Annotated in this window: 88 protein-coding genes, 5 pseudogenes and 1 riboswitch (2 of these 94 running past the window's edge); of the genes and pseudogenes, 37 read left to right on the top strand and 56 right to left on the bottom strand. The window is 72.2% G+C overall.

Annotated elements, in window-relative coordinates:
* Positions 1-978 carry the 3' portion of an apolipoprotein N-acyltransferase gene (lnt, locus tag HCC61_RS12525; RefSeq protein WP_169135465.1) on the top strand. Its footprint begins 729 nt before the window's first position, so 978 of the gene's 1707 nt are visible here — the last part of the coding sequence; its start codon lies off the left edge, out of view; the stop codon is at positions 976-978.
* A gap of 60 nt (positions 979-1038) precedes the next feature.
* Here lnt and HCC61_RS12530 read toward each other — a convergent pair whose 3' ends face one another.
* Positions 1039-2340: an FAD-dependent oxidoreductase gene (locus tag HCC61_RS12530; RefSeq protein ID WP_169135466.1), complete on the bottom strand. Its 1302-nt coding sequence runs from the start codon at positions 2338-2340 to the stop codon at positions 1039-1041.
* Between the two features lie 135 nt (positions 2341-2475).
* On the opposite strand from HCC61_RS12530, the gene HCC61_RS12535 reads away from it, so the two are divergent.
* Positions 2476-3123, top strand: coding sequence for a TetR/AcrR family transcriptional regulator (locus tag HCC61_RS12535; RefSeq protein WP_169135467.1), 648 nt, complete (start codon positions 2476-2478; stop codon positions 3121-3123).
* Positions 3124-3195: 72 nt separating this feature from the next.
* On the opposite strand, the gene HCC61_RS12540 is transcribed toward HCC61_RS12535, so the two are convergent.
* The 7 genes from HCC61_RS12540 to HCC61_RS12570 form a co-directional block, all read right to left on the bottom strand.
* Complete coding sequence (locus HCC61_RS12540) at positions 3196-3633, bottom strand: hypothetical protein (protein WP_169135688.1); 438 nt, start codon at positions 3631-3633, stop codon at positions 3196-3198.
* Positions 3634-3753: 120 nt separating this feature from the next.
* Positions 3754-4440, bottom strand: a complete 687-nt coding sequence (locus tag HCC61_RS12545; RefSeq protein WP_169135689.1) for a uracil-DNA glycosylase — start codon at positions 4438-4440, stop codon at positions 3754-3756.
* A 136-nt stretch (positions 4441-4576) separates the two neighbouring features.
* Positions 4577-6169, bottom strand: a complete 1593-nt coding sequence (locus tag HCC61_RS12550) for an ABC transporter substrate-binding protein (RefSeq protein WP_169135468.1) — start codon at positions 6167-6169, stop codon at positions 4577-4579.
* 322 nt (positions 6170-6491) lie between these two features.
* Positions 6492-7280, bottom strand: coding sequence for an SDR family oxidoreductase (locus tag HCC61_RS12555; protein ID WP_169135469.1), 789 nt, complete (start codon positions 7278-7280; stop codon positions 6492-6494).
* Between the two features lie 17 nt (positions 7281-7297).
* Positions 7298-8059, bottom strand: coding sequence for a 3-oxoacyl-ACP reductase FabG (gene fabG / locus HCC61_RS12560; protein WP_169135470.1), 762 nt, complete (start codon positions 8057-8059; stop codon positions 7298-7300).
* Positions 8060-8256: 197 nt separating this feature from the next.
* Positions 8257-8625: a DUF3037 domain-containing protein gene (locus HCC61_RS12565; protein WP_169135690.1), complete on the bottom strand. Its 369-nt coding sequence runs from the start codon at positions 8623-8625 to the stop codon at positions 8257-8259.
* A 101-nt stretch (positions 8626-8726) separates the two neighbouring features.
* Positions 8727-9569, bottom strand: a complete 843-nt coding sequence (locus HCC61_RS12570; RefSeq protein ID WP_169135471.1) for a HipA family kinase — start codon at positions 9567-9569, stop codon at positions 8727-8729.
* 207 nt (positions 9570-9776) lie between these two features.
* Between HCC61_RS12570 and HCC61_RS12575 the strand changes: the two genes are divergently transcribed.
* Positions 9777-10226 (top strand): Rieske (2Fe-2S) protein, encoded by a 450-nt coding sequence (locus tag HCC61_RS12575; RefSeq protein ID WP_169135472.1) that lies wholly within the window; start codon positions 9777-9779, stop codon positions 10224-10226.
* A gap of 234 nt (positions 10227-10460) precedes the next feature.
* Here the strand turns inward: HCC61_RS12575 and HCC61_RS12580 are convergent, their stop codons facing one another.
* Complete coding sequence (locus tag HCC61_RS12580; protein WP_169135473.1) at positions 10461-11792, bottom strand: aminotransferase class I/II-fold pyridoxal phosphate-dependent enzyme; 1332 nt, start codon at positions 11790-11792, stop codon at positions 10461-10463.
* A gap of 73 nt (positions 11793-11865) precedes the next feature.
* On the opposite strand from HCC61_RS12580, the gene HCC61_RS12585 reads away from it, so the two are divergent.
* Positions 11866-12564: a pyridoxamine 5'-phosphate oxidase family protein gene (locus HCC61_RS12585; protein WP_206322395.1), complete on the top strand. Its 699-nt coding sequence runs from the start codon at positions 11866-11868 to the stop codon at positions 12562-12564.
* A 113-nt stretch (positions 12565-12677) separates the two neighbouring features.
* On the opposite strand, the gene HCC61_RS12590 is transcribed toward HCC61_RS12585, so the two are convergent.
* Positions 12678-13787, bottom strand: a complete 1110-nt coding sequence (locus HCC61_RS12590; RefSeq protein WP_169135474.1) for an EamA family transporter — start codon at positions 13785-13787, stop codon at positions 12678-12680.
* A 55-nt stretch (positions 13788-13842) separates the two neighbouring features.
* Positions 13843-14400, bottom strand: coding sequence for a Clp protease N-terminal domain-containing protein (locus HCC61_RS12595; RefSeq protein ID WP_346777157.1), 558 nt, complete (start codon positions 14398-14400; stop codon positions 13843-13845).
* A gap of 212 nt (positions 14401-14612) precedes the next feature.
* Between HCC61_RS12595 and HCC61_RS12600 the strand changes: the two genes are divergently transcribed.
* Positions 14613-15278 (top strand): DUF4232 domain-containing protein, encoded by a 666-nt coding sequence (locus HCC61_RS12600; RefSeq protein ID WP_169135475.1) that lies wholly within the window; start codon positions 14613-14615, stop codon positions 15276-15278.
* Positions 15279-15492: 214 nt separating this feature from the next.
* Here HCC61_RS12600 and HCC61_RS12605 read toward each other — a convergent pair whose 3' ends face one another.
* The gene (locus HCC61_RS12605) at positions 15493-16146 is read right to left on the bottom strand and encodes a PadR family transcriptional regulator (protein ID WP_169135476.1); all 654 of its coding nucleotides are present in this window, start codon (positions 16144-16146) and stop codon (positions 15493-15495) included.
* 178 nt (positions 16147-16324) lie between these two features.
* Here HCC61_RS12605 and HCC61_RS12610 point away from each other — a divergent pair, with 178 nt between their 5' ends.
* Positions 16325-17179, top strand: coding sequence for a PhzF family phenazine biosynthesis protein (locus HCC61_RS12610; RefSeq protein ID WP_169135477.1), 855 nt, complete (start codon positions 16325-16327; stop codon positions 17177-17179).
* Positions 17180-17297: 118 nt separating this feature from the next.
* Here HCC61_RS12610 and HCC61_RS12615 read toward each other — a convergent pair whose 3' ends face one another.
* Together HCC61_RS12615 and HCC61_RS12620 are read right to left on the bottom strand one after the other, a co-directional pair.
* Complete coding sequence (locus HCC61_RS12615) at positions 17298-18104, bottom strand: CPBP family intramembrane glutamic endopeptidase (RefSeq protein ID WP_346777158.1); 807 nt, start codon at positions 18102-18104, stop codon at positions 17298-17300.
* A 153-nt stretch (positions 18105-18257) separates the two neighbouring features.
* A complete protein-coding gene (locus HCC61_RS12620) occupies positions 18258-19754 on the bottom strand; it encodes a glutamate--cysteine ligase (RefSeq protein WP_169135479.1) in 1497 nt (498 codons plus the stop codon).
* A gap of 499 nt (positions 19755-20253) precedes the next feature.
* Between HCC61_RS12620 and HCC61_RS12625 the strand changes: the two genes are divergently transcribed.
* Together HCC61_RS12625 and HCC61_RS12630 are read left to right on the top strand one after the other, a co-directional pair.
* The gene (locus HCC61_RS12625; RefSeq protein ID WP_169135480.1) at positions 20254-20877 is read left to right on the top strand and encodes a hypothetical protein; all 624 of its coding nucleotides are present in this window, start codon (positions 20254-20256) and stop codon (positions 20875-20877) included.
* Positions 20878-21160: 283 nt separating this feature from the next.
* The gene (locus HCC61_RS12630; RefSeq protein ID WP_169135481.1) at positions 21161-21367 is read left to right on the top strand and encodes a DUF5999 family protein; all 207 of its coding nucleotides are present in this window, start codon (positions 21161-21163) and stop codon (positions 21365-21367) included.
* A gap of 96 nt (positions 21368-21463) precedes the next feature.
* Here the strand turns inward: HCC61_RS12630 and gcvP are convergent, their stop codons facing one another.
* Positions 21464-24352 carry an aminomethyl-transferring glycine dehydrogenase gene (gcvP, locus tag HCC61_RS12635; RefSeq protein ID WP_169135482.1) on the bottom strand — a complete coding sequence of 963 codons (2889 nt, stop codon included), beginning with the start codon at positions 24350-24352 and terminating at the stop codon, positions 21464-21466.
* A 187-nt stretch (positions 24353-24539) separates the two neighbouring features.
* Positions 24540-24635: riboswitch (glycine riboswitch) on the bottom strand.
* 256 nt (positions 24636-24891) lie between these two features.
* On the opposite strand from gcvP, the gene HCC61_RS30190 reads away from it, so the two are divergent.
* Complete coding sequence (locus tag HCC61_RS30190; protein WP_346777159.1) at positions 24892-25320, top strand: PRC-barrel domain-containing protein; 429 nt, start codon at positions 24892-24894, stop codon at positions 25318-25320.
* A 56-nt stretch (positions 25321-25376) separates the two neighbouring features.
* Here the strand turns inward: HCC61_RS30190 and HCC61_RS12645 are convergent.
* The 10 genes and pseudogenes from HCC61_RS12645 to HCC61_RS12690 all read right to left on the bottom strand — a co-directional run.
* A pseudogene (locus HCC61_RS12645) lies at positions 25377-26774 on the bottom strand (DNA polymerase IV); the annotation flags it as partial.
* A gap of 33 nt (positions 26775-26807) precedes the next feature.
* Positions 26808-27377, bottom strand: coding sequence for a MerR family transcriptional regulator (locus HCC61_RS12650; protein WP_169135693.1), 570 nt, complete (start codon positions 27375-27377; stop codon positions 26808-26810).
* Between the two features lie 241 nt (positions 27378-27618).
* On the bottom strand, positions 27619-28092 hold the full coding sequence (locus HCC61_RS12655) for a bifunctional nuclease family protein (RefSeq protein WP_028437364.1): 474 nt from the start codon (positions 28090-28092) through the stop codon (positions 27619-27621).
* 67 nt (positions 28093-28159) lie between these two features.
* On the bottom strand, positions 28160-28936 hold the full coding sequence (locus HCC61_RS12660) for a MerR family transcriptional regulator (RefSeq protein ID WP_169135484.1): 777 nt from the start codon (positions 28934-28936) through the stop codon (positions 28160-28162).
* Between the two features lie 16 nt (positions 28937-28952).
* Positions 28953-29474 carry an FHA domain-containing protein gene (locus HCC61_RS31490; protein WP_346777160.1) on the bottom strand — a complete coding sequence of 174 codons (522 nt, stop codon included), beginning with the start codon at positions 29472-29474 and terminating at the stop codon, positions 28953-28955.
* A 437-nt stretch (positions 29475-29911) separates the two neighbouring features.
* Complete coding sequence (locus tag HCC61_RS12670; protein WP_169135694.1) at positions 29912-30613, bottom strand: DUF881 domain-containing protein; 702 nt, start codon at positions 30611-30613, stop codon at positions 29912-29914.
* 403 nt (positions 30614-31016) lie between these two features.
* Positions 31017-31349 carry a small basic family protein gene (locus tag HCC61_RS12675; RefSeq protein WP_070017514.1) on the bottom strand — a complete coding sequence of 111 codons (333 nt, stop codon included), beginning with the start codon at positions 31347-31349 and terminating at the stop codon, positions 31017-31019.
* Positions 31349-32245: a DUF881 domain-containing protein gene (locus HCC61_RS12680; protein WP_206322397.1), complete on the bottom strand. Its 897-nt coding sequence runs from the start codon at positions 32243-32245 to the stop codon at positions 31349-31351. The genes HCC61_RS12675 and HCC61_RS12680 overlap by 1 nt, the downstream gene beginning before the upstream one ends.
* Before the next feature lie 59 nt (positions 32246-32304).
* Complete coding sequence (locus HCC61_RS12685) at positions 32305-34800, bottom strand: mannose-1-phosphate guanyltransferase (RefSeq protein WP_169135487.1); 2496 nt, start codon at positions 34798-34800, stop codon at positions 32305-32307.
* 105 nt (positions 34801-34905) lie between these two features.
* Positions 34906-35514: a CDP-alcohol phosphatidyltransferase family protein gene (locus HCC61_RS12690; protein WP_169135488.1), complete on the bottom strand. Its 609-nt coding sequence runs from the start codon at positions 35512-35514 to the stop codon at positions 34906-34908.
* Positions 35515-36250: 736 nt separating this feature from the next.
* Between HCC61_RS12690 and HCC61_RS12695 the strand changes: the two genes are divergently transcribed.
* Positions 36251-36700, top strand: coding sequence for a PTS glucose transporter subunit IIA (locus HCC61_RS12695; RefSeq protein ID WP_169135489.1), 450 nt, complete (start codon positions 36251-36253; stop codon positions 36698-36700).
* Between the two features lie 87 nt (positions 36701-36787).
* On the top strand, positions 36788-38458 hold the full coding sequence (ptsP, locus tag HCC61_RS12700) for a phosphoenolpyruvate--protein phosphotransferase (protein WP_169135490.1): 1671 nt from the start codon (positions 36788-36790) through the stop codon (positions 38456-38458).
* A 171-nt stretch (positions 38459-38629) separates the two neighbouring features.
* Here the strand turns inward: ptsP and HCC61_RS12705 are convergent, their stop codons facing one another.
* Together HCC61_RS12705 and HCC61_RS12710 are read right to left on the bottom strand one after the other, a co-directional pair.
* Positions 38630-39616, bottom strand: coding sequence for a hypothetical protein (locus tag HCC61_RS12705; RefSeq protein WP_169135491.1), 987 nt, complete (start codon positions 39614-39616; stop codon positions 38630-38632).
* Positions 39617-39699: 83 nt separating this feature from the next.
* Positions 39700-41787, bottom strand: a complete 2088-nt coding sequence (locus tag HCC61_RS12710) for an acetoacetate--CoA ligase (protein WP_169135492.1) — start codon at positions 41785-41787, stop codon at positions 39700-39702.
* Between the two features lie 488 nt (positions 41788-42275).
* Between HCC61_RS12710 and HCC61_RS12720 the strand changes: the two genes are divergently transcribed.
* A complete protein-coding gene (locus HCC61_RS12720; protein ID WP_346777161.1) occupies positions 42276-44621 on the top strand; it encodes a TIM-barrel domain-containing protein in 2346 nt (781 codons plus the stop codon).
* A gap of 13 nt (positions 44622-44634) precedes the next feature.
* Positions 44635-45486 (top strand): M15 family metallopeptidase, encoded by an 852-nt coding sequence (locus tag HCC61_RS12725; RefSeq protein ID WP_169135493.1) that lies wholly within the window; start codon positions 44635-44637, stop codon positions 45484-45486.
* A 140-nt stretch (positions 45487-45626) separates the two neighbouring features.
* On the opposite strand, the gene HCC61_RS12730 is transcribed toward HCC61_RS12725, so the two are convergent.
* Positions 45627-47087 carry an aldehyde dehydrogenase family protein gene (locus HCC61_RS12730; protein WP_169135494.1) on the bottom strand — a complete coding sequence of 487 codons (1461 nt, stop codon included), beginning with the start codon at positions 47085-47087 and terminating at the stop codon, positions 45627-45629.
* 526 nt (positions 47088-47613) lie between these two features.
* Here HCC61_RS12730 and HCC61_RS12735 point away from each other — a divergent pair.
* Entirely contained in the window at positions 47614-47964 is a 351-nt protein-coding gene (locus HCC61_RS12735) for a hypothetical protein (RefSeq protein ID WP_169135495.1), read from the top strand.
* A gap of 67 nt (positions 47965-48031) precedes the next feature.
* Positions 48032-49540, top strand: a complete 1509-nt coding sequence (gene glpK, locus HCC61_RS12740; protein WP_169135496.1) for a glycerol kinase GlpK — start codon at positions 48032-48034, stop codon at positions 49538-49540.
* A gap of 212 nt (positions 49541-49752) precedes the next feature.
* On the opposite strand, the gene HCC61_RS12745 is transcribed toward glpK, so the two are convergent.
* Genes HCC61_RS12745 through HCC61_RS12760 form a run of 4 tightly spaced genes read right to left on the bottom strand, consistent with a single transcriptional unit; the run spans position 49753 to position 54158 of the window.
* Positions 49753-50382: an ATP/GTP-binding protein gene (locus HCC61_RS12745; protein ID WP_169135497.1), complete on the bottom strand. Its 630-nt coding sequence runs from the start codon at positions 50380-50382 to the stop codon at positions 49753-49755.
* Positions 50363-50839 (bottom strand): DUF742 domain-containing protein, encoded by a 477-nt coding sequence (locus HCC61_RS12750; RefSeq protein WP_169135498.1) that lies wholly within the window; start codon positions 50837-50839, stop codon positions 50363-50365. Before HCC61_RS12750 ends, HCC61_RS12745 begins: the two co-directional genes overlap by 20 nt.
* A gap of 41 nt (positions 50840-50880) precedes the next feature.
* Entirely contained in the window at positions 50881-51327 is a 447-nt protein-coding gene (locus tag HCC61_RS12755) for a roadblock/LC7 domain-containing protein (RefSeq protein WP_169135499.1), read from the bottom strand.
* On the bottom strand, positions 51324-54158 hold the full coding sequence (locus HCC61_RS12760; RefSeq protein WP_169135500.1) for a nitrate- and nitrite sensing domain-containing protein: 2835 nt from the start codon (positions 54156-54158) through the stop codon (positions 51324-51326). Before HCC61_RS12760 ends, HCC61_RS12755 begins: the two co-directional genes overlap by 4 nt.
* Positions 54159-54403: 245 nt before the next feature.
* Here HCC61_RS12760 and HCC61_RS12765 point away from each other — a divergent pair.
* A pseudogene (locus tag HCC61_RS12765) lies at positions 54404-54652 on the top strand (hypothetical protein); the annotation flags it as partial.
* Between the two features lie 169 nt (positions 54653-54821).
* Here the strand turns inward: HCC61_RS12765 and HCC61_RS12770 are convergent.
* The 4 genes from HCC61_RS12770 to HCC61_RS12785 all read right to left on the bottom strand — a co-directional run bounded on the left by HCC61_RS12770 (position 54822) and on the right by HCC61_RS12785 (position 64292).
* Positions 54822-59711: a hypothetical protein gene (locus tag HCC61_RS12770; RefSeq protein ID WP_169135502.1), complete on the bottom strand. Its 4890-nt coding sequence runs from the start codon at positions 59709-59711 to the stop codon at positions 54822-54824.
* Between the two features lie 112 nt (positions 59712-59823).
* A complete protein-coding gene (locus HCC61_RS12775) occupies positions 59824-60768 on the bottom strand; it encodes a hypothetical protein (RefSeq protein WP_169135503.1) in 945 nt (314 codons plus the stop codon).
* Between the two features lie 234 nt (positions 60769-61002).
* Positions 61003-62547 (bottom strand): hypothetical protein, encoded by a 1545-nt coding sequence (locus HCC61_RS12780; protein ID WP_169135504.1) that lies wholly within the window; start codon positions 62545-62547, stop codon positions 61003-61005.
* Positions 62548-62834: 287 nt separating this feature from the next.
* On the bottom strand, positions 62835-64292 hold the full coding sequence (locus HCC61_RS12785) for a HEAT repeat domain-containing protein (RefSeq protein WP_169135505.1): 1458 nt from the start codon (positions 64290-64292) through the stop codon (positions 62835-62837).
* Positions 64293-64721: 429 nt separating this feature from the next.
* Here HCC61_RS12785 and HCC61_RS30675 point away from each other — a divergent pair, with 429 nt between their 5' ends.
* Complete coding sequence (locus HCC61_RS30675) at positions 64722-66440, top strand: SpoIIE family protein phosphatase (RefSeq protein ID WP_169135506.1); 1719 nt, start codon at positions 64722-64724, stop codon at positions 66438-66440.
* A gap of 341 nt (positions 66441-66781) precedes the next feature.
* A complete protein-coding gene (locus HCC61_RS12795) occupies positions 66782-69013 on the top strand; it encodes a glycoside hydrolase family 15 protein (RefSeq protein WP_206322399.1) in 2232 nt (743 codons plus the stop codon).
* A gap of 211 nt (positions 69014-69224) precedes the next feature.
* Here HCC61_RS12795 and HCC61_RS12800 read toward each other — a convergent pair whose 3' ends face one another.
* Positions 69225-70766, bottom strand: coding sequence for a hypothetical protein (locus HCC61_RS12800; protein WP_169135507.1), 1542 nt, complete (start codon positions 70764-70766; stop codon positions 69225-69227).
* A gap of 244 nt (positions 70767-71010) precedes the next feature.
* Between HCC61_RS12800 and HCC61_RS12805 the strand changes: the two genes are divergently transcribed.
* On the top strand, positions 71011-72195 hold the full coding sequence (locus HCC61_RS12805) for an aminoglycoside phosphotransferase family protein (RefSeq protein ID WP_169135508.1): 1185 nt from the start codon (positions 71011-71013) through the stop codon (positions 72193-72195).
* Positions 72196-72635: 440 nt separating this feature from the next.
* On the top strand, positions 72636-74642 hold the full coding sequence (locus HCC61_RS12810; RefSeq protein WP_240968959.1) for an N-acetylmuramoyl-L-alanine amidase: 2007 nt from the start codon (positions 72636-72638) through the stop codon (positions 74640-74642).
* A 153-nt stretch (positions 74643-74795) separates the two neighbouring features.
* Here HCC61_RS12810 and HCC61_RS12815 read toward each other — a convergent pair whose 3' ends face one another.
* The 7 genes from HCC61_RS12815 to HCC61_RS12845 form a co-directional block, all read right to left on the bottom strand.
* Positions 74796-75293: a hypothetical protein gene (locus tag HCC61_RS12815; RefSeq protein WP_169135510.1), complete on the bottom strand. Its 498-nt coding sequence runs from the start codon at positions 75291-75293 to the stop codon at positions 74796-74798.
* Between the two features lie 144 nt (positions 75294-75437).
* A complete protein-coding gene (locus HCC61_RS12820; RefSeq protein WP_346777162.1) occupies positions 75438-75668 on the bottom strand; it encodes a DUF397 domain-containing protein in 231 nt (76 codons plus the stop codon).
* Between the two features lie 122 nt (positions 75669-75790).
* Entirely contained in the window at positions 75791-76306 is a 516-nt protein-coding gene (locus tag HCC61_RS12825; RefSeq protein WP_169135511.1) for a VOC family protein, read from the bottom strand.
* A 104-nt stretch (positions 76307-76410) separates the two neighbouring features.
* Positions 76411-77130: an alpha/beta hydrolase gene (locus tag HCC61_RS12830; protein ID WP_169135512.1), complete on the bottom strand. Its 720-nt coding sequence runs from the start codon at positions 77128-77130 to the stop codon at positions 76411-76413.
* A gap of 10 nt (positions 77131-77140) precedes the next feature.
* A complete protein-coding gene (locus HCC61_RS12835) occupies positions 77141-78583 on the bottom strand; it encodes an amino acid permease (protein WP_169135513.1) in 1443 nt (480 codons plus the stop codon).
* A gap of 164 nt (positions 78584-78747) precedes the next feature.
* The gene (locus HCC61_RS12840) at positions 78748-80526 is read right to left on the bottom strand and encodes an NAD(P)/FAD-dependent oxidoreductase (protein ID WP_169135514.1); all 1779 of its coding nucleotides are present in this window, start codon (positions 80524-80526) and stop codon (positions 78748-78750) included.
* Between the two features lie 37 nt (positions 80527-80563).
* A complete protein-coding gene (locus tag HCC61_RS12845) occupies positions 80564-81328 on the bottom strand; it encodes an MgtC/SapB family protein (protein WP_169135515.1) in 765 nt (254 codons plus the stop codon).
* Positions 81329-81890: 562 nt separating this feature from the next.
* Here HCC61_RS12845 and HCC61_RS12850 point away from each other — a divergent pair.
* From HCC61_RS12850 to HCC61_RS12875, 6 genes are all read left to right on the top strand, one after another.
* A complete protein-coding gene (locus HCC61_RS12850) occupies positions 81891-82847 on the top strand; it encodes a hypothetical protein (protein ID WP_206322400.1) in 957 nt (318 codons plus the stop codon).
* Positions 82848-83136: 289 nt separating this feature from the next.
* Entirely contained in the window at positions 83137-84588 is a 1452-nt protein-coding gene (locus HCC61_RS12855; protein WP_169135699.1) for an amino acid permease, read from the top strand.
* Between the two features lie 68 nt (positions 84589-84656).
* Positions 84657-85583, top strand: a complete 927-nt coding sequence (locus HCC61_RS12860; RefSeq protein ID WP_169135516.1) for a GNAT family N-acetyltransferase — start codon at positions 84657-84659, stop codon at positions 85581-85583.
* Positions 85584-85685: 102 nt separating this feature from the next.
* Entirely contained in the window at positions 85686-86678 is a 993-nt protein-coding gene (gene dhaK, locus HCC61_RS12865) for a dihydroxyacetone kinase subunit DhaK (protein ID WP_169135517.1), read from the top strand.
* A 79-nt stretch (positions 86679-86757) separates the two neighbouring features.
* Positions 86758-87390, top strand: a complete 633-nt coding sequence (gene dhaL, locus HCC61_RS12870; RefSeq protein ID WP_206322401.1) for a dihydroxyacetone kinase subunit DhaL — start codon at positions 86758-86760, stop codon at positions 87388-87390.
* Positions 87383-87817, top strand: a complete 435-nt coding sequence (locus HCC61_RS12875) for a PTS fructose transporter subunit IIA (protein WP_169135518.1) — start codon at positions 87383-87385, stop codon at positions 87815-87817. Before dhaL ends, HCC61_RS12875 begins: the two co-directional genes overlap by 8 nt.
* Before the next feature lie 156 nt (positions 87818-87973).
* Here HCC61_RS12875 and HCC61_RS12880 read toward each other — a convergent pair.
* The 4 genes and pseudogenes from HCC61_RS12880 to HCC61_RS12895 form a co-directional block, all read right to left on the bottom strand.
* Positions 87974-88501 (bottom strand): annotated as a pseudogene (locus HCC61_RS12880) (DUF309 domain-containing protein); the annotation flags it as partial.
* A gap of 292 nt (positions 88502-88793) precedes the next feature.
* Complete coding sequence (locus tag HCC61_RS12885) at positions 88794-90032, bottom strand: FAD-dependent oxidoreductase (protein ID WP_169135519.1); 1239 nt, start codon at positions 90030-90032, stop codon at positions 88794-88796.
* Positions 90033-90087: 55 nt separating this feature from the next.
* On the bottom strand, positions 90088-91236 hold the full coding sequence (gene tal, locus HCC61_RS12890; protein WP_169135520.1) for a transaldolase: 1149 nt from the start codon (positions 91234-91236) through the stop codon (positions 90088-90090).
* A 132-nt stretch (positions 91237-91368) separates the two neighbouring features.
* Entirely contained in the window at positions 91369-91851 is a 483-nt protein-coding gene (locus HCC61_RS12895) for an NUDIX domain-containing protein (protein ID WP_169135521.1), read from the bottom strand.
* Between the two features lie 190 nt (positions 91852-92041).
* Between HCC61_RS12895 and HCC61_RS12900 the strand changes: the two genes are divergently transcribed.
* Positions 92042-93148, top strand: a complete 1107-nt coding sequence (locus HCC61_RS12900; RefSeq protein WP_169135522.1) for an O-antigen ligase family protein — start codon at positions 92042-92044, stop codon at positions 93146-93148.
* 62 nt (positions 93149-93210) lie between these two features.
* Here HCC61_RS12900 and HCC61_RS12905 read toward each other — a convergent pair whose 3' ends face one another.
* A complete protein-coding gene (locus tag HCC61_RS12905; RefSeq protein WP_169135523.1) occupies positions 93211-94020 on the bottom strand; it encodes an aspartate/glutamate racemase family protein in 810 nt (269 codons plus the stop codon).
* A 130-nt stretch (positions 94021-94150) separates the two neighbouring features.
* Between HCC61_RS12905 and HCC61_RS12910 the strand changes: the two genes are divergently transcribed.
* From HCC61_RS12910 to HCC61_RS30680, 4 genes and pseudogenes are all read left to right on the top strand, one after another.
* A complete protein-coding gene (locus HCC61_RS12910; RefSeq protein WP_169135524.1) occupies positions 94151-95284 on the top strand; it encodes a glycosyltransferase in 1134 nt (377 codons plus the stop codon).
* 52 nt (positions 95285-95336) lie between these two features.
* A complete protein-coding gene (locus tag HCC61_RS12915; protein ID WP_169135525.1) occupies positions 95337-95474 on the top strand; it encodes a hypothetical protein in 138 nt (45 codons plus the stop codon).
* 581 nt (positions 95475-96055) lie between these two features.
* Complete coding sequence (locus HCC61_RS12920; protein ID WP_169135526.1) at positions 96056-96580, top strand: DUF6643 family protein; 525 nt, start codon at positions 96056-96058, stop codon at positions 96578-96580.
* 424 nt (positions 96581-97004) lie between these two features.
* Positions 97005-97151 (top strand): annotated as a pseudogene (locus tag HCC61_RS30680) (MOSC domain-containing protein); the annotation flags it as partial.
* A gap of 78 nt (positions 97152-97229) precedes the next feature.
* On the opposite strand, the gene HCC61_RS12930 reads toward HCC61_RS30680, so the two are convergent.
* From HCC61_RS12930 to HCC61_RS12940, 3 genes are all read right to left on the bottom strand, one after another.
* Positions 97230-97679: a DUF779 domain-containing protein gene (locus tag HCC61_RS12930; RefSeq protein ID WP_169135527.1), complete on the bottom strand. Its 450-nt coding sequence runs from the start codon at positions 97677-97679 to the stop codon at positions 97230-97232.
* Positions 97679-99202, bottom strand: a complete 1524-nt coding sequence (locus HCC61_RS12935; protein ID WP_169135528.1) for an aldehyde dehydrogenase family protein — start codon at positions 99200-99202, stop codon at positions 97679-97681. Before HCC61_RS12935 ends, HCC61_RS12930 begins: the two co-directional genes overlap by 1 nt.
* A gap of 240 nt (positions 99203-99442) precedes the next feature.
* A complete protein-coding gene (locus tag HCC61_RS12940) occupies positions 99443-100729 on the bottom strand; it encodes a transcriptional regulator (RefSeq protein ID WP_346777163.1) in 1287 nt (428 codons plus the stop codon).
* 235 nt (positions 100730-100964) lie between these two features.
* On the opposite strand from HCC61_RS12940, the gene HCC61_RS12945 reads away from it, so the two are divergent.
* From HCC61_RS12945 to HCC61_RS12955, 3 genes are all read left to right on the top strand, one after another.
* Positions 100965-103394, top strand: coding sequence for a phosphoketolase family protein (locus HCC61_RS12945; protein ID WP_169135529.1), 2430 nt, complete (start codon positions 100965-100967; stop codon positions 103392-103394).
* A gap of 246 nt (positions 103395-103640) precedes the next feature.
* Entirely contained in the window at positions 103641-104243 is a 603-nt protein-coding gene (locus HCC61_RS12950) for a hypothetical protein (protein ID WP_169135530.1), read from the top strand.
* A 184-nt stretch (positions 104244-104427) separates the two neighbouring features.
* The gene (locus HCC61_RS12955) at positions 104428-106920 is read left to right on the top strand and encodes a right-handed parallel beta-helix repeat-containing protein (RefSeq protein ID WP_169135531.1); all 2493 of its coding nucleotides are present in this window, start codon (positions 104428-104430) and stop codon (positions 106918-106920) included.
* On the opposite strand, the gene HCC61_RS12960 is transcribed toward HCC61_RS12955, so the two are convergent.
* On the bottom strand, positions 106912-109455 hold the full coding sequence (locus HCC61_RS12960; protein ID WP_346777177.1) for a hypothetical protein: 2544 nt from the start codon (positions 109453-109455) through the stop codon (positions 106912-106914). The two genes, HCC61_RS12955 and HCC61_RS12960, sit on opposite strands and share 9 nt — an antisense overlap.
* Before the next feature lie 316 nt (positions 109456-109771).
* Here HCC61_RS12960 and HCC61_RS12965 point away from each other — a divergent pair, with 316 nt between their 5' ends.
* On the top strand, positions 109772-110623 hold the full coding sequence (locus HCC61_RS12965) for a DeoR/GlpR family DNA-binding transcription regulator (protein WP_169135704.1): 852 nt from the start codon (positions 109772-109774) through the stop codon (positions 110621-110623).
* A 109-nt stretch (positions 110624-110732) separates the two neighbouring features.
* Here the strand turns inward: HCC61_RS12965 and HCC61_RS12970 are convergent, their stop codons facing one another.
* From HCC61_RS12970 to HCC61_RS12975, 3 genes and pseudogenes are all read right to left on the bottom strand, one after another.
* Complete coding sequence (locus HCC61_RS12970) at positions 110733-111707, bottom strand: XRE family transcriptional regulator (protein WP_346777180.1); 975 nt, start codon at positions 111705-111707, stop codon at positions 110733-110735.
* A gap of 87 nt (positions 111708-111794) precedes the next feature.
* A pseudogene (locus HCC61_RS31495) lies at positions 111795-112004 on the bottom strand (helix-turn-helix transcriptional regulator); the annotation flags it as partial.
* Positions 112005-112991: 987 nt separating this feature from the next.
* Positions 112992-114074 carry a PLP-dependent cysteine synthase family protein gene (locus HCC61_RS12975; protein ID WP_346777178.1) on the bottom strand — a complete coding sequence of 361 codons (1083 nt, stop codon included), beginning with the start codon at positions 114072-114074 and terminating at the stop codon, positions 112992-112994.
* A 303-nt stretch (positions 114075-114377) separates the two neighbouring features.
* Between HCC61_RS12975 and HCC61_RS12980 the strand changes: the two genes are divergently transcribed.
* Together HCC61_RS12980 and HCC61_RS12985 are read left to right on the top strand one after the other, a co-directional pair.
* Positions 114378-114689: a hypothetical protein gene (locus HCC61_RS12980; RefSeq protein WP_169135533.1), complete on the top strand. Its 312-nt coding sequence runs from the start codon at positions 114378-114380 to the stop codon at positions 114687-114689.
* 149 nt (positions 114690-114838) lie between these two features.
* Positions 114839-115343, top strand: partial view of an ATP-binding protein gene (locus HCC61_RS12985; RefSeq protein ID WP_169135534.1) — the 5' portion only. 116 nt of this gene lie beyond the right edge of the window; the window shows 505 of its 621 coding nt (coding positions 1-505); it begins with the start codon at positions 114839-114841; its stop codon lies beyond the right edge, outside the window.

Genomic DNA, 115343 nt, shown 5'->3' on the forward strand with positions numbered 1-115343 from the left:
GCGGTCGCGGCGCTCGCCGCCTGCGGCGGTGCGTTGGCCGCCGCGTGGGCATGGGCGCCCGTGCCCCACGAGGACGGCGAGACGCGAGTCGCCGTGGTCCAGCCGGGCGTGGTCGTGGGCCAGCGTGCGCGGCTGGAGCGCAGCGAGGAACTCACCCGCGAGCTGAAGGGCCGTGACACGGACCTCGTGGTGTGGGGCGAGAGCAGCGTCAGCTTCGACCTCGGTGCCCATCCCCGGCTGCGCGCTCAACTCGCGGCCCTCTCCTCGGAGGTGGGCTCGCCGATCCTCGTCAACGTCGACGCCCGGCGCTCCGACCGCCCCGGCATCTACAAGAGTTCGATACTGATCGGTCCCGGCGGCCCGGCCGGCAAGCGCTACGACAAGACCCGCCTCGTGCCCTTCGGCGAGTACATCCCCGCCCGCTCGCTGCTGGGCTGGGCCACATCGGTGGGTCGTGCGGCAGGAGAGGACCGGCTGCGCGGCGACGGCCCGGTGATGATGAAGGCCGCCGGCGAGAAGTTCGGGCCGCTGGTGTGCTTCGAGAGCGCCTTCCCGGACATGAGCCGCCAACTCGCCCTGGACGGCGCCCGGTTGATCGTCACCCAGTCCTCCACCTCGACGTTCCAGCACAGTTGGGCGCCCGAGCAGCACGCCTCGCTTGCCGCGCTCCGCGCTGCCGAGACGGGGCGGCCGATGGTGCACGCCACCCTCACCGGGGTCAGCGCCGTCTACGGACCACGGGGGGAGCCCGCGGGCCCCTGGATCGGCACGTCCCGCAGCACCACCCGGGTCTACGACGTGCCGCTGGCCACCGGCAGCACGCTCTATCTCCGTACCGGCGACTGGATCGTGCACGCGTCAGTCGCGGCGCTCGTCGTCTGGGGCGCGGCCGTCGCGGTGCGCGCGCTGGGCCGCCGCAGGCGGGAGCGGGCGGACGGGCGGGGGCGTTCCGGTTCGGTGCCCTCCGGGCGCGGCTGACGAAGCGTCGCCCGTACGCTCCACGGACCGGCCTGCGATCGCGGCCCGGGCACGACACCTTCAGCCGGAGCCCGGCCCGCCTTCCGCTCCGGTTCCGTCCGTCCGGGCTCCTTCCGTTCCGTCTCCGTCCGTCCCGGTCCCGGCGCTGCGCGCCGCGACGCTCCCGTCGTGACCCGGCGGGCTCCAGTCGGCGATCCCGTCCAGGGCGCGCAGCGCGAGGTGCGGCGCCAGCCGGTTCATCGCGGCCATGGCGGCATCGCGCAGAGCGCAGACGGGCGCGGAGGTGAGGGTGACGAGGCGTCCGACGCGCACGGCCCGCCGTACCACCTCGCTCGTACGCGGCAGCCGGTCACGGGTGTAGGCGGCCAGCGCCTCCGGGACATCCGCCCCCGGCGCGGCGTGGTGTGCGAGCACGATCGCGTCCTCCACGGCCTGGTTGCCGCCCTGTCCGAGGGTGGGCGGCATGGCGTGCGCGGCGTCGCCGAGCACGGCCACGCGCCCGCGGTGGAGAGCGGGAAGCGGCACGGCCGCCTCGAAGACGTCGTTGCGCAGCACGTCGTCCGGGCCGGCGGCGTCGAGGATCGCGGGCACCGGATCGTGCCAGGCACCGAACCGGCGCCGCAGTTCGGCGTGTTCGTCGTCGGGCGCCCGCTCCCCCTCCGGCGCGGCCGCGGCGGCGTAGGCGTAGACCCGTCCGTCGTGCAGCGGCTGCGTGCCCCACAGGACGCCGCGGCCCCATGTCTCGTGCGGTGCGTAGGCGACATCGGGCGCGGGAACGACGAGCCGCCACGCGGTGAACCCCGCGTACCGCGGAGCAGGGGCTCCCGGGAAGAGCGCCGAACGGGCCGCGGAGTGGACGCCGTCGGCCGCGACCACCAGCTCCGCTTCGTGCTCCAGCTCGCCGTGGCGTACGACAGCCGGACGGTCCGCTCCGCCCGGATCCGCGATCGCGGCGTCCGCGCCGGTGACCAACGCGCCCTCCGGCAGCCGGGATCGGAGCATCGAGACCAGTGTCGCCCGGTGCAGCAGTACGAACGGGCCACCGAAGCGTGCCGCGGCGGCGTCCTGGCTGGTACGGCACAGCCACCGCCCCGACGGGGTGCGCAGCCCGCCCTCCGCTTGCCATGCGCGCATCGATCTCACCGTGTCGCCGAGGCCGATGACGTCCAGCGCACGCAGCGAGTTGGGGGTCAGGCCGAGGCCCGCACCGACCGCCTCGATCGCGGGGGCCCGCTCGAGAACGGTGACCTGCCAGCCTTCGCGGTGCAGTGCGACCGCGGCGGTGAGACCACCGATGCCGCCGCCGATGACGAGGGCGCGCGGGCCGTCACCGTCGCCGGGGCGGGAGCCGGATCCGGGCATGGTGTGCTCTCCTTCGGTCTCCTTGGCCGCGGGGCGGACCGGCAGTCAGATGCACCGGCACCGCTCACTACATCCGTAGTCTACTACGCACGTAGTACGAGGGCCCCGGCGCGGGCCCGTCGTACATTTGCTGCCATGAACGCGGCCGCCCCCTCTTCCCCCTCCTCGCCACGAACTCCCCGGACTTCCCGGACTCCCCGCTCCGAGGTCGTCGCCGACGCCGCCATCGGTCTGCTCGTCCGCGGCGGCCTCCGAGCGCTGACGCACCGGGCGGTCGACGAGGCGGCCGGACTCCCGCAGGGCTCCACCTCGAACCACGCCCGCACCCGTGCGGCGCTGATCGAAACAGCAGTGCGGCGCCTGGCCGTACGGGAGTCGCAGGTGATCTCCCTGGAGGAGATGCCGGACGGAGAGGACACGGAGGCGCTGGCGGACGGTCTGGCCCTGGCGCTGCACCGCTATCTCACCCGCGACCCGTCGCTGCTCATCGCCCGCTACGAGCTGGCGCTGGAGATCACGCGCCGCCCGGAACTGCGTGAGACGTACGTGCGGACCGGGACCGCCGCCTTCCGTGAGCCGCTGGTCGCGATGCTCGGACGCGCCGGATCGGCGGATCCGGAACGGCACACCCTGTCACTGGTGGCCTGGTGCGACGGCATGCTCTTCTCGTGCACGGCGGGCTCGTACGTCAACGAGGTGCCCACCCGCAATCAACTGCGGACGTCGCTGCGGGAGTTGCTGCACGGCATGCTGGACGACTCGGCAAAGCACACGAAGCGCTGACGGCGAGCGAAGCGCACCGCCCGCCCGGCCCCCGCACACCCGACCCCGTACCCGCCGGGGCGGACGGGCGGATCACACACGGCCCAGCCGGCTCTCCAGCCGGCCCACGGCCGCCCTGATCCCCGCCCCGTACTCGTCGTCCGCGAGCGCGCCCAACGCGCCCCGCGCGCGCCGCAGTTCACGGCGGGCCGCGCCGCTGTCCCCCAGCTTCGCGTGGTCCGCGGCGAGGTTGAGGTACAGCGACGGATACAGGGAGCGCACCGCCGGCGAATGCTCTCCCCACTCCACCTCCTCCTCGGTGAGCGCGTCGGCCGCGGCGAGCGCCCGGAGGTCCCATTCGAGCTCGGAGCCGGGGTCGTCCTGGGTGTCCGCCATGTAGTGCGCGATGGTGCAGCGGCGGAAGAGGTCGCCCTCACCGCTGGTCTCGGACCACAGCAGCGCCAGGCGGTTCCTGGCCTCTTCGCGGTCGCCCGCGCGGTGAAGCATGATCGCCTGGCCGATGCGGACCATGAACCCGTCCGGGGACGTCTCCTGCTGCTGCTCCGTCACGGGACTCCTCCTTCACCGGGCGCGCCGAGTGCTGCCGTCACCTGCAACGACGACGCTAGCGGGCGGCACTGACATTCGCGCTCAGGCGCGGGCTCCGGCGTCCGGGATGCGCCAGTCGACGGGCGCGTGTCCCGCGGCGGCGACCGCTTCGTCGATCCGGCTGAAGGGCCGGGAGCCGAAGAACTTCTTCGCGGAGAGCGGGGAGGGGTGTGCGCCCTGCACGACCGTGTGCCTCGCGGTGTCGATCAGCGGGAGCTTCTTCCTGGCGTGGTTCCCCCAGAGCACGAAGACCGCGGGAGCCTCCCTGGCCGCGACGGCCCGGATCACCGCGTCGGTGAAGGTCTCCCAGCCCTTGCCCTTGTGGGAGTTGGCCTCCCCCGCGCGTACGGTCAGCACCGCGTTGAGCAGGAGCACGCCCTGCTCGGCCCACGGCATCAGATACCCGGTGCCGGGGACGGGATGGCCCAGGTCGTCGCGCAGCTCCTTGTAGATGTTGCGCAGCGACGGCGGGGTGCGGACGCCGGGCCGCACGGAGAAGCACAGGCCGTGCCCCTGCCCCTCCCCGTGGTACGGGTCCTGGCCGAGGATCAGCACCTTCACCCGCTCGTAGGGAGTGGCGTGCAGGGCCGCGAAGACCTCCTCGCGCGGCGGGTAGACGGGACCGCGCTCCCGCTCCTGCTCGACGAACTCGGCGAGCTCCTTGAAGTAGGGCTTGCCGGTCTCCTCGCCGAGGGCCTGCTGCCAGGAGTCCGGCAGCGTGCCCAGCATGTCGTTCAACTCTCCTACCTCCGCGGCGCCTTCGTACGTCGTCATTGCCGTCACGAACGTACCGGCTGCCACTGACAGAGAGGGGGTCCCGCCGGCAGCGCCGACGGGACCCCCTCTCGAAGCCGGGCGGGCGGGTCTACCAGCTGGACTTCTTGTGCAGCTCCCACATCCGCGGAAGCGTCGACGGGTCGAGCACCCACTCGACGCCCGCGACGTCCTTGAGCGAGGCCACGTACACACGGCCCTGCCACAGCGGCAGCAGCCGCGCGTCCTTCGCGATGAGCTTCTGCGCGCGGGTGAAGGCGCGGCTGGCGGTGGCGCGGTTGCTCTCCTTGCGCGACTTCGGCAGCAGGTCCTCGGTGATCTCGGAGTTCTCGTACGGCGTGCCGAGGGCGTTGTTCTTGCCGACGAAGGGCGCGACGTAGTTGTCGGCGTCGGGGAAGTCGGGGAACCAACCGCGCCCGAAGACCGGGTACTTGCCCTTGCTGTAGCCCTCGACGAACTCGGACCAGGGACGGCCCTTGACGGTGACGTCGAAGAGGCCCGACTTGTTCAGCTGGCGCTTCAGCTCGGCGAAGGTCTCACCCGTCGTGGAGCCGTAGCGGTCCGTGGTGTACCACAGCTTCAGCGGGACCTTCTTGTTGATGCCCGCGTCGCGGAGGGTGCTCGCCGCCTTGTTGCGGTCGGGCTCGCCGTAGCGGTCGTAGTAGGCGCTGGTGTGGCCCGTGATACCGCCGGGGACCATGGAGTACAGCGGGTCGGTCGTGCGGTTGTAGACGTTGCGCACGAGCGCCTTGCGGTCGATCAGTTCGGCAATGGCCTTGCGCACGGCGGGATTTCCCGCCATGGGGTCCTTGGGGTTGAAGACGAGATAGCTGATCTCGGAGCCGAGAAGCTCGGTCAGCTCGACTTGCTGGTCGCCGTTCGCCTGTGCCTTCTGGAATCCGCTGACCTGATCGGGAGTCAGTCCGCGGTAGGCGACGTCGATCTTCTTGTCCTTGAGCGCCTTCACCATCTTCCCGGAGTCCTGGAAGTACTCGATGGTGACGACGTCGTTCTTGGGCTCCGCGGGACCGCGGTAGCCGTTGTACCGCGTCAGCTCCGCCTTCTTGCCCTTGGTGTACGACTTCAGCGAGTACGGTCCGGAACCCACGAGCTTGTCGCCCTTGCGCAGCTTCTTCGCCGGGTAGGTCTCCGGGTCGACGATCGCGGTGGCCGGGGTGGCGAGGATGAACGGGAAGGTGGCGTCGGACTTCTTCAGATGGAAGACGACCGTCCGCTTGTCCGGTGCCTCCACGCGGTCCAGGCTCCCCATCAGCCCGAGCGGGCCGGACTTGGCCTTGATCGTCATGACGCGGTCGATCGAGTGCTTGACGGCCTGGGAGTCGAGCGGGTTCCCGTTGGAGAACTTCAGCCCGTCCCGCAGCGTGCAGCGGTAGACGCGGCTCGCGGAGTCGGTGAAGCCGCAGCGCTTGGCCGCGTCGGGCTCCGGGGAGGAGCTGCTGCTCGGGAAGGACAGCAGCGTCTGGAAGACGTTCTTGTACAGCTCCCACGAACCGTCCCAGGCCGCCGCCGGGTCGAGGGTGCTGGGGGCGCTGGTCGTACCCGTGACGATCTCGCGGCGCTTTGCCTCGGCGTCGTCACCCGACATCGAACTGCACCCGGCGACCATGGACGTCGCTATGACGACGGTCGCTGCGATCCTCAGAGGTCCGTTCCGGTCGAACACCTGCGAGCTCCTCAGTCGGCGGGGCCACTACTGCCGATGCAGTTACGAAAGGGAAATGCCGTCGGCCGGTCAATGCGTTGCTTGCGCTTTCTTCACGCCGCCGTACGGAGTACGACGGCGCCCTACGCGGACCCGCTGGCCGAGAGGCGAGAGCGACCCTACCTCAGCACCGTCCCGTGGAACATGCAGAGGTCAACCATTCGTCAATTACCAACGAGACTCCTCACTTTCCGATGACAGCGGGTGCCGGTCCGACGACGGACCGGCACCCGAATTCGCGAGAAACGATCTGCTCGGCGATGTCCGCGGGGCGCGGAAATGCCTACTCGACTCCGGCGTTCAGCGCCAGCCCTCCGTCGACGACCAGAGTCTGACCCGTGATCCACGCCGAGTCGGGAGAAGTGAGGAAAGCGGCGGCACCGCCGATGTCCTCGGGCACACCGAGCCGGTGCATGGGATAGCGGGCGGACGCGTCCTCTTCCCGGCCCTCGTAGAGAGCGGCGGCGAACTTCGTCTTCACGACCGCCGGAGCCACCGCGTTGACCCGTACGCCCGGCGCGAACTCGTGCGCCAGCTGCTGTGTGAGATTGATCATGGCCGCCTTGCTCATGCCGTACGCGCCGATGAAGGGCGAGGCCGACATCCCGGCGATGGAGGCGATGTTGACGATCGTCCCGCCGTGGTCGCGCTGCCAGGCCGCCCAGGTCGACTGCGCGAAGCCCAGCGCGGAGACCACGTTGGTCTCGAACACCTTGCGGGCCACGCCCAGGTCGAGCTCGGCGATGGGGCCGAACACCGGGTTCGTACCTGCGTTGTTGACCAGGTGGTCGACCCTGCCGTAGGCCTCCATGACCTGCTCGACGGCCGTGCGCCGGTGCTCGTCGTCGTGCGCCTTGCCCGCGACGTACATCGCGCGCTGCGGTCCGAGCGCGGCGACGGCCTCCTTCAGGGCGTCCTCGTTGCGTCCCGTGACGCACACGCGGTGCCCGCGGGCGATCAGCGCCTCCGCGACCCCGTAGCCGATGCCGCGGCTGCCGCCGGTGACGATCGCGACCTCGCCGCTGTCCCGCACCTCGCCGCCGTCCTGCCGTACTGCCTCGTTCTGTGCCATCTTCCGCGACCCTCCGGTCAGTTGAGCGGGCCGCCGGCCACGTACAGGACCTGCCCGGAGACGAAGCCCGCCTGCTCGCCGCTGAAGAAGGCGATGGCGTTGGCGATGTCCTCGGGCCTGCCGACGCGCTGCACGGGGATCTGCGAGGCCGCGGCGGTCTGGAAGTCCTCGAAGCCCATGCCGACGCGCTCGGCGGTGGCGGCGGTCATGTCGGTGACGATGAAGCCGGGTGCGACGGCGTTGGCGGTGATGCCGAACTTGCCGAGCTCCTTGGCGAGGGTCTTGGTGAAGCCCTGCATTCCGGCCTTGGCCGCCGCGTAGTTGACCTGGCCGCGGTTGCCGAGGGCGGAGGACGAGGAGAGGTTCACGACGCGTCCGAACCCGGCGTCGACCATGTGCTTCTGACAGGCGCGGGACATCAGGAACGCACCGCGCAGGTGCACGTTCATGACCGTGTCCCAGTCGGCGTCGCTCATCTTGAACAGCAGGTTGTCCCGCAGCACGCCGGCGTTGTTCACGAGCACGGTGGGCGGCCCGAGTTCGTCGACGACGCGCGCCACGGCGGTCTCGACCTGCGCCGAGTCGGAGACGTCGCAGCCCACGGCGATCGCCTTGCCGCCCTCCGCTGTGATCTTCTCCACGGTCTCCTTGCAGGCCGACTCGTCGAGGTCGAGCACGGCTACGGCGCGGCCCTCGGCCGCGAGCCGTACCGCGGTGGCGGCGCCGATGCCCCGCGCCGCGCCGGTGACGATCGCGACGCGCTGGTCGGTGGTGGACATGCTGTATCTCCTCGCCCTGGATTCGTCGTGAGCCGCGTGGACGGCCGGTGTGCTGAGCAAGCGCTGCGGTGAGCACCGCCTCGGTGAGCTCTACTCGGTGAACTCCGCTTCGGTGAGCAACCGCTTAGTTTCTTGTGGCAGTCGTGACGCTATGAGCCGGGCCATCCGCTGTCAACGGGTGCCCGCGCACATGAGATTCACCGCACGAGCAGTTCGAGCAGCCGCTCGGCCTCCGCCTCCGGGTCACAGGTCAGGCCGGTGTGCACCGGTCCGGGCTGAACCACGGTGCTGCGGGGTGCGACCAGCCGCCGGAAGCGGCTGCCCGGCGGCTCGGCCGCCGCCTGGCCCGCGGCGACGCCTCCGGCGCAGACCGCCTCCGCGGCGTCCAGCGCTCCCCGCACACCGTCCAGATCGGCCCGCGGGTCGAGCGCGAGCAGCCGTGCCTCGTCCAGGTGCGTACGGGCCACGACGAACGACCGGGCGCGGCAGTAGACGACGACGCCCGCGTTCATCGTCTCGCCGCGTTCGACGCGCGGCACCACGCGCAGCAGCGCGTACTCGAACACCTCGCGCCCGGCGCGGGCGTCACCGCCGGGGCAGGGGCGGGGCTCCGCTTCGCCGCTCGCGCCTGCGCCGGTCCCGGCGTCCGGCGTGCCCGTGCCGCCGCTCACGGCCGCGCCGCCCGCTGGTCGCGCTGCCTGAGCGGCCGGCCGCCGGTGAGCCAGCCGGGCGCCCGTGAGGGGCCGTCCGCAGTCGGTGCGCCGAGGGTGATGCGCTCGTTCAGTGCGGGGACCCGCCCGGAGAGCGTCCGTACGTACGCGTCACGCACCTCGCCGGGACCGGCGAAGCCGGGCTCGTCCGTCAGCCACTCGTCGGGGATCTCGGCCGCGCACTCCGCGAGCAGGCCGTCCGTCACGAGCGGCCCCAACTCCGCCTGCGCCGCGGCCACATCAGGGCCGAAGGGCGCGAGCACGTGATCCGACGCGTCGTACGGTCTGCCCGAAGACGCCTGTGCGGAGGGCCAGTTGTGGTGCCAGATCATGCTCGCCCCGTGGTCGATGAGCCACATGTCACCGTGCCACACCAGCAGATTGGTGTTGCGCCAGGAACGGTCGACGTTGCCGACGAGCGCGTCGAACCACACCACCCGGCCCGCCTCGGCCGCGCTCACGCCGAACGTCTGCGGCTCCAGGCCCAGGGAGCCCGGCAGGAAGTCCATGCCGAGATTGAGTCCGCCGCTGCCCTTCAGCAGCGCCTGCACCTCCTCGTCCGGCTCGCTCAGCCCGATGACGGGATCGAGCTGGATGCGCACGAGCTCGGGGACGCGCAGACCGAGGCGCTGGGCGAGCCTGCCGGCGAGGACTTCGGCCACCAGCGTCTTGCGGCCCTGTCCGGCGCCGGTGAACTTCATGACGTAGGTGCCCAGGTCGTCCGCCTCGACGATCCCCGGCAGCGAACCGCCCTCCCTCAGCGGGGTGACGTAACGGGTGGCGGTGACTTCGCGGAGCATCCGCTCAGGCTAGCCGCCGGACGGGAACGCTCGGTGCTGCCGCTGCCCGGACGGTCGCACATCGTAAGCGACCCGGTCACAGCCGCGAGGCCGCTCCCGGCGCAATTGGTCTTTCTTGACAAAGCCCTTCGCGGCTGACGGGCTGCTGTGCAGGATTCGCAGGGCAGAGGCAACGCGTGCAGCCCCCGACAGAACAGGATCTTCCCCATGACAGCATCGACCACCCGTAGGTCCGTGCTCGCCGCCGCCGGCGCCGCCTCGGCCGCAGTGGCTCTCGCAGCGTGCGGCTCCGAGAGCGCAGACGGTTCCGGAGGCGACGAGAACGCCGGTGGCGACAGCGGCAGCGAAGGCGGTGGCGGCGCGAAGGGCGAGCTGGGCAAGGCCTCCGACATCCCCGAGGGCGGCGGCATGATCTTCAAGGAGCAGAAGGTCGTCGTGACACGGCCCAGCGGCTCCGAGTACAAGGCCTTCTCCGCGACCTGCACGCACAAGGGCTGCTCGGTCTCCGAGGTCAAGGGCGGCACCATCATCTGCCCTTGCCACGAGAGCAAGTTCGACATCACCGACGGCAGCGTCAAGGGCGGTCCCGCGACCAAGCCGCTCCCCCCGGCGAAGGTCTCCGTCAAGAACGGCACGATCCACCTCGCCGAGGGCTGAGACCGCGGCATATGAGGGCTGAGGCCGCGGGGTGCGGTGTACGGACGCGAGCATCACACCCCCGCGGCGCCCCGCCGGCTCCCAAGCCGCTCCCGCAGACCCGCCCCTGCCGCGGCGGCTCGGTTCACAACGCCCTCTCGTACGGCGCGTGTTGGAGCGCGCCAGTAGTCGCCCCCTGACGCAGCGCCGCCGGCCGTAGCGCCCATGCCGTGGCCCATGTCGTAGCCCCGCGCGTCAGTCGTAGCGCCGCCCCACGCCCGTACGCAGAGCCCCTGCGACCGCCGCGGCCAGTTCCCCGGCGGACTCCACCGTCAGCGGCGAGACGGTCAGCCGCACCCCGGGCGGCGACGCCAGCCGGAAGCGCGCTCCCGGAGCGACGGCCCAGCCCTTGTGCAGCAGGCGCGCGACGGCGCCGGTCTCGTCCGGCACGGGCACCCACACGTTCATCCCGCTGCGCCCGTGCGCCTCGACCCCTCGCGCGGCGAGCGCGTCGACGAGCGCGTCCCGGCGCCTTCCGTAGGAACGGGAGACCACGGCGACGTCGACGGCCTCCGACTCCCACAGATGCAGCACGGCGTCCTGGAGGAGACGGCTGACCCAGCCGGGGCCGAGAAGCTGGCGCCCGCGCAGCCGGTCCAGCGTGACCGCGTCCCCGGTGACGACGGCAAGCCGCAGATCCGGCCCGTACGCCTTGGCGGTGGAGCGGACCACGGCCCAGCGATCCGTATGACCCGCAAGGGTGTTGAGCGGCTCGTCGACGATGCCGTGCCCGTGGTCGTCCTCGATCAGCAGGGTGCCGGGATGCCCGGCGAGCACTTCTCGCAGCATGGCGGCGCGACCGGCGCTCACCGCCGCTCCGGTCGGGTTCTGCGCCCGCGCGGTGACGATCAGGGCCCGCGCGCCCTGGCGCAGCGCGCGCTCGGTCTCTCCGGGAAGGGGGCCCTCGTCGTCGACCGCCACGGGCACGGTCCGCAGCCCGAGCGCGGGAACCAGATCGAGCAGGCTCCCCCACCCCGGGTCCTCGACGGCGACGGCGTCGCCCGGGCGCAGATGCGCCGCGAGCACGCGCTCTATGGCGTCGAGCGCACCCGAGGTCACCGCCAACGGCCCGTCCGGCACGCCGTCTTCGTCCAGGCGGCGGCGCGCTTCGGCGGAGAGCCGTTCGCTGACGGCGGGGTCGCCGTAGAGCGTGGCGCGGCGGGCGGCGTTCTCCGCTGCGGACGCCAGCGCGGAGTGCAGCGGCGGCAGCAGTCCGGTGTCGGGGTTGCCGGTGGAGATGTCCACGCACCCCTCGGGCACCTCGGCACGGATCGCCTCGCGCGGCGTACTGGCCGGACGCTCCCGCACTCGGCTGCCCCGGCGGCCGGCCGTCTCGATGACACCGCGCTCGCGCAGGCTCCGGTAGGCGGCGGCGACGGTATTGGCGTTCACCGCCAGGTCTTGCGCCAACTCCCGCAGGGGCGGCAGCAGTTGACCCGGGCGCAGAGCGCCGTCGCGCACGCCGCTCTCGACGCTCGCTGCGATCTCAGCTGCGCGCCGCCCCTCGATCCGATATTCTCCTAGCACAAAACAGATTCTGCACTAGTACAAAATACCGCGCAAGCAGCGAGAAGCCCGCCCGAGCGCAAGGGAGAGTTCCTTGGCCCACACCGTGCCGTCCCCCGGCCCCTCCCCCGACACCTACGCGCGCACGGAGCGCAGCGTCCCGACCCGGCACCGCGAACGCGCCTCGTACGACCGCGAGTCGGTGCACTCGATCCTCGACGAGGACTACATCTGCCATCTCGGCTTCGTGCGCGACGGTGCGCCGGTCGTCCTGCCGACGCTGTACGCGCGGATCGGCGAGCGGCTGTATCTGCACGGGTCGACGGGCTCGCGCCCGCTGCGGCAGGCGGACGGCGAGGAGGGCCTGCCGGTCTGCCTCACGGTCACGCTGCTCGACGGGCTCGTCCTGGCCCGTTCCGCGTTCCACCACTCGCTGAACTACCGCTCCGTGATGGTGCACGGCACCGCGCACCGGCTGCCGGAGGGCCCCGAACTCACCGCCGCGCTGGACGTGTTGGTCGACAAGGTCGTGCCGGGCCGTGCGGCGGACTCCCGTCCGCCCGACGCCAGGGAGCTCGCGGCCACGGCGGTGCTCCGCCTCGACCTGGCCGAGGTGTCGGCGAAGGTGCGCCAGGGCGACCCGAGCGACGATCCGGAGGATCTCGCTCTGCCGCACTGGAGCGGTGTCGTGCCCGTCGCCCGGTCCTACGGCACGCCCGTGCCGAGCGCCGATCTCAAGCCGGGGACGCCGCTGCCCGGATATCTCGACGGGCGCTCGCAAGGGGGCAGTTGAGGCGGCGGGCCGCCGGCGGCCCCTGCTGAGCGGTGCCGCGTCGCGTCACGCCCGCATGGGCCCGTACGTGCCGGTTACGCGCCGGGCACGGCCCACGTCACGTACGGCCCACGTCACATACGGTCCTCGGCGGTGTCCGTAGGGAGGCCGCCGGCGACCTCCCCGCTCCCCCGGCCGCCGGCCGCGACCGGCTCGGCCTGCCCCTGCTTCGGCGCGGACCGCTGTGCGATGAACGCGCCGAGCAGCACGACCGCACCGCCCAAGAGCTGTACGGGGGCGAGGTGTTCGCCGAGGAGCACCCAGGCGAGCACCGTGGCGATGACGGCTTCGAGGCATGCGACCACACCGGCGACCTGCGGGGAGAGCCTGCGCACCGATACGACCCCGGTGAGATACGCGGCGACCGTCGCGACGAGCACGATCCACCCCAGCAGTACGGCCGCGGGCACGGACGTGCCGTCCATGGAGGCCGCACGGCCCAGCACGGACCACTTCATCTCCCAGGGCCTCGCGATCAGCGTGAGCACCGCGGCACCGGTCAGTAGCCCGTACGCGATCACGCCGAGCGGGTCGGAGGGACGGCGGCCGTCCGCACCGTCGCTGCCGTGGTCCGACAGCACGAAGTAGCCCACCTGGCAGCAGGCGGCACCGAGGGCGAGCAGCAGCCCCACGGCGTCGAGCGTCAGCCCGGCCCACACCCGCACCACGCACGCCAGTCCGCCGACGGCGAGCACCACTCCCACGCCCGCCGACCGGCTCACCGGACGCCGCTGTACGAACCGCACCCACCCGAGCACCAGCGCCGGCGCCAGATACTCGATGAGCAGCGCGACGCCGACCGGGATGCGGGAGAGCGCAGCGAAGTAGCACGCCTGCACACCGGCGACGGCCAGCAGCCCGAACCCCAGGAGCAGGCCCGGCCGTTCACGCACCAGCGCCCGGTGACGCCAGGCGAGCGGCAGCATGACGAGGGCCGCGCCGGCCACCCGCAGCCAGGTCACGTGCAGCGGTTCGAGACCGGCCTCGATGAGCGGTTTCGCGGCCGGGCCCGAACCGCCGAACGCGAAGGCGGAGACGAGCGCGAGCGTCAGCCCGAGACCGCGGCGACTACCGGGACCGTCACCGGGGCCGTTACCTCGGCCGTGAAGGGAACCGGGGCGGGGGCCCTGGCCGGGCCCGGCCGGCCCGCCTGCGGACGGGCCGAACTGCGAGGTGTCGTCCATGCGTTCATCATGGCAACGCCAGACAGGAGTGTCACCCCTGATACACCTGTCAGTCTCATGTCCGACGGCACGGATCCGGCGCCATGGCGGCGAGCCCGGCGGCGAGACCGGCGGCGAGACCCCGTACATCGACTCCGGCGGTACGCAGCACATCGGCCGCCCGGGAGTCCGCGTCCGAGGCGATGCCTGCGAACAGGTCGACACCCTCGGCCCGCACCGCGCCCCGCGCCGCGGCCCTCCCCAGCGCGACGTCCATCGCCGCCGCGGCGGCCGGCGACCAGCCGGGCAGGAGGACGGCACCCGCTCTCGCGGCGGTCCGGCGGCCGGTGCTCTCCACCGCTTCCTGCCAGCGCAGCCCGTAGCCGATGGAACGCTGCGCGAGGTAGCCGAGCAGCTTCGCCGTCTGCGGACCGCCACCGCCGAGGAACGCCCGTACCACCGGGTCCGATTCGAGGAGGCCGTGCAGGAGATGTGCGGTGTCCACCTGACGGTCGCCGCCCAGGGAGGCCCGCCGGCGCGCGGCTGCGACGACGGCGGCCAGCTGCTCGCTCAGCCGCTCCTCGATCAGCGCGCCGGGCGAACCGGCGGTCACTGGGGGCGTACTGGTGTCCACGGCACCACCGCATCACGCGCACATACCGGTACACATCCTCGCCGCGGGGCATATGCGAATACCCCGGGAGGTGTGAGCACGGCGGGCCGCCTCCTCCTTGAGGATGAGCCGCGACTCAGGGGCCGTCGAGTTGGGCATACAGGAACCGAATGCCCGGAACGTTGCGTCTTGTTCACCAACAGCCCCCCATACGGCAGCACTTGGAGATTCCCATGGGCGCACACCATGCACGCTCCGTTCTCGCCGCTCTCGCCCTCGGCGCCACCGTCACCGTCAGCGGATGCACCGCGGGCTCGGGCTCCTCCGCCAACTCGCCGGCGTCGGTACACGACGCGGGCTCCGGCACCCCGTCGTCACCGGGGTCGCAGGAGGCGGACCCCGGCGGCTCCCAGCCACCGCGCGCGCAGAGCGGTCAGGACGGCAGCGGCCGTCCCGGCGGATCCGGCAGCGGCGACGACCGCCCCCGGTGGTGCACGACGGACGCGCTGTCCGTCTCACTGAAACCGGGACAGCCGGCCGCCGGGAACCGCTACGCCGGTCTCGTCCTCACCAACTCCTCGTCGCACACGTGCCGTACGCAGGGTTGGCCCGGCCTCCAGCTGACCGGCGAGAACGGCGAGAAGATCCCCACGAAGGTCGTACGGGAGCACTCCACGCCCTCGCCCCAGCTGACACTCTCGCCGGGCGGGCAGGCTTCCGCGCGGCTGCACTGGACCGTCGTACCCGGCCAGGGCGACCCCGACGACGGCAGGTGCCCGGCCCCGGAGTCGGTGCGCGTGATCCCTCCGGACCAGCGCGCCTCGAAGTCGGCACCGTGGAACATGAACGAGGTGTGCGGCGCCGGGAAGCTGGACGTCCGGCCGCTGCTGCCCGGTTAGGACCCGACGGACCGAGCGCGCGCGAGCGCGACGACAGCAGAGCACGCGACCGGACGTCGGCCGGAGTCTGACGACGGTCGTCCGGTCGCACGAGGGCCGGCTCCCGGCCGGGCGCTTCACGCCCGGCGACGGCGAGCCGGCCCTCACGGCCCCACCCCGCCCGGACTCAGCCCTCTCGGGACCTAGTCCTCTCGGGACCCAGCCCTCTCGGGACTCAGTCCTCGTCGGCGAGGATCAGATAGAGCTTCTTACGGGCGTCGTTGACGACCCCGAGCGCCTTGTCGCGCTGCTCCTGTGTGCCGTTCGCCCACACCTGCTGGAAGGCGCTGACCAGACCGCCGCCGGCCTTGCGCACCTCACTGAGGGCCTCCCAGTCGATGCCGCGCCCGGCCTCCTCCCAAGGGGCCTCCGGACCGGCGTCCGCCTCCTCGCGGCCGGCGTCGGTGAGCGAGAAGAGGTTCTTGCCTCCCTCGCTGGCACTGCTGATCAGCCCCTCGTCCTCCAGCAGCTGGAGCGTCGGATAGACCGAGCCGGGGCTCGGCTTCCAGGCTCCGCCGCTGCGCTCCGCGATCTCCTGGATCATCTCGTAGCCGTGCATCGGGCGGTCCTTCAGCAGCGCCAGGATCGACGCACGCACATCGCCGCGCCGTGCCCTGCCACGCGGTCCACCGCGGCCGCCGCGCCCTCTGGGACCGAAGGGCGGCCCGTCCCCGAAGGGCGGTCCGAAGGGGCCGAAGGCCCTCCGCTCCGAGGGCCCGAATCCACCAGGGCCGAATCCGCCGGGACCGGGGCCACCCGGACCGGGACCGAAATGGCCGCGCCTGTGGCCGCGTCCGCGGCCGCCGAACTGCTGCTCTTCTTCACGCATGACGATATCCCTTCGATGATCTGTCTACGACAGACGTTGACTTGTCGTGATGGCTCAACGATATATCGGCGATGCTCGTATGGCAACACCCTTCCGCGATCGCTCGGTCACCCCCCGGTCCACCTGCGCCGCATTGGCCGTCGCCCGCGCCACCCGGTGTCCTTTAACGTCCCGGCCCATGAGGATCCGTACGGTCGATGCCTTCACCGCCCGCCCCTACCGCGGCAATCCGGCCGCCGTCGCGCTGCTGGACGGAGACGCCTTCCCGGCGGACGAACGCCTCCAGCGGATCGCCGGCGAGCTGAACCTCTCCGAGACCGCCTTCGCGCACCCGCTGCCCGGCGACGCGGAAGCGGACTGGGCGCTGCGCTGGTTCACGCCCGCCGCCGAGGTCGATCTGTGCGGTCACGCGACCCTCGCCACGGCTCACGTCCTGAACGAGGACGGCATCGGCGTCGGCACCGTCCGCTTCCGCACCCGCAGCGGTGTGCTCAGCGCCGCCGCACCCGGCGGCGCGATCACCCTGGACTTCCCGACGGCTCCGCTCACGCACCGCCCGGCGCCGCCGGGGCTCGCCGCGGCCCTCGGCACGGAGCCCGTCTCCGTGTACGACACGGGCCCGCTCGGAGACCTCCTCGTCGAGTTGACCGACGAGGAGACGCTGCGTGCCCTCGCCCCGGACAGCTCCGCCGTCCGCGGCCTGCCGCACCGCGGCGTCATCGTCACCGCGCTCGCCGGCCCGTCCCCGGACGGCGCCCGCGAAGACGGTGACGGCGAAACCGGCACGGGCCGCTACGACTACGTCTCCCGGATGTTCGCGCCGTCCGTCGGCATCCCGGAGGATCCGGTCACCGGCAGCGCGCACACGGCTCTCGCGCCGCTGTGGTCCGGCCGCCTCGGCCGTGACTCGCTGACGGGGCTCCAGTGCTCCGCGCGTACGGGCCTGGTACGTACGACGCTCCGCGGCGGGCGCACCGAACTGACCGGCGACGCGGTCACGGTGCTCGACGCGAAGCTGTGCGCCGGATGGTGAGGGCGACGCGTGACGGGGACGCGTGACGGGGGCGGGTGGCAGCAGCGGGTGGCAGCAGCGGGTGGCGGGGCGCCCGGCGGTCAGGTCGGGGCAGTGACCGCGGTGGCGTCCGCGGCCGTCAGGGCGTCGGCAGCCAGTCCACCTTGCCCGCGAGGAGCGCGTAGCCGGTGAAGGCGACGATGTCGATCAGCGCGTGCGCCACCACCAGCGGCCCCACGCGTCCCCAGCGCCGGTAGAGCAGTACGAAGACGAAGCCCATCGCCATGTTTCCCAGCAGCCCGCCGACGCCCTGGTAGAGGTGGTAAGAGCCGCGCAGCACCGCGCTCGCCGCGAGGGCCGGCCACGGAGACCAGTTCAACTGCCCCAGCCGGCGCAGCAGATAGCCGACGACGATCACCTCCTCCAGCACGGCGTTCTGCACCGCGGAGGCGACCAGCACCGGAATCCGCCACCACACGTGCGGCAGCGATTCGGGTACGACGGTCAGGTTGAAGCCGGTCTGAAGCGCCGCCAGGTACAGCGCCAGCCCGCTCCCGCCGATCGCTGCCGCCAGCACCGCCCCCCGTCCCAGGTCGAACGCGGGCCTGGCGCGGTCGAAGCCGATGGACCGCAGACCGCCCGCACCCTCGCGCGTGAGCAGATGCGCCACGAGCACCACCGGCACCAGCGCGGTCGCGATCCCGAACAGCTGCCACGCCAGGTCCAGCCACGGCCGGTCCGGAGCGCGCGATGTGTTCAGGCGTGCGGCGTGGTCGGCCAGGGCGCCCGAGGCGGTCAGCGAGCCGATGAAGCTGATCAGCGCCGAGACGGCGCTGGCACCGAGCGACAGCGCCAGGACCAGCAGCGTCTCCCGCCGCAGCGTCCCGGCCTGAAGCGTCCCCGCGGGCGCGGGGGACCGAGCGGGGTCGCTCGCTTGCGACTGCACACATGCCTCCAGTTCACCGGTCCGCGACAGCCGGGGACGTCCATAGCTTGCCGGACGGTGCGGCGGCATGCGAAGCGGGGGCGGTCGCCGTACGGCACCGGACGGGCCCGGCGCGGTGGCGCGGAGCGGCGGCCAGGTGGCCCCCGCCGCGCCCTACGACCACGTCGGCCAGGTGTGCACCGGCTCGCCCGTGCGCGCGAGTTCGCAGTAGCGCCGCGTGACCGCGGCGAGCGCCTTCTCCCGGTCGAGGCCGGCCTCGACGGCGCGGTGGTACGCGGACGCCTGCCACGACGCCCCGTTCACCCGGCGCCGGCAGCGCTCCTCGATGACGCCGAGGCAGCGCTCCCGGTCGCCTCGCTCGACGCCCCACGCCTCCAGCCCGGCGGCCGCCATCGGCAGCAGCTCCTCCTGTACGAGCCGCACCGCGGGCACCGTCGCGAGGCCGCCGGGACGTCCCGGGCGCGGCCAGGTCAGCTCGGCCTCGATGCCGTACCGGCAGGCCACCTCGAAGTTCGCGGAGGCCGCGCCGAACGGCAGGCGCGACCAGACCGGGCGCGGCTCGTCGGCGAGGCTGCGCACCAGCCCGTAGTAGAGCGCGGTGTTGGCGAGCACGTCCGTCACGGTCGGGCCGGCGGGCAGCACCCGGTTCTCCACGCGCAGATGGGGCACGCCGCCGGAGACCGCGTAGACCGGCCGGTTCCAGCGGTAGACGGTGCCGTTGTGCAGCACCAGCTCGGGCAGCCCGGGGGTGCCGCCCGCCCTCAGCACGCTGTGCGGGTCCTCGTCGTCGCAGATCGGAAGCAGCGACGGGAAGTAGCGGAGGTTCTCCTCGAAGAGGTCCTGGACCGAGCCGATCCACCGCTCCCCGAACCAGGTGCGCGGCCGTACGCCCTGAGCCCTCAGCTCGTCCGGCCGCGTGTCGGTCGCCTGGAGGAACAGCGGGATACGCGACTCCCGCCACAGCTCGCGCCCGAAGAGGAACGGTGAGTTGGCGCCCATCGCGATCTGCACGGCGGAGACCGCCTGCGAGGCGTTCCAGACGTCCGCGAAACGTTCCGGCGTCACCTGGAGGTGCAGCTGCACGGACGTGCACGCGGCCTCCGGCGCGATCGAAGCGGACCTGCGGGTGAGCCGCTCGACGCCCTCGATGTCGAGCACGACCTCCTCGCCCCGCGAGGCCATGATCTGGTCGTTGAGCAGGGTGTAGCGGTCGACCTCGGTGAGGTTGGAGGAGACCAGGTCCTCGTCGGTGAGAGTGGGCAGGATGCCGATCATCACGATGCCCGCGCCCTCTTCCTGGGCCTGCCGGTCCGCGTAGCCGAGCCCCGTGCGCAGCTCCTCGGCCAGCTGGTCGAAGACCCTGCCGGCCAGGCGGTGCGGCACGATGTTGACCTCGAGGTTGAACTGCCCGAGCTCCGTCTGGAAGTCCCGGCTGCCGATGCGCCGCAGCACCTCGGTGTTCATCATGCGGGGCATACCGTCGGCGTCCGCGAGGTTCAGCTCGATCTCGAGGCCCATGAGGTTGCGGGGGCGCTCGAACCGTCCCTCGTCCAGGAGCACCCTGAACGCCTCCAGGCAATCCTTCAGTTTCCGCCTGTACCGATGCCGAGCGGACAGGTCGAACCCGTCGGAGACGACCTTCTCACCCATCGGGGCGTCCCTCCTCGATACGGCCGCGTGGTGTCAGCCATGATGCCCGTGGAACCTGCCGCTAACGCCTTCACGACCTGCCCTTACCCGGGTGCCGGTAACCCCTCACCCCGGCCTCCGGCGGCACGTTCCGGAGGCATACGGCAGCCGTCCAAGACCGGGCGCACAGTCCTTGTGGGAAACGCAGACAGGATCCGGCCGACCACGGAACGCGGATCCGTCCAGGCGGCGAGGACGGGCTCTGTGCAACAAGTGGTCAAGTACCGCGCATTACCGGCCTGATACAACCTTGTTTCCGCAATCGAGACCGGTTAGCGGAAATAGAGATGTAGCACCCTTCGTATAAACTCCTGCACAAGCTGAGACGCGGTATCACGGGACCGCCCCGTGCCCGCAGTCGACGCCCTGCCGCTGCACCGCAGCCCTCCTCCGCAGACAGTGCTGTCCGCACCCCACCCAGAGCACCACGTGTCTCTCCAGTGAGAGGTGGCGATCGACCATGCCGCTGCACGTCCCCTCCGCCCCGGCTCCCGCGTCCCGCAGCGTTCTCGCGGCCCTCCGCTCACCGGCGTCCGTGCCCGGTGGGCGTACGCCGCTCGCCGCGGACGGCGGCACGGGCCCCTCGCTGGAGATCGAACTGCCGCTGCCGGTCCACGAGTTGGCGGCGGACGCTCCCCAAGCGGCCGCCCCCTGCACGAGGCTGACGGGCTGGCGCTTCCTGCTGCGGGAGGCGGGCTCGCCCGCCGGTTCCCCCGCCGTCGGCGCCGCGGAGACGCTCCTCACCTCCGACGGCTGGGCCTTCGCCTACTTCTGCGGCGGACCGTATGTCGCCTCGTCCCAACGGGCCCTGCTCCAGGCGGAGTCGCTGCCCGGGCTCCACCAGCCGCGCCTGCTGTCCGTGCCCCGGCGGTACATGCTCACGCTGTGGCTGCACGGGGACGCCACCGCGGACATCGCGGAGGGCGGCCCGCTGCCCGCGGACGTGCTGATCCCCCTCGCGCCCGCTCCCCCGGGCATCGCGGCGCACGTGCCGCACCGGGCGGACGCGCTGCTGCCGCTGCTGACCGGGCGCTCGGCGGCGACGCCCGCCGGGACGACTCCCCTGCTGAGCAGCGGGGCGTGAGCGTGCTGCGGTACGGTTCGCGATGCCTCCCGGGGCGCCGTTCGCGGTGATCCCGGCCCTTCCCGGTGCCACTGATACGGCGAATCACCCGCCGACGCGAGACAGTTGGCGGCAACCACTCGCACGGGTGACGCGTCTGTCCTGGTTGAGGAGCGGTGACACGAAATCCCTGCGGAATCTCCTCCGCGGGGGAACACTGGGACGGACAGAACGGGGGGCGGCAATGAATACCGTCACGAGCCGCAGCACGGACACGACGACACAACGGAAGACGACAGCGACAATGTGCCAGCACCAGCCACCTTGCCCGACAGCCGACTCCGCCGACCGGGAGGCCGCGCACCCCGTGGCCCACTTCCCGGAGCAGGGCTGGAGCCTGCTGTGCAACGGTGTCCTGCTCTTCGAGGACACGGGCGAGCTCCTGCCGGACGGCAAGATCATCGACCCGCACCGTCCCATCGACAGCCGCAACATCACCACCGCCGCCTGAGCGGCACCGATTGAGCGGCCAACTGCCAGGGCCGGCCCGGTGATTCATCCACCGAACCGGCCCTGACCTGCGTCGCCTTCCCGCCGTGCCGGCGAGTCAGCCGTCGTACTCCTCCACCGGCGGGCACGAGCACACCAGATTCCGGTCGCCGTAGGCGCCGTCGATCCGCCGCACCGGCGGCCAGTACTTGTCCGAGGCGTGAACCCCGGCGGGGAAGGCCGCCTCCTCCCGTCCGTACGGATGGTCCCAGTCCCGGCTCAACTGCCCTGCCGTGTGCGGTGCGTTGCGCAGCGGGTTGTCCTCGGCGGGCCACTGGCCCGAGCCGACCTTCTCGATCTCACCGCGGATCTCGATCATCGCCTCGCAGAACCGGTCGAGTTCGGCCAGGTCCTCGCTCTCCGTGGGCTCCGTCATCAGCGTCCCCGGCACGGGGAACGACATGGTCGGCGCATGGAAGCCGTAGTCGATCAGCCGCTTGGCCACGTCGTCGATGCTCACGCCCGTCTGCTTCGTCAGCGGCCGTACGTCGATGATGCACTCGTGCGCGACGAGTCCCCGCGGTCCCGTGTAGAGCACCGGGTAATGCGGCTCCAGGCGCTTGGCGATGTAGTTCGCACCGAGCACGGCCGCCTGCGTGGCGCGGCGCAGCCCGTCGGCGCCCATGAGCCGCACGTACGCCCAGGAGATCGGCAGGATTCCGGCCGAGCCCCAGGGCGACCCCGACACGGGTCCGATGCCGGTCGACGGGCCCGCGGCGGGCTGAAGCGGATGGTTGGGCAGATGCGGGGCCAGATGCTCGCGCACGCCGATCGGTCCGACGCCCGGGCCGCCGCCGCCGTGCGGGATGCAGAAGGTCTTGTGCAGGTTGAGGTGGGAGACGTCGGCGCCGAACTTGCCGGGCCTCGCGAGTCCCATCAGCGCGTTGAGGTTGGCGCCGTCCACGTAGACCTGGCCGCCGGCGTCGTGCACGGCCGCGCAGATGTCGGTGATGTGCTCCTCGAAGACGCCGTGCGTGGAGGGGTAGGTCACCATCAGCACGGACAGCTCGTCGCCGTACTGCTCGATCTTCGCCCGCAGGTCGGCGGTGTCCACGTCGCCGTCCTCGCTGGTCTTCACGACCACGACCCGCATGCCGGCCATCACGGCGCTGGCGGCGTTGGTCCCGTGGGCGGAGGAGGGGATCAGGCAGACGGTGCGCTGCTCGTCGCCGCGTGAGCGGTGGTAGGCGCGCACGGCCAGCAGCCCGGCCAGCTCGCCCTGCGAACCGGCGTTGGGCTGGAGCGAGACCCTGTCGTAGCCGGTGATCTCCGCGAGCTGGTCCTCCAGTTCGCGGATGAGCGCGAGATAGCCCTCGGCCTGGTCGGCGGGCGCGAAGGGGTGCAGCGCCGCGAACTCCGGCCAGGTGACGGCCTCCATCTCCGTGGTGGCGTTGAGCTTCATCGTGCACGAGCCGAGCGGGATCATGCCGCGGTCCAGCGCGTAGTCCCGGTCGGCCAGCCTGCGCAGGTAGCGCAGCAGCGCCGTCTCGGAGCGGTGCTCGTGGAAGACGGGGTGGGTCAGGTAGTCGTCCTCGCGCAGCAGCGCCTCGGGCAGCGCGTCGTCGGGGGTACGGGCCTCCAGCTCCTCGACGTCCGCCTCGACGCCGAACGCCGACCACACGGCCTCCAGTTGAGCCCTGGTCGTGGTCTCGTCGCAGGCCATTCCGACGTGGTCGGCGTCCGTCTCGCGCAGGTTCACACCGGCCTCGCGCGCGGCGGCGACGATCTCGGCGGCACGGCCGGGCACCCGCGCGGTGACGGTGTCGAAGTAGCCGCCGTGGACGATCTCGGTGCCGCCGGCGCGCAGCCCCTCGGCGAGCAGCGTGGCGTAGCGGTGCGTGCGGCGGGCGATGTGCGCCAGCCCCTCGGGCCCGTGGTGCACGGCGTACATGCCGGCCATCACGGCGAGCAGCACCTGGGCGGTGCAGATGTTGCTGGTGGCCTTCTCCCGGCGGATGTGCTGCTCACGGGTCTGGAGGGCGAGGCGGTAGGCCTGATCGCCGTCCGCGTCCTTGGAGACCCCGACGAGGCGCCCGGGCAGGTTGCGCGCGTACTTGTCGCGTACGGACATGTAGCCGGCATGCGGACCGCCGAAGCCCATCGGCACCCCGAAGCGCTGGCTGGACCCGACGGCGATGTCCGCACCGAGCGTCCCCGGGGAGGCCAGCAGCGTGAGGGCCAGGAGATCCGCGGCGACGGTGACGACCGCACCGAGCTCGTGCGCCTCCTCGATGACGGCACGGTGGTCGCGCACGGCTCCGGAGGCCCCCGGGTACTGGAGCAGCATCCCGAAGACCCCGCGCTCGGCGACGTCCGCCGGGACGCCCTCGCTCAGATCCGCGACGACGACCTCGACCCCGGTCGGCTCGGCTCGCGTACGGATCACGGCGACGGTCTGCGGCAGGCAGTCGGCGTCGACGAGGAAGACGCCCTCCTTGACCTTGCCGACGCGGCGCGACAGGGCCATCGCCTCGGCCGCGGCGGTGGGCTCGTCCAGCAGGGAGGCACCGGAGGTCGGCAGCCCGGTCAGGTCGGCCACCATGGTCTGGAAGTTGAGCAGCGCCTCCAGCCGGCCCTGGGAGATCTCCGGCTGGTACGGCGTGTAGGCCGTGTACCAGGCGGGGTTCTCCATGACGTTGCGCAGCACGACCGAGGGCGTGAACGTGCCGTAGTAGCCGAGCCCGATCATCGACGGGAGCACGCGGTTGCGTGCGGCGAACTCCCGCAGCTCCGCGACGACCTCGGCCTCGGTGCGGGCGCGAGGCAGGTTCAGGGCGTCCTTGCTCTTGATCGCCTCGGGGACCGCCGCGGCGGTCAGCTCGTCGAGGGAGCCGTACCCGACCTGGGCGAGCATCTTGGCCTGGGCACCGGCGTCGGGGCCGATGTGCCGCCGTTCAAAAGGAGTTCCGCGTTCGAGATCGGCGAGGGGGATGCGATTGGCAGTCATCTGCGGGGGCCTCCTGGTCGCTGTGACCTACGGGGACACCACGGCGCTGGTGCCCGGACGGCCTCCCCCTCTGTCATCTCAACCTGAGAGTTTCACCGGCCCGCCCCGGCTGAGCGGGGACCCGGCTTTCACCGTCGGTGAGGAGGAGCCCAGGCACTGCTCGGCCCGCCCTGCTTTCCAGAGTGACCTCGCCCGCGCGGTACGTGAGCCTGAGAGATTCCGGGGAGGAGTTGCTCCTTCGGCGCCTCCGGCTGCTGCCGGGGGACTCTCCCGCTCGGGGTCGACGGCCGTTTACGAGCCTACCAGCGGTGCCTCCCACGGGAGCTGGAGATGCACTCGGGTGGCCAACCGCTGAAATGTGCCTTTGGGTGGTAATACGGCTGTACGACCGGCTCCCGGCGTCCTCGGCGCCCCCGCAGCACGTCCGTTGCGCGGCAGTACGGCAAGGCCGAGGGAGGGGTTCGCCAGAGATCGCACACCCAGGGCCGGCGCCGTCCCCCGACGCACCCGGTGCCCCGGTACGACTGCTTGGAGGGACCGTGCAGCACGACATCGACCCGCGAAGCCTGATCGGCCGCAGAGCCCAGGACAGCGCCGGCTGCAAGATCGGCACCGTCGGCGAGGTCTACCTCGACGACGCCACAGGCGAGCCGGAATGGGCGGCCGTCCGCATGGGCCTCTTCCGCCGGGAGGCCCTGGTACCGCTCGAGCCGAGCGAGGTCGTCGGCGACGTACTGCGCGTCCCCTTCGAGCGCGCCCTCGTGCGCAGCACACCCGTGCTCGGGGTCGGCAGACATCTCTCTCCCCGCCAGGAGCTCCAGCTCTACCTCCACTACGGGCTGGACGTGCCGCCGTCCGCCGAGGCCGACGGTCCGGCCTCCCCTTCGTCCGCGCCCCCGGCCGCCTCCTCCGTCTCCTCGTCCGAGTCCGACCGGGACTTCGGGCGGATAGCGGGGTCCGGAAGCTGAGACGGGTCCCCCGTCCGGCGCAACGGGTCCGCACAGGTCGGCCGCGCCATCGCCGCGAGCGGCTGCGGTCCGGCCGGTTCCAGAGCGGAGTCGTCCACCGCGTACGTACGGACCCGGCCCGGCGGCGATCCCGGGGTCTCGAACCGGACCGTCACCCGCCCCAGGCCGCTGCCCTGCACCCAGCCGTGGCCGTGTACCGGATGCCATACGTCGCGGCCCGGGATCCAGTGCCTTTCCGGCGGCACCCGGGCCGCTTCGGAACCGTCCGCGACAGCGGTCCCCTCTGCCCGCGGGGCCGCGGCTTCGGCCCCGGCCTCCTCGTGGGACTCCGCACCGGCCCGCTCCTTCTCCTGTTCCTTCGCGTGCGCCTGGGCCTGTGCCTGTGCGAACAGATCCTCCTGAGTGAAGTCCGCCAGACCGCTCACGCCGACGCCCAGCAGACGCACGCCCGCCGTGGTGTCCACGGTGTCGAGCAGTCTCGCCGCGGCTTCACGCACCACACCCGCGTCGTCGGTGGGACCGCGCAGCGTCTCGGAACGCGTCAGGGTCGAGAAGTCGTAGCTGCGGACCTTCACGACGACGGTGCGGCCCGATCTCCCCGCCGCCCTCAGCCGCTCCACACAGCGGTCGGCGAGCCGCGCGACCTGCGCCTGCACAAGGGCCCTGTCGGTGAGGTCGACGTCGAAGGTGTCCTCCACCGACACCGATTTCGCGTCGCGCTCCGCGATCACCGGCCGGTCGTCCCAGCCGTTGGCCATCGCGTACAGCGAGGCGCCGTGCGCCCGGCCGAGCAGCCTCAGCAGCTCGTCCTCCCCCGCCTCCGCCGTCTCCCCGACCGTCGTGATTCCCGCACGGCGCAGCGCCTCCGCCGTGGCGGGCCCGACCCCGGGCAGCGTCCGTACGGACATGGGGGCGAGCAACTCCCGCTCCGTGCCCGGCTCGATCACGAGCAGTCCGTCGGGCTTCGCGTCCTCCGAAGCGATCTTGGCAAGCATCTTGGAACCCGCCAGCCCCACGGAACCACTGAGACCCGTCGTCCTCCTGATCGTCTCCCGCAGCCGCTCCCCCACGGCACGCACGTCCGGGGAGGCCGAACCGTCAGTGAGCGCGCCGCCGGCCTCCAGATCGACGAACGCCTCGTCGAGGCTGAGCGGCTCCACGAGGGGCGACAGCCCGGCGAGGATCTCCATCACGGCGTCGCTGACCTCGCGGTAGAGGCTGAAGCGGGGCGCCAGATACGCGGCGTTCGGGCACAGCCTGCGGGCCTGCCCCATGGGCATTGCCGAGTGGACTCCGAAGATCCGCGCCTCGTACGAGGCCGTGGAGACGACTCCGCGGGGGCCGAGACCGCCCACGATGACGGGCTTGCCGCGAAGACTGGGCTTGGCGGCCTGCTCGACGGCAGCGAAGAACGCGTCCATGTCCAGATGCAGGATCGTCGGAACGCTTCTCACACTGCTCGATGCTGCCGCACGGCACTGACAGTCTCAGCCGGCGCGGTTGCGCCGTCGTGCCAGCTCGTCTCCCGGGTGGTCGCCGACGATGGTCTCGCCGGTGTCGACATGCTCGCCGTGCAGCTGTGACAGGGCGCCTTCGACGTCCTTCCACACCACGCCCACGGCGATACCGAAGACGCCCTGCCCGCCCTGGAGCAGCCCGACGACCTCGTCCGGCGAGGAGCACTCGTAGACGGTGGCTCCGTCGCTCATCAACGTCATCTGCGCGAGGTCCCCCGGGCCGAAGGAGCGCAGGTGCTCCACGGCTGTGCGGATGTTCTGCAACGAGACGCCAGTGTCCAGCAGCCGCTTGACGATCTTGAGGACCACGATGTCGCGGAAGCTGTAGAGCCGCTGGCTTCCCGATCCGTATGCGGGCCGGATGCTCGGCTCGACCAGGCCTGTACGCGCCCAGTAGTCGAGCTGGCGGTAGGTGATGCCGGCGGCGGAGCACGCGGTGGGACCGCGGTATCCGATCCGGTCGTGCGACGGGTCCGTGTCTCCGTCCCCCTGAAGCGGCCCTGCGCCGCCCCGTTGTGGAGGAGAGTCGCCCGCCGTCATACCGTCGCCGGTACCTCTCACGCCGACCTCCGTCCTCCGCGTCCCGGGGCACACCCGGAACCTGCCTCACCGAAGGTAGGCAGTCACCCGGGGTGCGTCAACGATCGCCACACTGGGCACGCCGGGTGATAATCCCCCAAGGTGTGGTTTCCAGTAACCAGCCACGGGGAAGGCCTCACGGCTTCGCTGTCGCCGGTGAGCCGAGGGGCCGACGGCACTCGTGCCGGTGGTGCCCGGAGCGTCACTGGCTGCTGGTGCCGAAATCCTCCGGCGAGATCTGGTCGAGGAACTCCCGGAACTTCTCGACCTCGTCCTCCTGCTCGTCCGGGATCGCGATCCCCGCGTCGTCCAGCACACCCTCGCTGCCGTAGATCGGCGTACCGGTGCGCAGTGCCAGCGCTATGGCGTCCGACGGGCGCGCGCTGACCTCGACTCCGCTGGCGAAGACCAGCTCCGCGTAGAACACGCCTTCGCGGAGGTCGGTGATGCGGACAGCCGTGAGCTCCTGCCCGACCGCTTCCAGTACGTCCTTGAACAGATCATGAGTGAGCGGGCGCGCAGGCGTCATTCCCTGCTGCGCGAAGGCGATCGCGGTCGCCTCCCCGGGGCCGATCCAGATGGGGAGGTACCGGTCGCCACCCACTTCACGCAGCAGCACGATCGGTTGGTTGGAGGGCATTTCGACCCGGACACCCACAACGTCGAGCTCGTTCACACAGCAACCCTAGGCCGTGCCCCGCCTGTTTGGGTAGTCGGGACCCGCCCCGAGCTGTCGTATGAGACTACTCACCCGGGCGGCAGCCGCCGTCGGCCCGCTCAGCGGGCCCGGCACACAGCGCAGCCTGCACGAACGACGCGTGCAGCTGCACGGCCAGCGCGGCCAGGCGCACCGCGGTGCCGTCCGCCGCCGCGCGGGTACGGGCGTCGGCGGCTCGCCTCAGCGGGGCCACGGCCCGATCGACCATCCCGGCCTCGCGGTCCGCCGCCGCCTTCACATCGCGCAGCTGCCTGGGCCGTATCCCGTGACCGCCGAGGTCGGAGACGATACGGACGACCGTCAGCGCGGCCGCGTCATAGGAGCCGTCAGGGTGCGGGGCGATCAGGCCGTACGACTCCCACTCCGCGAGGTCCGACTCGGAGGCCTCCGCCGCCGCCAGCAGCTCGGCCCGGCCGACCCGGGGTCCGGAAGGGGCTGCCGTCCCGCGAGAACGCCCGGGGCGGCCCGGCCGCCGGTGCGTCTGAGCGGGCAGGGACGGGCGCTCTCCACGGGCGACGGCGTCGAGATGCCTCTTGATCACTCTCAGCGGGAGATAGTGGTCACGCTGCATCCGCAGAACGGAGCCGAGCCGTTCCACGTCCTCGACGCTGAACCTGCGGTAGCCCGAGGGCGACCGCTGCGGCTCGACAAGGCCCTCCGTCTCCAGAAAACGGATCTTGGAGAGGGTCACCTCGGGGAACTCTTCACGCAGCACACGCAGCACGGCTCCGATACTCAGCGGCTCGCCGCCCGTACCGGCGGCGGCGCCGTCTCCGGCACCGCCGGGCGGTGTGTGCTCCATGGGCCTCCCAGGAAGGTCAGACCGGGCGCTTGCTGGCGAAGAAGACCAGCCGGAACTTGCCGATCTGCACCTCGTCGCCGTTCGACAGCGGAACACCCGCCTCGATGCGCTCCCGGTTGACGTACGTGCCGTTGAGGCTGCCGACGTCGGAGACGGTGAAGACGCCGTCCGAGCCGCGCCGGAACTCCACATGGCGCCTGGAGACCGTCACGTCGTCCAGGAAGATGTCGCTCTCGGGATGGCGGCCGGCGGTGGTCAGATCACCGTCCAGCAGGAAGCGGCTGCCGGAGTTGGGGCCGCGGCGGACCACCATCAGGGCGGAGCCGAGCGGGAGGGCGTCGACGGCGGCCTGTGCCTCGGGAGACAGCGGCGGGGTCTGCTGGCCCGTCGCCTCGGCCTCATATGCCTCGATGCCGGAGATCGAGATCGTCGAAGTCGTCTCGGAGGAACCTTCGGGGCCGCCGCCCCGAAGCGGTGCCCCGCAGTTGGAACAGAACCGGCTCGCCTCGGCGACCTGGGTCCCGCACCTGCTACACACCGGCACGGCAGATCCTCCACCTGTACTCGAGGTTGATGGTGCACCGGAACCTATGCGGCCCGACGCTGCGGGGTCAACAGAAACCCCTCCCTGACCACCCGCATGGCCACCGGCGCCCGAAGCGGCGACCTCGTCGCGGAACAACGGCCGTTCGGCACCCTCTTCCTCAGGGCCGGCCACGGCGTCGTGCCGCCGTGTGGCCGGGCGCCGCCCGGCGCCGCCGCCGTGGTCCTGGCGGCGCTTGCCGAACAACCTTGCAAAAAAACTCACGGGCGATTCCCCTCGCATGAAACAGACCCGCCCGTGGGGCAGGACAGACCCTCGATGCTCTCACTCCGCCGAATACGACGCCCGGACAACGTCCCAGGCCTACGGACAGTTTCCCTCACGCGATGGTCACCGGGCCCGCCGACCCCCCGCAAGACTCCGCCGCCCCATCACCGTCCGGATGACCGAGCGTAATCAGGCCGCTTCGAAGAGCGCAAGGCGTCCACGACGATCTTCTCCGAGGCCTTGACGGACGCGTCGGCCTGCTCCTTGCGCAGCGTCTGGACGACACCGCCCGGGATGTTCAGCGCCGGCTCCAGGTCCTTGGACTTGCCGATCACCTCGAAGCGGTACGGGGGACCGATCTTGTGACCGTCCACGCGCACTCCGCCGGAGCTGTCCGAGAAGTACGTGTTCGCCACGACTCGTACGTTGTTGACCTCGATGGCCTCGGCTCCGGCCGCGCGCAGTTCCTGCACGGCGTCGAGGAGCATGTCTGCCTCGACGGACTTGCCGGGGTCGGTCACGGTCAGCTCGATGCCCGGGCCCTGGGCGCCCACCGTACCTGCGAGCACGCCGAGTTGGCGTGCCTTCTGCCGGGTCTGCCTGCGTGCCTCCTCCGCCTGGTCGGAGCTGTTCTCCAGCTCTGTGCGCTGGCGTTCGAGGCTCTGCTTCTCGTCCTCGAGCCGCTTGGTGCGGTCGTCGAGTTCGTCGAGGATGCGCACCAGATCCTCCTGGCGCGCGCCGCGCAGCGAGCTGTTCTCACTCGTGGAGCGCACCTGGATCGCCAGGCCGAGGCCCAGCACGAACAGCAGCAGGGCGACGATGAGTTGGGCCCTGGTGACGCGGGGCGGCCAGACCGCGTCGGCCAGCCGCTGGCGGCCCGTACGTCCGCGGCCGTCGCCGCCCGCGGGCGCGGCGGAAGGCTCCCGGTCCTCGCCGGCATCGTGGGCGGCCTCGCCCGCGGGTCCCTTCCCGGACCTGCCGGGCTCCCGCGGCTCTCCGTACCGTGCGGAAGTCCGCGGGACGACGCCGAACTCTCCTGCGTACGGCCCGAGTCGGGCGACCCGTCATCGCGGGAGTCGCGGGACTCCTGCGACTCCCGGGAGTCGCCACGGTCGCCGCCGTCCCCGGAACCGCCCCCGGACGAGGCGGAATCGGCATCCTCGGAGTGCTCCGGGCGTACGGGACCGCGATGCCGCTCGCGGCCGCCCGCCGGCTCCTCGGGCGGCAGTTCGCCCGGGTGCTTGTCGCCGTCCTGCTCGCTCATCCGCCTCACGCCCGGAAGACGTGCCGGCGGATGGCGGCCGCGTTGGAGAAGATGCGGATGCCGAGCACCACGACCACGCCGGTGGAGAGTTGGGCCCCGACACCGAGCTTGTCGCCGAGAAACACGATCAGCGCCGCGACCACGACGTTCGACAGGAAGGAGACGACGAACACCTTGTCGTCGAAGATCCCGTCGAGCATGGCCCGAAGCCCGCCGAAGACAGCGTCAAGCGCCGCGACAACGGCGATCGGGAGGTAGGGCTCGACGATCGTCGGGACGACGGGCCGGACGACGAATCCGGCCACGACCCCTACGATGAGGCCCAGTACGGCGATCACTATCTGCTGCCCTCTCCTGTCTGCACCGGCTTTGCCGTCCGGACGATCAGGCTCGGCGCGGCCGGGAGCCGCACCTCGTCCTGATTGCTGATGCTGGTGCGCACACCGTAGTTCTCCTCCAGCACCTGCAAGTACTGTCCGTCGGCACTGTCCTGGAACGTCGTGCTCAACGTCTTCCCCGGCCCCACTGCGAGGAGGGTGTACGGCGGCACGAGCGGCTTGTTGTCCACGAGGATCGCGTCGCCGGCGGCGCGGATGGCCGAAAGCGACGTCAGGCGCTGGCCGTTGACCGATACGGCCTCCGCGCCCGACTCCCAGAGGCCGTTGACCACGCGCTGGAGATCCCGGTCCCGTACGCGGCCGTTGTCGGAGAATCCGCTGCTCTGCCGGGGACCGCCCGAGTCGCTGTCCTGGGTGTCCTTGGCGTCGTCCACGACGAGTTTGACGCCCGGCCCGTGCACGGGCAGGGCGCCCGACAGCAGGCCCGCCACCTGTGCATCGTCGCCACCGTGCTGCTCCAGCGCCTTGCGCTGGCGCGCCCCGACGTCCTTGCGCAACTCGTCGACGCTGTGCTGGAGAGAGTCGGCGCGGCGGTCGCCGTCGTCGATCCGGGTGATCAACTCCTGTCGCTCCTTGGCGAGTTCAGGAGCGGTGACCCTGGCCTGCGCGGCACCGAGGGTGACCACCAGGGCGGCGAGGACCAGTCCGGCGCCGAGCCAGAGCTTGGCGCGTACGGTGCGGGGCATGCCGGACCGGCCCTCGACGCCGCGACGGGCGGCGGCCTGCGCGTAGCCGTCGTCGAGACTGTGGTGCATCGCGTTGTTCAGCAGCGACATGGAGGCATCGGGCGGCACAGGCCGCGATGCGGTACTCCGTTCAGGGTGCTGCTGCGACATGACGCACATCGTCGCACGGCCAGGTCACTGCCGCCGAACGGGCCTGTGACCACCCTCCGTCAGCGGCCAGCGCTGTCCACCACCGCGGCCCACTCCTCCAACAACGCCTGCGCAGAAGCCTCGTCGGGACCTTCCGCCCACAAGTGCGTCACCGCCTCTGCGGGATCCGGCAGCACCATCACCCAGCGGCCGTCGTCCTCAACGACCCGGATGCCGTCCGTGGTGTCCACGGAGCGGTCACCCGCGGCCTCGACGACGGTCCGCATCACCAGGCCCTTCACGGCCCACGGCGTGGCAAGGTCCCGCTTGAGCACATGCGCCCTCGGGATGCGTGCGTCGATCTGGCTCAGCGTGAGCTGCGCGCGGGCCACGAGTCCGATGAGGCGTACGAAGGCGGCGGACCCGTCGAAGACGGAGCTGAACTCCGGGGTGATGTATCCGCCGCGGCCGTCGCCGCCGAAGACCGTCGTCTCGTCACGGCCGACGCGGGTCAGATCGTCGGGCGACGTCGTCGTCCACTCGACCTGTGTGCCGTGGTACGCGGCGACCTGTTCGGCGATACGGGTCGTGGTCACCGGAAGGGCCACCTTGCCGCTGCGGCGCTCCGCGGCGATCAGGTCGAGCATCACCAGCAGCGCCCTGTCGTCCTCGATGATCCGGCCCCGCTCGTCCACGAGGGAGATGCGGTCGCCGACCGGGTCGAAGCGGATGCCGAAGGCGGCGCGCGCGGACGCGACGATCTCGCCGAGCCGGACGAGGCCGGAGCGGCGTTCGTCGGCCGTCTCGGTGGGACGGGCCTCGTCGAGGCCGGGGTTGATGGTCAGCGAGTCCACTCCGAGGCGTCCCAGAAGGCTCGGCAGTACGAGGCCGGCGCTCCCGTTGGAGGCGTCCACGACGACCTTGAGACCGGCCTCCTCGACGCCGGTGGTGTCCACGGAGCGCAGCAGCGAGCCGGTGTAGGAGTCGTAGACGCTGGAGGGGAAGCGGAGGTCGCCGATCTCGCCGGGGAAGGCCCGCCGGTACTCCTGCCGCGCGAAGACCCGGTCGAGCTTGCGCTGTGCGGCCTGGGACAGGTCGGCGCCGCGCTCGTCGAAGAACATGATGTCGACGTTGTCCGGGACACCGGGCGTCGTACGGATCATGATGCCGCCGGCGCTGCCCCGTGCGGTCTGCTGGCGGGCGACGGGCAGCGGCACGTTCTCCAGGTCCCGTACGTCGATGGCGGAGGTCTGGAGCGCGGAGATCATGGCGCGCTTCAGGGCGCGGGCGCCGCGGGAGTGGTCGCGGGCGGTGGTGACCGTGGACCCCTTCTTCAGGGTGGTGGCGTAGGCGCCGGCCAGGCGTACCGCGAGCTCCGGGGTGATCTCGACGTTCACGATGCCGGAGACGCCGCGGGCGCCGAAGAGATGGGCCTGCCCGCGTGACTCCCAGATGACGGAGGTGTTGACGAAGGCGCCCGCCTCCACCGTCTTGAAGGGGTACACGCGCACGTTGCCCTGGACGATCGACTCCTCGCCGATCAGGCACTCGTCACCGATGACCGCGCCGTCCTCGATGCGGGCGGCGCGCATGATGTCGGTGTTCTTGCCGACGACGCAGCCGCGCAGATTGGCCTGCGGCCCGATGTAGACGTTCTGGTCGACGACGGCGCGGTGGAGGAAGGCGCCGCTCTTTACGACGACGTTGGAGCCGATGACCGAGTGCTCGCGCAGTTCGGCGCCCGCCTCGACCTTCGCGTAGTCCCCGATGTAGAGGGGACCGCGCAGCACGGCGTCGGGGTGGACCTCGGCGCCCTCGGCGACCCAGACGCCGGGAGAGATCTCGAAGCCGTCGATGTCCACCTCGACCTTGCCTTCGAGCACGTCGGCCTGTGCCTTCACATAGCTCTCGTGGGTGCCGACGTCCTCCCAGTACCCCTCGGCGACGTAGCCGTAGACGGGCTTACCCTCCTTCATCAGCTGCGGGAAGACCTCGCCGGACCAGTCGACGGAGGTGTCGGGTTCGACGTAGTCGAAGACCTCGGGTTCCATCACGTAGATGCCGGTGTTGACGGTGTCGGAGAAGACCTGGCCCCAGGTGGGCTTCTCGAGGAAGCGCTCGACCTTGCCGTCGTCGTCCACGATCGTGATGCCGAACTCGAGGGGGTTGGGTACGCGCGTCAGGCACACGGTGACGAGCGCGCCCTGCCGCTTGTGGTAGTCGATGAGCTCGGTCAGGTCGAAGTCGGTGAGTGCGTCCCCGGAGATGACGAGGAAGGAGTCGTCCTTGAGGGCCTCTTCCGCATTCTTCACGCTGCCCGCCGTGCCGAGAGGCTTCTCCTCCCTGGCGTAGCTCAGCTCCATGCCGAGCTCCTCGCCGTCACCGAAGTAATTCCTCACGAGGGAGGCGAGGAATTGCACGGTCACAACGGTCTCGGTGAGCCCGTGGCGCTTCAGCAAGCGCAGCACGTGCTCCATGATGGGGCGATTGGCCACGGGCAGAAGCGGCTTGGGCATGCTCGCGGTCATGGGGCGAAGGCGGGTGCCTTCACCGCCGGCCATAACGACGGCCTTCATATCGGCAGCGTCCTCCTCGGTAAGATGGCGGTCATACCGACTTCCCCGATCAGGGAAGGGCCACACCTTGACCCGGCGCGAACCGGCCGCAGTTCACAGGCGAACTCAGGCGGCCGCCGTTCCGGAGTCGATCAGGCGGCGCACCTGTACGACGTACAGGATCCCCGCCCACCAGTAGAGCGCGGTTCCCCAGCCGGCGAAGGCCCATCCGAAAACCGCGGCGAGCGACGCGATCCAGCCGCTGCCGTCGCTGAGAAGCAGCAGAGGAAACGCGTACATCAAGTTGAATGTCGCCGCCTTCCCCAGGAAGTTCACTTGGGGAGGCGCATAGCCGTGGCGGTCCAGGATCCAGACCATCACGAGGAGCAGTAGTTCGCGCGCCAGCAGCGTGGCGGTGAGCCACAGCGGCAGGATCCCGCGCCAGGTGAGACCGAGCAGCGTGGAGAGGATGTACAGCCTGTCGGCGGCGGGGTCGAGAATGCGCCCGAGATTGCTCACCTGGTTCCAGCGGCGGGCGAGCTTCCCGTCCAGGTAGTCGCTGATGCCGCTCAGCGCGAGGACCAGCAGGGCCCAGCCGTCGCAGTTCGGGCCGTGGAAGACCGGCCACAGGATCAGCCACAGGAAGACGGGCACGCCCACGAGGCGGGCCATGCTGAGGATGTTCGGGATGGTGAAGACCCGGCCCTCCTCGGACTTCTCGTCCTGGACCTCCACCGGGGGCCTCCTGTGACACTCGTGCCGACGCTGCACCCAGACCCTACCGGGAGCCTACGGGCCCGCGTACAGGGGCCCGTACGGTGCGGGGAGGGCCGCCGAGGGACGGGCACCGGACCGTCGCCCGCCGCTTCCCGGCACTCAACTGGACTGCTTTCGGGGGGAGTTGGGGTTGTTCCGGGGGGCTCGGCGCGGGGCGGGCTCTGCCAGGGACTTGGGTGCCGGGACCGCGGTGCCGGTTGCGGAAGCAGAACCGGAGCGGGGCAGGCTTCGCGCTTCGTTCCGGTGCTGAAAGCCGCCCGGGATTCTTTCGCGCCACGGTTTCCGGAAGTCGATCCCACGGCGCAGGGGAATTCTCCGCGGTTTCTGCGGCGCATTCTCCGCTCTCGATGCCTGCCCGCCGTCCGTGAGAGAAGTTCTCGCCGTGCGGCTCGAACAATGCGCCACTTCACGCCGCGGACCGGAAATCGATTCAGCGGCCGGAACGGTGCGCGGGTTCACGCCGTGGTTCCGCCAACGCGGGTCGCACAAGCACGGCTGCCGCTTTCTCGCGGCAATGACGGGAAACGGCACCGGCAGGGCCGCGGAAGCCATCCCCGGGGGACGCCCGTACGCACACGCCACACCCTTACGCCGGAACTGAGGGCACTGTTTCGATGACTTACGCTTCTCAACGACGCGCCGTCCGGGACAGGTCGGAGACGGCGGACGTTCCGTTCCCTCATCGGGAGGCACCATGACCACCGTCACGTCCCCTCTGGCCGGAGTCGCCGTCGGACTTTCCTCGGTGCCGGACCCCGTTTTCTCCTCCGCGATGGTGGGTCCCGGTACCGCCGTGGACCCCGTACGGGAGCGCATCGAGGCGGTCGCCCCGGTCGACGGGATCATCGTCTCGCTGCATCCGCACGCCTTCGTCGTCGTCGACGCGGACGGCCGCGGGGTGCTGACCCACCTCGGCATCGACACGGTGCAGCTCAACGGGGAGGGTTTCGAACTGCTCGTCGCCAAGGGCGACACCGTCACGCGCGGGCAGCCGCTCGTACGCTGGGACCCCGCCGTCATCGAGCAGGCCGGGAAGTCGCCCGTCTCTCCGGTGATCGCACTCGAGGCCGCCGCCGACTCGCTCGCGGCGGTCGTGGAGGATGGCGCCGTCGACGCCGGTGCGACGCTCTTCAAGTGGGAGTGACGTCCGTACCCGCAGTCGCGCAGAGCGTCCCGCACCCGTGAGGCCCGGCGGCGTACGGGCTCACCGCACCGACCGGAGATGAGCGACATGGACACGACCCTTCGAGGTGTCGGCGTAAGCCACGGCGTGGCGATCGGCGAGGTCCGCCACATGGGAACGGCCGTGGTCGAGCCGCCGGACGGCCAGATCCCGGAATCCGAGGCGCCGAGGGAGCAGCAGCGGGCGCGGCGTTCCGTCGAGGACGTGGCCAACGACCTGATGGCGCGGGGCAATCTCGCCGGCGGCGACGCGCAGGCCGTGCTCGAGGCGCAGGCCATGATGGCCCAGGATCCGGAGCTGATGGGCGAGGTCGAGCGGCGCATCGCGGCCGGCAGCACGGCGGAGCGGGCCGTGTACGACGCGTTCGCCGCCTACCGCGCGCTGCTCGCCGGCGCCGGCGAGTACCTCGCGGGGCGGGTCGCGGACCTGGACGACGTACGCAACCGCATCATCGCGCGACTGATGGGCGTGCCCATGCCGGGAGTGCCGGACAGCGACCGGCCGTTCGTGCTCGTCGCCCGCGACCTGGCACCGGCCGACACGGCCCTGCTGGATCCCGCGCTGGTCCTCGGCTTCGTCACGGAGGAAGGCGGCCCGACCAGCCACAGCGCCATCCTGGCGCGGGCGTTGGGCGTGCCCGCCGTGGTGGCGCTCGCGGGCGCGTGCGACGTGGACGAGGGCACCGTGATCGCCGTCGACGGCAGCACCGGCACCGTACGGGTGTCGCCGAGCGAGGAAGAGCAGGCCGCTCTGACCCGGGAGGCGGAGGAGCGCAAGGCCGCGCTGGACGCGGCGAAGGGGCCGGGGGCGACGTCCGACGGTCACAAGGTGCCGCTGCTGGCGAACGTGGGCGGTCCCTCGGATGTGAGCGCCGCGATCGAGGCGGGGGCGGAGGGCGTCGGCCTGTACCGCACGGAATTCCTCTTCCTCGACGACAGCACGAAGGCGCCTTCCGAGGAGAAGCAGGTCACGGCCTACCGGCAGGTGCTGGAGGCGTTCCCGGAAGGGCGCGTGGTCGTGCGCGTCCTGGACGCGGGAGCCGACAAGCCGCTCGACTTCCTCACCCCCGGCGACGAGCCCAATCCGGCGCTGGGCGTGCGCGGGCTGCGTACGCTGCTCGATCACCCCGAGGTGCTTCAGGGGCAGTTGGCGGCGCTGGCCAAGGCGGCCGAGGGACTGCCGGTCTACCTGGAGGTGATGGCTCCGATGGTGGCGGACCGGGCCGATGCCGGGGCCTTCGCCGAGGCCTGCCGTACGGCGGGCCTGGAGGCCAAGTGCGGGGTGATGGTGGAGGTGCCGTCGGCGGCGCTGCGGGCCCGCTCCGTGCTGCAAGAAGTGGAGTTCCTTTCGCTGGGGACGAACGACCTCGCCCAGTACACCTTCGCCGCGGACCGTCAAGTGGGCGCCGTATCGCGGCTACAGGACCCGTGGCAGCCCGCGCTGCTGGACCTCGTGGCGCTGGCCGCGGAGGCCGCCTCGGCGGAGGGCAAGAGCTGCGGGGTGTGCGGGGAGGCGGCCGCGGATCCGCTGCTCGCGTGCGTGCTGACGGGCCTCGGCGTGACGAGCCTGTCGATGGGCGCCGCCTCCATTCCGTATGTACGGGCGACTCTGGCGAAGCACACGCTGGCGCAGTGCGAGCGGGCGGCATCGGCGGCGCGCGCCGCCGACAGCGCCGAGGAGGCGCGCATCGCCGCTCAGGCCGTGCTGTCCGGGGAGTGACCGGAGCCGCACCATGGCCGCCGGGCCGTACGGCGAGGACGAGCCCGGCGGTGGAGCGGACACGTCGGGGCCGGAGCGCGGAATCCGTACGGCACTGACGGCGCGGCGCGGCGGGCCGGCGTAGGCAGCCGGGGCAGCCGGGGCAGCGGGGTGGGGCCGCAACGCATGGGCTCAGCAGTGCAGTTCACCTCCCGGGTGCGGCAGCTCGAAGCCGGGTGCGTGCTCGACTCCCGGCTCCGGGGCGACCGGCTCTCGCGTGGCCGGATCCGTGCAGTACGCGGCGAAGACCTCGGCGGCGCTGAGCGGAGTCAGCCAGCTCCGCACGGGGTCCAGCCGCCAGCCCCGGACCACGTCCACGTCGCGCGGCGCCTCCTCGCCGCCGACGCCGACGCCGTCGCCCTCGCCGCCCCGGTCTGCTCCGCCGCCACCGGCGCTGCCGCCGCCCGCTCCGCCCGCCTCCGTACGGAACACCAGCCCGCCGTGGCTGACGGTGGCGAAGCCCGCGGCGACGGCGGTGGTCAGCGCGAGCGCCGCGGCCTCATGGGCCTGGACGTCACCGGCCGGTGTGCGGCGCACATCGAGGGCGGTCACCAGCGGCGATCCCGGAACGGCCACGCTGACGACCAGATGGTGCGCCCCGGGCCCGGCCGCGTCGAGGAGCGTGCTCAACGCCCGTGCCGCGCGCTCGAACGCCGCCTTCCCGATGTCCCTGCCGCACCGCGCGCAAGAACCGGCCTTCGCCAGGATCTCCGCCCCCGCCTGCCACGTGACCCGGCACGCGTGCGCGTCCCGCAGCTGCGGCAGCAGCCGGCCCAGGGTCTGCCCGGCGTAGGCCACGGTGGCGCCGGCGGCCGCGACCTCCGCCACATAGCGGCCGCGGTTCGCCGCGGTGTCGGGGTCGAGACGCTGCTCCTGGCAGTACAGCTCGTAGTCGACGGGGTCGAAGAGGGCCACCCGGGCGTGGACTTCGCCGGCTCTCAGCTCGCGCAGCAGGCCCTCCAGCCGGCGCAGATAGCTGCGGTGGTCGTCGAAGGCGAAGGATCCGTAGCCGCGCATGCGCGCGAAGTGCGCCTCGTCGGCCACGACCGGGACGATGCTGGGTGCTTCGCGGCGCAGGGTGCGGCGGCGGCTGCGCTTGCGGCTTCTGCTGTGTGCCATGGACTCCCCCTCGGTCCCTGCGGATCACTTGCTCACTCACCGTAGTCGGGGGGTCTGACAACGGCCGCCGCGGCCGCCCGGAATCACCCGGTACGGGTGGGCCCTCCGGTCCGTCCCTCCCCGTCGCCCGCGCCGCCTCCCGTACGCTCCCGGGCCAGCCGCTCGTAGAAGCGCAGCAGCCCGACGTCGTCCACGGAGCCGGGGTTGACCGCCTTGTCCAGGCTCGTGCCCTGGAGCACGCGCTTGACTGGGACTTCGAGACGCTTGCCGGTCAGGGTGTGCGGCACGCCCTCGATCTCGAGGATCTCGTCGGGCACATGGCGGGGTGAGAGCCCTTCGCGGATGGTGCGCTTCACGCGGTCGCGCAGCGCGTCGTCGAGCACGGCGCCCGGTGCGAGGTGGACGAAGAGCGGCATCCAGTAGCCGCCGTCGGGCTCTTCGACGCCGATGACGAGGGATTCGCGGATTTCGGGCAGCCGCTCGACGGCCTCGTAGATGTCGGCCGAACCCATGCGCACGCCCTGGCGGTTGAGGGTGGAGTCCGAACGGCCGTGGATGATCACGGTGTTGCGGCCGGTGAGCGTGATCCAGTCGCCGTGCCGCCAGACGCCGGGGAACATCTCGAAGTAGCTGTCGCGGTAGCGCGCTCCGTCCGGGTCGTTCCAGAAGCGCACGGGCATCGAGGGCATGGGGCGGGTGACGACCAGTTCACCGACGTCGTCTGTGAGCGGCTCGCCCTGCGGGTCCCAGGACTGGAGGTCCGTGGCGAGTGACGGCGCCTGGAGCTCGCCGGTGTGCACGGGGAGCGTGGGCACGGCGCCCGCGAAACAGCTGCATACGTCGGTGCCGCCGCTGACGGAGGCGATCCACATGTCGTCGGAGATCTCGTCGTGGATCCAGCGGAAGCCGTCGGGCGGCAGCGGCGAACCCGTGGTGGCGACGCACTCGATGCGGGAGAGGTCCAGGTCACGGGCCGGATGGATGCCCGCCTTGCCACAGGCCATGATGTACGCGGCCGAGGTGCCGAAGAAGGTGGTGCCGGTGCGGGCGGCCACGCTCCACTGGGCGTTCATGTCGGGGTAGCCGGCGCTGCCGTCGTAGGTGACGACGGTGCAGCCCGTCAGCAGGCCGGAGACGAAGAAGTTCCACATCATCCAGCCCGTGGAGGTGTACCAGAAGAAGCGGTCCTCCGGGCCCGTGTCGTTGTGCAGGCCCAGCTGCTTGAGGTGTTCCAGCAGGATGCCGCCCTGCGACTGGACGATGGCCTTGGGAAGCCCGGTCGTGCCGGAGGAGTACAGGACCCACAGCGGGTGCGCGAAGGGCACCTGCTCGAAGACGGGTGTGCTGTCGGCGGATCCGGCGGGCGCCGAGGTGAGGGCCGACCATTCGAGCATGCCGTCGGGGGCGGGCGAGCCCAGCAGTGGAACGTGAACTGCCGCACGCAGACCGGGCAGTTCGCGGCGCAGCTCGGCCACGGTCTCGGCGCGGTCGTGCTCCTTGCCCCCGTAGCGGTATCCGTCCACCGCGAACAGGACGGCCGGTTCGACCTGCTGGAAGCGGTCGAGGACGCTGCGGGCGCCGAAGTCGGGGGCGCAGGAGGTCCATACGGCTCCGACGGCCGCGGTCGCGAGGAGTGCGACGACTGCCTGCGGGACGTTGGGCAGGTATCCGCTGACGCGGTCGCCGGGCCGCACGCCCAGGCGGCGCAGCTCGGTGGAGAGCGAGCCGACCTGGCGGCGCAGTTCGGCCCAGCTGACGGGGCGGGGCTCGTGCTCCTCGTCGACGTGCAGCAGGGCCGGGTCGCCGGCGCGCTCCGGGTCCTCGGCGGTACGCAGGGCGTGCTCGGCGTAGTTGAGGGTCGCGCCGGGGAACCATTCGGCGCCGGGCATGGCGTCGTCGGCCAGCACCGTCTCGTACGGGGTGGAGAACCGTACGTCGAACCACTCGGTGAGGGCACGCCAGAACGCGGGCAGTTCCTCGACGGACCAGCGGTGCAGCGCGGCGTAGCTCGCCTCGGGGTCGCCGGGCACGACGGCGGGCGCCCCGTGATGCTCGGCCGCCCACGCCTGGAAGCGTGTGATCCGGGCGCCGGCGACGCGGTCGGGCCCCGGCCGCCAGAGGGGCTCCGGCGCGGGGGGCGGCGACTGCGGCGTGCTGTGCGCTGTGGTCATGGCGGGCGGCTCCGGGTCCGGACGGGCTGGCGGCATGCTTTGCGGGCGTACAGGGGACTGATCAGGACGATGCCATGCGACCAATGCTCACGCCAGGGCGCACACCACATGCCCGCCGCCCGGCGAATGTGGCCGAAGCACCCCGCGGCAGCTGCCGGCACGGGGGCGGGCACGACAGCCTCCGGACCGGGGCCCATGAAGGCGCGGAGGGCGCACGGGACCGGCGGATGTTCACCGGGTGAACTCCGGTTGAACGCCGCTGACGTGCTGCGCATCGCGCTGGCACGCTGAAACGTATGGACAGGCGGGGCCTGGCGGGGACGGTGAGGACAGCGGGCGCGGCGTGGTGGACGAAATCAGGACGGCGGGGACAGGGGAAGACGGACGGCCGGGCGGACACGCGAGGGACGAGCCCGGCGCGGTCCCCCTGGCTCCCGAGACGTTCGGCGGGCGGGAGGCCGGGGGCTTCTGGTCCTGAGCGCGCGCGTGTGCCGGGTCCCGCGCGGGGTGCGCAGCCGGGCCCCGGCGGCGGCGTCGTCCGGTTCGAGCGGTCCTCGCTCTCGGTGCGCGTCGCGGTCGGCGGTGCCCTCTTCCTGGGCTGGGACGGCGCGGAGCCGGGCCCGTCGCGGGCGCTCCCCGGAAAGGTGCCCGAACCGGACGCCCGCGCCGTGCTCGAACCCGACAAGGACGGAGGGTGGCGGGTCGTCTCGGAACGGCTGCTGCTGACCGTCTCTCGGCACGGCGCCGTGGAGGTACGCACGCCGGGCGGCGAACTGCTGCGCCGGGATCTGCCTCCGCGCTGGTGGGAGAGCGCGGCGGGGCAACAGCCGTACGTACGGCGGGAGTCGGGCGTGCGGGAACGGGACGGGCGGGACACGGACGGGCAGGACGCGGGGGAACGGGACGCGGACCGACGGGACGCGGAGGAGCGGGACCCGGGCGCGGGCGGCGGGCGCGGGCACGGTGATGGAAACGGGCAGGTGCCGGAGCCGGGACCGCCCGGCCCGTACGCGGACCCGCCGGGCCCGGCGGGTTACGGCCGGTGGATGCAGCGCTCCCAAGTCGCCGCGGACGCGCGCTTCTTCGGGCTCGGCGGCCATACGTGCGGGCCGCGGCTGCCCGACGGTTCGTACGAGCTGCACGGCGTCGGATCCGGATCCGGACCGGGATCCAGCTCCGGGTTTTCAGCGGGAGCCGGAGCCGGTACCGGACCCGGGACGGGGACCACTGCGGATGTGCCCCGTGGTCCGGACGCTCCGCGGATCACGATGCCGGTGCAGCTGGTGGTGGCCGACTCGGGAACGCACCTGGTTTTCCACGACAACGCGGGCGAGGGCCGTATGACGGTCCGCGAAGGCCAGGAGGGAAGGGGCTCCGGGCACGACCGGGCGGGATCGAGCGAGATCCGCATGGGCGGCGGCCCGTTGCGCTACTGGGTGATCGCGGGGCCGCCCGCGCGGGTGCTGCACGGCTGGTCACGCCTGACGGGCGCGCCGTCGCTGCCGCCGGGCTGGGCGCTGGGCTACCAGCACGCGGTGCCCGTCGCGGGAGCGGCCCAGCGGCTGAGGGAACTCGCCGCGGGCTACCGCGAGCACGAACTGCCCCTGCGTGCCCTGCACTTGGATGCTGACACCGGTCACGGCGGGCGGCGGGTGCTCAGGGGCGCACGCGACAGGCCCGCCGATCTGCCGCGGCTGGCGGCCGAGTTGGGAGCGGAGGGCGTCCGGCTGGTGTCCGACGGGCCGGCCCGCACACGGCCGCCGCGCCCGTCCGGTGCCGGAGAGACGACCGGGGAGAACGAGGCGGCTTCGCCGGGCGTTCCGGCCACACGCGCGGCCCGGGACGGCCAAGGCGCTCCAGACGCCCAAGGCCAAGACGCCCAAAGCACCCAAGACGCCCAAGGCCAAGGCACCCAAGACACCCAGGGCGTCCAAGGCGCCCCGGACGAGGGCGAGTTCGTCCTCGTCGGTTCCGGCTGGGCGGGGATGCACCGCGAAGGGGGCACCTGGGGCGGGGAGTTGCCCACGGGATGGGACGGGCTGCGTGCGTCGCTGTCCCTCGTCGTGAGCCTGGGGCTGTGCGGCGTGCCGTACTGCGGTCCGGGGATCGGCGGCTCGACGGGCGCACCGTCGCCAGAGCTGTATCTTCGCTGGTTCCAACTGGCCGCCTATTTCCCGCTGTTCCACGTGCACAGCGGGAAAGGGCTGGGCCCGCGGGAGCCCTGGGCGTTCGGCGGCGAGGTGCTGGAGGGCTGCGCCGCCGCGATGGCCGAACGGGAGCGACTGCGCCCCTACTTCACCACGCTCGCCCATCTCGCGCACCGCACCGGCGCACCGTATGTGCGGCCCCTGTGGTGGCAGCATCCGCGCGAACGGCCGCTGCGCGAGTGCGACGACGCCTTCCTGCTGGGAGACGCGCTGCTCGTGGCGCCCGTGCTGGAGGAGGGCGCTCGCAGCAGGCCGGTCCGGCTGCCGTACGGCCGCTGGTACGAGACGGCGAACGGCTCGGTGCACGACGGCCCCGGTGAAGTCGTCCTCGACGCCCCGCTGTCGGGGATTCCGGTGCTCGCGCGTGCGGGTGCGGCGGTGCCGGTCCGCCGCACGGACGGTGCGACCGAGCTGGAGGTATGGACGCCCGCCCCTGGGCGCACGGGCAAGGGGCTCGTCATCCGCGATGCGGACATGGACGGGGGCAACGGCGAAGGCAAGGGCGAGGGCTCCCGGCGGCATCCGGCGCCCGCCGAGCGCTTCAGGGTGCTGCGGCGCGAGGGCACCACGGTGGTGACCCGTGAAGACGGTGCTCCCGTGGGCTACCCGGTACGGCTGCGCAGCTGATAGACGAATGGCCATGGCAGCTTTCAGAGGATCACTCAGCCGCACGGCACTCACCGCCGCGCTGGTCGCCCTTGCCGCTCTCGTACCGGCGGCGCCGGTCTCGGCGGCGTCCGGGACGGCCACGGACGCGGCCCGGTCGCCGGGCCACGGCCAAGACCCGTCCGCTCCACGGGAGTTCGTCGCGCTGCGGGACGTCGCACCGACCGTCCTTCAGGAGATCCGCTACCGCACGCCGCACAACTTCACCGGCGACCGGATACGCGGCTACCGGCAGGGCATGTGCATCGTCACCCGCGACACGGCCGAGGCGCTGAGGAAGGCCCAGCGCTCCTTCCTGCGCAGGGGCTACTCCCTGAAGGTGTACGACTGTTACCGCCCGCAGCGTGCAGTCGACAACTTCGTGGAGTGGGCGAAGGACCTCGACGACGAGCGGATGAAGGACGAGTTCTATCCGCGCGTCGAGAAGGACCGCCTCTTCGAGGACGGCTACATCGCGGAGAAGTCCGGCCACAGCAGGGGCAGTACGGTCGATCTGACGCTGGTGCGGCTGCCGGCCCGCCCGACCCGGCCGTACCGGCCGGGCGAGCCGCTGGTGTCGTGCTTCGCGCCGAAGGACGTGCGCTTCCCCGACAACTCCATTGACATGGGGACGGGTTTCGACTGCTTCGACACGCTGTCGCACACAGCCGATCCCCGCATCCAGGGCAGGCAGCGGGCGAACCGGATGCTGCTGAAGGACACGATGGAGAAGGCCGGGTTCACCAACCTCCCCGAGGAGTGGTGGCACTACACCCTCGACGAAGAGACCTTCCCCGACACGTACTTCGACTTCCCCGTCTGGCGCCGCGCCCTCAACGGGCACTGACGGGCGGCCCGTTCACGGTTTCCGGCACGGCGGCCGGGGCACGGCGGCCGGGCGAACTGCGGGCGCGTGGGAGGGAGGTGCGCCACCTCCGGGATCCCGGCACCCGCACGTACGCCCGTCCGCCGGCCTGCCTCCGGGGCTCAGAACGGGTAGTGCGCGTGCCGCGTCGCCAGCGTCACCCAGCGGGTGTTGCTGAACGCCTCGATGCCCCAGCGCCCGCCGAAGCGCCCGTACCCGGAGGCCTTGAAGCCGCCGAAGGGCACCTGCGGCTCGTCCGCCACCGACTGGTCGTTGACGTGCACGATGCCCGTACGGATCCGGCGTGCGAGGTCCAGCCCGTGCGTGCCGTTCTCGGTGATGATCCCGCAAGTCAGCCCGTGCTCGGTGTCGTTGGCCAGGTCGACCGCCTCGTCGTCGGCGGCGAAGGGCGTCACGACGCACACGGGACCGAACGCCTCCGTGTGGTACAGCTCCATTCCGGGGGTGACGCCGCGCAGCACGGTGGCCGGGTGCACCGCGTTCTCCGGCGCCCCTCCCCCGGTCAGCACCTCCGCGCCCTTGCCGACGGCGTCCCGTACGAGCGCCGCGACCCGCTCGGCCGACGCCGCGTCGATCATCGGGCCGATGACGGTGGCCGGATCGGACGGGCCGCCGTGCGGCAGCCCGGCGACCTTGGCGGTGAACTTCTCGGTGAACTCCTCGGCCACAGAGGCGTGTACGAGGATCCGGTCGCCCGACATGCATATCTGCCCCGCGTTCATGAACACGGCGAACGTGGCGGCGTCGACCGCGTAGTCCACGTCCGCGTCGTCGAGGACGATCAGCGAGTTCTTTCCGCCCAACTCCAGTACGGCGGGCTTGAGATGCTGCGCCGCGAGGTTGCCGATGAGACGGCCGACCCCGGTCGAACCGGTGAAGTTGACGGCGCGCACCGCCGGTTCGGCCACGAGCGCCGCGGCGACGTCGGCTGCGTCCTCGCGCGCGTTGCTGACGACGTTGAGCACGCCGTCCGGCAGACCGGCCTCCCGAAGCGCGTCCGCCACGAAGTAGCCGCAGGCCAGCGGCGCGTCCTCGCTGGGCTTGACGACGACGGTGTTCCCGGCGGCGAGCGGCGCCGCCACGGCGCGCGTCCCGAGGATCACCGGTGCGTTCCAGGGGGCGAACGCCGCGACGACACCGACGGGTTCGCGTACGGCGAGGCTCAACGTCCCGTCGTCCTGCGGCGACAGCACCTCACCGCGTGGTGCGGTGACCGCTGCCGCGGCCTCGCGGAGCATCCCGGAGGCCAGGTGCACGTTGAAGAGCGCCCACGGGCGGCTGCCCCCCGCCTCGTGCGCCATCAGCGTCGCCGCGTCCTCGCCCCTGGCTTCGAGGATGTCGGCGGCCTTGAGGAAGACGGCGCGGCGCTCGGCGGGCCCCGTCGCCGCCCACGCCGGGAAGGCCGCGTCCGCGGCCTCCACCGCGCGGCGCACGTCGTCCGGCCCGCCGGCGGCGACGGTGGCGTACACCTCGCCGGTGTACGGATCGTGGTCCTCTGCCGTACGGCCGGAGGCGGCGGGGACCTCTTGCCCGCCGATGAGCAGGTCACGGTGGATGGTCATGGCGGGGGTCCCTCCTGAGACGGGCGGTGCGGGTTCGGGGTGCGGGCGGCGGAGCGGGACGGCCGTGAGACGCCGGAGGACCGGCGGTCAGGGCCGTGTTCGCCCGGCGAACTTTCGTTCACAGTCACTGGGCCGGAGTCTCCGGCCGCCCTGTGCCGCTGTCAACGGCCAGGCGACGCCGTTCCTCCTGCGTACGGGCGCGGAGCACGCGGCGCCCCGGTGCGGCACGGCCCTCGGCGGTCGATGCCCGGCCCGGAATCCGGGGGAAATGCGGGGCCGATCGACCCGACACGACGGTGATGTCGATGACCTCCCCAGCCCCGCGTGTCCATGATGTCCATGCCCTTGACGGTCCCTCAGCTGCGATGAACACTGCCGGAACGCTCGTCACGGAGACCGGGCGGGGTGGCGCGCCGGACCGTGATCAGCGGCCCTTTTGCCCTGGCGCCGGCTCCGTGCCGGAACAAGCACCATCCCGGAAGAACGCCCGGGGGCCCACGCCCCGGCCGAGGGACAAGGAGCCGTCGTGAGCCAGATCTCCAACGCGGACACCTTCACGGGCATCGTCACGGACATCTCCCCGGGCGTCGTCGCGGACACCTTCGCGGGCGGAGTGACCGGCGCCGCGGTCCTCGTCCTCCTCGGAACCGCTGTCCGCGCCGCCTTCGGTCTCCGCCTGCCGCTGTGCATAGGCACGCAGCCGGCCGGGGCCGTTACGGGTGCCGTACCGGTTCGGGCGGCACCGGTTCGGGCGGCCTACTACGCGCAGTTCGCCGCGAACGCCGGTCCCGGCTCGGGTCCCGGTCGCCGGGCCGCCGCTCATCGGGGCCGCGGTGACGGCAGCGGTGACGGCAGCATCTGCAAACTCGCCTTCTGACCCCCGGGCTCAGACCCGGGACTCTCTCCAGCACCCAGCACTCCGGTTCGGACAAGGGGACGCGACCATGTCGGACAAGTTCGTCGCAGCGATCGACCAGGGCACCACATCGAGCCGCTGCATCATCTTCAACCAGGACGGCGCTCCCGTAGCCGTCGACCAGCGCGAGCACCGCCAGATCTTCCCCAAGCCCGGCTGGGTGGAGCACGACGCGACCGAGATCTGGGCGAAGGTGCAGGCCGTGGTGGCCGGTGCGATCGCAAAGGCCGGTCTGCGCGCCGACCAGCTGAGCGCGCTGGGCATCACCAACCAGCGCGAGACCACGGTCCTGTGGGACAGGAAGACCGGTCAGCCGGTGCACAACGCCGTCGTCTGGCAGGACACCCGCACCGCCGCGCTCTGCACCGAGCTGGGCGGCGCCGACGGCCAGGACCGCTTCCGCGACCGTACGGGGCTGCCGCTGGCCAGCTACTTCGCGGGGCCGAAGGTGGCCTGGCTGCTGGACAACGTGCCCGGGCTGAGGCAGCGCGCGGAGAACGGCGAGATCGCGTTCGGCACCATCGACTCGTGGCTGATCTGGAATCTCACGGGTGCGACGGACGGCGGCGTGCACGTCACAGACGTCACGAACGCGGGACGCACCATGCTGATGAACCTGGAGACCCTCCAGTGGGACCAGTCCATCCTCGACGCGATGAACGTGCCCGCGTCGGTGCTGCCCGAGATCCGTTCCTCGTCGGAGATCTACGGCACCGCACGGGGCCAGGTCGCGGGCGTGCCGGTGGCCTCGGCGCTCGGCGACCAGCACGCGGCGCTGTTCGGGCAGACCTGCTACGCCGTCGGCGACGCCAAGAACACCTACGGCACGGGATCCTTCCTGCTGCTCAACACCGGGCAGCGGCCCGTACCCAGCAAGAACGGCCTGCTGACGACGATGGCCTACCAGCTCGGCGGCGAGCCCCCCACGTACTGCCTGGAAGGGTCGATCGCGATCACCGGCGCCCTGGTGCAGTGGTTCCGCGACCAGCTGGGGATCATCCGGGAGGCCGCGGAGATCGAGACGCTGGCGGCGAGCGTCGAGGACAACGGCGGCGCGTACATCGTCCCCGCGTTCTCGGGTCTGTTCGCGCCGTACTGGCGGTCCGACGCGCGAGGAGTGGTGGCGGGCCTGACCCGCTACGTCACCAAGGGACATCTGGCTCGTGCGGTGCTGGAGGCGACGAGCTGGCAGACGCGCGAGGTCGTGGACGCGATGTACCAGGACTCCGGCGTGCACATCACGAGCCTGAAGGTCGACGGCGGCATGACCGGGAACAACCTGCTGATGCAGCATCAGGCCGACGTGCTCGGCGTGCCGGTGATCCGGCCCGTGGTCGCCGAGACCACATGCCTCGGTGCCGCCTACGCCGCGGGCCTGGCGACGGGCGTCTGGTCCGGCCTCGACGAGCTGAGCAGCCACTGGAAGCGGGACGCGGAGTGGACGCCGCAGATGCAGCCGGAGACCCGCGAGCAGGAGTATCACAACTGGCGGAAGGCGGTGGAGCGCAGCTTCGGCTGGCTGGAGGAGGGCGCGTGACCGGCCGCCTCACCGGCTCCGCGGCCGGCTGAGACCGGCTCGGCCACCGGCACCGCACCCCAACGCACCGCGCCCCACCGGGGCGGCGGACACGGACAGCCGGACACGCAGAACCGACCACGCAGAGCCGATCACGCAGCATCGACCACAAACGCAACCACAGGCACAGGTACAGGCACGGAGCACCGGAGCCCCGTCCCGTCCCGCGGCGTTCAGCGCACGCGGGCGGGGCTGGGCTCCGGCTTCTGTGCGGCCACGGCCCGGCGCATCGCGTGCTCGACCACCGAGACCAGCACGTCGCGCACGGATTCCTTGCGGCGCGCGTCGCAGTCCAGGACCGGAACCTCCGCGTCCAGGTCGAGGGCCTCACGGATGGCGTCCGCGGGATAGACCTCCGCGCCGTCGAAGTGGTTGACGGCGACGGTGAAGGGGATCTTCCGGCGCTCGAAGTAGTCGATGCCCGCGAAGCTGTCCTCCAGCCTGCGGGTGTCGACGAGCACGACCGCGCCCAGCGCGCCCTGTGCCAGCTCGTCCCACAGGAACCAGAAGCGGTCCTGGCCGGGCGTGCCGAACAGGTAGAGCACCAGGCCGTCGTTGATGGTGATGCGGCCGAAGTCCATCGCGACCGTGGTGGTGGACTTCGCCTCCACGCCCGCGGTGTCGTCCACGGGGCGGCCCGCCTCGGTGAGCGCCTCCTCCGTGCGCAGCGGTTTGATCTCGCTCACCGCTCCCACGAGAGTCGTCTTGCCGACGCCGAAGCCGCCCGCCACGAGGAGCTTCAGCGTCACCGGTTCGGCCGGCGACGCCGCCCCGGCGCCTCGCTTAGAGCGCCCGAAGACCATCGATCACCTCTCTGAGAATGCTTTCGTCCGGCAGTTCCGCCGGAGGGACGGGCCGGCTGACGCGGACCCATTCCGCGTCGATGAGGTCCCCGATGAGGACGCGTACGACGCCGACCGGCAGGTCGAGTTCGGCGGCGAGCTCGGCGACGGACTGCGGGGCGCGACGGCACTGGAGGACTATGTCGACGTGCTCCGGAGCGAGGGAGTTGTCGGCGAGCACGTCGGCGTTGCCGCGGGCGCCGCCGCCGGTCTCCTCGTCCGTGGCCCCGGGACCGTCGCCGTTTCCGGCGGCGTCCTCCCGGGGCTTCGCGTCTCCCTCACCGTCCCGGCTCTCCGCGATCACCAGGGCGATGAGGTCGAGTCGTGCCTCCTCGGAGCTGCTGCGCGTGCGGCCGCGCGTCATGGCGTACGGCCGCACCACAGGCCCTGCTGCGTCGTCGAACCAGCGGTCCGTCATCGATGTGTCCCGTTCAGATTCCCGTCAGTCCCGTCCGCCCGTCAGCTCCGGCTGGCGCGGCCGGCGGGACCCGAGGACCGCGGGGCTGTGCCCAGATGTGCACCGACCCGCTTGACCAGGAGCGTCATCTCGTACGCGATCAGACCGACGTCGGCGTCCGCGTCCGCGACCACGGCGAGGCAACTGCCGTCGCCCGCGGCCGTGACGAAGAGGAACGCCTCCTCCAGCTCGACGACGGTCTGGCGCACGCCACCCACGTCGAAGTGGCGGCCGACTCCCTTGGCGAGGCTGTGGAAGCCGGACGCGACGGCCGCCAGATGCTCGCCGTCCTCCCGTGTCAGGTCCTGCGACGCTCCGCGGGGCAGCCCGTCGCCGGAGAGCACGAGAGCTTTGCTGATGCTGCCGACACGCTGTACCAACTCGTCCAGGAGCCAGTTGAGTTCACCGCTTCCGGAAGCGGTGTTCTCCGTGCCTTTCGGTGCGGTCATCGACCGTCCCCCTCCGGTGTCGTTCCTGGTGCTGACTCCGCCGCCTCGTCCCCCGATGCGCCGGCGTTGTGCAGTCGGCCGCGCTGCCAGCCGCGCTGGAGCGAAGCCATGCGGTTGCGTACCTCGTCCGCGTCCCTGTTGGCAAGATCGTCCGAGCGCGGGCCGGGGTCCGCGCGGTTCGGTGCGGGTTCGCCCTGGTCCCTCTTGAGCTGGGGTGCAAGGTTCGCCTGGCGGACCCTGCGGGGCAGTCCGCCGGGCGTGCTGGACGGCGCGGGGTCGCCGGACGGCTTCGCCGGTGCGCCGGCAGCCTCGCCGGCGGGCGCCGTATTCCGTCCCTCCCGGCGGTCCTCGCGGTCCTGCCGCTGCGGCCCTGCTCCGGACTCATCGGCCTCCGGGGCGTCCGGGGCGTCCGGCCTGCCGACGGTGCGTCCGTGGTCCGCGACCAGCACGGGCGTACGCGGCCTGCGCTTCGGAAGCGGTGCGAGGCCTCCCCTGCCGTCGCTCTGCGAACTCGTGGGACGGGAGGAGCCGTCGGCCTCGTCCCGGGCCTGCTGGTGCTGTTCGAGTCCGGGCCTGGGACCGCCTAGCGGGGCCGGGCCGCCTGTGCTGTGCGCCGGTACGCCGTCACGGTCCGGCCCGTCGCCGTCGGCGGGTTCGCCGTCCGTGCCGTCGCCGTCCGTACGCTCGCGGTCGGTGCCGTCGTCGCCCGTACGCTCGCGGTCCGTATCGCCGCCCTCGCCGTCGCGGTCGCGTCCCGGCCCCTTCTCCAACTCGCCGATGGGCGCCTCCAGTTCGACGGGCCCGTCGAGGGCGGCGCGCTGCCGCGGCGTCACGGTGACGGGCGGCCCGGAGGGGCCGCGGGTGAGGGCGTCGAGCCGTGTGCCGGACACGCCGGTGCCGGACGCCGGCTCCCGCTCCAGGCGGTCCTCGTCGTGCCCGGAGGTCTCGGTGAGGATCCGGCCCGGGACCAGCACGACGGCCGTGGTGCCGCCGTACGGGGAGGGCTGGAGCGAGACCCGTACGCCCTGGCGCTGGGCGAGCCGGGAGACCACGAAGAGCCCGAGACGGTCGGTGTCGGAGAGTTCGAACTCGGGCGTCTCCGCGAGCCGCAGGTTCGCCTCCAGCAGCGCGTCGGCGGCCATGCCCAGGCCGCGGTCGTGGATCTCCAGGGTGTAGCCGTTGGCGACGCGCTCGCCGAGCACCTGGACCGCGGTGTGCGGCGGCGAGAACACCGTGGCGTTCTCCAGGAGTTCGGCGATGAGGTGGGTGAGGTCGGCGACCGAGCCGCCGTCGACGGCGAGGCGCGGCAGCCGGCGCACCTCGATGCGCTCGTAGTCCTCCACCTCGGAGACGGCGGCCCTCACGACGTCCATCAGCTGGACGGGCTTGCGCCACTGACGGGACGGCGCGGCGCCGGAGAGGATCACCAGGCCCTCGGCGTGACGCCGCATGCGGGTCGTGAGGTGGTCGAGGCGGAAGAGGTCCGCGAGCTCGTCCGAGTCCTCGGTGCGGCGCTCCATGTGGTCCAGGAGGCTCAACTGCCGGTGCAGCAGCACCTGGTTGCGGCGGGCGAGATTGACGAACACCTCGGAGACGCCGCGGCGCATGTCGGCCTGCTTGACGGCGGCCTCGACTGCGGCGCGCTGAAGGGTGTTGACCGCCTGGCCGACCTGTCCGGACTCGTCCTGCGGGTACTCCAGCCGCGGCGCCTCCGTCTCGATGTCGACCGTCTCGCCGGCGGCCAGGCGCCGCATCACGCTCGGCAGCCGCACGCCCGCGGCCTCCTGGGCCTCCCGGCGCAGGGTGCGCAGGTCGCGTACGAGGCCGCGGCCCACGCGGAAGGAGATGACGATCGAGGCGACGACGGCGGCGGCACCGATCACGACTGCGCCGCCGAACTGGACGAGCACCTTCGTCGCGTCGGGCTGCACGCGCTCCTCGTAGCGGTCGCGCGCCTCGAAGTTCATCCGCTCCAGGTCGGTGAGGACGGTGGAGGTCGCCGACTGCCAGCGCTCGGAGTTCACGACTCCCCGGGTGCCGCGGCTGCCCGCGGCGATGACGGCGTCCTCGTAGCTGCGCAGCGTGCGGCCGTCGGTGCCGTTCCAGTACGCGTCGAAGAACTGCCGTTCCTCGGCGGGCAGTTCGGGCAGCGTCGTCTCATAGGTGAGGTTGCGTTCGGCCACGCGGTCGGAGAAGGCGCGCCGGTCGCCCCTGGTCATCTCGCCGGAGGCCAGGGCCGCCGCCATCAGCGCGTCCTCGCGGGCCAGGTACTCGCGGGCGCGCGCGAGACCCACCAGTGCGCGGCCCTGCTTGTCGAGGTCGACGTCGTCGATGCCGCCGAGCGCGCTGACGAACGTGTAGCAAGGGTCGATGAGTTCGTTGTACGCCTGGAAGGCGCCGCCGCGGGTGAGCGTGCTCTCCTCCGCCTTGCGGATCTTCTTCAGGCCTTCCAGCTTGTCCAGCATCACGTCGAGCCGCTGCTGGGTGCTGCCGGTGAGTTCCGAACGCAGGCCGGGGGCACGGGCGTTGGCGCGCAGCTTCGCTATCTGGGCGTCGGTGTCCTGCTGTTGCTTCTTCAGCTGGGAAAGCGCTTCGGAACCGCGGGGGTCGGCGAGGTAGACCATGACCTGCCGGCGCTCGCGCTGGAGGGCCTGCGCCGCGTCCTGCGCCGGATCCCCCACCTTGTCCGCTGCGTTGACCACGTCGAGCAGTTCGCGCGCCTCACGGCCCGTGACATAGGTGGCGAAGGCCCAGATGGACACCAGGGACAGCAGCGGCACCAGCAGCAGCACCACGATCTTCCGGCGGATCGACCTACCGCGCAAGCGCATGGCCTCCCCTAGTCAACCCCGTCCGCCCGGGGCGAGTTCCGACAGCAAACGGCGTGAGCCTACTACTGACGCAGTACCGAGTCGTAGATGTGTCCGAGCGTGAAAACCGGACCTCCAGGGGTGCCTCATCCTGAGATGTCCACCGATGCCCCACACGCGTCCTTGAATTGTGGCGCAACCCACTGACGTGGAAACGTGTGGCCTGTGGGGGAACGTGAGGGGGGAGTGAAAGGATCATGTACGCGAGATCCAGGCTGCCTGACCCCGTCCGTACGGCGGCAGTTCGGGCAGTGGTGATAGTCGCCGTGACGCTCGTTCAGTTGATGATCGCCGTGCTGTGCTCGGTCGCCCAGGTGTGGCTGGCCTTCCCCATGGTGATCGCGACCGTGGTCAGCACGGTGGTGGCGACATGGGCCGTGCTGGACGTGTGGGTGACCCGTCAGGTGTGGCGGCAGCGGCACGGGGTGCTGTCCGAGCCGAGCAGCGCCGCGCGCCGGCGGGCTGTTGAGACGGCCAGAACGAGGACGCGGCGCGAACGGGGCGTGTGAATTCCGTGCGCCGCCCGCACAGGGCGCGCCGGACCGCACCACCGGCCCGCAAATGTCTCAACTGCCCCTGGACGTACGGGCGTTGACGCGCCTCTCTGCGCCTCTCCGCGTCCCGTCACGGCTCCCCGCGCGGGCCGTCTGCCTGTGCCGGTACGCGGGGCTGCTGCGCTCCCTGCTCCGGGCGGCGGAACATCCGCGTAGCGGTGATCTCGCCGTGCACGGGCTCCTCTTCCGGATCCTGCTGCGGCAGTCCGGGACGCAGATGCTCCTCCACGCTGATGTACTTCAGCCCCGCCCGCAGGTCCGCGTCGTTGCGCAGCCGGATGACGAGCGGGAACTCGGCGAGCGCCGTCGTGTCGAACAGCCCCGTGGTGTACAGCAGTTGGACGCCCAGCGCGTCGGCGACCGCCCGCTGGAGCTCCAGCAGGTATGTGGCGTTGGCACGGCCGATGGGGTTGTCGAGGAAGAGCGTGCCGGCGTGCCGGTCCCGCTCGTGGCCGCGGTCGTTCCCCCGCAGCGCCGCCATGGTGCAGTAGAGCGCGATCGCGGCGGTCAGCAGCTGGCCTCCGGAGAAGACGTCGCCCATCTGCCCGACGGGCACCCGCTCCGCCCGCAGCACCGCGTCCGGCTTGAGGATCTCCACCGATACGCCGCGCGGCTCCAGCGCGGCGTGAACTCCCCGCAGCAGCAAGGACATTCCGTCCCGCCGCAGATCGGAGTTCTTCGCGACGGCGGTACGGGTGGCCGTGTCGACGACCTCGCCGAGCCGCTCGGCCAGCACGGCCTGGTCCGGATCGTCGAAGCGGATGCGCAGGAACTCCTGGCCCGACCACTCCCCCAGCCCCTCCGGCAGCCGGGAGAGGCGCTGCGCCGAACGCAGCGTCGCCAGCGACGACTCCACGAGGCCGCGCAGCCGGTCGACGATGCTGTCGCGGTTGCGCTCCAGCTGCTCCAGCTCGTCGCTGAGGACGCGGAGCCTCGGCGCGAAGGCCTCCGCCCAGGCCGCGGCGTGGTCCGGCAGCGCGGAGGCGGGCAGTTCGCGGATCTGCTGCCGTGCCGGGGTGCGGACCTGTTCGTACCGCGAGGAGTTGGCGTGCCGTACGAGCACGTCGCACGCCTCCCGCAGCGTCTGCTCCGCGGACGACAGGTCGGCGGCGCAGCCGCGCAGCGAGCGGCGCGCCTCCGCGGCGTCCCGGCGGGCCTCGACGGGGCTGCCCGGGTAGGGCTCCGGGGCCTCCCCGGCGTCCTGGGCGGCGGGCTGCTGCGGATCGCGCAGCAGGTCACGCAGGAGCGCGGCCGTCTCGTCGAATCCGCCCGCGGCCTCCTCGGCGGCTCGGTGGGCCCGTACGAGAGCGGTGTGCGCGGTGCGGGCCTCCTCCAACTCATCGGTGCGGGCCGCCAGTTCGGCGTTGGCCGTACGCAGCAGACGCTGGGCCTCCTCGGCGCCGGCGGGCTCCATGCCGGGCGGCAGCTGCGTGTGGCAGTCGCCCTGCGCCGGGGCGAGCCGCTCCGTCTCGCCGCGCAGCCTGCCCAGTTGCTCGCTCGCCGCGGCGGCCCGGGACTCCAGCATGTGCACCCGTGACTCGGCCCGCGCCGCGGCGGCCTGGCGTGCGGGACCGTCCGCGCCGTCGGGGCCGTCGAGGAGCTGCGCGGCGCGGGTGCGGACCTTGTTGGTGAGCCGGTCGAGGGCGGCGCGCGCGGCCGACTCGTCGCTCTCGGCGTGGGCCTGCTCGGCGCGCAGATCGGCGCCGACGCCGACCTTCTCGTACAGCCGGGAGGCCGATCTGTAGGCCTCGCGGAGCGACGGCAGCGACGAGCCGACGGGCGGCGGCAGGGTCTCGTCGGCGGCGTCGGGGACGCCTGCGATCTGGGCGCGCTCGGCGCGCAGCGCACGCGCGGTGCGGTGGGCGTCGTCCGCGGCGCGCTGCGCGGAACGCCTGTCCTCGTCCGCCGCCCGTGCCCGCGTCAGACAGGCCTCGGCGCGCTCCTCGGCCTCGGCGGCCTCCTCGGCGAGCGCGCGCAGCCGGGTCTGCCAACTGCCGCGCTCGCGAAGGCGGGAGGCCAGGCCCGCGAGGGCGTCGGCACCGCGGCCGGCACGCTGCGCCTCCTCCTGGCGCTCGTCCCTCACTCGGGCGGTGCCGGCTGCGCTCTCCTCCGCCTCCCGGTGCGCCGTACGGGCGTGTACGAGGTGCGCCCGGGCTTCCTCCGCCGCCTCGCGGGTGCTCTGCGCCGCCGACGCCAGCTCCGCGAGGCGTCCGGGCGGGCAGCCCGTGCGCCAGGAGGCGAGCCGCGCCGCGAGGGTGCGGTCGGCGGAGAGGCGGGCGGCGAGGGCGCGGATCTCCTCGTCGCGGGCGAGCGCACGGGTGCGCAGCTGGCGGCGCTCCTCGTCGGCGGCCTGCTCGTCGTGCATGGCCGGGTTGGGCGGTACGAGGAAGACGTCGTCACGAGGGGCGGTGCCCTCCGCGTGGAGAGGAGCCAGGAGGGCCGCGGCCGTGCCGACCGCCACCGCGGAGCGGGGCAGCAACGCCGCGCCCGCCAGGGCCTCTTGGGCACGCACATGGCTGGCGGGGTCGGTGATGACGACCCCGTCAACCAGCTCGGGGCGGGCCGCGAGCACACCGGCGTGGTCGGACGGGTCCACGGCCTGGGCGAGATAACGCCACCCGGGCAGGGCGGGGATGCCGTGCTCGCCCAGGAAGTCGACGGTGGCCGTGACGTCGGGGGCGGGCGGCAGCAGACCCCCGTCGCCGAGTGCGCCCAGCATGCGGGAGTCCTCGGCGGCGGCGGTGCGCAGCTCGAAGAGCTGCCGCTCGCAGGCGGCGACCGCGTCGTCGAGCAACTCGGCCAGGGACTCGCCGGCGGCGTCCAGTTCCTCGGCGGTGAGGGCGCCCGCTTCGGGCGCGGGGGTGCCTGTGGCGTCGTCTGTGGTGCCTGTGGCGTCGTCGGGAGTGCCTGTGGCGACGTCGGGGTGAGCGTCCGCGCCGTCCCGCTGAGCCGCGCGGGGCGAGGGCACCGATGGCGCCGTACCGGGGTCGATCGGCACCGTACCGGGGTCGACCCGCGCGGTGCCGGGGTCCGCGGACCGGGCGTCCCCCCGCTGACGACCGATCTGCTGGTGCCGCTGCTGCCGCCCCGACGCGTGGGGCAGCCCGAGGAGTTCGGCGAGACGTACCTCCGTGCCCAGCGCGCGTGCCGTGCGCAGTTCGGCGGTGTGCGCGGCGGCGGCCGCCTCGGCGGCGTCCTCGGCGCGGGCGGCGGCGAGTTCGGCGCGGGCGAGCTCCGCGCCCGACTCCTGTGCGCGCTCCGCGGTGCGGCGCGCCGCTTCGCGCGCCTCCTCCCAGGCTGCTGCCGCCACGCGTCCGGCCTCACCGGCGGCGAGCGCGGCGGCGGCCGGATCGCTGTCGCCGCCGTCCCCGCCGTCCCGGTCGCCGGATGTCTCGATCCAGCCCGCACGTACGGCCTCGGCTGTCTCCTGCTCGACCTCGGCGAGGCGTTGACGCAGATGGTCCGCTTCGCTGCGGGCGCGCTGTGCCTCGGTGGCGGCGGCCGTCGCATCGCGGTGCGCGTCCTCCGAACCCGTCTGGAGGGCCGCCGAGCGCTCCTCTTCCTCCGCCGCGGTGCGCTCGGCCTCCCCGGCGGCGGCGTGCAGGGCACGTACGAGGTCGGTGGCGGCCGTGGCACGGGCGGCGAGGGCGGGCGCCGCGTCCCGCTCGGCCTCGCGGATGGCGTCCGAGAGGCGGGCGGCGCGGTCGCCCGCGGTGCGGTGGGCGAGCACGGTCTCGGCGGCCTGCCACGCGGAGTGCAGCGTACGGGCCTCGGTCAGCTCACGGCGCTGCGCGGAGGCTTCCTTCTCGGCACCCGCGAGCGCCAACGACGCGTGCCTGTAGGCGAGTTCGGCGGCGACGAGGGACGAGCGGTCGCGGGTGTCCCCGGCTGCCGTCACCGCTTCGTCCGCGTCGGCCACCTGGCCGGCCAGCTCCCCGCCGTGGGCGCGCTCCGCCTCGGCCCGCGCCGCGAGGCGGCGCACCAGCCCACGGGCGCGGCCTTCCGCGTCGGCGTGGACGCCGCGGGCGCGCCCGCGCTGCTCGGCCGCTTCGGCGATACGGCGCAGCAGGTCCAGGGACCCGGCGGTGAAGTCGCGTTCCGCGGTGAGTTCGCTGCGGCGGCCGAGCTTGTGCGCGAAGCCGTGCACCAGGTCGGCGAGGCCGTCGGTGTCCCGAGTGTCGGTCACGGCGCGCAGCAGCAGGTCGGTGAAGTCCGAGTCGTTCTTGACGGCGAAGAGCCCGGCGGCCTCGCCCTCGTCGGCGTTCATCTCCCGCTGGTAGCGGAAGAGTTCGGGGTCGAGACCGAGGCCGGTGAGGCGCTCCGTCCAGCGTTCGTGCACCTCTTCCCAGGCGACGTCGAGATTCGGGTACGCCTTGCCCGTCTCGGTCAGCACGTCCCGGAAGCCCTTCATGGTGCGGCGGCGCCCGCGCGCCGACGAGACGCCCTCGGACGGGGCGCGCAGCGCGGCGGACTCGGCGACGGGAAGCGAGTCCAGGCTCATGCCGGGGCCGGGCCGGAAGGAGTACCAGGCCTCGGCGAACTTCCTCGGGTCGCTGGAGACTTGGCGCCCGCGCCACTCGCTGACCTTGCCGACGACGACGGTCTCTCCCGTGCGCGTGTGCTGCCACTCCAGGGCGACGTGCCCGCAGTCGTCGGCGAGGAGGAACTTGCGCAGCACCCCGGAGCTGGCGCCGCCGAGGGTGTTGCGGTGCCCCGGCAGCATCACGGAGAAGATCAGCTTCAGCAGGACGGACTTGCCGCCGCCGTTCTCCAGGAAGAGCACCCCGGCGGGGGCGGGACGGCGCGGCGGCTCGCCGGGCTCGTCCTCGAAGAAGTCGGCCTGTGCGGGCGCGGGGCTGGGCACCGGGCCGCCGACTCCGCGGAGGTCCAGAACGGTGTCGGCGTAGCGCGCACCGGCCGGGCCGATGGAGTAGAGGCGGATCCGGGACAGCTCGTACATGGGCGGCGGGCTCTCGGTGGTCAGGGGCGGTCGGCCGTGGTCAGGGCGGGGAGTGGGGTCGGGTCGGTCGGGGCGGCGATCTCGGTCGGGTGCGGTCAGGTGGCGGGTCCGGTCAGGAATGGAAGGGAAGCGCGGCGTCGCCCGCGATCTCCAACTCCTCGCCGTCGGCGGGCGGGACGAGCGTCGCGCTTCCGTCGCTGACGGGGACGACGCCCAGCTCCAGCAGCTCCGACATGGCGGCGCTGCCCGCCATGTCGCGGACCTGGAGCTGATAGCGGGCGGTGGTGCGGTAGGTGCCCCCGGCGTCGTCGCCCGTACGTTGAAGGAAACCGGAGTCGACGAGGAAGGCGACGGCCTTGCCGATGATGCCGGTCGTCGAACCGGCCAGCCTGCGGGCGTCCTTGGTGGCCCCGGTGGCGCTGCGCCGTGCGTAGACCCGCCAGGCGGCCTCCAGGCCGGGGGCGTCCGTGGCCGGGTCGGGATTCTCCCCCGCCTCCTCGGCACGCTCCGCCAGCCGCCGGCACGCCTGCCGTACGAACGAGTCCACGCCGTTGACCGTGATGCGGCCGATGTACGCGTCGTCGGCGAGGTCTTCGGGGCGCGGGAAGGCCATGGCCGCGACGGCCAGATGCGCGAGGCCGTGCAGGAAACGGTCCGCGGAGTCCGCGGTGGCGCGCCGCGCGTAGTCGCCCATGCGGACGGCGAACACCGAGTCCTCGTCGGCGGCCAGGGCCATCCCCGCCCGGGTGGAGACCTCCAGCACGACCAGGCCCAGGCCGGTGGCGACGGCGTCGGCGAGGCGGGCGAAAGCGGGCTCGTCGCGGTAACGCCGCAGCAGCGACGCGTACTCGGCGTCCCTGGCCGGGAGCAGCTTGGGATGGAGCCCGAAGGAGACAAGGCGCGCGGCGTCGGCGGTGTCCGCGGGGGTGACGGCCGCCTGGGCCGCACGGGCCGGGGAGGTCTCGCCCTGTACGCCGTCCTCCGTGGCGACAGAGGCGGGGGCGGGGGCGGGGAACGCGGCGGCGGAACCGGCGCTCTCGTCGGGGTGTTCGGTCACTGCTGCCTCACTCCTGCGCCTCGGGGTCGGATACCGGAAGGGACGGAAGTCGGCGGACCGGCATACGACAACGCTCCCCGAGTCGAACCGCCTCCCGTCGCCACGCCGTTCGCCGCCGCGCACGCCAACTCCCGGGCGCCCTCGGGCCGGTGGCGACAGCGGCGGCGGGGACGCGGGGACGGCGGCGGAGGCGGCCGTGACCGCCATGGCTGTCACACGTCGCGGTCGGGTGCCTCATGCCGCGCCCTCGTGACCGTCGTGGCGCTCGCCGTCCCGGCCCTCGCGGCCGGACGCCATCGCCGCGGCGTCCAGCCGTGCGGTGCCCACGATCAAATCCGCTCCCCCGAACTCCTCGTCCTCCAGCTCCTCACCGTCGTCCACGGCGAACAGCAGTCTCCGCTCGCCCTGCCGGTAGGCCGTGCCCACCGGCGGACTCGCCGCGTGCACCGCCAGCAGGGAGACCAGATAAGGGAGTTCGGGGTCGAGGCGCCGTGCGTCGGAGATCAGGCCGGAGAGCCTGCGCGGAGCGTCGGCGGGCAGATCCAGCAGCTCCATCGCCGATTCGAGCTGCTCCTCGCTGAACCTGCTGTCGTCGGGGGTGGCGATCAGATCGGGCTCCGGCATCTCCGCGCCGAGATGCTCGCGCGGCGCCGGAGGAGTCAGCAGCATCTCCGTCAGGTCCGCCAGCCGTACGGCGCCGGGGGTGCGCAGACCCGCGCCCCGGGCGAAGAACGCGTCGGTCACCGCTCCGGCACGCTCCACGGGCAACGGCAGCAGCGGCGCCAGCAGTTGCCCGTACAGATCGAGACCGGCACGGGCCGCGGGCGGCGCGAACGCCTGGCGGTCCTGCTCGGCGCGGAAGAGCGGCCCGGCCGCCAGCAGCCGCGACTGGAGCTGGGTGTGGCGGCGGATGCAGTCCTTGACGATGTCGACGAGCTCGGCCGCGCGGCGCTTGTGGTCGGGGCCGCGCTCGGACGCCGCATCGTCGCGGGCGCGGCGGATGTTGGTGAGGATGGCGTTCTCATGGCGGTAGCGCTCCGCGACGTGGTCGAGGGCCTCGGTGATCATGTCGGGGACGCCGCGCAGCCAGTCCACGGCGCGCACGTCCCGGCGCGTGGCCTCCAGGGTGCGGCGCAGCGTCTCGGCGTACTGCACGGTGCGGTAGCGGGCCTGCTCGGCCGCGAGCTGGGCGTCGGCGAGGCGCCCGCGGCTGATGAGGACCTCCAGCTTGACCTCGGCCGCGATCTGGGCGCTGGTGACGTCCGTGTCGAGGGCGCCGACCAGGACGTTGACCGCCTCGTCCGTGGTGCGCAGATAGACGCTGCCGCCGGGGCCGGGGACCTCCTCGATGAGCTTGAAGTCGTAGTCCCTGCGCACATAGGAGCCCTCCGGCCCGAACGTGCCGTACACCGCGCGGAATCCGCGGTCGACGCTGCCGACGTTCAGCAGGTTCTCCAGCACCCAGCGGGCGACGCGCTCGTGCTCCGCGGCGGCACGCGACGGCGCCTGGGCGGCGACGCGGGGCAACAGCCTCGCCACGACGTCCTCGTGGTCGGCGCCGGTGTCGAAGTCCATTTGCAGGGTGACGAGATCGATGGCGCTGAGGGCCACCTCCGCCATGGCGTAAGTGCCGTACTCCCCCGCGAGGTTGGCCTTGCGCACGTCCAGGTCGTGCAGCGGAGCCGTGCAGGCCAGGGCGCGCAGCCGCCGCGCCAGCCCCTCGTCGGCCGCGGGGCCGGGAGCAGGGGACGGGAGGATCGGCGGGGCGTGCTCAGTCACGACGCACACACTATGCGCTGGCACCGACAACGCCCGTAACGGCCCTTGATGTCGCTTACGTGACCAGCGCGCGGCTCCGACGGCGCGCCGCCCGGCGGAAGTTCACGCGGCGCGGCTCCACCCGGGGCGCCGACCGTACGCCCGTACCGGGACGGGCCGCCTCGGCCTCCGGCCGATCGCGCTCAACGCCCACCCTCAACAGCCGCCCCCAACGGCCTCTGTCAACGGCCGTTCTCAGCCCCCGCGCTTGAGACAGCTACCCTCAACGGCCGCTTCAACGGCCGCTCTCAGCGGCCGCCTTCCGGGCTGAGCCTGCCGCGCACCGCGCTCTGCACGCCCGCCTCCTCCGCGGGATCGGCGGCGAGCCGCCGCAGCCGCTCGACGACCCGTTCGTCCCCGGTGGCGGCGTATTCCGCAGCGAGGGCGCGGGTCGTCTCCTCGCAGTCCCACAGGCACTCGACGGCGAAGCCCGCGGGGAACGACGGATCGGTCAGGGCGAGGGCGCCGGCCGCCCGGCCGCGCAGCTCGGAAGAGGCCGTCTCGCGGTAGATGTGCCGCAGCACGGGCGCCGCGCTGTCGACGCCGAGCCTTCCCACGCCGTCCACCAGCGGCCACAGCGCGTCGCTGTCCGGGCCCTCCCTCCGTACGGTGCGGCGCAGCGCGCTCAGCACGGCCGCGGCGTCCTGGACTCCCCCGCAGCAGGCCAGCATCTCGGCGGCCGCCGTCGCCAGCGGCGCGGGCAGCGACCCCTCGGGTGCGGCGGCCCACTGCCGGGCGCGGACGATCGCGGCAGTGCTGCGCATCCGCGCGAACGCGCACAGCGCCGCAGTGGAGACCGTCTCGCAGGGGTCGGCCGCGGCCAGTTCGAGAAGGTCGAGAGCCGCGGGGTCGCCGCGGTCGGCGAGGTGGCGCAGTGCCGCCGCGCGGGCGGCCTCGCGCGGGCCGCGGGCCGCGGCGAGCAGTTCCTCGCGGTCCTCCGGGCCGGCGACCGCGGAGAGGCACCGGGCGGCGGCCGACTCGCGCGGCACGCGCGGATGCTGTTCGTACCCGTCCTGGGCCCATTCGAGGACTTCGCGCACGCTCCAGCCCGGCCGGGGGCCGTCGGAGCGCAGCTGGCGCTGCCAGCGGTCGAAGCAGCCGTGCTCGCGCACCCGCCGCAGCCGCTCGGCCTGCTCCGGCCGGTCCGGGTCCTCGGCCCACAGCCGCCAGGGGCGCGGCTCGAAGGCGTCGCGCGCCGCGGCGGCGAGCTCGGCGTCGCCCTCCGGGGTCCGCGGGAAGCGGGCCAGCACGGCGGGACCCAGGCCGCGCAGCGCGAAGTCCTCGTCGCGGACGGCGAGTTCGTCGAGCGCCCACTGCCAGTTGGCGCCCGAGGTGGCGTACCGGCGCAGCAGCTCGGCCGCGGCGGCGTTCTCATACGAGGCGAGGTGGCCCAGCACGGACAGGGCCAGACCGGTACGGGCTTCCACGTCCGCCCCGGGAAGGGCGTCCTCGGGAGAGAAGAGATGTTCCTCGATGTCGTCGAGCGAGGCGTCGAGCTCCATGTGGAGCCGCGCGTAGTAAAGGGAACGGTGCTCGATCTGCCAGTCCCGCCGTGCGTCGTGGAGCACGCACTGCCTCAGCGCGGCCAGCGCCTCGGAGCGCGGCGCCGCGAGCGCGTGCAGCGTGCCGTCGCCGCGGCCCCTCTGAAGGAGGCCGAGCAGCGTGCCGCTGGGCGCTATGTCTGAATCGACGGAATCGACGAACATAAGGGTCAGCATCCGGTGCGGGGTGTTCGGCTGGCAACGGGATTTCCGTTGACCAGCATCCTTGCCCGTAGGCGTCGTTCTACTCCTGGGGTCGCAGCGGCGGACAAGCGGAATGTCCGGAGCGGCCGTACAGGGGCCGGAGCCTACCGTCCGTCACCGCCCCGTCCACCCGCCGGTACGGGGACGGGCGACGGCGCCCTCGACGGGTGACGGCGGGCACGGCACCTCGGACAGCCCCCGGACAGCACCCCTCACGGCGCCGCCGAAGCGCTCCGTGGAGCCGCCCCGTACGGGCCCCGTACAGCGGCGGACGTGGGCGAAATGTGCCGTCGGCACCACCGGATTGGGTATCGCCAAACCACTTACGGCCGGTCGCGCGCTGTGCAACAGTCGTAACCGAGCCCTCACTTCCCGTATCCGGAGATCTCGATGCCCTCCCACACCGATGCGGACCGCCAGGCCTCCCAGCCCCCCGGAGACAGTGTGCTGGACGACCTGATCACACAGGCGCGGCACCTTCGCGGCGGCATCGACGCGGTGCGTCCGCGCGAGGCGGAGGACGCCGACGGGGAGGAGCGCGGCGCGGAGGACCCGGCCCGGCGCTGGCAGCGCGCCCTGTGCGACCTCGCAGCGCACCAGCTCGACGATCTCGGTGAGCACCTCGGGCAGCTGCGCGCCGCCGGGCTCGCACGGCCGGGGGCAAACGGCCCGGGGACGCACCCGGAGAGCACCGCCGGCACCGTCACGGACCCGGCCACGGACCCGGCCACGGACCCGGCCACGGACCCGGCCGTGGACCCGACCGCGGGCCCCTCCACCGCCGCGTACGGACCGGCGGCGCCCACCGCACTGACCAGCAGGGCGGGAAGCGCCGAGTGGAACCTGCTGACCGACGAGGTCTCCTGGTCCCAGGAGCTGTACGCGCTCTTCGGGCGCACGGCGGAGGACGGCCCCCTCTCCCTGGACGAGCTGCCCTCATGGGTGCTCCCCGACGACCAGCCGCCGCTGGCCGCGGCCGTGACGGACTGTCTGGTGGACGGCAGGCCCATAGACCAGGAGTTCCGGATCATGCGCACGGACGGCGCCGTGCGCACCCTCCATCTCCTCGGCGAGCCGGTGCTCGACGGCCAGGGCGGCACCGCGTCGATGTGGGCGGTCGTCCGCGACGTGAGCGACCTGCGCCGCAGCGAGCTCGCCGTGCGCGAGATGCGGGCGGGCGTGGTCCGCGAGCGGAGCGAGCAGGGCACCGGCCGTGAGCAGGCGGCGCCCCGCCGGCAACCGGACCGCCACCACGAGCCCCGCCACGACCGGCAGCGCGACCCCGCCACCGGCACCGGCACCGGCCCCGGCACCGAAGCCGACGCCGCACTCGCGGAGCGCCGCATCGCCGCCGAGCTCCAGGAGTCCCTGCTCCCCCCGTGGCGCGGCCCCCAGCGCATCCCGGACGGGACCGGCCGGGCGGGCGGCGAGGACGCCGGAGGTGCCCTCGACATCGCGTCGCACTATCTGCCGTCCGCCGCGAGCACGCTGATCGGCGGCGACTGGTACGACGCGCTGGAGCTGCCCGACGGCGCCACCCTCCTCTCCGCGGGCGACCTCACCGGGCACGGTGTGGCCGCGGCCTCGGGGATGGCGATGCTGCTGGGCGCGGTGCGCGGCATGGCCTTCGCCGGGCTCGGTCCCGGCGCCCTGATGGGGCATCTCAACCAGCTGCTGGACGCCTCCGCGCAGCCCGCCCTGGGCAGCGCGGTGTGCTGCCGGTACGAGCCGAGCGGGCGCACCCTCGTCTGGTCGCAGGCCGGACATCCGGCACCCGTGGTCTTCCGCGGCACCGCGGCCCGTACTCTGCACCCACCGCAGGGCGTGCTGCTGGGCGCCGCCTCCGGGGCCGCATACGGCGAGAGCACCGAAGTGCTGTGCCCCGGCGACGTGTTGGTGCTGCACACCGACGGACTGGAGCCGTACGCCGGGCGGCCGGACGCCCCCGCCGGCCCGCAGGGCACGGCGCCCGGCCGGCTGCTGGATCTCGCGCCGCGCTTCGCGCAGGCGCGCTCGGCGCAGGAGTGCGTGCGCGCGGTCGTCGAGGAGTTCGGCGGCGGGGAGCGCCAGAGCGACGCCTGCGTACTGGTCGCGAGGGTGAGCGGCTGACGGCACGGCCCGGAGCCCGGTCCCGGTCACTGCCCCTGTCCGGGTCCCGGTCCCTGTCCCGGCCCCGGCCCCGGTCCCTCAACTCCTTTTCCCCGCACGCCCGTTGAGATCGCGGCCGTAGTGCCACATGTAGGACGACGCGGAGGAAAACCCCCGTGTGCGTTCATTTCTTGGAGTCGCAACACTCTCTCTTGACGTCACGTTTCTCCGCCGCAAAGCTTTCGCTCACCCGAGACGTGGCCGCCGGGCGAAGCGGCTTCACGTGGTGAACTCATCGGTGAGGTGAACCCGAGGCGCGGCCCCTCCGGCCCGCTCCGTTCCTTTCCTCAACTGGAGGATGCGTGCGTACGAACTCCCGCCGGAACTTCCTGCGAGCAGCGCTCGTCGGCGCCTCGGCGATCGCCGCACCCGTACCGCTCGCGGGCATGGCGAGGGCAGCCGAGAGCGGTGCGAGCGCCGGAACCGACGGAACCGCCGGTGCGTCCGGCCGGGCCCCCGGCGGTCCGGGGGCCGACGCGGCCTTCGCCCCCGCCGACAAGACGGGCTTCGGCACCTCCCGCACCAGGGAGAGCCACGTGTGGTTCACCTTGCAGGGCGGCCGGATGAGCGAGACGTACTACCCGGACCTGAGCACTCCGGCCAGCCGCCAGACCCAGCTGGTGATCACCGACGGCAGCTCCTTCGTCGAGCGGCTCAGCGACGGCGAGGCCCGCACCGAGCTGTGCGGGCAGGGCGGCGCCCCGAGCTACCGGATCACGAGCAGGGGCACGGGCTGGTGCGCGGTGACCCGGTACGTGACCGACCCGCGCCGCGCGAGCGTCCTCGTCGACGTCGAGGTGCGCTCCGAGACGGGCGCTCCGCTCCAGGTGTTCGTACTGCACGACCCGTCGCTGTCCGGCGAGGGCAACGACGACAGCGCGTTCCCGCAGGACGGTGCGCTCGTCGCGAAGGACAAGCACGCGGCGAGCGCGCTGGTGGCCGGGGACGGGTTCGCCGAGTCCACCGTCGGCTACCTCGGCGTCAACGACGGCTGGAGCGAACTGTCCGCGAACCACGGCAGGTTGAAGCACCACTACGCGACCGCCGGCCCAGGCAACGTCGTACAGGCCGGCCGGCTCCACGTGGACGGATGCGCCCGCACCCGGGAGACCGTGGTGCTCGGCTTCGGCGCGAAGGCCGCGGACGCGGTCAGGACGGCACGGCGCTCGCTGCGGGAGGGCTTCGAGGCCGCCTCGTGCGCGTACGAACGCGGCTGGACCGGCTATCTCGCCAAGCTGTCCGATGCGCCCGGGAGTCTGCGCACGCCCGCCGACCGTGCCCTTTACACCGCGTCCGTCGTGATGCTCGCCGCGAGCGAGGACAAGCTCAACCCCGGCGCGTTCATCGCCTCGCCCTCGATGCCGTGGGCCTTCGGCACCGACCGTCACATAGCGCCGGAGACCGGCTCGTACCACCTGGTGTGGGCCCGCGACCTCTACCACATCGGCACGGGTCTGCTCGCGGCCGGCGACCACGACGCGGCGGACCGGGCGATGGACCATCTGCTGCGCAGCCAGCTGGAGGACGGGCACTGGTCGCAGAACCACAAGGTGGACGGCACACCGTTCTGGACGAACACCCAGCTCGACGAGACTTCGGCGCCGATGCTGCTCGCCTGGATGCTCGACCGGCACGACGCGAAGACGCTGGAGCATCTGCGGCGAGGGGCGGACTTCATCCTGAAGTTCAAGAGCGAGGAAGGGTACAGGGCGCCGTTCAGCCCGCAGGAGAGGTGGGAGGAGCAGAGCGGATACTCGCCCTCCACCATCGCCTCCGCGATCGCCGCCCTGGTCTGTCTCGCGGACCTGATGCAGCGCGGCGGCCAGGCCGCCGACGCCGCCAAGTACCTGAAGGTCGCCGACGAATGGCGGGACTCGGTGGACGGCTGGACCGTGAGCACCAACGGCCCGCACTCCTCCGAGCCCTACTATCTGCGGCTCACCAAGGACGGCAGGCCGAACGCCGGCACGGAGTACGAACTCGGCAACAACAACGAGGGCAAGGCCGACCAGCGCACCGTCGTCGACGCCGGCTTCCTGGAGCTGGTGCGGCTCGGAATCAAGCCCGCCGACGACCCGGTGATCCGCAACTCCCTCGCCGTCGTCGACCGTGAACTCGCGGTGGACACGCCCTCAGGCCGGCACTGGCACCGTTACAGCGGCGACGGCTACGGCGAACAGCCCGACGGCGAACCGTGGATCGTCGATCGCCCCGAGGTGAAGACGACGTACGGCCGCGTGTGGCCGATCTTCTCCGGCGAGCGCGGCGAGTACGAACTCCTGCGTGGCGACAGGCAGTCGGCGGCCGGACGGCTGCGCGACATCGCCCGTACGGCCGGCGAGACCCTGATGCTGCCCGAGCAGGTGTGGGACGACCGGCCGCCGGTGCCGCGCGAGCAGTCCGGCAAAGGCACGGCGTCGGCGACGCCGCTGGCGTGGACGCACGCGCAGTACATACGGCTCGCGTGGTCGGTATCGAGCGGAACGCCCGTGGAGTACCCGACGGTCGTGGCGGAACGCTATCTGCACCGCTGAGCGGCCCGCCGGCCCGCCGGCCCGCCGACCCGCGTACGGCTGCCGCCCCCGCCCGTCGCGCTGGTCATGCCGCCGCGCGTGCGGGCAGGTCAGGCCCGGAGCACCGCCGCACACCGGCCGCCCGCCGCCTGACCGCGGGGCACCCGCGGCCGGTGCGGCACGCACCTCCCGGTCCCCCAACCGGCCCGGCCCGCCCGGGGATTGCTGACGCTCACACCGAGCGCAGCCCCCTGCCCCCGGGCAGCCGGGCCGGCTTGGGCTCCCCCGAGAGCTTCGGCGGCTTCGGCTTCCTCGGCAGCGCGTGCTGGATCTCCTCCCGCAGGTCCTCGACGGGGCCGTGACCGGCGTACTGGCCGGTGAGCCGGTACATCTCGCGCAGCCGGTCCCAGGTGCGATGCGAGGAGTTCTCGCCGATGCTGACGAGCGCGAGACGGGCGTAGCGGTCGGCCTGTTCGGGTTCGTCGGCGATGAAGTAGGCCGAGGCGAGGGAGATCCAGTCGAAGATCTTCGACCGCTGACGCTCCTCCGCGCGGAGTTCGAGCGCCCGCTTGGCGTGCCCCTCCGCCACCCTGGCCGCCGAGGGATCGTGTTCGGCGAGCGTACGGAAGGCCAGCGCCTGCATGCCGTGCAGGTCGGCCTCGTCGAACATCTGCATCCAACTCGGGGGCGGCACATCGCCGTTGTCGGAGGCGAAGAGCTCCTCCGCCTCGCCGAGGGTGCGCCGCATCGCCTGCCCGCGGCCCATCGACGCCTGTGCCCACGCCTCGATGGTGTGCAGCATCGCCCGCGTGCGCGGCAGGGTCTCCTCGCCGGAGCCGGCCCGCGCCAGCTTCATCAGGTCGAGCGCGTCGTCGGGTCGGCCGAGGTGCACCATCTGGCGCGCGGCGCGGGAGAGGGCCTCGCCCGCCCTCGGCCGGTCGCCGCCCTCGCGTGCGGCGTGTGCCGCGATGACGAAGTACTTCTGTGCCGTGGGCTCCAGGCCGACGTCGTGCGACATCCAGCCCGCCAGTACGGCGAGGTTCGCCGCGACGCCCCACAACCGCCGCTGGAGACGGTCGGGATGGCGGTAGGAGAGCATGCCGCCCACCTCGTTGAGCTGGCCGACGACCGCCTTGCGCTGGAGTCCGCCGCCGCGTGCGGCGTCCCAGGCGCGGAAGACCTCGACCGAGTGCTCCAGGGCCTCGATCTCCTGCGAGCCCACCGGGGCCGCGTCGTACCTGTCGATGGCCGCCTGGTCCGCGTGGACCGGGGCTCCCGGATGGGCGGGGTGACCGGAGTGGAGAATGCCGGCGGCGGAACCCGTGTCGCCGCGGAGCCAGTCGTACATGGCACTGCTGAGTGCCGATCCTGCGGTGAGCGCGGCACCCGCGCCCACCAAGCCGCGTCGGTTGAGCATGAGGTCCATTCCCGTGAATTCGGTGAGGACCTCGGCTGTGCGGTCGGGCGCCCATGGCAGCCCGTCGAGTCCGGACTGCTGCCGTCCGGCCGACTGGCCCGGCCTGCTGAACCCGAGGTCCTCGATGGTAACGACACGGCCGAGTCGCTCGGTGAACAGGGCGGCCAGCACCTTCGGCACCGGATCGCGCGGGGTCTCCCCCGTGTCGATCCAACGCCGCACCCGCGAGGTGTCGGTCGACAGCTGTGCGTGGCCCATGGCCACGGACTGCCGGTTGACCAGCCGCGCGAGTTCGCCCTTGGACCATCCGGCGAGGCCGAAAAGGTCCGCGAGACGGGTGTTGGGTCCCTTGGTCACGTCAAGCCCCCAGGTTCTCGGCTTAGTTGACAGTAACCCCCGCTCAACTGCCCTGCGAGGATTCGCCAGGGTTCGCCAGGGTCCGCCAGATGGTGTGCCACCCGCACGCGGGTGTCCTGTAGGAACGCGCCACCCACTCGGCTCCGTCCGGTGCGGTCCCGCACTCCCCAGGGTGCGGACAGCGGCACCGGGCGGGGCCTCCCGGGGCGCGACCCGCCGGGCGTACGAAGGGACTCTGCTCACCATGCATCCAGCGACGTCCGCCGTGTCCGCACCTCTCCGGCCGCTCGGCACCCCGCCTTACGGCGCCGGTACGGGCGGAGTCGCCGCCGCGGCTCCCTCCGCGACGCGGACGTCCGTCCCACGGGGCGGCACCGCGGCGCAGCGGCTCCCGGCCGGCGCCGGTTCCCAATCCGTAACCGGGAGACTGGACTTGTCCGGCCCACACGGTGCGCAGCTGCGCGCGGCCATCGCCTCCGTCCACCGGATCTGCCCGGAGTTCCATCCCGTGCAGGTACTGCGCCGCGCCGGCCGCTCCGTGCTGGTGTCGGGGACCGCGGGGCGCAACGCCGTCGTCGCCAAGTGCCTTGTGGACAAGGCCGCTTCGTCCGTCGAGCGGTTCCGGCACGAAATAGCGTCCTACCGCGCCTTCGTACGCCACCGGCCCCCGGTGCGCGTACCGAGGCTGGTGGCCGCCGATCCCGACGAGTGCGTGCTGGTGATCGAGCGCATGCCCGGCCGTGTGGCGGCGTTACGGCGCCATCTGCTGGACACCCCGCCCCGTGCGGATCTGCGTGCCGCGCTGGGCGCGCTGTGCAAGGTCAACTTCTGGCAGCCGCCGCCGGGTTCGTTCCCGCGGCCCATCGACTATCCGGCCCGGCTCGCCCGGTGCCATGAGCAGGGCCTGCTGACGGACCGCGACCTGGGGGATCTTCAGACGCTGCTGCACGGCGTCGCCAAGGCGCACGCCGCACAGGCGCCCGGCACCGGCGGCACGCCCTGGCAGTTCTGCCACGGCGACGCCCTGCTGACCAACGTGCTGCTCGCACCCGCGGGCCCCGCGCTGGTCGACTGGGAGTACGCGGGCTGGTATCTGCCCGGGTACGACCTGGCGACGCTGTGGGTGGTGCTCGGCGACGCACCCATGGCCCGGCGCCACATCAGCCAGCTCGCCCAGGCACAGGGCACGGCGGCGCGTGACGCGTTCCTGGTGAATCTGATGCTGGTGCTGACGCGGGAGATCCGTACGTACGAGACCGCGATCCAGCGCACGATAAAGGACCCTGCCCCCGTCGCTCCCCCGGGCGGCGGCCCCGAGCGCCCCGGCGCCATGGCCACCGGCGAGCACCAACGGCTGCTGCTGCGGCGGCTGCACGACGACTGCGGGCTCGCGCGGCGGGCCGTTCGAGCGGCGGTGGGGACCCGGTAGGCGCCGGACCCGGGGGCCACGTCCCCCGTGGACAGGGCCCGGTGGGCGGCTGGCGCCGGCGAGCGGTCCGGCGCCGTGACCGCTCGCCACCTGCGCGGCGTCACCGGTCCGGACAGGTGGCGCCGGACAGCCGTACGGCGCCCGGCGGGCGGCTTTCACCGACGCCCCGGACCACCGCGCCGATGCGGCCGGAACCCACCACGCTGACGTGCGAATCCTCCTCGCTGCACGGTCATTGACGGACGGTCGGGCAACCGATACCTCTGAGGCCTGCTCGCACCCGCATGCGACGAGCCCAGACCGAGGAGGCCGCATTGCCCGGATCACCCGGATCTTCTGGTTCAGTTCACGACGCCCGAGGACCGCTCAGACGTCTCGCACGCGCCGTCCGCGGCGGCCCCGGCCGGTTCGGCCTGCCGCGCGACCGGCGCTCACGTGCCCTGTGGGCCGCCGGCACCGGCGTCGCCGCCACGGCGCTGCTGGTCCCGCTGGTCTCCGCCGGCCCGTATGCCACCGCGGAACAGCGCGGGACCTCGCGGCTCCAGCAGCAGTTCGCGGACGCCTCCGAGAAGTACGGCGTACCGGAGAGCGTGCTGCTCGGGGTGTCCTATCTCCAGTCCCGCTGGGACACCCACGAAGGCGCCCCCAGCGTCTCCGGCGGCTACGGCCCGATGCACCTGACCGACGCCCGTACGGCGCTCGCGCACTCCACGGCGTCGCACCCCAAGACCCCGGCCGGCGCCGAACCCGAGGACGCGCGCGGCGACACGGCACGCCCCGCCTTCACACCCCGCGGGGCCACGGCGCACGGCGGACGTGCGGCCAAGCCCGGTAGCGGCGACCTGCCCGCGCGGCTGCGCACGGCCGAGCGTGCGGCGAAGCTGACCGGTCTGTCGCGTGCGGAGCTGCGCGAGTCCCCCGCGGCGAATCTGCGCGGGGGCGCGGCGCTGCTGGCCGCCGCGCAGCGGAAGCTGGGGCACAAGCTCAGCTCCGATCCCGCCGACTGGTACGGCGCGGTGGCCGCCTTCCCGGCGGCGTCCGAGCGCGGTACGGCCACCGCGTTCGCGGACGACGTGTTCGGCGTGATGCGCACGGGCGAGCAGCGCACCACCGACTCCGGCCAGCGGATGCGGCTCCCGGCCGAGCCGGATCTGCGGGCCGACCGCGCACAGGCCGACGGGCTCGGCCTGTCGACGCGCTCCTCGGCACGCTCCTCGTCGAAGGCGGCGGCGGAGAAGCCGGAGTGCCCGCGCAGCGTCTCCTGCGAGTGGCTGCCGGCCCCGTACGAGGAGTACACCGACGACGACGGCAACCCGAACTACGGCAACCACGACAAGTCCCGAAGGCCCGGCTCCGCCTCGATCGACTACATCGTCGTGCACGACACCGAGGGCAGCTGGGACACCGTCATGGATCTGATCCAGGACCCGACATACGTGTCCTGGAACTACTCGCTGCGCTCCTCCGACGGGCACATCGCGCAGCACGTGCGGAACAAGGACGCCGCCTGGCACGCGGGCAACTGGTACGTCAACGCCAAGTCCGTCGGCGTGGAGCACGAGGGCTTCCTCACCGACCCCGACGCTTGGTTCACCGAGGCCATGTACCGCTCGTCGGCCCGCCTGGTGCGGTATATCGCCGGCAAGTACGGCATCCCGCTGGACCGTCAGCACATCCTCGGGCACGACAACGTCCCGGGCGTGACCACCGACACCATCCCCGGCATGCACACCGATCCGGGACCGTATTTCGACTGGCGGCACTACTTCCGGCTGCTCGGCGAACCGTTCACCCGGAGCACCTCCGCCGGCGGCAGGCTGCTGACGATCCTGCCCGACTACGACAAGAACCGGCCCACCTACACCGAGTGCGACGACTCGGGCAAGGACTGCCCGGCGCACGGCTCCGGCGCGGTCCGGCTGCACACCGAGCCCGATGCGGAGTCGGCGCTGGTCGAGGACGCGGGCCTGCACCCGGGGGGCGGCAAGTCGACCACGGGCGTCAACGACACCGGTGCGCGCGCCAGCACGGGCCAGCAGTACGCGTCCGCGGGACGCAAGGGCGACTGGACCGCGATCTGGTACCTCGGCCAGAAGGCCTGGTTCCACAACCCGAAGAAGCAGCCCACCGCCGTCCCGTCACGGGGCAAGGTGGCCGTCCCGAAGGCCGGCAAGAACGAGATCCCCGTCTACGGGCGGGCCTACCCGGAGAAGGACGCCTACCCCGAGGGCATTCCGGCGCAGGAGCTCTCGCCGCTGACGTACAAGATCAAGGCGGGGCAGGCGTACGCCGTGGGCCTCAAGACGCGCGGCGAGTATCTCTACGCCAAGGAGTTCGACCCGAAGGCGGAGAAGTTCAAAGTGGTGCGCGGCGATCTCACGTACTACCAGATCCAGCTCGGGCACCGGGTGGCCTTCGTCAAGGCGGACGACGTGCAGGTGAGGTGAGCGGCGTCCTCCCGGGGCCGTGAGGCACCTGGAGAACCAAGAGGGCCCGGTGTCCCGGGCCGGCAGCGCTGAGACGCCGGCCCGGGACACCGGGCCGGCTCATGCGCAGGAGACTTCATGAAGGGGCCGCAGAGGCGGGCCCGCCCGCGGGTGTCAGTGCTGGAACATCTCGGCGGGCAGCGGCTTCAGCAGCGCGTAGAGATCGTTGGTGATGGGCCGGTCCCAGCTGGCGATGGTGACGAGCACGCCGTCGCTGCGGTCGAACTGGACGCATGAGATGCGCTCTTCGGAGCACTTCACGCGGCGCACGATCAGCAGGTTGTCCTCGTGCATCACCGGGTCGTCCTCGACGTCCGTGACCTCGACCGGCTCGTCGTTCTCCAGCGCCACCATCAGCTGCGCCACCTCGAAGGGCACCTGGCTGCCGGTGACCTCGCGGGCCGGAGAGCCCTCCGGGAGATTGCCGATGATCATCGCGGGGCCCCGCCCGCCGAAGAGGTCGTAGCGCAGGAAGACTCCCTGGCAGGTGCCGTCGGGCGCGGGCAGCAGGCCGGCTCCGAGGTTGCCGGGCCAGTCGGTCGGGTCCATGGCCAGGACGTCGAAGTCCGGGCCTGCGGGAACGGACGCGCTGCGACGGCGGAGGAACGACATGCGGACATGGTACGTCCCGGCCCACGCCTCTCCTCCGGGACGCCTCAGCATGGTCACGCTCCCGTCACGGCGCCCACCGGGGGCGGCGGCCGAACCCGGAAGCGCGACCCGGGGAGGGGCGTACGGAGGAGCGCCGGTGACGCCTCAGGTGAGGTCGAAGCGCCCGTCGCGCGCACCGAGCACGAACGCGTTCCACTCCCCCGGGGAGAAGATGACCGCCGGGATCTCCGGAGTCCGGCCGTTGCGCATCGCGATCCACCCTTCGACGAAGGCGATCTCCACACCGCCCATCGCCTGGGTGCCCGACTGCCAGCGGGCGTTGGTGAGATCGAGGTCGGGCCTCGTCACGGTGCTGGTGGTGGTGCGCTCGGCCACGTGCGCTCCTCCTGTTTCTCTCTTCGGAAGGGAGTTCAGCGTAACGACCGTCGGAGGGCGGCGGACAGGGCTTTGGCGCTCCCGGATCGCACCCGTGCGGGGAACGCCGTGCGGACCGCCCGTCAGAGGATCTCGTTGCCGTTGAAGACCCCGAGACGTTCCCGGTAGAGCTCCACGGGAACGCCGTTGGGATCCCGCAGGTACAGGCTCTCCTCGACGCCGCGGTCGGGTCCCGCGTACTCGATGCCCGCGGCGTCGAGTGCGGTGCGGGCCGCCGAGTGCGCCTCGCCGTCCATCGACAGCGCGAGGTGCTGCACTCCGCCGACGGTCTCCGCGAACGGCGGGTGGTCGTGGCCGGGGAAGTCGAAGAAGCCGAGCAGATTGCCGTTGCCGATGTCGAAGAAGAAATGGGTCGAGCCGCGGTAGTCGCGGTTCTCCACCAGCTCGACGAGGGGGAAGCCGAGCAGCTCCTGGTAGAAGCGGATCGTCTCCTCCACGTCCCGGCAGATGAAGGCGACGTGGTGCACGCCGCGCGCGGTGGTGGCCGGCCGGTCGGGGACGCCGAGCAGGTAGCGGTCACGCAACGCCTCGCGGCGCGTGCGCAGTTCCTCCAATGCGGGTCCCTCGGGCTGGGCCATCGCGGATCGTCCTCCAAAAGTGCTTTGTTCTTCAACAATCACTCTAGAGGTCTCCGGTACCGGGCGGCGAACCGTCGTCGTCCCCGTGGGCGCGCCGGGGCGGCTCACCGTGCGTCGGCGTCCCCCGTGAGGAACGTCCGCACCGCCGAGACGAACTCCTTCGGCCGCTGTTCGTGCACCATGTGACCGCCCTCCTCGACGGTGACGAAGGTGCCGTGCGGGACGCGCTCCGCGACGGCCGCCATGTCCTCCTGGGGCAGATGGCTGCTCGCACCGCCGCCCACGACGAGCGTGGGGGCGGTGATGGCGGCCAGCTGCTCGTACCAGCGCGGGTCGGGCTCGTTGCGCTGCCGGTTCCACTGCCTTCGCACCTCGTGGTCGAACTGCTGCGGCCCCGGCGGCGGTTCGGGGATCTCACGGGGAGGGTCGAGCGGCAGCAGCGCGGCGGTCTCCTCCAGTACGAGCCGCTCCACCCTCTCCGGATGCGCTCCGGCGAAGATGCCCGCGACGACCGAGCCGAAGGAGTGGCCGATCAGGATGACGCGCTCCAGGCCGAGTTCGTCCAGGAAGCACCGCAGGTCCTCGCTCAGCAGGTCCAGCCCGTACTCGCCCGGCCAGTCGCTGCGGCCGTGACCGCGCAGGTCCGGGGCGAAAAGCGGGTGCCGGGCGGCGAGTTGGGCGATGAGCGGCCCGCGCCAGTCCTCCCCGTCCTCGCCGAGGCAGTGCAGGAGGACGACGGGCGTGCCGTCCACACCTTCCGTGCCCCAGGTCCGGTACGCGATCCGGATGCCGTTCGCCCGCAGTGTCAGCACTTCATCGCTCATACGGACGACGCTAGTCCAGGTCCTTCCCCGGCTCCTCCGGTTGCTGCCGCGCGAGTTCGGAACGGTGGTACGAGTAGCCGAAGTAGACGGCCAGGCCGATCAGGAACCACACCGCGAAGCGCACCCATGTCTGCCATGCCAGGAAGGTCGTCAGCCACAGCGAGAACACGACCCCTATCGCCGGTACGAACGGCATGCCGGGTGTGCGGAAGGTGCGCGGCAGTTCGGGGCGGCGGTAGCGCAGCACGATCACCGCGACGCAGACCACGACGAACGCCAGCAGGATGCCGATGTTGGTGAGTTCGGCGGCCTCCTCGATGGGCAGGAAGCCGGCGATCACCGCGGAGGCCACGCCGACGATCCACGTGACTCGGGTGGGCACGTGCCGGGTGGGGTGGGTCTTGGCGAACCACTTGGGCAGCAGGCCGTCCCGGCTCATGGAGAACCAGACGCGCGTGACGCCGAGCATGAAGGTGAACATCACGGTGAGGATGCCGATGATGGCGCCCACGGCGATGATGTCGGCGACCGCGCCGAGACCGACGGACTGGAAGGCCGAGGAGAGACCGCTCTCCTTGTCGATGTCGGAGAAGTTCTGCATGCCCGTCAGCACCAGGCACACCAGCACGTACAGCGTCATCGCGATCACCAGCGAATAGATGATCGCCTTGGGCATGTGGCGCTGGGACTCCTTCGACTCCTCGGCGGCGGTGCTCATCGCGTCGTAGCCGAAGACGGCGAAGAAGACGGTGGCCGCGCCGGTGAAGGCGCCCGAGACGCCGTAGGGGAAGAACGGCACGTAGTTGGCGGTCTTGATGTGGAAGAAGCCGACCACGATGACGAGCAGCACCACCAGCACCTTCAGCCCGACCACGACCGTCTCGAAGCGGGCGGCGCTGCGCATGCCCCGGTTGAGCAGGTATGCGATGAGCAGGCACAGCAGCGCGGCGAAGAGGTCGACCCGGTGCCCGTCGCCGGTGCCCGGCGCTCCCAGCATCCAGGCGGGCAGCTGGGCACCGGCCGCATCGACGAGGAAGGAGAAGTAGCCGGAGATGCCGATGCCGACCACGGCGACGATCGCCGTGTACTCCAGCAGCAGGTCCCAGCCGATGAACCAGCCGCCGATCTCGCCCAGTACGGCGTAGCCGTAGGTGTATGCCGAGCCCGCCTTCGGGATGAGGCCCGCGAACTCGGCGTACGACAGGGCCGCCGCGGCGCTGGCCACGCCCGCGATGAGAAAGGAGACGAGCACGGCGGGACCGGCCTTGCCGTTGGCGACGGTGCCCGCGAGCGCGAAGATGCCCGCGCCGATGATGCCTCCGACGCCGATGGCGGTCAGCTGCCACAGGCCCAGCACCCGGGTCAGCTGCTCCCCGGAGCCTCCTTCGGCCTCCGCGATGTGCTCGATGGGTTTGCGTCGCAGTACGCCTCGTGTGCTCCAGAGCCCGCTCATCGAGGTCCTCCTCAGCTGACGGTGCCGACGGTGGCGCCGGATCCCCTGATACGGGACGGCCCGATTCTGGACAGCCCGATTCTGGACAGCCCGGTCCGGGGCAGCCCGATACGGAACAGGGGGCCGGGGCCGCCGATCAGCATCTCGCGGCCACGCCGTCAGCGCTACGGGCGCGCCACGCCGGCACCCGTGGCCTCCAGTACGGCCATCGCCGCGTTGTGGCCGCCGAGCCCGCTGACGCCGCCGCCACGTACCGAACCGGCGCCGCACAGCAGCACGTTGGGATGCGCGGTCTCCACGCCCCAGCGTCCGGCGCCCTCTTCGGCCGCCCACGGGAAGGAGAGATCGCCGTGGAAGATGTGGCCGCCCGGCAGATTCAGCTCCGCCTCCAGGTCGTACGGCGTCTTCGCCTCGATGCAGGGCCTGCCGTCCGCGTCGAGGGCGAGGCAGTCGGCGACCGGCTCGGTCAGATGGCGGTCGAGTTCGGCGAGCGTGCGGGCCAGGGCGTCGTCGCGGATCCGGGCGCGTTCCTCGGAGGTCGCGGCGTCGAAGCACTCGGCGGGGGTCAGCAGCCCGAAGAGGGTGAGCGTCTGACAGCCGGCCGCAGCCAGCTCGGCTCCGAGGATGGTGGGGTCGGTGAGCGAATGGCAGTACAGCTCGGACGGCGGCACCCGGGGCAGCTCGCCAGCCGCGGCCTGCCGGTGGGCCTCGGCCAACTGCTCGTATCCCTCGGCGACATGGAAGGTGCCCGCGAAGGCTTCCCGGGCGTCGACGGCGCCGTCCTTGAGGCCGGGAAGGCGGCGCAGCAGCATGTTGACCTTCAGCTGCGATCCCGCGACCGGTCCGGCGCCGCTCGCGGCACCGGAGCCGGAGCCGGAGCCTGAGCCGGAACCGGAGCCGGGCACGGTCCCGGACTCCTCGCCGAGCATCTCCGTCAGCGCCCGCGGAGAGGCGTTGACCAGGACGCGGCGTGCGGGGACCGTGCCCTCGCCGCCGTCGGCGGTGCGGTAGTGGACCTCCGCGGCGGTGCCGTCGGTGTCGATCCGGTGCACGGTGTGGCCCGTACGGATGTGTGCGCCCGCGGTGCGGGCGGCGTCGGCGAGGGCGTCGGTCAGCGCGCCCATGCCGCCGACGGGCACGTCCCAGTCGCCGGTGCCGCCGCCGATGACGTGGTAGAGGAAGCAGCGGTTCTGAAGCAGCGACGCGTCGTGCGCGTGGCTGAAGGTGCCGATGAGACCGTCGGTGAGCACCACTCCGCGGACCAGGTCGTCGGCGAAGCACTCCTCGACGGTCTCGCCGAGCGGCCGCTCGAACAGCGCCTCCCACGCGGCGTCCTCACCGATGCGGGCCTTCAACTCGGCGCGCGTGGGCAGCGGTTCCGTGAGCGTGGGGAAGACGCGCTGAGCCACGCGCCGGGTCATGCCGTAGAAGCGCTCCCAGGCGGCGAACTCCTTCTCGCTCCCGGTGAGACGGCCGAAGGACTCCCGGGTGCGCGCGGTGCCGTCGCCGACGAAGAGGCCGGTGGCCCGCCCGTCGCGCACGGCCGGCGTGTAGGAGGAGACACCGCGCTTGCGTACGGCGAAGCGCACCCCGAGGTCGTCCACGATCCACTGCGGGAGCAGGCTCACCAGGTACGAGTAGCGCGAGAGCCGGGCGTCCACGCCCGCGAAGGTCTGCTCGGAGACGGCGGCTCCGCCGGTGCGGCCGAGGCGCTCCAGCACCAGCACGCGCTGACCGGCACGGGCCAGATATGCGGCGGCGACCAGGCCGTTGTGGCCGCCGCCGACGACGACGGCGTCATAGGCGGAGCCCCCGCCCGAGCCGTGGGAGGCGTCGGAGCCCCGGGAGGCGAGGGAGGCGCTTGCGCCGCCGTCGGGGCCTTCGCCGTTGGCGTGGGAGTTGCGGGAACCGTCGCGCGGGGCGTCGTGGGAGGCGGCAGGCATGCCTCTTCGTAGCACGTACCGGACCGGGGGCACACGCTCATTCGTCGGGATCGGGGTCCAGCACGACGTCCATGCCCAGCACTCCCCGGGTCTCGAACAGCTCCGAGCTCAGTTCCCGCACATCGCCCGGGCCTTCGATCCGGAGCAGCACCCGGGCGGTGTCCTCCATGCCGGCGCGCTCGGCCTCCTCGGCCTCCTCCTGCGAACGCGGCAGCCTGTCCACCCGGACACCGAGGATGTGGAAGCCGCGGTCGGTGCACTTCTCCATCAGCTGCGGCAGCAGCGCCGATCCGGTGCGGTAGCGCAGCCGGACCGTGGACTGCACGGACGCCGGCGTGGAGGAGAGGCGGCGGGCCAGCCGGGGGTAGCCGCGGATGACGACGAAGTGCACAGCGGTCGTCACCGCCGCGAGCACCCCGAGCCCGCCCCCGCAGGCCATGCCCACACCGCAGGTGAGCCAGACGGTGGCGGCGGTCGTCAGGCCCCGTACGGCGTCCCGGCGCACGAAGATCAGGCCGCCGCCGATGAAGCCGATCCCGGTGATGATCTGCGCCGCGACCCGGGAGGGGTCGAAGGAGACGTTCTCCAGGTCCAGCACGCTGCTGAAGCCGTACTGGGAGATCTGCATCATCAGGGCGCTGGCGATGCCGACCAGCGCGTGCGTGCGCAGTCCGGCGCTCTTCTGCTGCGAGCCCCGCTCCCAGCCGATGAGCGTGGAGAGAACCAGCGCCAGGCCCAACTCGCTCAGCTGCGCCCAGCCTTGGTGGTTGTGCACATCCCACAGCGGAGCCGCCAGTCCCATCGGTTGCCCTCCTCACGACTCGGGTCGAAGGAAATTGTCAGGAAGATTATGAACCGGACCCTCCGGCAGAGGAAAGATTCGGCCACCGAACAGGGGGCCATGTCACCGCCCCACTCCGTTACCGGTTCTCAACTCCCGTACGAATCAAGGAAGTTCGAGATTCAAACGTAAGGATTGCGTGGTGTCTTCCTCGAACGGCCCTTCCACGCACGACCGGTCACGCCTCACGCCCGTCCGCCAGGGGCGCCCCGCCGCGACTTCGAGCGCGCTCACACGCCCCGCGCACCCGGCGCCCGGAGCCGCACTCGGATATCGAATGGCAGCGCCCGACATGTGCTCACCACATACCCAGCCGGCGGCTCCTGCCCAAAACCGGGGCGGAAACGGGAGAAAAAGCGGCCCATGGGAGCGGGCGACCTGGATCGGTGGTTCCGGTCGGTCATGACGCTGAGTAGGGTGTGCGTTGCTGCCGGGCACCGGGCAGGTTCCGGTCGAATTCGGGTTGCCCGGATCGTACACATTGGGGCGGCATCGGCAGACACGGCAGATTCGGCAGGAGAGCATGACCGCTGGCTTTTTCGAGGGGCAGTACGTGTGGCACCCGGCGGCCGATGACCGTCAGCTGGCACGAGCATGCGTCGACGTACGGGCGGGCCGCTACCTCAGCACGCACGAAGCGCTGAAGGACGCACGCGACGACTTCGGCCTGCGCGCGCACCGTTCACTCGTACTCGCCTCCGAGGCCTGCGACTCCGACCTGGCCGAACGCTGGCTGGCCGAGGAGCCGAGCAAGGAGGCCACGCTGCTGTGGGCGCGGGTCTCCTCGCTCCGCGCGCTGCGCGCCTCCGACAGCGAGGACCGGCGGGCCGGCGAGCTCGGCCGTATCGCCTTCGCCGCCTGCCAGCGGGCCGCGCTGATGGCCCCCCGCGATCCCACGCCCTGGGTGACGCAGCTGTCCCTGGCGCGCCTTCAGCGGCCCAGAGACCCCGCGCCCCAGGGGCTGTTGACCTCCCCCGAGGGCCCGTGGTCCCTTCTCTCCCACATCCTCCGGCTCGATCCGTGGCACCGGGAGGCCCATCACCGGTTCCTCTCCTTCTTCTTCGCGCGCTACGGCGGTTCGTCCAAGGCCGCATGGGACGTGGCCGCCTTCCTCGGTCAACGGGCGCCCGTGAACTCCGCGTTGAGACTCCTGCCGCTCGTCGCCCTCATCGAGGAGCACGATCCCTCCTCGCTTCTCGCCGACCGCACGTGGGAGCAACCCCAGTGGAAGGCAACGGCGTTGGGCGCGTACCAGCACTGGCTGCCGGAGGTCGCCGGTTACCGGTTCACGCCCGTGCTGGACCTGGCGTATCTGGCGCACGCGCTCATCATGGCGCACTGCGAATTCGAGGCGAGGCCCGTGTTCGCGGCAATGGGGCCGTACGCCTCACGGATGCCGTGGAGCGCACTGGGCGACCCGGAGGAAGAGCTGAGCAAGGCGCGGCTCGCCTGCGGACTGCCCGTGCCCGGCTCGCGCTGACGTGCCGTACGGGGGGGGCTGACGATGCGTCACAGGGCTGAGAGGACTGCAACGCCTCGCCGGCGACGTCGCGTTGACCGCGGCGTGCCCCGCGGCCGGCCGCGGGCGCCGACGCTCCGCATACGCCCGCGACCGCGGCTCCCGGGCTGACCGCACCCTCCCGATATCAACTTCCAGATGTCAACCCAAGAAAGGTCCGAAAGTGCCCGACTCCGACCTTCCAGGCCGCATGAGAATACGGCAGCGGGAAGCACCCGTGGCCCTCGATGACGACGCGACTCTGCACGCGATGGGTTATCCGCGGAAACTCACCCGCAGATTCCGGGCGTTCGACAATTTCGCGATCTCCTTCACCATCATCAACATCATCTCCGGAATCTTCTCCTCATTCGGTTTCGGAATGAACGCGGGCGGCCCGCTGGTTCTCACTTTCGGCTGGATCGGCGTCTCCGTGATGGTGCTCTTCATCGGCGCCTCGATGGCCGAGATCGCGTCCGCCTATCCCACGAGCGGCGCGCTCTATTTCTCCGCCGGAAAGCTCGCCAAGCACCACAAGGGCGCGTGGTCCTGGTACACGGGCTGGCTCAACTTCGTGGGCCAGGTGGGAGGCACGGCCGCCACGGGGTACGCCGCCGCCACCTTCATCCAGGCGTTCATCGCGATGCAGTGGCCGTCCTACGACATCACGGGCCAGCACACGGTGCTCATCACCGCGTTGATCCTGCTGCTCCAGGGCCTGGCCAACACCTACACGGTGCACCTGGTGGCCGTGCTCAACCGCATCTCGGTGTGGTGGCTGCTGATCGGCATGGTGGTGATCGTCGTGGCGCTCACCGTGCTGCCCGAGCAGCACCAGTCGGCGTCGTTCGTGACCCACTTCTCCAACAACACCGGTTTCACGAGCGCCGTTTACGGGGGCATGCTGGGGCTGCTCGTCACGAGCTGGACCTTTACCGGCTTCGACGGAAGTTTCCACATGTCCGAGGAGACGGTTCAGGCCACGGTGAACGCGCCGCGTGGCATCATGCGTGCGATCGGTTACTCCGCGATCACAGGTCTGATCCTCATGCTCGCCCTCGTGTACTCGATCCGCGACTACGCCAAGGAAGCCGCCGCGGACGCACCGCCGGTACAGATTCTCGTCGATGCCCTTGGCATGAGCACCGCGAAACTTCTGCTGCTCATCGTGATCGGCGCGATGCTCTTTTGCGGTCTGGCGAACATGACGAGCAACACCCGCCAGATCTTCGCCTTTTCACGGGACGGCGCCATGCCGGGGTCCCGCTGGTGGCATTCCGTCTCGCCCCGTACCCGTACGCCCGTGAAGGCGGTGTGGCTCGCCGCGGCCTGCTCGCTGATCCTGGTCGTACCCGGCTGGTGGTCCGAGACCGCGTTCACGGCCATCGTCAGCGTCAACGTCGTCGGCCTCTTCCTCGCCTACGCGGTGCCCATCTATCTCCGCCTCCGGCTCAGCGACTTCCAGCCGGGCCCTTGGCACCTCGGGCGCTGGGGCAAGCCGATCGGCGTCGTCGCCGTGACGTGGATCGTCGTCAGCAACGTGCTGTTCATGCTTCCGCACGCCTCGCCGATCTCCGTCTCGACGTTCAACTACGCGCCGATCGCCCTGGCCGTGGTGCTGGTCATCGCCACGGTGTGGTGGTTCGCCACCGCACGCCGGCGGTTCCAGGGCCCGGTCAGCTACGGCCGCCCCGACGAAGTGGCGGCCATGGACCTGATCTGACGCAGCGCCGGCGGCCGGCCGCGTGGCCGGCCGCCGGCCGACTCCACCGAGGAAAGGACGCACACGGCATGGACCCACTGGCCGACGACACCCGGCAACAGCCCTCCCCCGGCGTTCCCTCCGCCGCGGCCCCGCGGGACGCCGCAGGCGCGGACGGGCTCGTGGTCGCCGCCGCCACGTCCGAGGAGTGGCTCCAAGTCGAGGAGTGGGCAGCCGAGGAGGCGTGGAACCCGGGCCTGGTGGACACGGCCTGCTTCCATCCCACCGACCCCGGCGGCTTCTTCCTCGGACGCAGCGAAGGCGAGGCCGTCTCGGCGGTCTCCGTCGTCAACTACTCGGACACGTACGCCTTCCTCGGCTACTACCTCGTCCGCCCTGCGCTGCGGGGCAAGGGACTCGGCATGGCCACCTGGCAGCAGGCGCTCCCCCACGCCGGGGCGCGCACCGTCGGTCTGGACGCGGTCCTCGCCCAGCAGGAGAACTACGCGCGTTCCGGCTTCTCCCCCGCGTACCACACGTGCCGCTACGGCGGGCGTTCCACGTCCGCCGGCGCACCGCCGTCGTCGGTCACGGCCGTGACGGAGGATCACCTCGACGCCGTGGCGGCTTACGACGAGCAGTGCTTCCCCGCTCCCCGCCGGGACTTCCTCGCCCGGTGGCTGCACGCCGCCGGGCACCGCGCGCGCGTCCTGCTGCGCGACGGGCGGCCCGCCGGCTACGGCGTGATCCGGCAGGCCAGGGACGGCCATCGCATCGGCCCGCTCTTCGCCGACACCCCGCGGGACGCCGAAGCGCTCTTCGACGCCCTCGTCGCACCGCTCGACCCGGACGACGAGGTCCACATCGACATCCCCCTGCCCAATACGGCGGCGGTGGCCCTGGCCACGGCCCGTGGCCTCGCGGCCGGTTTCGAGACCGTGCGCATGTACAAGGGCACGCCTCCCGGCACCTCAGGGGAGCGCGTGTTCGGCGTCACGAGCCTCGAACTGGGCTGACGGCGCTGCGTCCCGTGCGGCGTGATCCCCGCCCGCGATTTCGGCCCTGACCTGTAGTAATACTGGCAACTGGGACAGTGCTACGCTCACTCGGAGGTATCAATGAAGATGCTGATCAATGTGCCGGAGAACGTCGTCGCGGACGCCCTTCGAGGGGTCGCCGCCGCGCACCCGGAGCTGACCGTCGACGTGGACAACCGCGTCATCGTGCGCCGTGACGCACCGGTCGCCGGGAAGGTGGGCCTGGTCTCCGGCGGAGGCTCCGGGCACGAACCGCTGCACGGCGGCTTCGTCGGCCGCGGAATGCTGGACGCCGCCTGCCCCGGCCCGATCTTCACCTCGCCCGTGCCCGACCAGATGACGCGTGCGGCGGCGGCCGTCGACAGCGGCCAGGGCGTCCTGTTCGTCGTGAAGAACTACACGGGGGACGTGCTCAACTTCGACATGGCCGCGGAGATGGCGGAGGACGAGGGCGTCCAGGTCGGCAAGGTCCTCGTGCAGGACGATGTGGCCGTCACCGACAGCGAGTTCACCGCCGGGCGCCGCGGCACGGGCGCGACGCTGTTCGTCGAGAAGATCGCCGGAGCGCTCGCCGAGGAGGGCGCGCCGCTGGAGCGCGTCGAGGCGATCGCACGTCAGGTGGCCGACTCCTCCCGCAGCTTCGGCGTGGCACTCGGCGCCTGCACGACGCCCGCGAAGGGCTCCCCCACCTTCGACCTGCCCCCGGGCGAGCTGGAACTGGGCATCGGCATCCACGGCGAGTCCGGCCGCGAGCGGCGCCCGATGATGACGTCCGGCGAGATCGCCGACTTCGCGGTGGACGCGGTCCTCACGGACCTGGAGCCGGACGGTCCCGTGCTGGCGCTCGTCAACGGCATGGGCGCCACCCCCCTGATCGAGCTGTACGGATTCTGCGCGGAGGTGCAGCGCGTCCTGGACGAGCGCCGCGTCCCGGTCGCCCGTACCCTCGTCGGCAACTACGTCACCTCGCTGGACATGGCCGGAGCCTCCGTGACCCTGTGCCGGGCCGACGAGGAGATGCTGCGGCTGTACGACGCACCGGTGAGCACGCCTGGGCTGCGCTGGGGTTGCTGAAGATGAGTCATGAGCACCGGGCCGGGCCGCGGCCGCCGTTCCGGAAACGGCCGTCGGCCCTTGTGAAGAGGGAGATGTCTTGACCGATCTGACCGACGAGCTGGACGCCGACGCCGTCTTCCGCTGGCTCACCACCGCCGCGGCATCCGTGGAGCGCGAGGCGGATCTGCTCACCGAACTCGACTCGGCCATCGGCGACGCCGATCACGGCAGCAACCTGCAACGCGGCTTCGCCTCCGTCGTGACGGCGCTGGGCAAGGAGTCACCGTCCGCGCCGGGAGCCGTACTGATCCTCGCCGGGCGGCAGTTGGTCTCCACCGTGGGCGGTGCGTCCGGTCCGCTGTACGGGACGCTGCTGCGCCGTACGGGCAAGGCCCTCGGTGATGCGGAACGGGTGACGGGCAGCCAGCTGGCCGAGGCGCTGCGCGTCGGCGTGGACGCCGTGGCCCAGCTGGGCGGCGCGGCGCTGGGCGACAAGACGATGCTGGACGCGCTGTATCCGGGCGTCGAGGCGCTCGCCGCGGGCGGGCCCCATCCGTACGGCGCTGCACGTACCGCAGCCGACGAGGGCGCGCTGGCCACCGTGCCGATGAGGGCGCGCAAGGGCCGCGCCAGCTATCTCGGCGAGCGAAGCGTGGGGCACAAGGACCCGGGCGCCACGTCGTCGGCACTGCTCTTCACGGCCCTGGCCGGGGCGGTCGCCGATGAGTGAGCAGCAGGACACGGACACGGACGCCCCACCGAGGGTCGGGATCGTGCTGGTCTCGCACAGCAAGGAGGTCGCCGACTCCGTGGCACGCCTCGCCGTGGGGCTCGCCGCCGGAAGGGACAGCGCTCCTGTGGAGGGCGCGGGCGGCGGGCCGGACGGCGGCCTCGGTACGAGCGCGGAGCTGATCAGTGCCGCGGCGCACAACGTCGACACGGGCGCCGGCGTGGCCGTCCTCGTCGACCTCGGCAGCGCCGTGCTGACGGTGAAGGTGCTGCTGGCCGAAGGGGACGAACTGCCGGAGAACGCACAGCTGGTGGACGCTCCGCTCGTCGAAGGGGCGATCGCCGCGGTCGTCGCGTCGGCGGGCGGTGCGGACCTCGCGGAGGTCGCGGCGGCGGCCGAGGAGGCGTACCACTTCCGGAAGGTGTGAGCGTTCCGCCGCAGTGCATTCCGGGGCAGTGCGTTCCGGGGACGGGCGTCGGCAGGTTGCGGCGTCCCCGGTTTCAGCACTGCGGGGCGAGCGGTGCGGGCAGCTCGGGCTCCGCTCCGGTCGGCCGTGCCATCGTTCCCGGCCGGGCCCTTCGGCTCAGCTCACGACGCGGAGCCTGGGGGCCGCGGGCTTGCCCGCCGGTGCCGCGGAAGCAGACCGCCGGTCGCCGGGGTCCTGACCGTCCGGGCCGTCCCCGCCTTCCGCCTCCTCCACGCTGCCGGCCGTCGCACGCGCCCAGTCGGCCAGGCCCGCGACGTCGATGCCGTGCGGTGCGTCGCCGCGGTAGGGCTCGATGCCGCCGGCTCCCCGAAGCAGCAGGCGTGCGCCGCCCTTCGTATTGCCGCGGGCGAGGTGCGTGATCCCCACGGCGAGCTGTGCGAGGCCCTTCCACAGCCCGGTCTCATGTTCCGGGCCCGACTTCCAGGCGTCCTCCAGGACCTCGTGCGCGTGGAAGGGCATCCCCTCGTCGAGCAGCCGCTGTGCCTCGTCCAGGGTCTCGCCGGGGGTGCGCACCACGCCCTCGGGCTGCCGGGCGACGCCCTGCTGTCCGTACGGAAGCGGCCTTCCCAGCCCGTCACGGGGACGCGCATTGCGGGCCTTGCCCTCGGGGTCCCGGTCGCGCCGGCCCGCGCGTCCCGCTCCCCGGGCTTCTCCCGAAGCCTCTCCCGAAACGGCTTCCGGGCCGGCTCCGGAGACGGTCCCGGGAACGGTCTCCGGCACGTACTTCACCCCGGCACGCGGATCGTGACCGCAGTGCTCGCACTCCGCGCGCGAACGGTCCTCCCGGACCCTGCCGCACTCCGGGCACACCTGGTCCAGCCAGCACGCCGGTTCCCCGCCCTGCTGCTCGTGGCTCTCCTGCACGTGCTCTTCTCCCTCGCTGCCCGAACCGCGCCCGCCGCACGCCGGCGGCCTCTCAACCGCCCGCGAACACCTCCGTCAGGGGCACTCCGACATCACCGAGTCTCCCCTCGTCGACCGGGAGACCGGAAGTGATCAGCGTCCGTACCGGACCGGTGACGTCCCATACGTTGACGTTCATCCCCGCCAGCACCCTGCGCTCGGAGAGCCAGAACGCGACGAACTCGCGGTCGTCGGTGCTGCCCCTGAAGACGACCCGGTCGTAGCCGCCCCGTTCCACATGGCCGGTGTACTCCATGCCCAGGTCGTACTGGTCGGTGAAGAAGTACGGGAGCCTGTCGTAGCTCACGTCCCCGCCGAGCATCGATCTCGCCGCCGCGGCGGGCTGGTTGAGGGCGTTCGCCCAGTGCTCTACGCGGATGTGCCGCCCGAGCAGCGGGTGGAACGCGTTCGCCACGTCGCCCGCGGCCCAGATGCCGGGGTCCGAGGTGCGCAGCGCCGAGTCGACGCGGACGCCATTGCCGACTTCGAGCCCGGCGTCGGACGCGAGCCGGGTATTGGGGGTGATGCCGACCCCGATGACGACGGCGTCGGCGTCGATCCGCTCGCCGCCGTCCAGCAGCACCCCGTCGACGCGGCCGCGGGCGCCGGTGATCTCGGTGACATGCGTGCCGCAGCGCAGGTCGACGCCGTGAGCGGTGTGGAGACCGGCGAAGACCTGTGCGGCCTCCCGGCCCAGCACTCCCACCAGCGGCAGTTCCCCGGCCTCCAGCAGGGTCACCTCCACGCCTGCCTCGCGGGCGGCGGCCGTGGTCTCGAGACCGATCCAGCCGCCGCCGATGACGACGATCCGGGAGGCGGCGGCGAAGGTCTCCTTGAGGGTGTCGCTGTCGGCGAGGCTGCGCAGATAGTGCACGCCGTCGAGGTTCTCGCCCGCCACCGGGAGCCGCCGCGGGGAGGAGCCGGTGGCCAGCAGGAGCTTCTCGTACGCGAAGGCGCTGCCGTCCGCGAGCCTCACCGAGCGGCCGCCGGGGTCGATGCCGGTGACGGGGACGCCGAGCCGCAGGTCGACGCCGTGCTCCTCGTACCAGCCGCCGGGATGGACGAAGACGTCCTCACGCGGCGACGAGCCCTGGAGGTAGTCCTTCGACAGGGGCGGCCTCTCGTAGGGGCGTTCCTGCTCGTCGCCGACGAGGACGACCGGGCCGTCGAAGCCCTCCTCGCGCAGCGCCTCTGCGGCCTTCGCTCCGGCGAGCCCGGCGCCGGCGATCACGAAGGGGCTGTTCGCGGCCATCTTCTGCACCTCGACTTCTGCTCTTCGGCCGGAAGCCGGCGGGACCCGCCGGGCCTCACGGGGTGTCCGGGCCGCCGCGTCGGCCGGACGCGCTCCGCGGCGCTCCGGTGCGCAGCTCCCTCTCCAGTGTCCCGGACAGATCGCGCCACGAGTCGGCGAACTTCCTGATCCCCTCCTCCTCCAGCGTCGTCACCACGTCGTGGTAGGAGACGCCTGCCACTTCGAGGTCGTCGAGGATCTGCTCGGACTCCGCGTAGGAGCCGTGCACGGTGTCGCCCCGTATGTCGCCGTGGTCCTCGACGGCGCGCAGGGTGGCCTCGGGCATGGTGTTGACGACGTCGGGTGCGACCAGGCCGACGACGTAGCGGGTGTCGTCGTACGAGGGGTCCTTCACGCCGGTGGAAGCCCACAGCGGACGCTGCGGACGCATCCCGGCGGACTCCAGCGCCCGCCAGCGCCCGCCGTCCCGTGCGGTCTCGAAGTGCTGGTAGGCGAGGCGGGCGTTGGCGAGGGCCGCGCGGCCACGCAGCGCCTGCGCCTGCGAACTGCCCGTCTTGTCCAGGCGGTTGTCGGTCTCGGTGTCCATGCGGCTGACGAAGAAGGACGCCACGGAGGCCATGGAGGTCAGGTCGTGCCCGGCGGAGCGCGCCTCCTCCATGCCGGCGAGGAAGGCGTCGACGACCTGGTCGTAGCGGTCGAGAGAGAAGATCAGCGTCACGTTGACGCTGATGCCCTCGGCGAGCGCGGCGCTGATCGCTCCGAGGCCCTCGCGGGTGGCGGGGATCTTCACAAAGAGGTTCGGCCGGTCGACCAGCCACCACAGGGCACGGGCCTCGGCGAGAGTGGCCTCCGCATCGCCGGCGACGCGCGGATCGACCTCGACGGAGACGCGTCCGTCCCGGCCTCCGGTGCTCTCGTGGACGCCGCGCAGCACGTCGCAGGCCCAGCGCACGTCGTAGGCGGTCAGCAGCCGGGCGGTCTCCGCGACGCCGAGGCCCCGGCGCGCGCATTCCGCGATCTGGGCGTCGTAGCGCTCTCCGGATCCGATGGCCTTGTCGAAGATCGTCGGGTTGCTGGTGATGCCCACGACGCCCTGCTCGCTGACGAGCCGCGAGAGCCCGCCGCCGGCGAGCCGCTCACGGCTCAGATCGTCCAGCCAGGGGGCGACGCCTTCGGCCGCGAGGCGTTCCAGGGTGCCGGTCATGTCGTCTCCTCGGGTCGTCTCCCCCGAGCAGTCCATGACTCCAACGTAACGCCGCGCATCGCCGGGCTGTGACCTGCGCGTACGGGCTGCCCCGTAGCGCCGGGCCGGCGGGTCGCGGCGGGACCCGGCGGATCAGACCGGGTCGATGCCCTCGAACCAGGTGGGCCCGTCGCCGGCCGCCTGCTTGATGCGGGTGACGACGAACTCCTCCAGCGCCGGCAGGGCGTCCATCCCGAACCAGCCCACCTCCAGGGACTCGTCGTCGTTCACCCGGGCCTCTCCCCCGACGGCGCGGCAGCGGAAGCAGACGTCCATGAACTGGCAGACGTCGCCGTTGGGGAAGGTCACCGGCTCCTCCAACGCCTGTACGCAGACGACCCGTTCGGCGACGCACAGCACGGCCGTCTCCTCCTCCACCTCGCGCCGCGCAGCCGCGGCGGGCTGCTCGCCCGGCTCGGGGATGCCGCCGATGATCGACCAGCGCCCGGTGTCGGCACGTCTGCCCAGCAGCACGCGCCCCTCGTCGTCGAAGACGACCGCGCTCACTCCGGGCAGATAGAGCAGTTGGTGGCCTGCCGTGGCGCGGATCCGTCGGATGAATTCGGGTGTCGCCATGATCCCGAGCGTACGTGGTCCGCGGGTCTCCCTCCCGTACTGCCGTTCACCGGAGGCACATGACTTCGGTACGGGATATCCACAATCCGCCGGGTACGCACTACGGTTGACGCGCGTAGTCGCAGTCCGCACCTCTTCCGGGGCAGGGGAAGAGGGGTGCGGGATGCGCCGGTTTCGGGGGGTCGCAGGGATGACGTCACCGGTGCACGAGCCGTCGGCGGTGGGCGAGCGGGACAACGGCGCAGCCGATGTCACCGGGGTGCTCGTGCTGGGAGCGTGCGCGGCCTGGGCTCTGATCACGGCCGCGGGGCGGGACGCCAGGCCGGAGGGGCTGCTGCTTGCGGTGCTCGCGGTCGGCGCCGGATATGTCACGGGCCGGATCGCGGGCTCGCTGGCCCCGGCCGGGGCCGCGGTGGGTGCGGGAGCGGTGGGCGTCTTCCTCGCGCTGTTCGGCCCGTCCACCTCGCGCATGATCTCCGGCGGCATCGAGTTCGCGGGGCCCGAGGGGCGTTCCGGGGTGACGGCCGCGCTGCTCACGCTCTCGGTGGGCGCCTTCTGCTGCGCTGCGTGGGCGGCTCCGGCGCGGCCGGTGCGGGTCGTGCTCCGGGTGACGGCGGCGGGCACGGTGGTGGGCGCGCTGCTGGTGGGCACCCCGGTCGGCTCGGCCGCGGCCCTGGCGGTACTGCTGTGCTCGCTCGCTGTCGGGCGGGTGCGCAGGCGCCGGCGATGCCTGGCGGCGATGGCGCTCGCCGTGGTGGCCGTCACCGGGGTCACGTTCGCGGTGGCGCAGGGCGGGCTGCCGCGCGGCGCGACCGTGGCGCTGCACGAGCAGCTCACCGGTCACCGTGTGGAGCTGTGGCAGGACGCCCTCGCGATCACACGGGACCATCCGGTGCTGGGCGCCGGCCCCGACACCTTCCGGGACCTGAGCGTCACCGCGGGAGGCGAGGGCGCGCCGGGGGCGGTCGGCGTGCGGGAGACGGCTCCCGCGCAGCAGGCGCCGTACTCCGACGGCAAGCCGCACTCCGCTCCGCTTCAGGTCGCCGCCGAGCAGGGGCTGCCGGGGCTGGTGCTGCTCGCGGCGGCCTTCGGCTGGCTGCTGCTGGCGCTGCGGATCTCGCCACGTGCGACTCCGCTCGTGCTGACCGCGGCCGCGGCGCTCTCCGCGCTCGGGGCGCTCTCCGCGATAGGGAACGCGCTGAGCTTCACGCAGGTGACCGCCGGGGCGGGGCTTCTCGCGGGCATCGCCTGCGCGAGGGGTCTGGCCGAACCGGCGGCGCGGCCCGAAGACGGATGAGACCCGGTGACGGATGAGACCCGGTGATCGGTCCAGCCGGGAGTCCGGGCAGGGAGGACGGTTCAGGGGGCGACGGCGGCGCCCGCGAGGAGACGGCCCTCCGCGTACGTGCTCGCCGCCTCGGGCAGCCGGGCCGTACGGCCGCTGAGCAGCACGGTCAGCCCGCCAGTCGGGGCGGCACCGGGGTCGGGACGGGTGCCGGTGCGCCGCAGGGCCTGTGCGACGACGGCGTCGGCGGAACGGTAGAGCGCCAGCTCCGGCCCGGCGGCCCGGTCGTCGCCGGGCGCGGAACGCTTCGCGACGGCGGCGCGGATGCGTTCGCCGACGAGTTCGTAGTGGGTGCAGCCGAGTACGACGGCGCGCACTCCGGGGGGCGTCAGGTCCGCCGCCGCGGTGACTGCCACGTCGACGGCGTGCTCCTTGCCGCTCTCCACCGCGTCGGCGAGCCCGTGGCAGGGCACGGCCGTGAACTGGGCGTGCTGCCCGAAGTCCGCGATGAGGCGCCGCTGGTAGGGGCTGCCCGTGGTGGCGGGCGTGGCCCAGATGGCGACGGGACCGCCGCTCTGCGCGGCCGGCTTGACGGCGGGCACGGTCCCGATCACCGGCAGTTCCGGCTCCAGTTCGGCCCGCAGCGCCGAAAGGGCGTACACGGACGCGGTGTTGCAGGCGACGATCAGCGCGTCCGGATCGTGCGCGGCCGCGGCCTTCGCGCAGGCAAGGGCGCGTGCGGTGATGTCGTCGGTGCTGCGCGGTCCCCACGGCATGCCGTCGGGGTCGCTGGAGAGCACGAGATCGGCATCGGGACGGGCTCTGCGTACGGCCGCTGCCGCGGCGAGAAGGCCGATACCCGAGTCCATCAATGCGATCTTCACGGCAGGAACTTTAGCCGATGGGCCGTACGGGCCAGCCTGGTCACCCGTCCCGCTTCCGGTGCGCGGGACCGTACGGCAGCGGGCTCCGGCGTGCGTCGCGGGCGGCCCGGCGTGCGGCAGACTTCGGCGGATGAGCGCGCTGACCTGGATCGCTTCGGGATCGCTTGCCGCATGGCTGTGGCTGCTGGTGGGCCAGGCCCGCTTCTGGCGTACGGACATCCGCCTGCCGCCCGGCCGGGCGCCGGAGACCTGGCCGGCGGTGGCGGTCGTCGTGCCCGCCAGGGACGAGGCGGAGGTGCTTCCGCTCAGCCTGCCGGGGCTCCTCGCCCAGGAGTATCCGGGACGGGCCGAGGTCTTCCTCGTGGACGACGGTTCCACGGACGGCACCGCCGGGCTCGCGCGGCGCCTCGCCAGTGAACTGCCCACGGGCGGCCTGCCGTTGACGGTCACCTCGCCCGGCGAGCCCGAGCCGGGCTGGACGGGCAAACTGTGGGCCCTGCGCCATGGGATCGCTCTGGCGCGGGAACGCACCGGCGCCGGCTTCCTGCTGCTGACCGACGCGGACATCGCGCACGCGCCGGGCTCGCTCCGCGATCTGGTCGCCGCCGCGTGCGGGGCCCGTCTCGACCTGCTCTCGCAGATGGCGCGGCTGCGGGCGGACAGCGCCTGGGAGCGGCTCATCGTCCCCGCGTTCGTCTACTTCTTCGCCCAGCTCTACCCCTTCGGCAGGGTCAACCGGCCCGCGTCCCGAACGGCGGCCGCGGCGGGCGGCTGCGTGCTGCTGCGTACGGAGGCGGCGCTGCGCGCCGGTATCCCGGAGAGCATCAGGGACGCGGTCATCGACGACGTGACGCTGGCCCGCGCGGTCAAGCGCGCGGGCGGCCGGATCTGGCTGGGCCTCGCCGACGGTGTGCACAGCGTGCGCCCCTACGAACGGCTGCCGCAGCTCTGGCGGATGGTGGCTCGCAGCGCCTACGCGCAGCTGGGGAACAACCCGCTGGTGCTGCTGGGCACGGTCGCCGGTCTGACCCTGGTGTATCTGGTGCCGCCGCTGACGGCGCTGGCCGGTTCACCGGTGGGAGCCGCGGCGTGGGCGGTGATGGCGCTGACGTATGTGCCGATGCTGCGCTACTACCGGCAGCCGCCGTGGCGGGCGCTGGCGCTGCCCGTCACCGCGGCCCTGTATCTGCTGATGACGCTGCACTCGGCGGCGCGTCATCACCGGGGGCGTGGTGCCGCGTGGAAGGGCCGTACGTACGCGTGACGGGACCTGCGCGTGGCCGGAGGGGGCGCGCCGTGGTCCGGACCGGTCGGTCGTGAACGGGTCCGTGCCCTGGGAGGTGCACCGGGCCGGTGCCGTAGCCGGTGCCGAACTGCCGCCGGAGGTACGGGAGTTGACTCGCGGCAGGCCGGGGTTCCAGTTCATGCCGCGGCCGTACTCGGAGTCGACGTGACCCTGGTCGGGCGCACCGGCCCGGGCGGTGGCGGTGGCGTTCGTACGGGCGCGGACGGGGGCGCGGGCCTGGCGGCGGGGGCGGCGGCCGGAGCCGCGGGCGACGCTGCGCGCACCGATGCGCCGGCGCTCCCTGGGCCCTCCGCTTCGTCGACACCGATCCCGAAGTCCGTGGCCGGACCGGCCGGTCCGCCCGGTCCACTCCCGTGACCGCGCCCGACCGCGCGCAACCCCGGGCCGCCCCCACTGCGTGGCGTCCCCGCGCTCAACACGTCCACGGTGACGGCCCCTTCGGAGCACCGGCCGGTCTCGATACATACGGCGGCGGCGGCCACGGGGACGTCCGCGACGTTCCGCATCGTCATGGTGTCCGCTTCCCCGCGTACCGTTCCCGGTGGTCCGACGGCGCTGCCGCCCGCGGAGTGCCTGCGTCTCACGCGTCCCGTTACAACATCTCGACACTGGCGCGCGACCGTTTTCCCCCGGTTCGCTGTGATTGGTGACGGGGAGTCACGGCAAGCACGAGAAACCGCTCCTTGACCGGGGTCCCCAACGGCCACAATTTGGGCTTACCTTATGGGCATGACCTCCCCCCGCTACTCCCCTGGCGGCTACTACGCTGGCCCTTCGTACCCCGACACACCGATCTACGACATGCTCGTCAACGAGCGCGGCACACCGCAGATCGCTCCCATCCGTGTCCCGTCGGCGTATGAACCGCTGCCGTCCCTCGCCGCACTGCCACCCGCCCTTCCGGCGCTGCCCGCAGGCCCGAGCCACCACCAGCAGCAGCCCGCTCCTCCGCAGGGCTACCCGGGCGCGACGGGCTACCAGACACCGCCGCCCGGCATGGCCCAGCCCGCGCCGCTCCAGTCGGCTCCGCTGCGTCAGGCGCCACCGCCGCAGATTCCGCAGCAGGCGCCGCCGCAGCGCGGCTTCCCGGATCCGCGCCAGCAGCAGCAGCCCCAACAGCCCCAGCCGCCGCAGCAGATGAGGCCGGTGGCGCCGCCGCGTCCGGCCGCGCCTCGTCCCGCCGCACCCCGGCAGATGCCGAATCAGTACGACGACCCGTACGGCGGGCACCTGTACCCGGGCCGCGGCTACTGACGTATTCCGGCCGTCCTGCCGCCGGGGCCGGGTGACAGGACTGCCGCAGTGAAGTCACCGGCGGGGATGGTCCGTTAGGACTTGACGGTCGAGCCGTGGGGCCCGGCCGCGAACTGACACGCCTGGCACAGGTGCGCGCGCAGCCGTTGCCCGACGGCGCCTCCGGAGACGGTCCGGGGGCATGGGGAGTCAGGGCGACGGCGCCGGGGAGGCAGCCGCTGGAGGTCGGCGTGCCGCCCACGGGGCGAAGTCACGGTGCCGGTACGGCTGTTCGGCGAGGGGCCCGCAGCGGTGCCGGTGCTGCGGTACGGCAGCGGACTCGAAGCGGTCCCGGCGGCCGAGAAAGCGGTACCGGGGGCCGATGAGGCGAGCGACTGGTTCTCGTACCGTCTCCGGTCGCGAGGTCAGGGTCGAGACGGCGCCGCGAACGCAGGAAAAGCGCGGGAAAAAGGAGCCGCTGCGCACCCTCGCCCGCCACCGTCGCTCCGGGGGCCAGCTGGTCTTCGGTCAGAACGTGGCCCGGGAGCATACGGGCAGGGTGCGCAGCGGCGACTCGGTGGAGGTGCTCGCCTGGGCGTGCGCGCACGGGGTGGTGCCCCGCGCGGCGCAGGGGAGGTGCCCGGGCGAGCGCCTCATCTCCGGCGGCCCGTCAGCCGCCGTCGTCCATCAGCCGGGAACGGATCAGGAACCGGACGCCTTCGGGGGCCTCCAGTGAGAATCCGCTGCCGCGTCCCGGCACGACGTCCACCGTGAGGTGGGTGTGGCTCCAGTACGCGAACTGGCTCGCGGACATCCAGAACGGCACCGGATCGTCGACGCCGTCCACCTCCAGCCGTCCGAGCAGCACGTCGGAGTCGCCCGTGCGCAGCTCGCCCAGCTGGTAGCACATCGGTGAGCTGCCGTCGCAGCAGCCGCCGGACTGGTGGAACATCAACGGCCCGTGCTGTCCCGTCAGTTGGCGGATCGTCGCCGCGGCCTCGTCGGTGACGGCGACCCGCTCCGGGTCCCCGGGCGCCGGGCCCCCGGCGACGGCCGGGCCCTTCGCCCGGCCGTCCGCCAGACCCGCCGCGAAGCCGTCGGCCCGCTCGGCGGATGCCATCAGAAGAGCCCGAGCTTCTTCGGCGAGTAGCTCACCAGCAGGTTCTTGGTCTGCTGGTAGTGGTCGAGCATCATCCGGTGGTTCTCGCGGCCGATGCCGGACTGCTTGTACCCGCCGAAGGCGGCGTGCGCCGGGTAGGCGTGGTAGCAGTTCGTCCAGACACGGCCGGCCTGGATGGTGCGTCCGGCCCGGTAGGCGGTGTTGCCGTCCCGGGTCCAAACGCCCGCGCCGAGGCCGTAGAGGGTGTCGTTGGCCGTGGACATGGCGTCCTCGAAGTCGGAGAACCCGGTGACCGCGACGACCGGCCCGAAGATCTCCTCCTGGAAGACGCGCATGCTGTTGTTGCCTTCGAGGATGGTGGGCTTCACGTAGTAGCCGCCCTCCAGTTCGCCTCCGAGTTCGGCGCGGGTGCCGCCGGTCAGCGCCTTGGCGCCTTCCTGCTTGCCGATGTCGAGGTACGAAAGGATCTTCTCGAACTGGTCGTTGGAGGCCTGCGCCCCGACCATGGTCTCGGTGTCCAGCGGATGTCCCTGGACGATCTTCTCCGTACGGGCGATGCCCGCGTCGAGGAACTCCCGGTAGTGGCCCTGCTGGATGAGGGCACGCGACGGGCACGTGCACACTTCGCCCTGGTTGAGGGCGAACATCGTGAAGCCCTCCATCGCCTTGTCGAAGAAGTCGTCGTCGGCGGTGGAGACGTCGTCGAAGAAGATGTTCGGGCTCTTGCCGCCGAGTTCGAGCGTGACGGGCTTCAGGTTCTCCGAGGCGTACTGCATGATCAGCCGGCCCGTGGTCGTCTCGCCGGTGAACGCGACCTTCGCCACGCGGGGGCTGGACGCCAGGGGCTTGCCCGCCTCCGCCCCGAAGCCGTTGACGATGTTGACGACGCCGGGCGGCAGCAGGTCGGAGACGAGGCTCATCCAGAAGTGGATGGACGCCGGGGTCTGTTCGGCCGGTTTGAGTACGACGGCGTTGCCGGCCGCGAGCGCGGGCGCGAGCTTCCAGGTCGCCATGAGGATCGGGAAGTTCCACGGAATGATCTGGGCGACGACGCCCAGCGGTTCGTGGAAGTGGTAGGCGATGGTGTCCTCGTCGATCTCCGACAGCGACCCCTCCTGCGCGCGAATCGCGCCGGCGAAGTAGCGGAAGTGGTCGATGGCCAGCGGGATGTCGGCGGCAAGCGCCTCACGTACGGGCTTGCCGTTCTCCCAGCTCTCTGCGACGGCCAGTTCTTCGAGGTGGTCCTCCATGCGCTGCGCGATGGCGTTGAGCACCGCGGCGCGTTCGGCCGCGGGCCGGCGTCCCCACGCGGGCGCGGCGCCGTGCGCGGCGTCGATGGCACGCTCGACGTCGTCGGCCGTACCGCGGGCGATCTCGGTGAAGGACGCTCCGTTGACCGGAGTGGGGTTCTCGAAGTAGCCGCCCTGTTTCGGGGCGACGTATGTGCCCCCGATCCAGTGGTCGTAGCGGGACTTGTAGTTCATGACGGCCCCGTCGGACCCGGGCGCGGCGTAGCGGCTCATCTTCTGCCTCCCTGGTACGGGCGACCCGCCTCATCCCTGGGGGCGGGCTCGATCTGCGGCAGAGACTAGGGAGCGGAACGTTGCCGATACGTTGCGTGCCCTCTCCTGTCCTCTGAGTACGGGCCCGGTCCGGAAGCGAACGGAGTCCGGCGGGCGTCGCGGGCCGACGGCGGGAGCGCCGTACGGGTCCGCGGGGAGCGCCCGTACAGGCTCGGGTTCAGCGTCAGCAAGGGCTCGGGCTCAGGACCCCGCGGGGGTCTCCAGGCCGTAGGCGCGCCGCAGTTCGCGTACGCGCCCCGCGAGGGCCGTGTTGCGCGCGGACCCGCCCTGGCGGACGGAGAGCAGCGCCTCCCAGATCTCCAGATCGTCCTCGCCCCAGGGCGTACGCACCCATTCCTCCAGCAGCGCGGGCTCGCGCGAGGCCAGCAGGGCGCGGCGCAGCCGGTCCTCCAGCAGCCTGCGCAGCCGTACGACGCCGGGAGCCTCGGACAGCGGCAGCAGCGGCCCCCGGTAGGCGAAGAGCGCGGTGCGCAGATCGCCGTCGGCCAGGGCCTCGCCGACGGCGTCGTGGTCGGTGTGCGGGAGGGTGCGCAGCCGGTACGGGCGCGATTCGAGCAGCGGGCCCAGCAGGCCGCGCAGCCGGGAGAGTTCGGCGCGCAGCGTGACGGGCGTGACGGCGCGCTCGCCGTACAACTCCAGCGCGAGCCGTTCCCCGGTGAGGCCCTCCGGGTGTGCGGCGAGGAGCACGGCGATCTCGCTGTGGCGGCGGCCGAGGCGCAGCGGCGCTCCCCCTCCGCTGTCGAATACCGCCTCGTCTCGGCCGAGGGCGTTGAGCACGGGTGCGCGCGTGGCGGATGTGCCGCCGGCGGCGCTCAGTTCGGCGAGATACGCCTCCGCGGCGCGGGCCGTGGCCTGCACGAGGGCGAGGCTCTGCGGGGCTGCGAGGTGGTCGCCTCCGGTGATGTCGACCGCGCCGATGAGGCGGTGGGTGCGCGGATCGTGCACGGGTGCGGCGGCGCACGTCCACGCCTGCACCGGGCGGCAGTAGTGCTCGGCGGTGAAGATCTGCACGGCGTGGTCGACGGCGAGGGCGGTGCCGGGCGCGTTGGTGCCGCTGTACCGCTCCGACCAGCGGGCACCCGGCACGAAGTTCATCCGCTCGGCATGGCGCTGCACCTGGGAGTGGCCCTCGACCCACAGCATGCGGCCGTTCTCGTCGCACACGGACAGCAGATGGGCGCCGTCGTCGGCGACGGTGCCGAGCAGTTCGCGGAAGAGCGGCATGACGCGGGCGAGGGGGTGCGCGGAGCGGTACGCGACCAGGTCGGCGTCGGCCAGGTCGATGCCGGTGACGCCCTCCGGCTCCACGGAGGCGCCGGCACAGCGCTGCCACGACTCGGCCACCACGTTCCGTACCTGCGAGCCGATGGCGCCGCGGGTGACGAACTCCTCGTGCGCGCGGCGCACCTGGCCGGTCCGTTCGGCCGCGTCTGCCCCTGTCTCCAGCGCCAGCCATGGATTAAGCACACCGTCATCGTGCCGCGCGTCACAGCGCCAGGCAACGCTGAGGACCGGACCGGGACAATCCGGCACACAATCCGCCACATGTTTCCTTCACCGGACCGCCCCGCGATCCGCCCCCACCGGAGACGTACGCCGCTTCCCCGTTCCCGTTCCCCTTCCCCCGGAGACCGGAGACCGGGGACCGGGGAGGGCCCGAGCGGTCGGTGTCAGCGGGCGGGCTTCCTGGTACCCGTCCGTCATGCAGACCCCGACCTCGCTCTCCGACGAAGAGACCGCACAGCTCGACGCCCACTGGCGGGCCCTCAACTATCTCTCCGCGTGCCAGCTGTACTTGCGGGACAATCCGCTGCTCCGGGAGCCGCTGCGCGCGGAGCACATCAAGCCCAGGCTGCTCGGGCACTGGGGTTCGGCGCCCGGTCTCGGGCTGGTCTACACGCATCTCAACAGGGCCGTACGCGAGCACGGGCTGGAGGCCATGTGCGTGTGGGGCCCGGGGCACGGCGCACCCGCGGTGCTCGCGGGCGCGTGGCTGGAGGGCACGTACGGAGAGCTCGAACCGGACCGCAGCCGCGACACGGAAGGCATGCTCGGCCTGTTCCGCGACTTCTCCAGTCCCGGCGGGCTGCCCAGCCATACGGCGCCGGACGTGCCGGGCTCGATCCAGGAGGGCGGCGAGCTGGGGTATGCGCTGGCGCACGCATACGGCGCCGCGTTCGACAATCCGCGCCTGCTGGTGTGCGCCGTCGTGGGCGACGGCGAGGCGGAGACCGGGCCGCTGGCGGCGTCCTGGCACTCCGGCAAGTTCCTCGACCCGGTGCACGACGGCGCGGTGCTGCCCGTGCTCCACCTCAACGGGTACAAGATCGCCAACCCGACGCTGCTCGCCCGCATCCCGGAGGACGAACTCGACTCCCTGCTGCGCGGCTACGGCTACGACCCGCTGCACGTCACGGCGCACCCGGACACCCCGCACGAGGAGACCCACCGCGCGCTGGCCGGCGCGTTCGACGTGGCGCTGGAACGCATCGGGCAGTACCAGCGGGAGGCCCGTGCCCGTGCGGCTGAGTCCGCAGAGAGCGACGCCGCCGCGCCGCCGCCCGACCCGGGGCACCGGCCGCGCTGGCCGGTGCTGGTGCTGCGTACGCCCAAGGGCTGGACGGGTCCGGCCGAGGTGGACGGCGTCCCCGTGGAGGACACCTGGCGCTCGCACCAGATCCCCCTCTCCGGCGTGCGCGAAGACCCGCAGCGGCTGCGGCAGTTGGAGGAGTGGCTGCGCTCGTACCGCCCCGATGAGCTGTTCGGCGCCGACGGCAGGCCCTCGGGGCAGGTGCTGGCCTGCGTGCCCGAGGGCGAACGCAGGCTGGGCGCCGTGCCGCAGGCCAACGGCGGCCGGCTGCTGCGCGAACTGCCGGTCCCCGCGCTGGAGCCGCACGCCGTGGACGTCGAGCGGCACGGGCACACCATGCACGAGCCGACGCGGGTGCTCGGCGGAATGCTCACCGAGCTGTTCCGGGACACGCAACAGCGCCGCGACTTCCGCCTGTTCGGTCCCGACGAGACGGCCTCCAACCATCTCGACGGCACCTTCGACGCCACACCGCGCGGCTGGCAGGCGCGGACGCTGAAGACCGACGAGCACCTCGGTGCGCACGGCCGGGTTCTGGAGGTGCTCTCGGAGCACATGTGCCAGGGGTGGCTGGAGGGCTATGTGCTCACCGGGCGGCACGGTCTCTTCGGTTCGTACGAGGCGTTCACGCACATCGTCGCCAGCATGGCCGGACAGCACGTGAAGTGGCTCCAGAGCTCCCGCGAGGTGCCGTGGCGCAGGCCGCTGGCCTCCCTCAACTACCTGCTCACGTCGCACGCCTGGCGCCAGGACCACAATGGCTTCTCCCACCAGGACCCGGGCTTCATCGACCACATCCTGAACAAGAGCCCCCAGGCCGTACGCGTCTATCTGCCGCCGGACGCCAACACGCTGCTGTGCGTGGCCGATCACGTGCTGCGCACGCGGGACACCGTGAACGTGGTCGTCGCCGGCAAGCAGCCGTGCTTCGACTGGCTCTCGCTGCCGGAGGCGCGCGGCCACTGCGAACGCGGCCTCGGCGTCTGGGAGTGGGCGGGCACCGAAGAGCCCGGCGGCGAGCCCGACGTGGTGCTCGCGTGCGCGGGCGACGTGCCCACGCAGGAGATCCTCGCGGCGGCCTCGCTGCTGCGCGAGCATCTGCCGCGGCTGGCGGTGCGGGTGGTCAACGTCGTCGACATCGCGCGGCTGATGCCGCACTCGGAGCATCCGCACGGGCTGGAGGACGCCGACTTCGACGCCGTCTTCACCCGCGACAAGCCGGTGATCTTCGCCTACCACGGCTATCCGTGGCTCGTTCACCGGCTCGCGTACCGGCGTGCGGTGCACGACTCGCTCCACGTGCGCGGCTACAAGGAGATGGGCGCCACCACGACGCCGTTCGACATGGTGGTCCGCAACGACATGGACCGCTACCGGCTCGTGATGGACGTCGTCGACCGCACCCCCGGTCTGCCCGTACGGGCCGCGGGCCTGCGTCAGGCCATGGAGGACGTGCGCACCCGGCACCACGCGTGGGTCCGCGAGCACGGCACGGACCTTCCGGAGGTCGCCGAGTGGAGCTGGTCCGGCACCCGGGCATGAGATCGCGCGCCGCCTCCGCGCCCCGTGCCCGCCGCCTCGCTGGTGGCACGGGGTGCAGCCCTTGTTCGTACACCCGCCCTCCGGGAGGCCGGTAGGCGACGGGGTAAGGTCTGAGTTCCACGAGGGGGTGGACCACGGGGCGGGACTCTGACCATGTTCCGGTGATTTGAGTCTCTTTGGGCCGTTCCCACGCATGTACCTCCAGCCAAGAGGTACTCACGCACGTGGAGAAGGGGGTGAGAAGTCATGCGCGCGATCGTCGGTCTGTGGCGCTGGCGCAGCAACCCGCTGTGCCGCCGGAGCGACCGTACAGAAGCATGGCTGGCACTAGGTGCCATGATCCTTGTCGTCCTCGTGGCGCCGCTCGCCGCGTGGCTCGGAGCCTCGGCGGCGCACACGGCGCTGCTGAAGAACGCGGAAGAGCAGAGGAGTGGCCGCCACCAGGTGTGGGCGGTGGCCGAATCGGTGCAGGACCGGGCTCCGTTGGACTCCGATCCCGAGTCGGCCTCGCAGCAGCCCGACCGCCGTCACGTGGTCGCGCACTGGGCCGGCCCGGACGGCAGCAGCCACAAGAGCACCGTCACCACGAGCAAGAGCGTCCAGCCCGGTGAGCGTTTCCACATCTGGACGGACGCCGAGGGCATGGCCACGACCCGTCCGATGGGCCCGCAGACCGCTTCCTCGTACGCCGCTCTCGCAGGGCTGGCGGCCGGAGCTGGTACCGCCGGTCTCGTGGAGGCCGGACGGCGCCTGACGACGCGGCAGTTGCTGCGCCGCCGTTACGCGCTGTGGGACTCGGAGTGGGCCCGCATCGGCCCCGACTGGGGACGTACGGGCTCCAACAACTGAGCCGCCCCGGGGCACCTGTGCCCGCCCCGTCGAGTGGACGCGCGTAGCAGCGTACGGACGGTGTCCGTGGTGCGGCCGAAGTGCGGACACGTGGCCGCGGCGCTCCTGGCGCACGCTACGGTGGTGCGACTCGGCGCACGTATCAACGCGCCACAGGAACTTCGAGGTTGGGGCACAACTGTCCATGGCACAGGGCTCGGTGCAGGTGACGCAGGCCGGTACGTCGCGCTGGCGGCGACGCACAGGGGATTACGGCTCACTCTCAGCAGCCCTGGAGGCCGCCACGGACGGCGACGTGATCACCGTCGCCCCGGGTACGTACCGCGAGAACCTGGTGCTCGAGCGCACCGTCACCCTGCGCGGCCCGGAGCGTGCCGCGGCCGGCTCGGTGCGCATCGCGCCGGCCGAGGGCGTCGCCCTGACCGTGCGGTCCTCCGCCGTCGTACAGCATCTTCAGATCGAGGCGCAGGACGCCGCGTCGCCCGCGCTGCTCGTCGAGGACGGCGCCGCGGAGCTGAACGGCCTGCGGGTGATGACGCGTTCGGCCTCCGGGATCGAGGTGCGCGGCGGCGCCCGGCCCACCGTGCGCCGCTGCACCGTCGACAATCCGGCCGGCACGGGCATCACCGTCACCGGCGGCGCCGGCGGCGTCTACGAGGAGTGCGAGGTCGTCTCCGCCGGCCAGTCGGGCGTCTCCGTGCGCGACGGCGCCCATCCGCGCCTCGAGCGGTGCAGCGTCCACCACGCCACGGGCGCCGGCCTGTCGCTGCACGGCGACGGCAGCGCGGCCGAGGCGGTCGGCTGCGAGCTGTACGAGATCAAGGGCAGCGGCGTGCAGGTCGTCTCCCGTGCCACGGGGCATCTCACCGACTGCCGCGTGCACCGCACCTCCGCCGACGGCGTCACCCTCGACACCGACGCCGTGCTGACGCTCGCCGACTGCGACATCCACGACATCCCCGAGAACGCCCTTGATCTGCGCTCCCGTTCGGTGCTGACGCTGACCCGGTCCACGGTGCGGCGCTTCGGCCGCAACGGCCTGTCGGTGTGGGACCCGGGCACCCGCGCCGACGCCAACAGCTGCGAGATCCACGAGAGTACGGGCGACTACCCGGCGGTGTGGATCAGCGACGGAGCGAGCGCCGTGCTCGACTCGTGCCGCGTGCACACCGTGCCGGACGCGCTGTTCATCCTCGACCGCGGCTCACGCGCCGACGTCATCGACAGCGATCTGTCCCAAGTCCGCGGCACGGCCGTCTCGGTGAGCGACGGCGCGACCGTGCAGCTGGACGACTGCCGCATCAGGGAGGCGGCGACGGGCGCGTGGTTCCGCGACCACGGCAGCGGCGGCACCCTCGCCAACTGCACGGTCGACGGGGCCGCCACGGGCTTCATCGTCACCAAGGGAGCCGACCCGGACATCGACCGGTGCACGGTCACCTCCCCCTCGGAGGCCGGCTTCTACGTCTCCGCCGAGGGCCGCGGCACCTTCCACGGCTGCCGCGTCAGCGGATCGCAGGGGTACGGCTTCCACATCATCGACGGCTGCCGTACGACGCTGCGCCGCTGCCGCACGGAGCGGTGCGCCCGCGGCGGCTTCGAGTTCGCGGAGACGGGCCCCGTCGTCGAGGACTGCCGCAGCGACGACACCGCCACGGTCGCGGCGCCGGGCGAGGCGGAGAAGTCTCCACGCTCCGCGAAGAACGGATCGGGAAAGGCGCCGTCGGGCAACGGCGCAGCGGACGGCAAGGCCGTGCCGACGGCGCTGCTTCCCGCGACGACGACGCCCGCCCCGAAGAAGACCGCCAAGGCAAAGCAGGCCTCCGCCGGCGACGGCGGCGAGGCACAGCCGCCCGCGGTGCCGGCACGTCCCGCGCAGGAGGTGCTCGGCGAACTGGACACGCTGGTGGGCCTGGAGAGCGTCAAGCGCGAGGTGCGCGCGCTCACCGACATGATCGAGGTGGGGCGGCGCCGCCAGCAGGCCGGGCTCAAGGCGGCGTCGGTGCGGCGGCACCTCGTCTTCACGGGTTCGCCCGGCACGGGCAAGACCACCGTGGCGCGCCTGTACGGGGAGATACTCCACGCCCTCGGGGTCCTGGAGCGCGGTCACCTGGTGGAGGTCTCCCGCGTCGACCTCGTCGGCGAACACATCGGCTCGACGGCGATCCGCACGCAGGAGGCCTTCGACCGGGCCCGCGGCGGGGTGCTCTTCATCGACGAGGCCTACGCCCTCTCCCCCGAGGACGGCGGGCGCGACTTCGGCCGCGAGGCCATCGACACCCTGGTGAAGCTGATGGAGGACCACCGCGAGGAGGTCGTGGTGATCGCCGCGGGCTACACCACGGAGATGCAGCGCTTCCTCGCCGTCAACCCCGGTGTGGCGTCCCGCTTCTCACGCACCATCACCTTCGGCGACTACACGCCGCGGGAGCTGCTGCGGATCGTGGAGCAGCAGGCCGAGGAGCACGAGTACCACCTCGGGGACGCCGCGACCGAGGCGCTGCTGAAGCACTTCACCGAGCTGCCCAAGGGGCCCTCCTTCGGCAACGGGCGTACGGCGCGGCAGACCTTCGAGTCGATGGTCGAACGGCACGCGGGCCGGGTGGCGCAACTGCCCGACCCGAGCACCGAGGACCTCACCCTCCTCTACGCGGACGACCTGCCCGGATCAGGCTGAGAGTCGGGACCCTCCCGGGTTGCCCGAACCGTCCGGTCCGTCCGGCCCGTCCGGCCCGTCCTCGCCGTCGCCGCTACCCGCGTCCGCGCCGGGGCCCGCGTCCGCCTCGCCGTCATCCGTGAACTGCCCGGCGTCCGCGGCCACTTCGCTTCCGCTCCCTCCCTGCTGCGGTAGGCCCTGGCCCTGCTGCGGCACGCCCTGCTGCGGCACGGCGGCCTGCGGCCCCGAGTCATGGCTCCGCAGCCGGAGCAGCAGGCTGTCGCGCTCCTCGTCGAAGACGGGATCGGCCGGATACTCGCCGTGCCCCAGGATCGGCGCCGGAAGCGGGTGGTGCAGGGTGCGCCCGTACTGGAGCGGGTCGGTCAGCGGGCCGCGGTCGACGTCGGTGCCGCAGTCGATGCGCACCGGGCCGCCGATGGGGTCGGTCAGGCGCCACAGGTTGCGCCAGCAGTGCACCTGCCGGTGGAGGTCGTGGAGCTGCCGCGGCCCGAAGTACGCGGGGAACCAGCGCCCGTAGAGGCGTTCCAGCGGAGAGCCGTACGTCAGCAGCGCGACCTTTCCGCGGGTGCGGCGGTCCAGGTGCCACACGGCCGCCGCGGCCAGCACACTGCCCTGCGAGTGCCCGGAGATCACCAGCCGTCCGCGGGTCAGCTCCGTCCAGGTGGCCATCCGCCAGGCCAGGTCCGGTACGGCGCGTTCCGCGTAGCAGGGCGGGGAGAAGGGGTGCGCCGCGCGCGGCCAGAAGGTCCCCACGTCCCACAGGATGCCGATGGTGCGCCGGGCCGACGGGTCGCGGTAGGCACGCCGGCCCCAGGCGACGAAGAGGACGAAGGCGAGGCCGACCAGCCATGAGCCGAGCACCTGCACGGTGTCGGCGAAGCCGTCGACGATCGCGGCCCGTCCGTCCGCGGCCCGTCCCGGCACCTCTCCCGTGAGCCAGGTGCCCAGCACGCCGGCCCCGCCGAGGAGCAGCGTTATCGCCGCCACCGTGCCCACGACCCACGGCACGGCGTCGGTGAGGGCGGCGCGGGAGATGACGGCCGCGATCCGTCGCGAGCGGGAGGGGTCGGGCACCACGTCCGGGTAGGCGCTCTCCACCTCGTCGGTCAACCGGCGGCTGCGCCGGGAGACTTGGAGGAGGAACCAGGCCGTCAGCACGAGCAGCGCACCGAGCAGTACGGGAACGGCGGAGGCCTGCCAGGTCAGCAGCGTCGGCGGGCCTTCGATGTACCCGTTGCCCATGCCGGGCGTGCCCGCGCCGTCCAGCCAGTCGCCTACGCGCTGCGTCACGCCGCCGGACATCACCCCGCCCAGCGCGCAGGCGATCATCGCGACGCACGCGGAGCCGAGGCCCTTCAGCGCCGTGCGTTCGGCCGGCCGCCTCCGGTGGAGGACGAGGCCGATCACTCCCATCGCCGCGACGAGCACGCCCTGTCCGACGGCGAGCACGCCGAACGTCTCGTCGCCCGGCAGCTCACCGCCGTGCGAGATCCACCCGGGGCGCGACCACGAGGCGTGGAGAACGGCCAGCAGCAGGACTCCGGCGGCGATCCCGGGCAGCGCCCGCACGGTGAACCTGTCGACGACGTCGTCGGGTTCGCTCTCCTTGCGGCCCCGCCGGCACACCACGTACAGCACCCACACCGCACACGCCACGACGGCGGTCTCGGTGAGCCAGCCCACGGCGTCCAGTGCCGTGCTGCCTCCCGGCTTGCGGTCGTGGCGGGTGGTGGCGGCGGCCACGGCCGCGGCGACGGTGAGGAAGCCGGCCGCGGTGTGCGCGGCACGCAGCCGGGCCACGAGGCGCTTGCCGTACCAGAAGCCGGGCAGGCAGAGCGCCGGCCGGTTGCGGCCCTCCCGGTCGTACTCGTCGACGGGCCTGCGCAGCGGCGGCTGCGACTCGTACGCCGCCCAGGTGCGGTGCGAGAGCCACCACAGCAGCAGCGTCAGCGCGGCGGGCACGACCGCGGCCAGTGCGAGCCGCCGGCCCGGCTGGCTCCACCAGCCGCCGTCGCCGGACGGGTCCTGCGCCATGAAGCCCAGCCAGGAGTGCCCGTCGGCGCACCCGGCCGAGCCCGCGCACTGCCACGCCACGAGATCCATGGCGACCTCGCAGGCCGCGGAGACAAGCAGCACCGTGAGGCTGAGGGCGACCAGGCGCACGAAGACGCCGTGCGTGCGGGCCAGCAGTAACCGTCGGCCGTAGTCGGCGGGGCGCATCCAGTGCGCCAAGTTGGCGACCATGAACGGCAGCAGGATCAGCCACAGCGCACGCGAACCGTTGCCGGACGTCAGATTGGACCAGGAGTACGCCTCGGGCACCGGCTTGTCGGTGTAGTCCTGCGGGCGGGCCTCGGCGTCGACGTCGTCGGTGCGCCGGTAGACGGCGGCCGTCGTGTCGCCGGTCATGCGCTCGATGCGCGGGTCCCCGAGCATCTCCTGCGGCGTCGTACCGCCCACGCCGTGCACGAGCAGTTCGAGATTCAGGCCCGGAGGGGGCTTGACTCCCGACTCCCCGGGGGCAGTTCGCGGAATGTCCTCCGCCGCCTCGCCGTATCCGTCCTGCCGGTCGCCGTACTCGGCCTTCTGCAATGCTCCGCTCCCCCGAGGTGTTGCGTGCTTCCGCCGACGCTGCCGCGTTCCGTCCAGCATCCTTCCCCTGAAGGGCGGGCCAAGCCCGTCCACACACAAGCCACGCGAAATCGTGACGTGCGCTGCCACCTTTTCCGGGTGGGAGGATGGCCGGACGCGGAGTCGGCGCGGCGGCACGGCGCGGCACGACACGGGACGGCACGACACGAGACGGCACGGCACGGGACGGGACGAAGGGACGGCGGCCACGGTGAACTCGCTGGGCGACAACCAGAACCTGCTCGCGGAGCAGCGCCGGGCGCTCATCCTCGAGCAGCTGCGTGAGCGCGGCGGCGTGCGCGTGAACGAGCTGACGCGCACCCTGCTGGTCTCCGACATGACGGTGCGCCGCGACCTGGACGTGCTGGCCCGCCGCGGCGCCCTGGAGAAGGTGCACGGCGGTGCGGTCCCGCTCGCCGACGCCAGCACGCACGAACCGGGCTTCGAGGCCAAGTCCTCGCTGGAGCAGTCCGCGAAGGAGGACATCGCCCGTGCCGCGGCGCCGCTGGCGAAGCCGGGCAGCGCGGTCGCGCTGTCCGGCGGTACGACGACGTACGCGCTGGCGCAGCAGCTCACCGAGGTGCCCGACCTGACGGTGGTCACCAACTCGGTGCGCGTCGCCGACGTCTTCCACTCGGCGCAGCACCGGACGGCCGCCGGCGGGCAGGCCCACGCGGGCGCGGCGACGGTGGTCCTCACCGGCGGCGTGCGTACGCCCTCGGACTCTCTCGTCGGCCCGGTCGCCGACGCCGCGATCCGTGCCCTCCACTTCGACGTGCTCTTCCTCGGCGTGCACGGCATATCGGCCGAGGCCGGGCTGTCGACCCCCAACCTGGCGGAGGCGGAGACGAACCGGCGCTTCGTCGGCTCCGCACGGCAGGTGGTGGTCGTGGCGGACCACACCAAGTGGGGCACGGTCGGGCTGAGTTCGTTCGCCTCGCTGGAGGAGGTCGGCACGCTCGTCACGGACGGCGGCCTGCCGCACGAGGCCCGCGACCGGATCCGCGAGCATGTGCGCGAACTGGTGGTGACGGGCGCTACGGAGACGGCCGCGGGCGGCGGACAGGCGTAACCTGCGGAAACTCCGAGATCGGCCCCCGGAGCGCACACGCCGGCACACCTCGTGAAGTGAGCGCAGCCCCGCCGACTTGGCTGCCTGCGGGGCTCGGTCGTGCTCGCGCTCAGAGCTGGGCTGAGGCCAGCAGGTCGCGCACCCCAGCGTGGTCGCGGTGCGACTCGAACCGCTTCAGCGTGTCCTTGAGCATCGCGTCCGTGCGCGGGCTCGCCGTCTGGTGGGACAGCTCAACCGCCTTGCGCGCGCTGGACGTCGCGGCGTCGAGGTCTTCGGCGTCCACGTACGAGCCAGCCAGCCAGCCAGCATAGAGCGCCATCTCGCGAGCGTGCGTGTCGTCGTACGGCGCACTCAGCTGTTCGAGGATCGGCACTGCCCGCTTGTCGTGCAGCTCCGCCCAGCACCGTCCGGCCATGATCTGCGACTCGTCCCGGTTGATCCAGTAGACGCTATCCGGCTCATCTTCCTCGATCCCGTCTCGTCGGTCGTGGCTGTCTTCCACGATGCCGAGGGCCCGCGATACACCGTGCGCGTCCCCCGTACGAGCGCAGGCCCATGCGAGGCGGTCCGCGAGGACGACGCGCACGACGGGGAGCACGGCGGTGCCCGCGTTCACGAGGGACGCCTTCGCCATGGCTACGGACTCGTCGGGCTCCTTGCTGGAGGCGGTGAGGTAAGACAGCTCGCTGAGCGCGGTGGCGGCAAGGGTGCGGTTGCCCGCTTGGTTCGCGGCGGTCGCTGCGGCCTGGGCAAGCTTCTTCGCTCGCTCCAACTTCCCCGCGTCGAAGGCGGTCCACGAGGCGAACTGGTGCAGCTCGGCGAGGGTCGAGAGAAGTTCCCTGCCCACAGCCTGAGTGAACGTTCCGCTCCCGGCCAGGGTCGACAGCTTGCGGATCTCGTCCAGCGCCAGGGGGTACACCGACGCCCCACCCTGGTAATCATCCAGTCGGCGCAGTTCGGCGACGCGCTCACCGAAGCGAGTGACGTCCGAGCGTCCCACGCGGCGGCCCTTGGCGCTTGCTTCCGGTGCGGACAGGGCCACGCCAGCGATCGACGCTGCCCCGACGAACTGTCTGCGGTTCACGGGCGCCACCTCCGTATCTGCGGTACCCGCTGCACGGGACTCGTCATCATCATCCCCTCTGAGCATGCCCGCCAAGGCTTCGGGAGTGATCTCCATGAGTCGACAGATACGAGGCTGCTGCCACGCCTGCGGCGTTGATGTGCCCGATTCCCAGCGGCGGACCGTGCTGACCGCCACCATGAGCGCGTCGGCGAACTGTTCCTGCGTGTAGCCACAGACCTTACGGCGGGCTCTGAGTGCATGACGTGCCATCAACGGGCCTCTGTAGAAGCGAAGTTGCACTACAGAGTAGGGCATGAGCGGTTAGTGAGCGCAAAGTGCGCGGTTCCTGCTCTGGGCTCTCCCTGCAAGTACACGTTGACTGTCGGTCATCAGACCAAGAGGTGAGCCGACATGGGGTGTGCAGTATGCAGACGGCTACAGGAACAAGAGGCTCAGGCGAAGCGGAGCGGCGACCACAGCGCAGCACGGAACAGCGGGACGCCTACTACCAAGAGGCCAAGAGGTGGGCGCTGATCCAATGCCGGGGGCTCGATGACGATGGCAGCAATTCACGAGACGTTCCGTAATCACGGAAAGGAAAGTCAATCCGATGGCTGCCCGTACAGCCGCCCCTGCACAGCCACTGAGTTGGGGCCCGAAAGGTCTGCCGGTGCCCTTTGTCACGGCCTGGAGCGAAGAGAAGCCCACGGCCCGGTCGTTGACCACCCGCACCGATGGCGCCGGCTTGTGCTACAGGGACGAGACGCCCGCGGACCGAGATCAGCACGGCGTGCTGTGGGCACGCATGAGACTGGCCCCCGGGGAGGGGCGCCCGCGCTACCGGCTGCTGCACCCGGTCCGTCAACGGCACGCGATGCGGGCGCTGTTGTGCCAAGGCTGCGGAGGTTCGGCAAGCCGAACGTCGCGTGGGTGGCTGTTTCTGATGCCGGGCTCGGACATATCGGCGGGCACGGATGAAGTGGAAGGGATGGAGAGTGCCCTGTGCACCAAGCCCCCAGTCTGTGAACCGTGCGCGCTTCTCGCCCCTCGCCACTGCCCGCACCTGACGAACCCGATCGCCGTACGATCCCGTCGGCCCCGCGTGTGGGGTGTCTTCGGCGACCAGTACGCACCCGCCAGCACGAGCAGGGGGTTCACCCACGTCCCGACGGACGGCTACCTGCCCTACGGCCGGTCAGCGTGCGCACGCTGGTTCGTTGCCAGCCAACTTGTACTGGAACTCACCCGTTGCACCCGCGCACCGCTGCCCACCGGTCACTGACGTTGCGCCCCTTCTCCCCGTCAGCCCGTCCAGTCGCCCGTTGCGAGGAACGTCTCGATGGTCTGGCTGTACGGATCGATGTCGAGGCCCTGTCCCGCGAGCCAGTCGTCGGAGTAGTACTTGTCGAGGTAGCGGTCCCCCGGGTCGCAGATCAGCGTGACGACGCTGCCCGTACGTCCCTGCGCGTACATCTCGGAGACGATCTTCAGGGCGCTCCACAGCCCCGTGCCCGTTGAGCCGCCCGCGCGCAGCCCCGTGGCGCGTTCGAGGGCGCGCAGCGCCGCGACCGCGGCGGCGTCGGGGACCTTCATCATCCGGTCGACGGCGGACGGCAGGAAGCTGGGCTCCATGCGGGGGCGGCCGATGCCTTCGATGCGTGAACTGCCGTCGCTGGAGGCCTCGTTGTCACCGGTGACCCAGCCGTCGAAGAAGCAGGAGTTCTCCGGGTCGGGTACGCAGACGCGGGTGTCGTACTGCATGTAGTGCACGTAGCGGGCGATGGTCGCCGAGGTGCCGCCGGTGCCGGCGGTGGCCACGATCCAGGCCGGTTCCGGGAAGCGTTCGAGCTTCATCTGCTCGTACACGGACTCGGCGATGTTGTTGTTCCCCCGCCAGTCGGTCGCGCGCTCGGCGTAGGTGAACTGGTCCATGTAATGGCCCCCGGACTCGGCCGCGAGGGCGGCGGAGACCTCGTACACGGTGCGCGGGTCGTCCACGAGGTGGCACCGGCCGCCGTGGAACTCGATGAGCCTGGTCTTCTCGCGGCTGGTCGTGCGCGGCATCACCGCGATGAAGGGGACGCCGATCAGCTTCGCGAAGTAGGCCTCGCTCACCGCGGTGGAACCGGACGACGCCTCGATCACGGGCCTGCCCGGCCGGATCCAGCCGTTGCACAGCCCGTAGAGGAACAGCGAGCGCGCGAGGCGGTGTTTGAGGCTGCCGGTGGGATGCGTCGACTCGTCCTTGAGGTACAGGTCGACGCCCCACCGCTCGGGCAGCGGAAAGGACAGCAGGTGAGTGTCGGCGCTGCGGTTGCTGTCGGCCTGCACCTTGCGCACGGCCTCCTTCAGCCACGCGCGGTACTCCGGGTCGCTGCGGTCCACGTCGAGGGTGGCCGCGCACCGGGACGGGGCGGAGAGCGGTGCGAGGCCCGCGGCGTCGGGGCCGGCAGCGCTCCCGGCGACGGTCTCGGCGGCGGTCTCGGGGATCGGCCCCGTGGCGTTCCCGGCGGCGTCTCCGGTGAAGGAGGACCGTGCGGGCTCCGGTGCCGGTTGTTCGGTGGTGCTCACACGACCGATCCTAAAAGGGCCCCCTGGTGGAGCCCGCGGGTTGCGGGCACACTTCCAAGAGGGTATGGGGCGGCCGGCCGGGGGACCCAGGGGCCGCGAGACTGGTGGGAGGCGATCGTGGCGGAGCCGGAGTACGACGCGGGCGGGGTCCGGATACGGCGGATGCTCCGCTCACTCACACGCGCGGGTCATGTCCTCGTGCGTGACGGGCAGTTGGTGCTGATGACGAGCTACGGGAGCGAGATCGACAGCGGCCCCGTGGACCAGGTCCGCATCAACGGCTACGGCATGCCGGACAGTGCCCTGGCGACGATCAGCGGTACGCGCTATGTGCTTCAGTTCGGTCTCGGCCGCCGTGACGGCCTGCTGAACGCGGTGCGTACGGCGCGCGCCAAGGTCGCGGCCGACCGGGGAATCCTCGGGACCTGAGCCACGGGACCTGAGTCACCGGTCCCTCCTCGCGTTGCGGGACACGGGGCACCGTTTCATCCTTACCGTGTGTCTTTCCTCACATATGTCTCGCAGGTTGCGCATGCACCGGTCCGCTCCCTGACCGCACGGTCCGTGGAGTCCTCGCCATGACGGCCCGTACCACCGGGAAGTCGCGCACCCACTGCGCGGTCGAGTTCCAGGCACTGCCCTCACGGATCGGGCAGGTGCGCCGGATCGTCACCGCCCAGTTGCGCTACTGGCGGCTGGAGCCGCTCATCGACGCGGCCGCGCTCGGGGTCACCGAGCTGCTCACCAACGTCCACAGGCACACCGGCTCCGACAAGCACTGCACCGTCGAGATCGTCTTCCGCAGGGATCACTTGACGGTGTCCGTACGGGATCACGACCCGCGCCTGCCCCGGGTACGGGCGGCCGAGCCGTCCGCGACCAACGGCCGGGGGCTGGCGCTGATCGCCGCCGTCAGCGCGAGCTGGGGCATGCGCGCGCAGAACGACGGCTCGGGGAAGGTCGTGTGGTTCACGCTGCCGGTCACGCTCGGGACGCCCCCGCCGCGTACGGCCGGCGCCCCGCCCGCGCTGCTCGACGAGGCCGGGGTGCCCGCGCTGGCGGGGGCCGCCGGTACGGGACCGG

This window comes from Streptomyces sp. HNM0575, from assembly GCF_012726265.1.
Taxonomy (GTDB): Bacteria; Actinomycetota; Actinomycetes; order Streptomycetales; family Streptomycetaceae; genus Streptomyces.

Excerpts from the sequence above, each read along its gene's own strand:
- HCC61_RS12530 (WP_169135466.1), bottom strand. The coding sequence starts at position 2,340 with ATGCCCGGATCCGGCTCCCGCCCCGGCGACGGTGACGGCCCGCGCGCC.
- HCC61_RS12535 (WP_169135467.1), top strand. The coding sequence starts at position 2,476 with ATGAACGCGGCCGCCCCCTCTTCCCCCTCCTCGCCACGAACTCCCCGG.
- HCC61_RS12540 (WP_169135688.1), bottom strand. The coding sequence starts at position 3,633 with ATGGTCCGCATCGGCCAGGCGATCATGCTTCACCGCGCGGGCGACCGC.
- HCC61_RS12545 (WP_169135689.1), bottom strand. The coding sequence starts at position 4,440 with ATGCTGGGCACGCTGCCGGACTCCTGGCAGCAGGCCCTCGGCGAGGAG.
- HCC61_RS12555 (WP_169135469.1), bottom strand. The coding sequence starts at position 7,280 with ATGGCACAGAACGAGGCAGTACGGCAGGACGGCGGCGAGGTGCGGGAC.
- fabG (WP_169135470.1), bottom strand. The coding sequence starts at position 8,059 with ATGTCCACCACCGACCAGCGCGTCGCGATCGTCACCGGCGCGGCGCGG.
- HCC61_RS12570 (WP_169135471.1), bottom strand. The coding sequence starts at position 9,569 with ATGCTCCGCGAAGTCACCGCCACCCGTTACGTCACCCCGCTGAGGGAG.
- HCC61_RS12575 (WP_169135472.1), top strand. The coding sequence starts at position 9,777 with ATGACAGCATCGACCACCCGTAGGTCCGTGCTCGCCGCCGCCGGCGCC.
- HCC61_RS12590 (WP_169135474.1), bottom strand. The coding sequence starts at position 13,787 with ATGGACGACACCTCGCAGTTCGGCCCGTCCGCAGGCGGGCCGGCCGGG.
- HCC61_RS12600 (WP_169135475.1), top strand. The coding sequence starts at position 14,613 with ATGGGCGCACACCATGCACGCTCCGTTCTCGCCGCTCTCGCCCTCGGC.
- HCC61_RS12605 (WP_169135476.1), bottom strand. The coding sequence starts at position 16,146 with ATGCGTGAAGAAGAGCAGCAGTTCGGCGGCCGCGGACGCGGCCACAGG.
- HCC61_RS12610 (WP_169135477.1), top strand. The coding sequence starts at position 16,325 with ATGAGGATCCGTACGGTCGATGCCTTCACCGCCCGCCCCTACCGCGGC.
- HCC61_RS12620 (WP_169135479.1), bottom strand. The coding sequence starts at position 19,754 with ATGGGTGAGAAGGTCGTCTCCGACGGGTTCGACCTGTCCGCTCGGCAT.
- HCC61_RS12625 (WP_169135480.1), top strand. The coding sequence starts at position 20,254 with ATGCCGCTGCACGTCCCCTCCGCCCCGGCTCCCGCGTCCCGCAGCGTT.
- HCC61_RS12630 (WP_169135481.1), top strand. The coding sequence starts at position 21,161 with ATGTGCCAGCACCAGCCACCTTGCCCGACAGCCGACTCCGCCGACCGG.
- gcvP (WP_169135482.1), bottom strand. The coding sequence starts at position 24,352 with ATGACTGCCAATCGCATCCCCCTCGCCGATCTCGAACGCGGAACTCCT.
- HCC61_RS12650 (WP_169135693.1), bottom strand. The coding sequence starts at position 27,377 with ATGACGGCGGGCGACTCTCCTCCACAACGGGGCGGCGCAGGGCCGCTT.
- HCC61_RS12660 (WP_169135484.1), bottom strand. The coding sequence starts at position 28,936 with ATGGAGCACACACCGCCCGGCGGTGCCGGAGACGGCGCCGCCGCCGGT.
- HCC61_RS12680 (WP_206322397.1), bottom strand. The coding sequence starts at position 32,245 with ATGTCGCAGCAGCACCCTGAACGGAGTACCGCATCGCGGCCTGTGCCG.
- HCC61_RS12685 (WP_169135487.1), bottom strand. The coding sequence starts at position 34,800 with ATGAAGGCCGTCGTTATGGCCGGCGGTGAAGGCACCCGCCTTCGCCCC.
- HCC61_RS12695 (WP_169135489.1), top strand. The coding sequence starts at position 36,251 with ATGACCACCGTCACGTCCCCTCTGGCCGGAGTCGCCGTCGGACTTTCC.
- ptsP (WP_169135490.1), top strand. The coding sequence starts at position 36,788 with ATGGACACGACCCTTCGAGGTGTCGGCGTAAGCCACGGCGTGGCGATC.
- HCC61_RS12705 (WP_169135491.1), bottom strand. The coding sequence starts at position 39,616 with ATGGCACACAGCAGAAGCCGCAAGCGCAGCCGCCGCCGCACCCTGCGC.
- HCC61_RS12710 (WP_169135492.1), bottom strand. The coding sequence starts at position 41,787 with ATGACCACAGCGCACAGCACGCCGCAGTCGCCGCCCCCCGCGCCGGAG.
- HCC61_RS12725 (WP_169135493.1), top strand. The coding sequence starts at position 44,635 with ATGGCAGCTTTCAGAGGATCACTCAGCCGCACGGCACTCACCGCCGCG.
- HCC61_RS12730 (WP_169135494.1), bottom strand. The coding sequence starts at position 47,087 with ATGACCATCCACCGTGACCTGCTCATCGGCGGGCAAGAGGTCCCCGCC.
- glpK (WP_169135496.1), top strand. The coding sequence starts at position 48,032 with ATGTCGGACAAGTTCGTCGCAGCGATCGACCAGGGCACCACATCGAGC.
- HCC61_RS12745 (WP_169135497.1), bottom strand. The coding sequence starts at position 50,382 with ATGGTCTTCGGGCGCTCTAAGCGAGGCGCCGGGGCGGCGTCGCCGGCC.
- HCC61_RS12750 (WP_169135498.1), bottom strand. The coding sequence starts at position 50,839 with ATGACGGACCGCTGGTTCGACGACGCAGCAGGGCCTGTGGTGCGGCCG.
- HCC61_RS12755 (WP_169135499.1), bottom strand. The coding sequence starts at position 51,327 with ATGACCGCACCGAAAGGCACGGAGAACACCGCTTCCGGAAGCGGTGAA.
- HCC61_RS12760 (WP_169135500.1), bottom strand. The coding sequence starts at position 54,158 with ATGCGCTTGCGCGGTAGGTCGATCCGCCGGAAGATCGTGGTGCTGCTG.
- HCC61_RS12770 (WP_169135502.1), bottom strand. The coding sequence starts at position 59,711 with ATGTACGAGCTGTCCCGGATCCGCCTCTACTCCATCGGCCCGGCCGGT.
- HCC61_RS12785 (WP_169135505.1), bottom strand. The coding sequence starts at position 64,292 with ATGTTCGTCGATTCCGTCGATTCAGACATAGCGCCCAGCGGCACGCTG.
- HCC61_RS30675 (WP_169135506.1), top strand. The coding sequence starts at position 64,722 with ATGCCCTCCCACACCGATGCGGACCGCCAGGCCTCCCAGCCCCCCGGA.
- HCC61_RS12805 (WP_169135508.1), top strand. The coding sequence starts at position 71,011 with ATGCATCCAGCGACGTCCGCCGTGTCCGCACCTCTCCGGCCGCTCGGC.
- HCC61_RS12815 (WP_169135510.1), bottom strand. The coding sequence starts at position 75,293 with ATGTCGTTCCTCCGCCGTCGCAGCGCGTCCGTTCCCGCAGGCCCGGAC.
- HCC61_RS12825 (WP_169135511.1), bottom strand. The coding sequence starts at position 76,306 with ATGGCCCAGCCCGAGGGACCCGCATTGGAGGAACTGCGCACGCGCCGC.
- HCC61_RS12830 (WP_169135512.1), bottom strand. The coding sequence starts at position 77,130 with ATGAGCGATGAAGTGCTGACACTGCGGGCGAACGGCATCCGGATCGCG.
- HCC61_RS12835 (WP_169135513.1), bottom strand. The coding sequence starts at position 78,583 with ATGAGCGGGCTCTGGAGCACACGAGGCGTACTGCGACGCAAACCCATC.
- HCC61_RS12840 (WP_169135514.1), bottom strand. The coding sequence starts at position 80,526 with ATGCCTGCCGCCTCCCACGACGCCCCGCGCGACGGTTCCCGCAACTCC.
- HCC61_RS12845 (WP_169135515.1), bottom strand. The coding sequence starts at position 81,328 with ATGGGACTGGCGGCTCCGCTGTGGGATGTGCACAACCACCAAGGCTGG.
- HCC61_RS12850 (WP_206322400.1), top strand. The coding sequence starts at position 81,891 with ATGACCGCTGGCTTTTTCGAGGGGCAGTACGTGTGGCACCCGGCGGCC.
- HCC61_RS12855 (WP_169135699.1), top strand. The coding sequence starts at position 83,137 with ATGGGTTATCCGCGGAAACTCACCCGCAGATTCCGGGCGTTCGACAAT.
- HCC61_RS12860 (WP_169135516.1), top strand. The coding sequence starts at position 84,657 with ATGGACCCACTGGCCGACGACACCCGGCAACAGCCCTCCCCCGGCGTT.
- dhaK (WP_169135517.1), top strand. The coding sequence starts at position 85,686 with ATGAAGATGCTGATCAATGTGCCGGAGAACGTCGTCGCGGACGCCCTT.
- HCC61_RS12875 (WP_169135518.1), top strand. The coding sequence starts at position 87,383 with ATGAGTGAGCAGCAGGACACGGACACGGACGCCCCACCGAGGGTCGGG.
- HCC61_RS12885 (WP_169135519.1), bottom strand. The coding sequence starts at position 90,032 with ATGGCCGCGAACAGCCCCTTCGTGATCGCCGGCGCCGGGCTCGCCGGA.
- tal (WP_169135520.1), bottom strand. The coding sequence starts at position 91,236 with ATGACCGGCACCCTGGAACGCCTCGCGGCCGAAGGCGTCGCCCCCTGG.
- HCC61_RS12895 (WP_169135521.1), bottom strand. The coding sequence starts at position 91,851 with ATGGCGACACCCGAATTCATCCGACGGATCCGCGCCACGGCAGGCCAC.
- HCC61_RS12900 (WP_169135522.1), top strand. The coding sequence starts at position 92,042 with ATGACGTCACCGGTGCACGAGCCGTCGGCGGTGGGCGAGCGGGACAAC.
- HCC61_RS12910 (WP_169135524.1), top strand. The coding sequence starts at position 94,151 with ATGAGCGCGCTGACCTGGATCGCTTCGGGATCGCTTGCCGCATGGCTG.
- HCC61_RS12920 (WP_169135526.1), top strand. The coding sequence starts at position 96,056 with ATGACCTCCCCCCGCTACTCCCCTGGCGGCTACTACGCTGGCCCTTCG.
- HCC61_RS12930 (WP_169135527.1), bottom strand. The coding sequence starts at position 97,679 with ATGGCATCCGCCGAGCGGGCCGACGGCTTCGCGGCGGGTCTGGCGGAC.
- HCC61_RS12935 (WP_169135528.1), bottom strand. The coding sequence starts at position 99,202 with ATGAGCCGCTACGCCGCGCCCGGGTCCGACGGGGCCGTCATGAACTAC.
- HCC61_RS12945 (WP_169135529.1), top strand. The coding sequence starts at position 100,965 with ATGCAGACCCCGACCTCGCTCTCCGACGAAGAGACCGCACAGCTCGAC.
- HCC61_RS12950 (WP_169135530.1), top strand. The coding sequence starts at position 103,641 with ATGCGCGCGATCGTCGGTCTGTGGCGCTGGCGCAGCAACCCGCTGTGC.
- HCC61_RS12955 (WP_169135531.1), top strand. The coding sequence starts at position 104,428 with ATGGCACAGGGCTCGGTGCAGGTGACGCAGGCCGGTACGTCGCGCTGG.